A 115343-nucleotide genomic window follows, 5' to 3' on the forward strand; every position below is an offset into this window, starting at 1 on the left:
TGCTTTTAGCTGTTCCATAAGTTGTAGCACTTCACTGAAGCGTAGGAAATATGCTGAAACTCCACATGCGTCAGCGCGAGCTGTAGATCCACTTTCTCTGTGATTGTGTCTACTAGTATCGCTTCAAAGCGGGCCTCCTCGGCACAAGGCAGCAAAGAAGTAATTCTAGTAGTAGCCTAGCTGAAGCCATGCTCCACAGGACGCAGAGCATATTTCCGGAGCTTTGCTAAGCGTATAAATCCTATCAAAATAACCACATTGTCATATAGTTCCACTTTACATAAATCGTATTATAGGTAGCTTCCTAAAGTTAGTTAGAGAAGAGTTCTGGCAAGTTATTCTTTAGTGAATTTGACAATCTTCCCTAATTCGCGCATAGATATATTGCTCTTTTCATAACTAAATATATATCCTTTCAATTCACTGAAAGAAAATAGTATAATGAGACTAAAGAGAGAAAGGGGTAGTCATCGTGATGCGTGCTTTAGTTTTACAATCAGATTTTGGAATAGAGGATGGTGCGGTTAGTGCCATGAAAGGTGTAGCGCATGGTGTAAGTAAGGTGATTCCGATTTATGATAATACACATGATATACCGCCATTCGATATTTGGGCAGCCTCTTATCGCTTGCTGCAGACTGTAGCCTATTGGCCTGTTCATACCGTTTTTGTATCTGTAGTAGACCCTGGAGTTGGATCAGAACGCAAAAGTGTGGTGGTCAAAACGAACAGTGATCAGTTTATCGTAACGCCAGACAATGGCACATTAACACATATTGCAAAAAAGGTGGGGATCCAGGCAATTCGTGAAATCGACGAGAATGTCAATCGATTGCCACAATCTGGGGCCTCTCATACTTTCCACGGTCGCGATATATATGCGTATACCGGAGCAAGGTTAGCAGCAGGTGTCATCGCATTTGATGAAGTAGGGCCTGCATTGCAAGTAGAAGATGTAATTAGCTTACCGCTTTATGAACCACAGTTGAGAGAAGACAGTATTTTAGGAACGATTGATATCTTAGATGTACGTTTTGGCAATCTATGGACTAATATTCCGAGAGAGCTCTTTTTACAATTAGGTGTTGATTATGATGAAGCGGTGGAAATTGAGATTGTTAATAATGTCAGAAGTGTTTATCGTAATAAAATGACATTTGGTCGCTCTTTTGCCGCGATTCAGCTCGGTGAGCCTGTGTTATATGTGAATTCATTAGATAATATGGCAATTGCGATTAATCAGGGCTCATTTGCGAAAGCCTATAATATCGGAACCGGTTCAAATTGGAGAATAAATATTAAGAAAAAGAGTTAAGGGGATCAATCGATGTTCAGCTTGTTAACAGAATTAAAATACTTATTTAAAAGATTTGTCCTCATAGCTAATGTATTACCTGCACTGTTAGGTTTTATAATTGCAGCTAGATATTATGACATTTCATTTATAGATTACTTGCTTCCTTTTGGCTTATTACTTGTCGGAAGCGGGATGCTGGTAGCCGGTGCTTTAACATTAAATAACTGGCTAGAGGCCGATGTGGATAAATTAATGGAACGAACAAAACAACGTCCTACTGTAACGGGCTCTTTATCATTAAAGACAATACTGGGACTTGGGATAGCCCTGAGCGTCATAGGACAAGCTATGTTATTTTTTATTAACTTAGAAGTTGCTATTTACGGCTTTATCGGCTGGTACACATACGTTGTTGTCTATACCGTCTGGACGAAGCGAAGGGTGACGTGGAATACGCATGTTGGCAGCTTATCAGGAGCTGTCACGCCGTTAATGGGATGGGCTGTCGTGGATAGCACGATACATTCAATTCCGCTCAGTCTGTTCGCGGTCATGTTCCTATGGCAAATGCCACATACGTATGCCATCTCCATTCGTAAATATGATGATTATGCGAGAGCAGGACTGAAGATGCTCCCTGTCGTGAGAGGGTACGATGTAACCGTAAGACGGACAAATATTTACCTTGGTTTACTCCTCTTGATTCCATTATTCGTATCAGGATTCAGCCCCATTTTTTATATCCTCGTCACGGTCGTCAATATCAGCTGGCTAGTAATTGGCTTAAGTGGATTTAAAACAGGGTCGATTAAAAAGTGGGCGAATTTATTGTTTGCAAGTTCACTAGCTTATTTATTGACGGTATTTCTTCTGTATGTGATATTTGTATAGCTTTCAGCTCAAGTGGCCATAAAAGTAGCGAAAGTGGCCGTAAAACATTCAAAAGTGGCCATAAAATAAAAAACCGGAGCGTGCGTAGCTCCGGTTTTTCTTAATCATCATCATTTTTACGTGAGATCGAAATCATATCGCCGGTATAAGCGTCAATTTCCAACTCGACTTTTTCATTGTTAGTGGTACGGATTTCAATTTCATAATAGGTTTGACCGTCGTCTTCATCCAATTCAAATTCAATGATGTCACCATCATATTCCTCTAACGCAATCGATCTTGCTTCGTCACTTGATATTAATGCTTGCTTATTGGACTGTGCTGCATCATCAGAAGGTTGGTTGTTCGTGTCGTCCTGAGCAGTACCATCAGCTGAGTCGTCTTGTGATTGATCATCTTTAGCAGCTGTGGACTGGTTGTTTGTCATTTTTTCATCAAGTTCCAGGATCTCCCCAGTTTCGGCATCAATGGTTAAATCGTAGTGACGGTCCGTTCCTTCTATATCAATTTCATATACTTTTCGGTTATTTTCTTCTTCTAATTCGATTTCTTTGATATCACCAGAAAACTGGCTGGTTGCTTTTTGTTTCGCTTCATCCTCTGACAAGTAAGCGCTCGCCTGATTGGATGTGAATTGAAGAATACCAAGAACAGCACCGACTACAACTAACCCTGTAAGAATAATATAAAACGTTTTGTTTTTCATAACTCATCTCTCCTTTTCTTTGTTAGTTATAGTCTATCCAATCACTATGAGTGCATCGTGAGAGGAAAATGAGAATTTGATGAGAAAATAAATAGTGTTTTCTTATTTAGGAATCTCTATCGTAAAGGTAGAACCATTGCCGGGCTGACTGTCCAGCTTGATATCACCACCATGTAATTGTACGATCTGATGACAAATCGCAAGCCCCAATCCTGTACCGCCTGCTTGCCTGCTTCTTGCTTTATCCACACGATAAAATCGTTCAAATATCTGCTTTTGATCCTCTTCTGCTAACCCTTCTCCTTGATCTGTAATCGAAAGGTGTATATGGCTATCAGACTCCTTAATCTGGACTAGAACATCCTCATCACTGTATTTACAAGCATTATCCATTACAATATAGATAGCCTGTTGTATCTTTGACCGATCCGCACTGATCGTAACATCATTAGCGGTATGCTGGGTGAACTTGATTTCACGTTGATATGCTGTTGATAGCGAACGGACAACATCCCGTGTCATTTCACTTATATTGATTGGTGTCATGGATATGCTTTCCTGTCCCTGATTCTTGGCCAAAAGAAGCATTTGCTCAGTTAAGTGATTCATCCGCTCTGCTTCAGATAAAATTGCACCCGTCGCCTCATCAAATATTTCCGGTTTATCTTTTCCGCGTCGGTGTAACAATTCTGTGTAGCTCGTGATTACTGACAGTGGGGTACGTAATTCATGAGAAGCATCGGAAACAAATCGGTCCTGGTTTTCGATATTTTCATTGATTCGTTCAATCATGGCGTTATAAGCTTGCTGCATCTGGCTGATTTCATCATTGTTTTTTTGATGGAGTGATAACTTTTCCCATTTGCCATGGTGCGGATTTCGCTTCATTTCGGTTGTCAATGATTGTACCGGTTTTGTCACCAATTTGGCCAGATAATAGCCCGCAACAAGTGCTGGAATCAGCATTAAACCAGCAGATAAAAAGAGGACAATCCGTAAAATAGACAGGCCATCCTCCATGGCGTACAATGCTTCGCTGACCTGTAACGTCACAATCGATCCATCGGTCCAAATCAGAGGAACAGCAATTTGTGCATAAGGACTACCATCTGCACTAGTCGCCAAACGTTGCTCTTCTGTTTTTGTATAATGAGAAGGCCAGTTAAGAAACGACGGTTCTTTTGCTTTCTCATCTATCATCTCGCCTTGTGGGTCAATGATCCGAATCATACTGTTAGCAGGAAGCAATGCTTGTAGCAGTCGTTCGTTTTCAATATCTGCTGTCTTGTTTTTAGCAATGGCTTCCATAATATTTTCGACATCATTGTGGACGCGATTTAGTTCATTTTCACTGACTCTGTTTTCATAAAGAAGATAAACAGCACTATTTATAATCAAAATGACAAGTATTAAGAAAACGGTCAGAAAGATTTGGATTTTTGTACGTAATTTCATGATTTTGCATCCTTTATTGTATAGCCTACACCACGGATCGTCTGAATGGTGTTTTTTTGAAAAGGTTTGTCGATTTTGTTGCGAAGATAACGGATATACACATCAACAACATTGGTATCCCCAGCATAATCAAAGCCCCATACGTGCTCAAGCAATTGTTCTCTCGTTAATACTTGGTTTTTATGTTGTAATAAAAACACCAATAAATCGTATTCGCGTGGGGTCAGTTCGATTAGCTGTGTACTGCGCGTCACATCTCTTGCCTGTAAGTCGATCGTTAAGTCGTCAAAGCCAAGCAGATGATCTTCGGTCTGAGCTGGTACTTTCTGTCGTAACTGAGCGCGAATTCTTGCTAATAATTCTTCCATTTGAAAAGGCTTGGTTATGTAATCATTTGCGCCCAGGTCCAGACCAGACACCTTATCATGCACTTCACCTCTTGCCGTTAACAACAGAATAGGTGTCATACTGTCGGTTTTTCGGTAGCGTCTTAAAATTTCTAATCCGCTCATTCCTGGAAGCATAATATCTAACAAAAGCAAATCATATGTATGTTGCTGCAACAGTTGAAAAGCAGTCTGCCCGTCATGGGCGGTTGTCGTTTGATAATTCTCATAACCGAGTTCCAACTCCACAACACGTGCCAGCTTTTCTTCATCTTCTACGATAAGAATATGTGTCATCCGTTCATCCTCCTTTGCCACTAAATATAGCATATTTTCTTCTGATTACCTATCGTGGCAAATCTTTTTCATATTTTTTTCGTAAAGCGCTCAGACGTTCCAATCGCTCGATATTTTGTTCTTTTTCTTTCATGCTGAGACCGAGGATCATATTTTCAATCAAAAGTGTTGGTGCGACCATCGAATGGAACTCATTGGTATCGCCTCTGCTTGCAAACAGTGTGATCGTAGCAAGAGAGGTGAAATCGGCAATTAATTGATCCGTGATCATGATCGTCTGATAGTGGATGTCACGTTGATATTCGAGGACAATCTTCTCCTCGGGTAGTAATCTTCCGAAGGCGAATAATACGACGACATCTTGATTGGTCAAGTGGAGTAAGTCCTCTAATATTTCATTACCATGATGTTCAATCAGTTGAATGGTGATACCAAACCGCTTGATACGATAGACGAATAATTCGCCTAAACCTTTCGATGGTCCGGTGGCAAGCACATAAACTTTCTTTGCGCGGAACAGGCAGTCGATGGCTTGCTGAAATTTAGCAGGATGCAAGTTGTCGAAAGTCTCCTGCAAAAGCGAAATGCTCTTCTCCATCGTTAAGTATGTTTTTTGCTGGGCGGGATTGGGCTGAATGCCTCTTATTTTTCGGGCAGGGGATACTTCTAATTCCTTTTTCATCTGCTGCTTAAAGGCTTTTAAATTCTGATAACCGATCACTGGCCAAAAACGGGAAACCGATGCAATGCTGATGCCGATTTCTGAGGCAATCTCCTTCTCCGTTGAAAGTAATACCTGTTGCAGATGCTTGGAAATATAATTAGCAATTTTTATTTGATTCTGCGTTAAATTTGCCTTGTCGACTTGTAGCGGTACCATCAAAGCTCCTCCTTAATCCTCTGTAATAGTGTAAATAATTATCGGTGCTTATTAGCAAATTAGATGAAATCATTGTAGCAAAAATTCAAGTCTATCAGAGCTTAATGATAAAAAAATTACATAATGATAATAAAAGTTAACAAATTTACATTTCTTTAACTTTTTTTGAATAGTAGGTTAATAATACAATTCTACAATGAAAGTAACCAAATAAAGGAGGTAAGATCAATGGCTACAATAAACAAGCGTTACACACTAACACAGTCACAGAAGATGATGGTATTTATTTTGTCGATGTCGTTGTATGGTTTGTCGAACATGATTACAGAATTGGTGCCTAGTGCAAAGCTTGGCCCGATTGAATTTTCCATTGAGTATTTCGCTTTTATCCCATTAACATTATGTATTCTGTTTCATCCGCTCTATGCTGCAATTGGAGCATCACTTGGTGAAATAATTTTCGGTGAATTGATGCTCGGTCAATTCGGTGGTTTTGGTGAATTAGAGAAATTTATCGCTTTTTCTTTAGCGATGTATGTGGCAGGTACATTTGTCCGTGATCCAAAAAACCTTAAGCAGGTTGGAACGGCGGCAATCCTCGGGGTAATCATTCATCAGGCGATCAGCTGTACAGTAGATATTATGAAGGTCTGGGTCGGAGTGGAAGAATTAGAAGCCGTTCCAGGACTTGCGGAAAGTGTTGTCGTCATTGAAGGGATTTCTTTCTTTAATGATGTGTTATTCTCAGGGATTTTGTTCGCCCTATTACCAACTTTATATTTAGTTCGACGTTTATACGGGAAAATCGAACCGTTATTAGGAATGAAACCACGAGATCGTCATGATCGTTACCCATTAAAAGAAGTAATGGGACCACGAATTGTCGCAACTGGAATTATTTTAGCGTGTGCTGCTTTCCTTTTTGAATACTTATCGGAAGTAGGTTTCAATGTCGAATGGGAAGCAGATTTTCTGGAAATATACGGTGATGGCTTCATTTGGGTAAGTCTGGGTGCTGCTCTCCTTGTTGCAGTCATCACGATTAGCGTCATGCTAGCGAAAAAGTCTAAATCAAAAGTATCTGATCAACAGGAGGAAAAGATTCCGTCATGACACATCAAATAAAAATAAAGGATGTTACGTTTCAATATCCGGGTGCAGACGAGCCGGTATTACATAACGTAAATCTGACAATAGAAAAAGGGGATTTTGTTGCGGTTTTAGGTGGCAATGGCAGTGGAAAATCGACCATGTGTAAATTGTTAAATGGTTTGATTCCGCATTATTATGTCGGTGATTTTTCCGGCGAGGTGCTAGTGAAAGGATTAAAAACGACAGATTATAAAGTCGCTGAACTTTCCCATCATGTCGGCTATGTCTATCAGGATTTTGAAAATCAGATTGTCAGTCCACGAGTGTTGGAGGATGCTTGCTTTGCTCCTCTGCACTATGGACTTGCTGATTATCGTGAGCGGGCTTTACATGCTCTCGAGATTGTAGGGTTAGCTGATTTGCAAGATTCATTTATCTGGCAGCTCAGTGGCGGTCAAAAGCACTTGCTCGCCTTAGCTAGTATCTTATCATTAAATCCGGATATCATCATCATCGATGAGCCGGTAGCACAGCTGGATCCCCGTCATGCAAAAGACATTTATGATATTTTGGCAGAACTGAATGAGGTTCATGGCAAGACAATTATCGTGATTGAGCATCATACCGAATTTGTCGCGTCCTATGCAAAAAAAGTAGTGCTTCTAGAGAAAGGGACGGTCCATTTTGACTTACCGGTGGAGGAAGCTCTGAATCAGGTGGATACGTTACTGAAGCATCAAATCTATCCGCCACAAGTAACACAAGCAGCAAGGCAGACAGGCATGAAAGACAACTTACCGGTTACGTTAGAGCAATGTGACAGCTGCTTCACTGGACAAGAACGTGCAATCGAATCGGTACCAGCTGATATACCACGGCAAAAACCGATTGTGACGTATGATCACGTGTCTTTTGCCTATAAGACCATCACACGGGAAAAAAGACAAGTGCTCCACGATATTAATTGTATGATTCATGAAGGTGATTATATCGCATTAGTCGGTAACAATGGTGCAGGGAAATCATCATTAATGCGCTTGATGACCGGTCTTGTCAAGCCAGCTGACGGTCAAGTCATGATTGGTGGTGAAAATACGAGATCATTGCCGCCAGAATTTTTGGCTGAGAAGATCACTTATATTCATCAGAATCCTGAGCAAATGTTTATTGATGATTGTGTCGAAAAAGATGTGGCTTTCTATATGAAATCACGTAAAATCAAAGGCTATCAAGATTACGTGCAAGCACTGCTCGAGCAATTTGAATTGACAGAACTAAGAGAGCGGGACAGTCGTTTGTTAAGCGGTGGACAGCAACGTCGTGCATCACTAGCGATTGGTGTCGGCATGCATCCGGAGATCATGCTGCTGGATGAACCAACTGCTAATCTTGATATCGCTACGAGAAAGCATATTACCAGATTGCTAGATGAATTAAAATCCCAGTTGAAGGCTGTTGTTATCGCAACACACGATATGCAATTAGCTTGTGAGTTTGCTAATCGAATCATTGTCATGCACAACGGCAGGATTATCCATGATGGTGACCGGGCGTCTGTATTTGAAAATTTTCGATTATTAGAAAAAGCAGGTCTTGAAGCACCACAAATTTTTTCGTTATCTCAACAGCTTGGTTGGCAACAGCCAGCCTATACCGTAGAGGAATTTGTCAATCGCTATCAGAGAGAGGAAGTTAGCAATGGAATATACGCGTAAATTTGCTGATAAATTATCGGTTGAACAAATGAAAATAGAATTATTAAACACAGCCTATGGCAATGACCATACCTTCTTGGCAAAATTAGATCCAAGAACATTGTTTATCTGGTATTTGTTCTTTGGTATTGTGCCTTGGTTTCTCCATGATGTAAAAGTTCTGATCGGTATGTGTGCATTTATGATCATTACCACTTATATGGCGAAAATCAGTCCGCTGATCATTTTTATTTTGTGCTTAGGTTTATTGGGCCAGGGTGGTTATCTTTTAATTGTTTCCTTCTTTTTTGGCGGGGATTTATCAACAATCCTGCCATTGTTAGTGCTGACACTAAAGTTATCCACGATTTCTTTAGCAAGCATTACTGTTTTTTGTTCGATGAATCCAGATAAATTAAGTGATGGTTTGTTGAAAATTAAAGTGCCTGGTCAGGTATCATTCAGTATCGCTTACGGATACCGGATGCTGCCTACATTACTTGAGGAATATCACCACGTTTTTCAATCGTTTCGCCTACGTGGGAAAGCTCCGAAAAAACGAGGTTTCTTATATATTAAATCGATCACCTATTTTGTCAAAATCGCGATGTTCTCCTTTTACCCGCTGTTATTATCAACTGCTAAACGGGCAAGAACAACGGTGGAAGCATTAGAAACAAAAGGCAGCATGTATGGCTTTAATCACCCGGAAGTTCGCAAATTGAAGCTAGCTGCACTGAAAATGAAACGAAATGATTATTTCTTTTTAATCGGATCGAGTGTGTATGTTTTCGCATTATTTATTTTACTATAGGAAGGTGTTTACAGATGATTATCGATTTTCATAGTCATGTCAAAATTTCAAAAAAATCAACATTTATGCCAGATTATTTTCGCGAAATGATGGCAGAAGCAAAACAAAACGGCTTAACGGCATTGGCCTTAACGGAACATTTTAACACAAGCCGTTTCATGGATATTTATCACTTTTTGGATGCCAATTACACGTATGTGAATGGTTATTATGAGGTGGATGGTTTAAAACTGTTTCCAGGAGTCGAGGTGGATGTCTGTGAAACAGGGCATATTTTACTGATAGGTTCTCGGGCAAATGTTATAGCGGTTCGTGAGCAATTAACAGGCAATTTGACGAAGGAGCAATTCATCGCTTTTGATCAATTGATGGATCTCGCTGATCAGTATGATTTATTGAAAATCGGCGGACATCCTTATCGTGACAGCACGCCACTTGCCCGTAATGTGTCACGCTCCCAGTTACAACGATTGGATGCGCTCGATCTAAACGGGAAGGATTTGTATGCAAAAGGAGTTGACGCATGCAAAGAGGAATTGCAGCAATTAGCTGATGAAATTTTGCTTCCAATTGTCGGTGGAAGTGATACCCACCAGTTCTTGCAATATGGCAGTATCCTCAATCATTTTTCTGTCGATTGTGAAACGAGCGAACAGCTCAAACATGCGATTCAAAAAGGACAATACCAGGTCCAGATTTCGGAGCAATTGCCTTTGAAAGTGAAATCAGCAACATTAGTAAAAAAATATATGAAGAAATATTTGAAGGAAACGGAAATAGTATCTATGTAACAAAAAGCTGTACCTTAATAGTAACGGGTTCAGTTTCTGGAGAGAAAAATGCTAATAACAATTGAAATGACATAATAATTAGCATAGGTTTTAACTGTGTATATGGCAAACAAAAACGCTCAGATTGTTCTGAGTGTTTTTTATCGTACTATTTTATTTTTATCTTTAACTAAAGCCACCCGTTACTTTAAGTGTAATAGTTCACATAACCTAAATTTTCTTTTGCTACCCTTATGTTATGTTTAATAATGGCTAAAATAAAAATGTCCCCTTTAACAGAGGCTATTTCATCGTTAATAGAAATTTCATCTATGTTTTTAGTATAAACAAACTCAAGTCCACCGACTTCTTGAATCGTTTGAGTTACATCATTTGCTTCTGGTTTTACCCCTATTTCTTCAAGTTTATCCACAGACAGCACAATCCTAATATTGATTCTTGGCATTTCGAATCATATGCTTAATGGTTCCTTCTTGTTCTATTCCTACTTTACGCATAATCTTTCCAGAGGCTATAAATAGTGGAACAAAGGGGATGGAACGGAGGCATTAAGTGCTGTCATTGAATTTGGTTTTAGACATATGAACATTCACAAAATTTCAGCAGCACATAATTTAGACATCCAGCCTCATGAATTTCACTCTTGCTTAAATGATCACTTTAATTAATTAGTGATGACGCTCTAAAAACGCCAATAAAATCTTTGAGCTAACAGAAGAGATTAGAAGTTATTGATTTAAGTCAATGAAGTCCCTTATTTCTTGTATTACAATACAATAAAACCGTAAAGAGGAGTGTTTATATGACAAACCAAAGTAATTCGTTCAATAGTCAACACATTCCCGCCGTTATTGCTGGAATATCTTTAATTATTATGGGCATCGCTGCCGCTTTTTCGTATGGGTATGTCCACAATTCATTAGTTGTAAGCCGAGATTCTGTCACCACCTTACAAAACATCGAAGCATCGTTATCACTATTCCAATGCGGAATCCTTGGATGGGTTGTAATTGTTCTATCGGATATACTTGTTTCATGGGCTTTTTATGTATACTTGAAATCAATTCATCGTGACTTATCGCTTTTGGCTGGATGGCTTCGTCTTGTCTACACCTTCATTCTAGCCATAGCAGTTTCCCATCTAGTGATTGCTAGCAATCTAGTTCGCCAACATACGTCTGGTGAATTCATTGAATTTACTCCCTCGGATTTTATGACATCCATTTTGGCTTTCGAATCTATATGGTCACTAGGATTAATCATATTTGGCGCACATCTAATCTTGGTCGGAAGTATTGCCTTAAAGTCGAAACACATCCCAAAAGTCATCAGTGTCCTGTTAGTTATAGCAGGTGCAAGCTACACGCTGATTCATCTACTACATGGCTTCTTTCCACAATTAGACAAAGTGACTTCCTCCATCGAAATGGTTTTAACCATTCCAATGACAATTGGGGAACTTGCATTTGGGATTTGGCTCTTGTTGAAAGGAAAAAAATAGGACCATAGATAAATTCACAGGTAACCTTATTCAAGGCGCTTTTTAATCCGACTTAATGACTCAGGGGTAATCCCAAGATAGCTTGCTAGTTGGTGCTGTGCCACCCTGTGAACCAGTCCGGGTCTCTTCTTCAATAGTGCCTCGTATCGCTCTTGAGGTGTCGAGACCATAAACGCAGCAAAATCATAGTGCATTTCACTGATATTTTCTACTATGATTTTGCGCGTCATCTTTTCTAGACCTGGATACAATTCGTACATATCCTGTTCGATAGATAAGTCCCCTTCCACCAATACACAGTCTTCAATACAGCAGATTGAGTAATTGGATGCTTTATCATTACTATTCTTGTTAAATATCGTGACACTTTGCTGTTCAGTAAAAAAATTATAGGTGATCTCTTTCCCGTTCTCATCTACTGCGTATTGTCGTACGCACCCTTTTAAGATGAAATAACATTTGTCAGGAACCTCACCTTGATGTAATAAAATTCTTCCCTTTTCAAAGGTGGTTATAGGTAGAGATCCAGCAATTTTTTCAAGTTCAGCATCACTTAGATCTGTAAACTTTTTCATATACTGAATGATGATATCTTTCATCCTATTCACCTCTTAATGATTATTTGTAACCCTTTCTTCAACTAAGTTACCCGTTAATTGAATAAGCTCATTCTCTTTTTCTAGCTATATTTTAACATAAAATCCCACAAAACCTTTTTAAATAACCAGAACAAATCATTTTTGGTATCACATATGATGATTGAAATAACATAGTATTTAACACTTGTTTTAGCACCTGAATTGCAAGCGGTACATAGATCTGTGTACCGTTGTTAAAAAGATTAATGTGAAAAACTCGAAGAAGAACTAAAATAATTCGTTATTGGAATCAAACTCTGCTATCATATGGTTAAAAAAAGGAGCCAAATACAGATGTCTCATTTTCCAAAAGTCGTCGCATATTATTATAAACGCTGGCATGAATTTGAGATGGCTTTGCATCAGCATCAGGCGATGGAAATTATGTATGTGATCGATGGAAAGTGTCAGGTGGAGGTCGATCAGCGAACGGTGCAAATCCGTAAGGGTCAGTATATTTTTATTCAGAGCCAAGTGAATCATCGACTGATCATCGATAAGGCACACCCATGCAGGATGTTAAACTTAGAATTCATTATGGACGACAAAGACGACAGCTATATATCCTTTGATAAAATAGGTGCCCAGCTAAAAGACTTATGGGACTCAAACAGTAGGTATTTACTGTTAAAGGATGAGGAGTCAGTATTTTTCACTTTACGTCAATTAGTTCTTGAACTAGATCATCAATCTTCGGACAATGAACTATTGATCGATAATTTGATGGTTCAGCTGTTAATGTGGATGGCTCGAAATCGACGCGAACTGGAAAGTGATGCGGATAACCAATATATCAAAAAAGCGTTAACGTTTATCCATGAATCGTATGATACCGAAATAACCGTAACAGACATTGCGAACGTTACCCATCTGCATCCTAATTATCTTCATCGGCTTTTTAAGCAATCACTTGGACATACGATTAATCAATATATCACCAAGGTCCGGATGGATAAAGCAAAAATGCTGCTCGTTAATACTGAAATTCCAGTTACAGACATTGCCAACTATGTAGGGATGAATACCAGTCAGTATTTTAGTCGAACGTTTAAACGAAACACAGGTTTATCACCATCGGCATACCGTGAGCATTTTCGGGAGATTTAAAAGTTAGAATTTTATACATATTTATTGTAATACATTTCAAAAGTTAAATCGCTTTCAATTTTTTCGTGCTAAGCTAGCCTTAATGATGAAAAAGGAGGAAGTCGTTATGTCATTTAAAATTGCATTTATAGGAGCAGGGAGTATTGGTTTCACAAGAGGTTTATTGCGAGATGTATTGTCGGTGCCTGAATTTCAAGGAATCGATGTCGCATTTACTGATATTAACGAACAAAATTTGGATATGGTAACGCAGCTGTGCCAACGAGATATAGGTGAAAATGGCTTAGCCATCTCGATTGAGTCGACCACCGATCGAAAAGCAGCACTGCAGGATGCCAAGTATATTTTTAATGTGGTCCGCATTGGTGGTTTAGAGGCTTTTAAGCATGATGTCGAAATTCCGTTGCAGTACGGCATTGATCAATGTGTGGGAGATACATTAAGTGCCGGAGGGATTATGTACGGGCAACGAGGTATTGCTGAAATGTTAGAAATTTGCAAAGATATTCGCGAGGTGGCAGCGGACGATGTATTGCTGTTAAATTATGCGAATCCAATGGCGATGCTGACGTGGGCTTGTAACAAATACGGTGGTGTTCGGACGATTGGTCTTTGTCATGGCGTGCAGAATGGCCATAAACAAATTGCGGAAGCATTAGGCAGGAAAAAAGAAGAAGTAGATATTATTTGCGCGGGTATTAATCATCAAACCTGGTATATCGATGTCAAGACAGATGGTGAGGATCGCACGGGTGAATTATTGGAAGCATTCGAGCGTCATTCAGAATATAAGAATACGGAAAAAGTAAGAATCGATATGCTTAAGAGGTTTGGTTATTTCAGTACAGAATCCAATGGTCACTTGAGCGAATATCTGCCATGGTATCGGAAACGTCCGGAGGAAATCAACGAGTGGATTGATCTGAGCAGTTGGATCAATGGAGAGACTGGTGGCTATCTGCGTGTCTGTACAGAGGGCCGTCATTGGTTTGAAACAGATTTTCCGAACTGGTTACAAGAGCCAGTTTTTGCATACAAAGCCGAAAATCGTGGGGAAGAGCATGGTTCATATATATTAGAAGGATTAGAAACCGGACGTGTCTATCGTGGTCACTTTAATGTGGTGAATAATGGCATCATTTCCAATTTACCAGATGATGCGATCATTGAAGCACCGGGATATGTAGACCGTAACGGGATCAACATGCCGGTAGTAGGTGATTTGCCGCTTGGTCCAGCAGCTGTATGCAATAATAGTATATCGGTACAACGACTGGCTGTGGAAGCAGCAGTTCATGGTGATGATTATTTATTGCGGCAAGCGATGATGTTAGATCCATTAACAGGCGCGGTGTGTAATCCAAAAGAGATTTGGCAGTTAGTTGATGATATGCTAATCGCTGAAAAGCAATGGTTACCGCAATACCAAGCAGCAATTCAAGCAGCAGAACAACGAAAGCAGTCTCAAGAGCGTCTACCAACAAAAGATTATCAAGGAGCGGCACGTCTAAAAGTTAAATCGGTAGAAGAAATGGCCCAAGATCGAGTAGCCGCCAATCAAAATGCAGGAGAAGCGGACAAAGGAAATTTTTGATCAACACTTCAAAAAAAGGTATAGTAAAACCACCAGGAATGCCTGGTGGTTTTTCTTCAAGCTTAAAGCTCCTGTAATACGAATTATGTCAATTAGCCTAGCTGAAGCCGTGCCCAACAGGATTCGGAGCATATTTCCGGAGCTTTGCTACGCATTTAAAACATTTCAAAACGACCACATTGTCATACCGTTCTATTTTACATAATCCGTACTATAGACAGCATTATATATAATTAAGCTAGAGCGAATTTTCTTATTTTTAGATGAAAGGAGAATGAAGATGAATATTATTCCCCTGGGAATTTGGGGCGGTTATCCGAAGGCAAACAGTGCCACTTCGTCGTTCTTAATAGAAGAGGGCGGCTTTCGTTTGTTGTTTGATTGTGGCAGTGGCGTTTTAAGCTCTCTGCAAAATCACATACACATCCAACAGCTCGACGCAGTTATCGTTACCCATTATCACCATGACCACATTGCTGATATCGGAGCCTTGCAATACGCGAAATTAATACAAAATCAATTAGCCGACGAGAAGAAAACATTACCTATTTATGCGCACAATAGGGAGGACTCCTTTCAGACACTAACCTTTAAAGATCATACGAAAGCGGTGGACATTACACAAACCAACCAAATAGGACCTTTTGCCATTCAGACAATCAAAACCAATCATCCCGTGTACTGCCTAGCCGTCAGAATAGAGGCAAATGGAAAAAGCGTCGTATTGACAGCGGATACGGGCTGGGAGCCTGCATTAATTGATTTTTCGGAAAAAGCAGATTTGCTCATTTCAGAAGCGAACCTTTATATGCAGTATGAAGGACAAATACCAGGTCATATGACAGGAAGACAGGCAGGTTTATTAGCGAAGGAAGCAGATGTAGAGCAATTACTGTTAACCCATCTGCCACACTTTGGAGAAGCAGAGGACCTTGTCAAAGAAGCGCAACGGCATTTTAGTAAAAACGTATCTCTGGCACAACCAGGAAAAAGTTATCCATTCGTTTAAAAAAAAGAAGTCATGTATGTAAACCGCATGACTTCTTTTTCGTATCACTATTGCTTTGCTTCATAACCAGCAGCGAAGATAGCAACAATAAATGTAACACTTACACCTATTACTAATGCAAGACCCATGTGTATCCTCCTTTTGTCAGATTATTATGTACGTTTATTCTCCCCTTATTATAGCGAATCCCATTCGGTTTGTGAAGGTTTTTAAATAATGGTTGCCCAATCTGGACATTTTAGATGACAAAGAGCCTCCAATTCATTCTCTCGCATGTGCTGATAAGAGCTGGCAGCTACTAAATCTTGATCGACATATCCAGGGTGAGTCATCACTTCGATAGACGGTGTATGAATTTGACGGATTTTTTCAAAAATGTCAAGATCGACACCATCTCCATAGAAATTAGTATATAGTTGCGCCGTTAACAAAATATCAGATGCTGTATGTAAGGATGGTGTGTATCGCACCGGGACCTGATACATATGTGCTAATTCAAGTATGATCGGTTTTAGCGGTTCCCAGCCATGAATATGGTGGTGACTGTCGATGTGGTGAAGGGGCAGACCAGTTTTTAAAAAAGCTTCGATTTGTGTCTGCCATTCTGCTTTTACAGCGTGGAGATCTGTGATCGTCTCCTTTAGAAAATGCTTGCTATATTTGAACTCACCATTGTGATTGGTCAGCCCCGGCAGATCGTTTCGTAACGGTTTTCCCCATGTCAATACTAAGTGAATACCGACATGAAGCGAAGGGGTTTGTTGTGCCATGGTGACAGCATATTCGGTAGCCTTCGCATTCATCATTAACGTGGTGGAGGAGACGACCCCATTTAAATGAGCTTCGACTATACCGTCTGTTACACTTTTGGTTAAACCGAAATCATCCGCATTAAATAAAATATCCATCTCTACACCTTCTTTAGATTATGATTCTTCTTTGTCAGGATAATACCGTTCAATAACAAAATTGGTCTTATCACCTCTGAAGTACGATTGTGAGTATTCGATTTTTTTACCTTCTTTATCCTCCGCTATCGTTTCAATATAAAAACAAGGTAAACCTGTTTCAGACTCTAAATAATAAGAGGTGCTTTCATCAGAAAGGGTAATTTCAATATGCTCCGTTGTTTTTGCGATGTTTACCTGAAAATCTTTTTTTAACGCATTATATAATGAAGTTTCAGCTTGTTCCTTCGTAATCCCAGGGGCAACACTCCACGGAATATACGATATTTCAAATTGGGTCGGGCTGCTGTTCGCCTTTCTGATCCGTTCGATTTTCTGGATGGGATCATTTAATGGTACGTCCAATGCTTGCTGGATAGTAGCATTAGCGGGAATGACGGATAATTGATGTAAGACGATTTCTGCTGTTTTCCCCTGAATTTCCAATTGATCCACGTACCTTTTGACCGTTTGTGATAATGTCTGGCTAACCTTCTTATCTGCTACAAATGTACCTCTTCCTTGTACTCTTTCCAAGTAACCTTCAATCGTTAACTGGTTTAAAGCTTCTCTGACAGTTGTCCTGCTTACGTCAAAATCGTTACACAGTTCCAATTCAGTCGGGATTTTTTCTCCTTTTTGATATTGTCCACTTTTGATTCGGGTAAGCAGCTCGTTTTTTATATAGGCATGTAATGATTGTTTTTTCTCCATAATGTGCTCCTTCAATAAAATATCCATTCTGTTACAAATAGTGTACTAGAAACAAATTTGTATGACAAGTGATAATAGATCATAACAAATGAATGATTTTTTAAAGTTTTATTTACGATTTGTATTTTGTATGATACATTTGGATTAAAAAGTAGGTATAAATTCCTTGCAGAAAGAAGGGTTTTTGTCATATGACGTTGAAATTAGTAGTAATAGGGGGAGGGTCAAGCTATACTCCCGAAATAATCGAAGGTGTTTTGAAACGTCATCATCAGTTATCATTTACAGAAATTGTATTGGTAGATATTGAAGAAGGCAAAGAAAAAGTAAAAATTATTGCAGATTTAGCAAAGAGAATGATCCAACAAGAAAAAAAGGAGATAAAATTAAGTTGGACGCTAGATCTTGAATATGCTTTACGAGAAGCAGAATTTGTTACTACACAAATACGTGTCGGTGGACTTGATGCAAGAGAACGTGATGAGCGAATCCCGTTAAGCCATGGCTTTATTGGACAGGAGACGAATGGTGCTGGCGGGATATTGAAGGCTTTTCGGACGTTTCCAGTAATGCTGCAAATTGCAGAAGCGGTTCATCGGATTTGTCCTGAGGCCTGGATGATTAATTTTACGAATCCTGCTGGCATTATTACAGAGGCATTGCTAAAGTATTCGACCCATAAGAAAGTAATCGGCGTTTGTAACATTCCGTATCATATGCAGCAATCAGCAGCAGAAATATTAGAGGTGAACGCTGATCAGGTTTTGGTAGAATTTATTGGCCTGAATCATTTTGTATTTGGTCGTCGTGTCGAAGTGAATGGCATAGATTATACAGAGGAGTTAACTGAAAGATTAGATCACAATCATGCCAAATACTCACCGGCTAATATTATTCACTTAGGTTCGTCTAAAGCATTTATGCAGAATATGAAGCTCATTCCGAACCCGTATCATCAGTATTATTATCAAACGAAGGACATGTTGGCAACACAACAGCGTGCTTATAAGAATGGGGAAACAAGAGCGAAAGCGGTGAAACAACTAGAAAAACAGTTATTTGCCATTTATCAGGATTCTGCTTTAACGAAGAAACCAGAGCAATTAGAAGAAAGAGGCGGAGCTTTCTATAGTGAAGTGGCTTGTAGATTGATGGATTCCCTTTATAATAATAGAAAAGACATTCAAACGGTAAATACCTTAAACAATGGCGCGATAAAAGAATTACCAGATGATGCGGTAATTGAAGTGAATTGTTTCATTACCAAGGACGGCCCAGAGCCCATCACGATAGTCTCTTTACCAATGGCTGTAAAAGGGGATATTCTGCAGATGAAGGCGTTTGAGGAGCTGGTGATTGAAGCAGGCATTTCCGGGGATTATCATCAAGCGTATCAGGCATTCCTGGCAAATCCATTAATTAAAGATGAAAAAAGGGCAAAAGCATTGTTAGACGAAATGCTGGCAGCGAATCATAAGGAGTTACCGCAGTTTATGATTGGGGGTTAGTGAGATGAAGCGTACCAAGAAGCAAGCGTTTATAGAGATGGCGGGAAAAATCGGTTCCGAACGACATTTAGTAGCGGTGCGGGATGGATTTGTAGCGGTAATGCCACTTGTTATAATTGGTTCTTTAGCCGTTTTAATTAATAATTTCCCTCCATTCGGAAACTTGTCTCTTACAGATGGTCTCAACATAATATTTGGAGAAGGAAACTGGCAGCAAATTGGAGGAACAATCTGGAATGGAACTTTTGCGATTCTGGGATTATTGGTAACGTGTACAATTGCCTACCATTTAGCGAAAAGTTATAATATAGATAGATTATCGGCATCGCTTATTTCGGTTGCCTGTTACATTATGCTTGTACCGATAACGGATGATTTTGGATTGGATATGAATTGGCTCGGTACGCAAGGATTATTTGTTGGTATTATTGTTTCTTTATCGATAACCGAGTTATTTCGGATACTAATCACGAATTCAAAATTTATCATCCGAATGCCTGAAGGAGTACCGCCTGGTGTAACGAAGTCGTTCCGGGCTTTGATTCCTGCCTTGATTATCTTTACGATTGTCGGATTGCTGCAAACATTGTTAACGATATTGGCGGAAACGACTATTTTTGAAATTATATTTGCCGCCATGCAACAGCCGATTCAAGGGGTGGGTAATTCATTACCTGCTGCTATTTTTATTGCACTGCTCAATCAATTTTTGTGGTTTTTTGGATTGCATGGTACGAATATTAGTGGTGCTATAACAGAACCTGTATACATATCACTTGTAGAAAGGAATATTGCTTTATTCCAGTCAGGTGTCACTGCTTATGATGTGCCGAATATTGTAACGAAGCCTTTTTTGGATTCTTTTATTTATATGGGTGGAATCGGTACAACGTTAGCCTTGCTGATGGCGATTTTTATTGTCGTACGTCATGAAAAAAAACATCCATATCGTGAGATAGCGAAAGTTTCAGCACCAGCCAGTTTTTTTAACATAAATGAACCTGTTATATTCGGTTTACCGGTCGTGTTGAACCCCATTATGTTTATCCCGTTTGTGCTGGCGCCGGTAGTGCTGACTATTATTTCGTACTTTGCGTTGTATACCGGTATGGTGCCAAGGACGGTCGCTATTTTGCCTTGGACGACTCCCCCTATTATTAGTGGTTATTTAGTAACAGGCGGCAGTTTACGCGGGGTTATTTTGCAATTAGTCAATTTAACTGTGGCTGTTTTCATATATATACCTTTTTTAATGGCAGGAGTCAGATCTTATAAACAAAGGATGGAGGGGTGACGTTGTCTGAAGTAGAGGAACAAATGGAAAAAATAGCTTTTACAATCATTCTGCACGCAGGAAATGCTCGTTCGCTAGCGATGGAAGCTATTAAACTAGCCAAAGCTGACCAGATAACAGAAGCAGCGGATAAGATCGCTTTAGCAGAATCAGAATTTACCAAAGCACACCATGAGCAAACAACCCTTTTGCAACGGGAAGCAGAAGCTCGGTATAATCATCTTCCTCTTATCCTGATTCACGCGCAGGATCATTTAATGATGGCAATGACAGTAAAGGACTTAGCGGTAGAGTTCATCGATATGTATCAAAAACTACATCATCTGGAGGGTGAAAAATGAAATTACTCTTAGTATGTTCCGCGGGAATGTCAACTTCCATTTTAGTCAACAAAATGCAACAGGCCGCTGCTGAAAATGATGTGACAGCAGAGATTCATGCGATAGCAGAATCAGATTTACAACAGCATGTGGAAGGTTCTGACGTCGTATTAATTGGCCCACAAATCCGCTATCTGGAGAAGAACATCCGCCAAACCGTTGAACCATTTGGTGTAAAGTGTGACGTAATGGATCAGTCGGCTTTCGGGATGATGAGAGGCGACCAGATCCTCGAACAAGCACGGCAATTGATGAAATAAATAATAGGCACGGCAGAAATATAAGAATGAATCTTACGTCCAAAATGTGTTGAAAGCTGGAAAAAGTGTACGTAAGAACGAGTCTTATAAACAGTTCAAAGTAAAAAGTCAAAAGACGAGATCTCGCGGACACTTTTTTTGAAAAAGGTAGAATACTGTCTATAAGACTTAATCTTATAACCAAAGTTTGATGGAAATTAAAAACGTCAGTAATTAAGACGCTCTTCCAGACGATCCCAAGTTTCTGTAATTCCTTGAAGCATTCCCATATCCATGACTTTTTGAAGTGCTTCAGCAGAAACATATTCTGCATGGTTCACAAGTTTTGTCTGTCCATTCCCTATGTCAATGAATTCCAACGTAATTTCAGAAGAAGGCATGGTTTCGTCAATCGTCCCTTCTGCATCTGAAAAATAATCGGTGTAAATAATCGTTTCCGGTTCGATAATTTTCTTATAGATCACTTTTCCCCAGGATTCCATTCCGTAAAAATCTCCTTGGTTCCGATCAACGCATTTCATACAGTAATGCCAGCTGCCACCATTTCGGAAATCAACGTGACAAACAGGAAGTTCCCAACCTGCTGGTCCCCACCAATGCTTGAGATGATCCGCTTCTTTAAACATTTGGAAAACAAGATCTTGAGGAGCATGAAAAATACGCTCCAATACTAGTACTTTTTCGTTCACTACTCTAGATTTCATTTCAGATGTTGACATTGTCATTCCTCCAATTGTTATCGTTTTCTAAAGGTTACACGGAGCTAACTTAGCGGTTTTTTTCCTTGCATCACATCGAGATAATCGTCCAATCGATCCATTCTTGCTTCCCATATTCGACGATAGGAATCAAGCCATTCATCCAGTTCAACGAAAGGTTCCGGTTTTAGTTTATAAATGCGACGGTTGGCGATTGGATGAACCTCGACAATACCTGCTTCGCTTAATACCCGGAGATGCTTAGATGCTTGGGGCTGGTTTAATTGAAGCTTTTCGGCAATTTCTCCTACAGGAAGTGGCTGGTTAAGAAGTAAATCTACGATTGCTAGTCGGCTTGGTTCTGCGAGTGCACTAAATGTTTGTGTGTTCATGTTGTTCTCTCCTAACATACATATTTTTAAAAATTAGATGCCTATATGTACAACGAGAATCACCTCCATGATTTCAAAGTGTTTCTTGTCATTCTAAGCTGTTGATTTGAATATAACACGAAAGGAATATTCTTTTCAAGGAATATTCAAAATAATTGCTACTCTACTAATAAATGATTAAATGGGGTAACATTGTCAGTGAACAAATTAAATAGAGAGGGTGGTAGAGGTGAATAGGAAAGAGGTCATCTTAAATCAATTTAAAGCTTGTCACAACACGGACACTTGGTTTGTTTCTTTGCAGACTGCCTTAAAAGGACTACCTGCAGAACAAGCCTATAATTATAGTGCGATTTCGGTTCATTCTATTTTTGAAATTGTTAATCATCTTTGTTTTTATAACAATCTGGAATTAAATCGTTTTAAGGGAGTACAAGATAATGTTCAGATCTCTGACAATGAGACGACATTTAAACCTTTGACAGAAAAAAGTTGGGAGCTGCTTGTAGAGGAATTATTTCAAACATTGGAACGTTGGCAATCGGCAATCGAACAATCTGATGAGGAATGTATCGAAAAAAATGCTGAAAGCCTGACGTACATCAATCTGCACAATGCCTATCATATTGGGCAGATAGTATTTATTCGTAAAAGCCTTGGAACATGGAATGATAGCCAGGGCGTTCATTATAACGTTTGATTCCCTGGGTATTGATTATATGATCAATTTGGACAGTAGGCAAACCGGGCAAAAATCCACCAGGTCCGACAAACGTAAGTAGATATACAACTACCTATATTACGGATTATGTAAAGTTGCTGAGTGGTAATTTTGAAATTATTCAAGTGCTGGGATACCGCTCCGGCCAACCACTTCGCGTCCTGCGGGGCACGGCTGAAGCTAACTTTGTGAAGAAGAGCGCTTCACAAAGTGGATCTTCCGCACCTGCATGTCCCGCGGGAGTCTACGTGGTTGGCCTACGCTCATGTTTAGCTCCACAATTCATGCGACAGGTAGGATATGGAGCACTATCTGCTTCATTTGATGATATACAATGTCTAGCACGACTGCTTTTAGCTGTTCCATACGTTGTAGCACTTCACTTAAGCGTAGGAAATATGCGGAGACTCCTCATGCGTCAGCGCTGAGCTGAAGATCCACTTTGTCTCTGCCTGTGTCTGCAAGAATCGCTTCGAAGCAAGCTTACTCGGCACAAGGTAGCAAAAAGGTTATTCAAGTAGTAGCCTAGCTGAAGCCTTGCCCCACAGGAATCGGAGTATATTTCCGGAGCTTGCTACGCGTGGACAAGCTATCAAAATGACTAATTTGTCATACTGTTCCACTTAACATAATCCGTATTATAAGAACCTATCATCTTTTCTAGAGTGATTACTTCTGCAATATCTCCGTAATTATGCTTTACTCATAAAAAAAGCACAGTGCCCCATGCTTTTTTGTCAGTTGTTATTGTTCTGTTGTGCCAATATTTGAATCGCTTGTTTCACATGTCCGCTTGTCTGAATTAAAGTATCTCTCGCCTGTGGTAAGTCACAGCCTGTCTTAGCGATTAATAAGGAAAGCTTAATATCCTGATTAGTTTCCATCATCAGCTGCTGTACTTCGCTCTCAGGCAGCATCGTGAGATCCGTAAGCATGGTTTCGGCTCGTTTCATCAGCTTCTTGTTTACTAATTGCATGTCTACCATTTCGTTCTGATAGACTTTGCCAAGTCGTACCATAACTGCGGTCGATATCATATTGATTACCATTTTTTGCGCTGTTCCTGCTTTTAATCTGGTAGAGCCTCTGATGATTTCAGGGCCAACTACCAATTCGATTGCAACATCACTAATTTCAGATGATATTGTCTCATGGTTACAGCTGATCGAGATGGTGGAAGCTCCTATGTCCCGTGCATAGGTTAAGGCAGATACAGAGTAAGGGGTGAACCCGCTAGCGCTGATACCAATGACCACATCTTTACTGTTAAAGTTGTATTGTTCTAAGCTGTTAATTAAATTTGTTTCACTATCTTCATGCTGTTCAAGTGGTTCCCACATTGCCTGTCTTCCGCCAGCAACGAAAGCAATCCAGCGGTCAGGATCAACGGAAAAAGTTGGACCAAGTTCCACTGCATCCAGTACACCTACTCTCCCGCTAGTACCGGCACCCGCGACAAAAACCCGGCCGCTCTGACGCCACTTTGTAACGATTAGATCAACAGCATCAGCAATCCGTTGTAATGCTTGCTCAATCCCTTTATGAATCCTCTGATCCTCTTGATGCATTAGGTTTACAATATCCAATGCTTCCATTTCGTCAATATTAATGGAATGCTCATTTTTTTGTTCTGTGACTCGTTCAGCCATGGGAAAGCCTCCTTTGTTCTCAACATGAATTGTTTAGATGAAGTCCATTCGCTTTGAAATCTTATTAACGTGTGAGGATGCCCTTTGGCCAACCACTTCGCATCCGGTTAGTGCGAATATTCAACGTTCCAAATCAAGCATGAACTTATAACGATCAGCACGATAAGATGATTTCACTACTTCAAAAGGAGTGCCGTTCTCTAACTGTGTCGTTCTTTTCATGAAAAGAACAGGTGATTGTTCGGTGATTTCTAAGTATTCAACTTCTTCTTCATTTGCAAGCGTTGCTTCGAATAATTGACTGGCCTTGCCGATTTTTAATCCCAATTCATTCTCGATATATTGATAGAGAGAAGATTGCACAATGTGATCCGTTAAACCTTTAATCAGATTCGCTGGTATATATGTTCGTTCCAATGCCATTGGAATACCTTCTGCTAAGCGAATGCGCTTTATTTCATAGACTGGTGCATGTTCAGCGATGTGAAGCTGTTCAGCTAAGCTCAGTTTGGCAGGAATAATTTCAAAGTTAATCAGTTTATTACTAGGTTCCATGCCACGAGCTCTCATATCCTCGGTAAAGCTTGTCAAACCATTGAGGTTTTGTTCCAGCTTTTGTTCGGTAATAAAAGTACCTTTACCTTTGATTCGGTGTAAATAACGCTCATTTACTAAATTTGTGATGGCTTGCCGCACCGTCATTCTGCTGATATTTAATTGTTCTGCATATTCGCGTTCTGATGGAAGTGCGTCTCCTGGTTTATATTCTCCATTTTCAATCTTGGCCTTGATTTGCTCCTCCAGTTGATGATAAATGGGAATAGGGGATTGTTTATCGATCATGTCTCGTATACTCCTTTCCTGTCATAAATCAACGTAACAGACTAATTCAAGCGCCTATCGATAGGCGCTCTTACTTTGCATCATATCTTTTCCTATTATAGCATCTTCATCAGCTATAATGGTAACATTCTTATGACGTTGCAAGATAGAAGCAGGGAATAGTTCATTAACTTCATCGTGAAGCAGTTTCTGCAACGCTTCATGTTTCTCTCTACCTGATACGAGTAAAAGGATTTCTTTACTTTTCATAATCGAACCGATTCCCATTGTGATCGCTTGGGTTGGAACATCCTCAATAGAATCAAAGAATCTCGCATTGGCTTCGACTGTTGAATCGGCTAACGTGACAATATGAGTTTGCTTGTCAAAAGGCGTTCCCGGTTCGTTAAATCCGATATGTCCATTATGACCAAGACCTAATATTTGTAAATCTATGCCGTTGTATTTGGAAATGAGAGCATCATATTCGATGCATTCTCGTTCTAAATCTTCAGCCAATCCATTCGGAATAAAAGTCTGATCAGCCGGAATGTCAATTTCACTAAATAAGTGTTTGTTCATGTAATAATGATAACTGTTAGGATCTTCATTCGATAAACCGATATATTCATCAAGATTAAAAGTTGTAACAAGCTGATAAGATGTCTGGTTTGTCTGATGGTCCTGAATCAGATTCTGATAAGTAGTGACAGGTGTTCCTCCTGTTGCTAAACCTAACTGAAAATCCGGTTTTGATTTTATTTTTTCTAAGATAAATTGAGCAGCTTTTTCACTCATATCCTGATAATTTTTTGTCTGAATTACTTTCATTATTTTCTTACTTCCTTTCGTATGCAATTTCTCCTCGACACAGGGTAAGCAATATGTCATGATTGTCATCTAATAAAACGATATCGGCATCTTTACCTGTTGCAAGTGAACCTTTTCTATCTGTCATACCTAATTCTTTAGCAGCGTTGGTGGAAGACATGGAGACTGCTTCTGGCAAAGAGCATCCGCTGAATTGCATAATATTTTTCACGGCATCATTTAGCTTTAATGTACTGCCTGCAAGTGTCCCATCCTCTAAAGTGGCTTTATTATCTTCTACGAATACTTTCTGTCCACCTAATTCATATTCACCGCCTTGTAAACATTTTGCTCGTATGGCGTCTGTAATCAGCAGTAAATTGTCTTTACCAATTAAATCGTAAGCGGTTTTGACAGCATAAGGAGTAGAATGGACACCATCTGCAATCATTTCTACCATTAGCTGCTTATGTTGCCAGGCAGCGCCTACTACACCAGGTTCACGGTGATGAAAACCACGCATTTGGTTATATAAATGGGTAATATGTGACAAACCTTGGTCCATCGCCAGTTCTATTTCTGCTGCAGTAGCATCTGTATGTCCTGCTGAAGCTACAATACCTTGTTCCGTTAGATATCGGATTAGTAGTTCAGCACCATCTACCTCCGGAGCGAGAGTGACCAGTTTGATATTGTCTGCAGCAAGCTCATTCCATTTTTTAAATAATGCTACATCCGGTTTCAAGATGTGTTCTTCAGGCTGTGCACCTTTTCGTACTTTATTGATAAAAGGACCTTCTAAATGAATACCAATTACTTCTGCATGCTGGTTCGGCTGCCGCTTGATATAAGCCGCTGTATTTTCAAGCGCTTTTTCAATGTTTTCTTCGCTTTGGGTCATCGTAGTAGCGAGAAAAGAAGTAGTGCCTTCCATTGGTAATGCTTGAGCCATAGTCTCTAAAGCTTCTGGTGTCGCGTCCATTACATCGGCCCCATTAGCTCCGTGGATATGGACATCAATTAGTCCTGGTATCGCACATCCCTTTGTATTAGAGAAATCCAGGGTGCGGTATCTCTCGTCATCCTTTAACATGTCTAATTCGTTTATTTCTTCTATTTTCTGGTCATTTATTTTGATATATCCATTATCGATCGATTGGTTTTCTGTATAGATTGTTAGATTTTTTAACAATAATTTTTGTCCACTCATCTTGTTCACACCTATCCATTCAAATGTTTAGTTATAGATTAACAGTTCGTAGTATGGTTGTCTATACCTATATAATAATTTACATAAAATTAACAAAAGTATATACCAGATTCAATACCTGTTGACACGGACTATTCCTTTACGAGTGTGCAGGAAGGTAGAGCGAAAATACAGTAAAATTTCTTATTTTTAATTTTTGTCATTCTTTCACAAGTTATTCTCGACAAATAGATAGGATGTTAAACATTCCTACAAATAAGGGCTTGATCAGCTAGGATAATAACGAGCTAACACAACACATCATAACCTTTAATGATGAAAGTTTGATTTGTAATAACTTATCATAAAATTAGTCCGAACATAATAAACTGTGAAAATAACAATAATGTAAAAAATGACTATCTTTTTAATAAATAAATGGTATAATGATGAAAAAATTATTTTGTTATAACAATAAAAATATTAATTTAACAATTTAGTAAGCGGTTTTAATTATAATTTTGTACAAAGATAATAACAAATGTAACTGTTTTTGTGAAATGTATTGACATTATTTGACCTGCTAGCTATATTAGGTATAGACAACTGTACAAAGTTGTTCGAATATTTTAAAGAAAAGGGGTAGTTGGTTTGAAGAAATTCAAATGGAGTTTGTTGTTAGCATTATTATTCGTAGTCATTGGTTTAGCAGCTTGTGGTGATGACGAAACAGGTTCTAGTACGGATGATACCGAGAATACATCAGACAATGGTGATGATACTTCTGCAGAAGAGACAGAACAAGAAGAAGTCAATCTTAGAGTTGTTACAACAATGGCGGGTACGGATCCAGCCGGTGAAGTGTTTCAGCAGGTATTAGATGATTTCCAGGAAGAAAATCCGAACATCAAAATTGAAAACGATTCACAATCAGCAGATGCAGGAACAATTCGTACGAAAGTTAACACAGATTTTTCTTCAGATAATGAACCGGACCTTATGTTCTACTTTAATACAGTCGATGCAGACGGGTTGATAGAAGAAGGAAAAGTGGTCAATTTAGAAGAGGCTGAGGGTGTTGATTTATCGGGTTATAACTCCATGCTTGAACAACAACGACGTGAGGATGGGAATATTTATGCTGCACCACAATCCGGATTTTATGAAGGGTTATTTATAAATAAAAAACTATTTGAAGAACATGGCGTAGAATTACCAACTACATGGGAGCAATACGAAGCAGCAATTGAAAAATTCGCGGAAACAGATATCGTTCCTATCGCTGCATCAACAGAGGATTCATATTACGTGGTAGAACATTATATTTTGGCGGCAGGCGGAATGGAAAATTATTCGGCAGCTCTTGCTGATAAAAATGAAGCATGGGCAGAAGGATTAAATAATATTAAGAAACATGCTGATATGGGTGCATTTACACCAGATGCAGCGACAATCGATTTAGCATTAGCGCAAGAATTGTTCAAACAGGAGCAGGCAGCAATGATCTTCGAAGGATCCTGGTTCTGGGGTCAACTAGAAGAAGCTGGTATGGGGGAAGATGTCACGGTATTACCAATGCCTGTCTATGCAGAAGGTGGAGAGACAGGTGAACTTGTTGGTGGTGCATCACAAGGCTGGTTTATCAGTACGAAAGCATATGAAGATGAAGCGAAGAAAGATGCTGTTGTCAGTCTATTTAACTACTTAACTTCTGAAGAAACAATTATCAAAATTGCTGAAGCAACTGGTCAACCACCTGCAAAAGGTGAACTAAGTGATCTGGCAGACTACTTGAAAGCAGGACATGATTTAGTGAAGAACGCACCGGCTGTTGCTTTACCAATCAATGACCGTATCTATCCAGAATCATTTACTCATATGCGTACGAGTGTACCTGAGATTGTAAGTGGTGATAAGCAAGGTGAAGAAGTGTTAGAAAAAGCGGTTGAAATGGCGAAATAATAGAATAATAGATGACGAGAGAGGTTGTCCCGCTATGTTGGGTCAGCCTCCTTGCACATCTGGATTGGAGGACACATGAAAGGCGATAAACTATATATTTTCCTCTTTCTTACCCCGGCATTTGCTGTGACAGGAATCTTTTTATATTATCCATTTGTTGAAAATATTTTGCAAAGCTTCTATAAAACAGATGGATTCTTTAATTCTACTTTTGTGGGATTGGAGAATTATGTTCGATTACTAAATGATGAAATAGCCAGAGGTGCCTTGTTTAATTCATTGGAATTAATGCTTTATGTCACGATATTTCAGGTTGGAATCGCTCTTATATTGGCAATCATGGTCAACTCCATTACGAAAGGTGCAGGATTTTTCCGTACAACCTTTTTCTTCCCGATCGTAATCTCGGGTGCTGCAATCGGTTTGTTATTCACCTTGATTTACAACTACCGTAATGGACTGCTTAATGAAATGTTAGTCAATTTAGGTTTCGAAAGAGTGCTTTGGTTAACAGAACAGTCATCCTTATATATGGTGGCAATTCCGACGATCTGGAATTACGTTGGTTTCTACTTCGTTATCCTGTTAACTGCCATTCAAAAAATTCCGAACGATTTTTATGAAGCGGCTCAGCTCGAAGGTATTACCGGTATGCAAAAAATGTTTAAGCTGACTATTCCGCTTATCGTAAGTGATTTGAAAACGTGCATCGTGTTGGCAATCACCGGAACGCTGAAGATTTTTGAGTTAGTTTATATTATTACAAAAGGTGGTCCAGCCAATTCCTCAGAAGTGCTGGGAACGTATATGTACCAGAAAGCATTTCAGGACTCTGCGATGGGATATGGGGCAACGTTAGCGGTACTGATTGTTGTACTAGGGCTAACCTTAGCTTTTGTTACGAATAAATTATTGCAGAGAGATGAAGTTACGTATTAAGGAAAAGAGGTGTTAGATAGATGTATTCACATACAGAGGAACAATTAACCTTTTGGGAGAAATTTCAGGAAAGGTATTTCATGAATTCAAAAGCAGGGAAAATATTTGTCTATGTTGTCCTGACATTATGGTCGATGACAACTATTTTTCCTTTAGCATGGGTGTTGCTTAATTCCTTTAAAGAGTCAAGGCAGATCATTACCGGTACATTTAACATCCCTTCAGATCCAACCATGCAAAACTATATTAATGCATTTGAAACAGTCAATATCGGTAAGAGTTATCTCAACAGCTTTATTATTTCTGGCTCGGTTGTGCTGCTCGTTCTATTTCTGGGAGGATTGGCCGCATTTGCGATGGCAAGGATGCAATTTAAATTAAGAGGTCTGCTGCAAGCTTTATTAGTAGCCAGTTTATTGATTCCGGCTTTTGCCACCATCGTACCCGTGTACCGAATGATGATTGGTATGGATTTGGTTAATACGTATCTTGCATTGATCATCCCGCAAACTGCTGGTAATTTACCTTTTGCAATTCTGGTGATCAGTGGTTATATGGCGACGATTCCGAAAGAGCTGGAGGAAGCAGCCCATATGGATGGCTGTGGCCGGTTTAAGATGTTCACGAAAGTCTTTTTGCCAATTTCTTTACCATCGTTTTCTACCGTAGGGATCTTCGTATTTCTATGGTCATATAATGATTTATTTTCTTCACTCGTGCTTGTATCACATGAAAAAGTGGCACCAATTGTTGTGTTATTATCAAATGTCAGCTCGCAATATGGGACAGATTATGGTTTGATGACGGCAGCTATCGCCATGACGATCATTCCGGTACTTATATTCTATTTGTTTGCTCAGAAGACATTCGAAAAAGGGGCAACTTCAGGTGCGGTTAAAGGATAATAATTCTAACTTTGTGTACAAAGGATGATGCAGAATGGATATTACGTTAAAAGGTGACTATCAGCCCTTTTTGTACGGCTTACAGGAGCTTGCGATAGAAAAAGGGACTACCCTCAGTCAATCGGGGAAATCGTTAATGATTGAAAAAAACGATGAAAAAGAAACGGTTGTATCTTATCAAAATGGTCAGGGCAAGATTTGTTATTATCATGATTATCACGTTTACAGGGCGTTTGGTTTATTTGTCCAGCATGCTGCCCATGGTAAGGATTTTCTCCTTAAGGAGCACTCTCAGTTTAAGACAATTGGACCAATGTTTGATTTATCACGAAATGCTGTTATGAAGGTGTGCCAATTTAAGTCGATGTTGAGAAAGCTCTCTTTAATGGGCTTTAATGCAGCGATGTTATATATGGAAGATACGTATGAGGTAAAAGAATTCCCGTATTTCGGATATATGCGTGGCCGGTACTCGCAGGAGGAATTGAAACAATTAGATGACTATGCCTTTCGGTTAGGTATTGAATTGATCCCTTGTATTCAAACACTTGCACACTTAGAAGAATTTTTGAAATGGGACGCATCGGCACATTTGAAAGACACAAGAGGCGTCCTGTTAGCAGAACAAGAAGCTACTTATCAGTTTGTCGAAAAGATGATCATTGCGGCTACAACGCCATTCCGGAGTAAACGTCTGCATATTGGCATGGACGAAGCAGAGGAATTAGGCAGAGGCATTTACTTAAATAAATACGGCTATAAAGATCGTTTGAAACTAATGACAGAGCATTTGTACAGAGTGACTGAAATCACAGATGACTTGCAGTTAGAAGTCATGATGTGGAGCGATATGTTCATTAAATTAGCTTCTGATTCTGGAGATGATCAGTATGATATGTCGACGGAGATATCAGAGGAAATGCAGCAATTGGTTCCAAGTAATGTCACATTGATGTATTGGGATTATTTCCATACGAAGAAAAAGGAGTATCATACGTTAATTGATAAGCATAAACAATTAGGTCAGACTCCTGCTTTTGCCGGAGGGATATGGGTTTGGAATACGTTTGCGACGAATTACGGGTTATCATTAAAAACAAGTGAAGCAGCCCTGCAGGCGAGTAAAGAAGCGAAGATTCAAGATGTATTTGTCACGCTATGGGGGGACGATGGCTACGAAAATAATTATTACGCGGCGATGCTTGGCTTGCAGCTATATGCAGAGCATCAATATTATCAAACAGTCGATCAAGCAGACTGGTACTCAAGAACAACATTCTGCACAGGGCTGGATCCGCAAGCCTATTTACAATTAAATGAGCTCGATGCAATTCCTGGTGTGGCTGAAGGAAATACGGACCAAACGAATCCGTCCAAATTTTTGTTGTGGCAGGATGTGTTACTGGGTCTTTTTGACAAACATATTGAAGGATTAGCGATAGCCGGACATTATCAACAGTTAGAACAGACCTTTAAACAATTAAGAAATCCTCAGGCTGAACTAGATTTTATTTTTGATGTACCGGAAAAGTTATCTGCTGTATTGGCACGAAAATCAACGATTGGGCTTCAATTAAAAGCTGCCTATGACGCCAAAGATACGGCTGAATTAAAAGCCATTGCAGATGTTGAGCTGCCTGAAATTATCGAACGGGTAAAAAGGTTGCGCGCTGCCCACAAAAAACAATGGTTCCAGATCAATAAGCCATTTGGCTGGGAAGTGATCGATATCCGTTATGGTGGTTTGATAGCAAGATTGGAAACAGCAATCGAGCGAATCTCTCAATATATCAATGAAGAAGTCGACTTTATCGATGAACTCGAACAAGAACGGTTACCATTTAATGCTAATGTTGATCAATCAACGGGATTGGGATGGTCCAGCTATTATTATCGAATCGCATCTCCGAATGTATTTTTTCACGTATTACCGATCTATTAAAAAATGAAGGAGTTTGCTATCCATATGAAAAGTTATAACATCTTTGTCGGCGGCTATGGCAGTAAAGCAGAAGAAGCGATTCACTATGTGAGATTTGATCCCAAGCACCAATCCTTTAAGAAGTTAGGTGCAATAACCGGAATAGACGCTCCTTCATTTCTAGCACTTCACCCTAAACAGAACTATCTTTATGCAATAAGTGAGGTCGAGGAAGGAGAGCTGGTGAGCTATCAAGTGGGGGATCAGCTAAGCGAAACAAGCCGGGAAAAAACGGGCGGTTCCGGACCTTGCTTTCTCCATGTTACTGACGATGGTCTATATAGTATTGTTACCAATTATGGAGATGGTAAAGTGTCGCTTCATCCAATCGAAGACGATGGCAAGGTGTCACAGCATACAGATCTTCACCTACTTAAGGAAACGGATGAAGCTTCCCATGCGCATATGTGCTACCCGCTTGGCTATGATCAATTATATATCGTAACAGATTTAGGTCAGGATACGATATTTCTTTTCCGATTGCAGCCACAACATCAGCAACTGGTACTTCAAAGATCTTTTCCGTTAAAAAAAGGTTTCGGCCCAAGACATATCGAAGTCGATCAAACTAAGAATTACCTTTATATCGCCAATGAATTCAGTTCCATGATTACTGTTTATCATTACAATGAACCGTTCAGTGAATTACAACTTATCCAGGAAATATCGACTATTCCATCAAGTGAACAAAAGGACAACTTCTGTGCGGACATACATTTTTCACCTGATAAAACACGCTTATTTGTCTCGAATCGAGGCAGGGATAGTATTGTAGTCTATCGAGTGCAAGAAGATGGCTGTTTAAGCTTTGTAGATGAAGCCACAACATTGGGAGAATGGCCGCGTCATTTTGCATTGTCCTCAGATGCTGACTATCTGTTTATTGCTAATCAGCACAGCGATCGTCTGTCAGTATTACGTGTGCATTCAGATGGGAAATTACAAGAACTTGCCTGTCATTATGAGCTAGCATCACCTGCATGTGTTGTGATGTTTGATCGAGAATAAGGAGGAACTCTATGTCTGATATGTATGTAAATCTATACCATATACCACAAGCTATTCAACAAGAACAGCAGTGGGTTATTAGAAGAGTATTGCCCATGGAGAAAGATCGAGTTATTAATTGGGTGCAAAAACATTTTCCACAGTGGAAGAATGAATGTGATGTGGCTTGTTCGATTTCACCGGCAAATTGTTTGATAGCTGTTAAAGATAAGGATATACTAGGTTTTGCTTGCTATGAAACAACATTCAAGAACTTTTTCGGTCCCGCAGGTGTGCTCGAGAGTGCCAGAGGAAAAGGAATCGGCTATCAGTTACTTATACATAGTTTGCATGAAATGAGGCATATAGGTTATGCTTATGCTATTATCGGTGATGCAGGCCCAGTTGACTTTTATAAAAAAGCAATTGGGGCAGAAGTCATCGGTCGCCCTTCTGTTTTAGAAGAGTGGAAACCACTGTAGGGAACAGCGAATTTTTGCTCAGAAATATGTATAGACAACTGAACCTCTGTGTGTTATTATTTTTATAAATATAGATTGATTAATTAAATATAGGCTCACATGTTACTAACTAGATTAGGCATGGAGAAATCGAAAGGGTAAGCAAATGAATACCTTCTTATTTCTTCATGTCTTTTTTTCGCGTTAGGAGAGTATTAAGAACACTACAGAGGCTTTCGTCAGTACTTGGCGGGCGATATGCGAAATGGTTGTTTATCTTCTTAGGGAAAGGAAATCACAAATGTTTAAAAAATTATTTAACAAATCAAAAAAGGTCGAATTGTTAGCGCCGTTAACTGGTAAAGTTGTAGCTTTGGGGGATGTACCAGATCCGGTCTTCAGTCAGAAAATGATGGGAGAAGGGATTGCAATTACTCCTGAAACAGGAAAAGTGATAGCGCCGGTCGATGCAACGATTGTACAAATTCCTGAAACAAAACACGCAATCGGCATGAAAACAAATGGTGGAGTAGAAATTCTGATTCATGTTGGTTTAGAAACAGTTGGTTTAAAAGGTGAGGGATTTAACATATTAGTAAAAGAAGGAGAAAAAGTAGCCGCGGGTCAGATGGTGATGGAATTCGACTTGGATTATATCCATGCAAATGCTGAAGATACGGTGACACCAATGGTGATTACGAATAGTAAAGACCTCGATCAGTCCATTCAATTAACAAACGAGAAACAATGCGAAGCAGGGGAAACAAGCCTTTTGACGCTTAGCTAATATAACGGGATTCTGTAAGGGAGATGTATGTAATGCGGTTGAAAAAAATTTTGAATAACAATGCGGTACTTGTCATAGATAATCAAGAAGAAAAAGTAGCAATTGGTACTGGTATAGCATTTGGCAAAAGAAAAAACGATCGTATTAACCCGAACAAAGTAGAGCAATTATTTGAAATGAAAGAAAATGAGAAATTGCAGCAGCTGTTAAGTAGAATTCCTGAAGAGCATTTTATTATTTCAGAAGAAATTATTTCATATGCTGAGGAGTATCTAGGGTCAAAGTTAAGCGAACACATTCATATTGCCCTTACAGATCATGTATCGTTTGCCATTGAAAGAATAGAAGATGGAATTCATCTGCAAAACAAACTATTGAATGAAATTAAAATTCTCTACCGCAATGAGTTTGAAATAGGGCTGTGGGCTGTCCGTCATATACGTAAGAAATTAAATATTGACGTTCCGGTAGATGAGGCAGCTCATATTGCTCTTCATATTCATACGATGAAACTTCAAGGAGGTGATTACCAGCAAACGATTAAGCATACGGCCATTGTAAGGGAAATGATTCAGTTGTTTTTAGAGAAGTTGAACATGAATATTAGTGAAGACGATTTATCTTATCAACGTCTTGTTACACACTTACATTTTGCTTTGTCGAGAGTAAGTCATTATCAATTGCATGAAATGGATGAAGAAATGCTATCCATGATTCAACATAAATTTTCTGATTCATATCAAGTAACGAAAAAGATCACATCATGTATAACCGAGAAGTATGATATTGCTTTTCCGCCGTCAGAACTTGGTTATATTACAATTCATATTCAAAGGCTTAAGAAGGACTAATATCTTATATACGTTAGCGATGAAGAAAATCTATGTAGTGAAAATTTAGTGTGTACGAAGTATAAGAAAAACTGCGGTACTCGCTAAAAGACAAGACGAATGCTGAGTTTTTCTAATGTTATTAATACATTTGAGGAGGAAATAAAATGGTAATGAAATATCTTCAAAATATTGGTAGATCCTTAATGTTACCGGTTGCAGTACTACCTGCAGCAGCAATATTAATGGGTCTGGGCTATTGGCTGGATCCGGAAGGCTGGGGGGAAGCGAATGTTGTTGCAGCCTTCTTAATTAAAGCGGGTGAATCGATTGTATCAGGCCCGAGTATGTCCATTTTGTTCGCAGTTGGTTTAGCCTTCGGGATGTCCAAGGATAAAGATGGTTCCGCTGCACTTAGTGGTTTAGTGTCTTACTTAGTTATTACAACGCTATTATCAACAGGTTCAGTAGCATTATTGCAAAGCGCGGATCCAGGAGATGTCAACGCAGCTTTTGGCAATATAGAAAATCAATTCATTGGTATCATTTCAGGTATCTTAGCATCCGTCATGTACAATCGCTTCAGTCATGTTAAATTACCGGATGCGTTAGCATTTTTTAGTGGTAAACGTTTAGTACCCATTATGACGGCAGTATCCAGTTTAATTGTTGCTGCTATTTTATTCTTTGTATGGCCATTTATTTATTCAGGGTTAGTTTCATTTGGTAAAGCAATTATTGATTTAGATGCTATTGGTGCAGGTTTATACGGCTTCTTTAACCGTTTATTAATTCCGACTGGTTTACACCATGCTTTAAACTCGGTATTCTGGTTTGATGTTGCAGGTATTAATGATATTGCGAATTTCTGGTCTGGTGAAGGGGAAAAAGGTGTCACGGGGATGTATCAGGCAGGTTTCTTCCCGGTTATGATGTTTGGTCTTCCAGCGGCAGCATTAGCGATGTACCATACCGCAAAAACGAAGAAAAAGAAAACAGCGGCGTCTCTTTTAATGGCAGCAGCATTTGCTTCCTTCTTTACTGGTGTTACAGAACCGCTTGAATTTTCTTTCATGTTCTTAGCACCAGCATTGTATGTCGTACATGCTGCATTGACTGGTTTATCATTAGGGATTGCGGCAGCGTTTGACTGGACAGCAGGATTTGGATTTAGTGCTGGTTTAGTTGACTTTATCTTAAGCTCACGTCTTCCGTTGGCAAATCAGCCATATATGTTGATTGTACAAGGGCTTATATTTGCGGTGATTTATTATGTGCTCTTCCGTTTCTTAATTACGAAGTTTAACTTGAAAACACCTGGTCGTGAAGATGATACAGAAGAACAAGTAGTAGCAACTGAAGAGGCTTCAGACGCCGGTGAGCAAGATGACATTTCTGTAATGGCAAAAGAAATTTATGCTGGATTAGGCGGAGATGACAATGTATTAACATTAGATAATTGTGTAACAAGATTGCGCTTGGAAGTTAAAGACTTATCAGCAGTTGACAAACAACGCATTAGGAATACAGGTGTTCCTGGTATCAAAGAAGTAGGGGAAAATGGTATTCAAGTCATTGTTGGCACACAGGTACAATTTGTGGCAGACGAAATGAAAAAACTGAGAAAGTAGAAAAAATAGCATGGCTGAGCAAACAGCCATGCTATTTTGCTGTCTAGAGAAACATTTTGATCTCTACACTATTTAGAGGAAGTTGTATATACTTACGTTTGTTAAAACCGGGCTGGTGTATGCCCGGTTTCCTAAGTTTGTTATCTTTTTCTATTAGCTGACAACAACCCATACATCACTGGAACCTGGTGTGTCGCCTCTTGTCCACCATTTGGCTTCGTATTGGGTGCCGTTGTAGAGGACTTGATCGCCGCCACTGTACGCTTTATTTGCATCCCATTCGAGCACATCTGTATTTCCAGAATCAGTCCCATCACCATCTACTAATTCCCATGCATCTGATGAGCCTGGTGTATCACCTTGTGTCCACCATTTCGCCTGATAAGTAGCACCGTTATAAGTAACTTGGTCACCAGCTAAATATACGCTATCAGCATTCCATTCAGGTGTATCTACTGGTTCTTCAGGATCTTCAGGATCTCCTGGATCACCAGGTTCAACAAATTCACCGTCAAAGTTTGCATCAATCACTTGATAGAATGCGTTAGCCGTGTCAGCTACTTCCCAGTAAGCAAGGATGACATGATAGCCTTCGCGTTGTGGGATTTCACAGTCGTGTGTTGTAGTGAAGTCAGGTCGTTGACCATTATCGTTGTAGGTACAGAATAATTCAAAGTCAGATCGTTCTAAAGGAGAATTAGGATCCCAACCCTCTTTTGTAATGTAGTAATCCCAACTTGTCGTAGAATGTGCTGCAGTTAATGACCATTCAAATGTAAAAGCACCACTTGACATCGGAACTTGTGCCCAACGCGTTTCCGACTGTTCATCTAATTTTGGAAAAACACCGCCAGCACTTGCTATTTGTCCATCTGCTACACCAGCTTCAGGGAAATTGCCAGGTCCTTCTAAGCTTTGCGGTTCATACACGACAGCTCCACAATCCGTATTTACACCTTCTGAGCAAAGTAACGAACGGCTTTCCGGATTACTGACATATCCGTGTGCGGATACCATTGAAGCAAATGCCAATGACATAACGAATAAAACACCAAGCATAAAGACTGTTTTCATCATTTCTCTACCAGAAAATTTAACTGACATGTTCTTCCTCCTTTGCAATCTAGAGGTCTATACCTATGATACTAAAAAATAATATAAGAGTTTAATAGAGTAGTAAACCTCCTCCCTGAAACATTTAACTCTTATACGTTTTATTCTATGGAAAGTGCTTACTTAATTCAATATCTTTTTCTATTATTTTGAATATTTAGTATTAATTAACTATAAAATATGTTAAATTATGGATTATTTAATAGTGGTATCATCCAAAAGCGTTATCGAATAATATCTGTTGCAGTTTTGCGCATTGCCTGTAGAATCTCTTCTTCTGTCGCTAGTGGGGTGTCACCTGTTATGGTATGTGCCAGCTTACATGATGCAGTAGCAAATTGAATGACGTGGTCAGGGTTATGATTGCATAGTTGACCGTGAATAATACCAGATGTGAAGGCATCACCTGCCCCGATTCGGTCAAGCACCATGAAGTGTGGGTGAGTGTCGTAATAGAATGTCTTATTTTGATATAAATAGCCTTTTATTGAATGAGTCCGGTATTGGTGAACAGTGCGCAGTGTTCCCGCAATTTGCGGTATAGAAAAGTGATGAGCTACTTTAGGGATCAGATCTTCGAGTTGTTCTTCTCGAGTCTGATACGGAGACGAATAACCCAAGGTGCTCTTCGCATCCTGCTCATTCATGATGACAATATCTGCCAGAGGCAAAAGTTGTTCATAATAGATTCGGGCTTTTTGCGGTTCATTATTTTTCCAGAGAGCTGGCCGGTAATTACAGTCAAATACGACCATTCCACCATGATGTTTAACAAGCTGGGCAAACTCTATCATCTGGTGTCTGATCGTATCGTTCATAGCAAGGGCAATACCGCACAAATGCAGGACATCTATTTGCATGGAGAGACGAATGAAGTCATATTGATCTATTTTTGTTGTATTAAAACTGCTCACCAGTCGATTGGAATATGTTACACGACTAGGGCGATCACCAAATCCATTTTCGAGAAAGTAAAAACCAATGTCATTTCCGGTTCGGACAATTTCATCGGTAGAAATGCCTAATTTATGCAAATGGGCAACAGCAGCATCACCGATTGGAGTCTGTGGCAATGCAGAAATAACAGTGGTTTGGTGACCTAGCTTTGTTAAACTGCCAGTAACATTCACACCTGTTCCGCTAAAACTGTAGTGTAAGGTGGAGGCTTGAGATACTAAATCGTGACCTGGTACGGTCATACGCATCATCACTTCGCCAAATGCTGCGATCGCTTTACTCATAGTTGTCCACCAGCCTTTTCATTTCATTTATTAAAAAATCGATATCATCGAGACTCGTATTACCAGTGTCTGGATCAATAATCGATGAATACACGTGTGGAATTACCTGGGGGACATTGGCAGCTAATGCGATTTCCACTATCTCTGTAAAGTTTTCTTTATCAATTCCGCCTGTCGGTTCCAAGCCGAATTGTTCGTCGCCACAGGCTGTCGCAACTGCTTGATATTCTGCCTTGCTGGAAAGTCCATTCATGGGAAAATACTTTAATGCATTGCCTCCCATATCTCTAACTAGTGCTATTGCTGTTTTTACCGGTATCACCGCTTTTTCACCTTTTTCACTGAATGGGCCGGTAGCTATATTTACATACCCTTTAAGTCCAGTTGGTGTGACGAGTGCATTTATCCAGCTGTTCTGCTTTCCTAGATTTGCCCTTGTTTGTCCTACCAATGGGAAAACTTGATTAATGTGCTTTCCAGCATAAGTCTTCGTGATTTCCGCAACCATCTTTCCTTGTTTACTATCACCTGAGCCAAGTCCAATCGACACTGCATCATCCAGGGCACGGCCATGTTCTATCATTGCATCTGCAGCATGTTGAACAGTAGGGTATTTTTTCGACAATACACCGATTAACACTTTCTTTTCTGCGACTCGGTATACGTCACGTGCATTGTCTATTCCTTTTGCCAACACGTTTAATGCCACTCGATTTTTGTAAAAGTGATCAAAAATAGCTGTCATGAATGATTTCCTCCTAAAATGTCACAAAATCTATCGTAAATAATGTCCAAATCATCTTTTTGTAACGGTCGAGGGTCAATGTCGAGGAACCCTTGACTTGCACCGTAATCTCTCGTATAAATGGCTATCTCACCTGATTTTAATTGATGGACGATTTCTTCTGCAGTCTGTCCGGTTGCGGAGGAATCGATCGTAATTCGAGCACGATAAATATTTCGTCCTGCTTCGTCTTGGATAATCTGAACGTTAACCCCATCAATGTTCACTAACCTCTGTAACACGGTTAAGCTTTCTCGTTCGGTATGGCTGGTATCTTTTTTATCAAAAAAAATATCCAGCGCCTGCAAAAGACCAAAGCTTGCCTCTTTGCCAACCTTCATGCTTCTGCCAATTCCGGATAACTGCACTTTCGCCCAGTCGACATATTCTTTTTTTCCGGCAATGATGCCCGATGTCGGTCCTTCGATCGCCTTGGAACCGCTGTAAATTACCAGATCAGAAATAGCTGGGTATTTTGTTAAATCTCCTTCCGCAGCAGCATCGATGACAAAAGGTATGTGGTGCTTTTCTGCAATGGTATAAGCTTCTTCAACTGAAATGATGTTCTTCTGCACAGCATGGTGAGATTGCACATAGATAATGGCTGCTGTATTCGGATTGATTGCTTCTTTGATGTGTTCCTGCTTGCCCTCATTTGCGTATCCGACCTCGATTACTTTTCCACTACCTAAGTGAATCATTGTTTCGATCGGAGCCCCGTACTGAACATTATGGCCCTTGAAAAGAATGACCTCGTTTTTTTCGATAGGCAATTGATGAAGTTTCATACTTGTGCGTGTATTTCCTTTGGTTACCAGCCCTGCAATTGCGATGGCTATCCCGCTTGATGCAGAATTAACGATTACTGCGTCTTCACTTCCTAACTTACTTGCTATATAACTGCCTGCTTTATTTACTAAGTCCGCCATTTCGACATAGCTTTGTGCACCGGTTTTCATTGCTTCCATTACAGAATCTTCCGGGGCTGATACGCCCAAAATACTCATTCTGCCACTTGCATTAATAACACGTTTCAATCCATATTTAGCATGTAATGAGCTCGCCATCTTTTACCACTCCTTTTGGTTCAATGATTTCGTTGGTTGTTCGCTGTTCACCGTTGGCGTCGGTCAACACGGTCTTTTGTTTCTTCAGTGAGAATATGGTGAGATTTGCTGGTTCACCAATCGTAATTGTTGCTAAATGAGGTTTCCTAATCGCTCTGGCGGGTTGCACGGTAATAGCATCGATTACATCTGCTAAGGTATAGCCAAGGTAAAGAAATTTACTGGCAACATGAGCAAGACTGTATACAGGTCCATTTCTGCGATTGTCACGATAAATATCTGTGCTGATAGAAAATGGATAGATTTTTGCTTTTTTTACTACTTCCGTTGTTCGAAAAGAAAAGCTGGCACTGCCATGGCCGACATCTAATAAGACGCCTTTTTCGATGGCTTGCTGCAGTTCTGGAAGTGGTTGATTGTGCTGATCTAAGAGGTTGTTTTGTTTTCCGTGGAGAAAATGGGTGATAATATCTCCGCTTTCGAGTACATGCAGTATTTCTTCAATCGCCGGTGGAGCTGATCCTATATGTACCATTAATGGTCTGGAAGTAACAGAAGAGAATTGTCTTGCAAGTTGTAATGGCTTTAGACCATTATCCTTGACGACACTTTTACTCATTCTCACTTTTAACCCTACAATTCCTTCTGAATGGCTGTTGCACGCGTGCACTAATGCTTTTTGATCAAGCCAATTTAAATTAGATAATTCATCGATCCTGGTTAACCCGATTTTCGATACATTTAAAAAGGCATAAAGTGTCGTTTTGGCTTTTGTTTTTTCCAGGAAGAGATCGCTTATATGATCGGCGCCACAGCTGCCTGCATCGACAATCGTGGTAACCCCTTGCTGGATACCGATTGCGTCAATCTCATCACCGTAAGGATGCATGACGTTATGTGCGTGAACATGCAAGTCAATCCAGCCGCTGGATACGAAACATCCGGAATAGTCGTATTTGTGTCTCGCTATCCCTTTACCAGCTGTGGTAATCTCAGAAATCTGCCTATTATTAATGACAATGTCGACATGCTGGCCATCCGTAAGCTGCAGATTTTGTAAAACATAAGAAGTATTCATTCCACTTTCCTCCTTATCACTATAAGAATAGCAACTTTAAGTATAGATGTCTATACATAAATGCATTTTTGATATGATAGAAAATGAATGGATAGTCGATCAAAAACGTTGAAAATTGTCGAAATAAAAGAAGCGGTAGAGTGAAATAAATATAATATTCGATATTGACACTTTTCTATTATTTGGATAATCTTGTATAGAGGTATAGTCATCTTATCTAAACTAGATTGCGTTTACATCGGTTAGGATTCTATTAAACTAGTTGAAGGAGTGGAAAAAACATTGTCAGTAAGAAAGAATCTTCCGAAAGGTGTAAAATGTTGGGTATTTGGAGCAATTGGTCTTTTATTTTTCTCGATAGGCTTATCGTTAGTAACGACAGTACAGACGAGCGCAGCAGAGCAGGATGACGAATATAGAGTGGTCGGATATTATACGCAATGGTCGACGTATGGAAGAGATTATCAAGCGGTAGATATTGATGCAAGTAACCTTACGCATATTGTCTATGCATTTGCGGATTATTGCTGGGAAGGTGCGGGGAATGCGGCCAATACACAGTGTGAAGGTATTGAGAATGGTACAGTTGTTTCGGCCGATCCTTGGGCAGATTATCAAAATAAGAATGTGTTAGGGTTAGAAGAAGGAGAGGAATGGAATAGAGATTTTCACGGTAATTTAGGCGGTCTAGCCAAACTGAAAGATGAAAATCCAGGGTTAAAAACATTACTTTCGGTAGGTGGATGGACTTTTTCCAAGAACTTTTCTAATGTTGCTGCTTCTGAGGAAACACGGCAGAGATTCGCTGCATCGGCGGTAGAGTTTATGAGAACGTATGAAATGGATGGGGTTGATATTGATTGGGAATATCCGGTTGAGGGTGGATTGGAAGGGAATGTCCATCGACCGGAGGATAAAGAAAATCATACATTATTATTACAAGCAATCCGTGATGAGTTAGATAAAGCGGAGCAAGAAGACGGCAAGCAATATGAGTTAGCCATTGCATCCAGTGCCAATCCTTCCTATTTGGAGCACAACGAATTAGACAAAATAGCAGAAATCGTCGACTTTATTGATATTATGACGTATGATTTTAACGGAAGCTGGCAGAAGACAAGTGCACACAATGCCCCTTTGTTTGCGGATCCTCAAGCTAAAGAAGCAGAGGTGCCAAGTACAGAGGTATTTAATGTCGCCACCGCCATCCAAGGGCATTTAGATGCAGGTGTTCCATCTGATAAGTTAGTGATGGGCATGCCATTTTACGGTCGATCATGGGGTGGTTGTGATGCAGATAGAGATACCCATAATGGTGGCTATTATCAGAATTGTGAAGGCGCAGGGAATGGTACATGGGAAGCCGGCGTCTATGATTATGATGATATTATCAAACATAAATTAACGGATAATCAATACACGGCCCATTGGAATGACGCTGCCAAAGTTCCGTACTTATATAATGAACAAACTGGAGAATTTATCAGCTACGATGACAAGCGTTCGATCGCAGCAAAAGTTGCCTATGTTGAAAACCTTGAGCTAGGCGGTGCCATGATATGGGAATTAAGTGCAGATCGCGAAAGCCAGTTATTAGGCTTGATCAAGAATGAGTTTTCTAATGGGACAGTGCCACCTGCACCAACCCCGCCAGACGATGGTACGATTAATAGTATGGATGATTTAGAGATTAATGGTGAGGAATATAAATATACCAATCTGGAAGATAAAGAGAGTGTAGAATTTCAAGCATCACTTATAGAGGAAATGCCTGCTAATGCCAAATTGACGATAATGTATAAAGATCTTGTCATGTCTGTACCGGTCTCTGTATTAAAAACAGGTCAAAACATTACCATTCAATTTGGTCCAGTAGAAGGTAAGATAAAAGACAAACAGGATCATTTAATCAGCAGTCTTTACGATTTGCAGCTTTTATCAGGAGAAGACAGCATAACTGACTTTGGGGAGAATTCCGTCACTTTAACCTTTGAAGTGGATGCAGAACAAGTAGACAATTGGGACGAGCTCGCTCTTTATTTGTTAGATGAAACAGGAAAGAAAACGAAAGAAAACCCTGTCAAGTATGATAAGGAAAATGCGACGGTGTCTTCAGAAGTTGCCCATTTTAGTATATATGGTGTTTTTCAAAATATAACAGAAGAGGATACAACGGACGGGAACGAGAATGAATCGGGTTCTGATAATGACAATGATGAGAGGGATTCACCAGAAGAGAATACGGATACGGAAGAAGAACCGACAGAAGCGCCTGACGAAAATGCTAACTCTGCTGATAAGGTAAAGGAAGAGAAATCTGAACAAGGAAATCAAGAGAGTCCCAAGCAGCCTGACACTAATTTGGAAAACGAAGAGGAGGGTCAGTATTTACCGAATACTGCCACCAATCAGTACAAGTTCCTGCTTGCGGGGCTGTTACTAGTGATTGCAGGGGGATCAGTCCAGTTTATTTCACCCTTACGAAAAAGATAACGAGGAGCAGAGTAGCTATGAATTCACATAGCTGCTCTTTTTAATATTCATTTTTTACGATGGGTGTACATACATTTAGAAATAACAACATTTGAATCTACGATCTTGTTTGTCTTTCGGGGCAACAGAAGATTTACTTAACTGGGAGGTCATGGAATGGATATTTTACGGAAGGTGCAAGAATATAGAACAACCCAGCATGCACTAAAATGGGAAGGTACTTTTTCACAGTATTTGGAGTTGTTGAAAGAAAAGCCTTATCTTGCTCAGTCAGCACACTCTCGAATTTATCAAATGATAAAAGATCAAGGTGTGAAAGATGACAATGGAGTGAGGGAATATGCCTTTTTTAGTGATCAATTATTCGGATTAGAAGAAGCACTAGAGAAATTAGTAGAAGAATACTTTCATCCAGCTGCGAAACGATTAGATGTTAAAAAAAGAATCTTGCTGTTAATGGGACCTGTCAGTGGTGGTAAATCCACATTAGTAACGTTGCTTAAAAGGGGATTAGAGGAGTACTCCTTGACTGACCGAGGAGCAGTTTATGCCATAAAGGGCTGTCCGATGCATGAAAATCCTTTGCATCTTATTCCGCAGCATTTAAGAAAAGATTTTGAAGAAGAGTATGGAATTCGCATCGAAGGTAACCTGTCACCTCTTAACCGATTACGATTAGAAGAAGAATATGGCGGCAGAATAGAAGATGTGATGGTGGAACGTATCTTTTTCTCAGAAGATAATCGAGTTGGCATTGGTACATTCAGTCCATCTGATCCAAAATCACAGGACATTGCTGATTTAACAGGATCGATTGATTTCTCTACGATCGCTACGTACGGATCAGAATCAGATCCACGTGCTTATCGTTTTGATGGGGAATTGAATAAGGCGAATCGCGGGCTAATGGAATTCCAGGAGATGTTGAAGTGCGATGAGAAATTCCTCTGGCACTTACTGTCTCTTACGCAGGAAGGTAATTTTAAAGCTGGTCGTTTTGCCTTGATATCAGCGGATGAAATGATCGTAGCACATACAAATGAATCGGAGTACAGATCGTTCATTTCTAATAAAAAGAATGAAGCATTACATTCCCGGATGATTGTCATGCCAATTCCGTATAATCTGAAATTAGATCAGGAAGAACGTATTTACGAAAAAATGATTAACGAAAGTGATATTAAAGAGGTTCATATTGCTCCACACACGCTCAAAATAGCAGCTATGTTCACGATTCTGACTCGCTTAAAAGAATCGAAGCAAAGTAATATCAGCTTGCTGAAGAAATTGTATTTATATAATGATCAGGATGTGGAAGGTTTTAGTGATCAGGATGTCAGTGCTTTGAAGAAAGAATATTCCGATGAAGGGATGACCGGTATTGACCCACGTTATGTCATTAATAGAATTTCTTCGACGATCATTCGTAAAGAAATGGAAGCCATTAATGCCCTGGATGTACTCCGTTCCTTGAAAGACGGCTTAGATGATCACCCGTCCATTACGAATGAGCAGAAGGAAGACTATCTTGATTTTATCTCGGTAGCGCGTAAAGAATATGATGAGCTCGCGAAAAAAGAAGTACAGAAAGCATTTGTATATTCTTACGAGGAATCTGCCAAAACGTTAATGAACAATTATCTTGATAATGTGGAGGCGTTCTGTAATAAAACGAAGATCGAGGATCCATTAACAGGTGAAGAAATGCATCCGGACGAAAAGTTAATGCGTTCGATCGAAGAACAAATCGGTATTTCTGAAAACGCGAAAAAAGCTTTCCGCGAAGAAATCTTAATTCGTATTTCTGCCTATGCAAGAAAAGGTAAAAAATTCGATTACCAATCCCATGAACGTTTACGCGAAGCGATTCAGAAGAAACTATTTGCAGATCTTAAAGACGTCGTGAAAATTACTACTTCCACGAAGACACCAGATGAGCAGCAATTGAAGAAAATGAACGAAGTAGTGGCAACCCTCGTCGAAGAATATGGCTATACATCCCAATCTGCCAATGATTTATTGCGCTATGTTGGAAGCTTGTTAAATCGCTAAACTAAAAAAACATCCCACAGTCCTGTGCAGGCTGAGGGGTGTTTTTAGTTTTGTCGTATGTTCTGATAATATGGATTATGTAAACTAGCGTAGAGGTCATTTTGAAATGTTGTTAGTGGTATGATACCGCTCCGGCCAACCACTTCTCGTCCTGCGGGGCACGGCTGAAGCTAACTTTGTGAAGAAAGGCACTTCACAAAGTGGGTCTTCAGCACCTGCACAATCCCGCGGGAGTCTACGTGGTTGGCCTACGCTAGGATAAGAACTCTACAACTTTTGCAGGAGCTAGCATATTGAGCGCATCCTTAATTCTCCATAAATAATTGCGTTCATTAATGCCTAGAAACACTGCTTTTAGCGGTTACGTACGTTGTAGAACCTCATTAGAGCGCAGGAAAGCGGTTTTTGCTTTCTGAGGAATTTGAGGCCGCCCCCACAGGACGCGGAGCATATTTCCGGAGCTTTGCTAAGCATATACTATATTTCAAAATTACCACATTGTCATACCGTTCTATTTTACATAATCCATAATATAGGTATCCGTTACATCTAAACCGACTAACTTATGTGAGTGAATCGGAGACTGTTTGTTTATCCTTCACACTATAGGTTGCTAATACGTAAGCAATCAATGATAACACGATCGATGAAACAACGGAATGCATTCCGAATGGCTGTGGGTAAAACGCCTGGAATGCGATATAGGAAATCATACCGGTTATAATCGCAGCGATTGCACCATACTTATTACCTTTTTTCCAATAAATTCCCATTACTACCGGCCAAATAAATGCTGCCTCTAACCCGCCAATGGTATACAGGTTTAACCAGATAATTAAATCAGGCGGGTGGATTGCTATCAGGTATACAATTAAACCTAATACTGCTGTCACTGTCATACTGATTTTTCGGATCCTTTTTACTGGCGCTTTTGGCTGGATATAATTGCTGTAAATATCTTTAACAATCGTCGAGCTTACCAGTAAAAGTAAAGAATCGACGGTGGACATAATCGCTGCTAACGGAGCGGCTAACACTATCCCAGCCAGCCAGCCAGGTAATACTTCGAGTGCAACTAACGGAATGACCGTATCGGCCACTTCAATATCCGGCAAGATCGGACGGGCAAATACACCGATTAAGTGCATGTTTAGCATGATAACACCAACAACGATCGTTCCAATGATAAGTGCACGATGAAAAGCACTCGTATTTTGATAGGACATCGCGCGCACTACTATTTGAGGTAACGCGACAACCCCTACACCAACTAAAATCCAAAAAGACGATACATACATTGGGGATAAGGTACCGTCTGCACCATAAGGAGTGATCAGGTTGGGGTTTTCTGCCTGTAAATCGTTCATGATAGCTGATATGCCACCACCTGAAATAATAATGGCAATTAACAAAATAATGGTTCCAACGACCATAATGCTTCCTTGGATAGAATCCGTTAAGGTAACAGCACGAAATCCACCGACCGTAACATAGATTAGTACAGTCACTACAAAAATAAGTAAAGCGGAATGATAAGATAATCCTGTAATCGATTCAATTAACCGTCCGGCACCAATCCACTGTGCCGCCATGGTGGAAAATAAAAAAATAACAATACTGAATGAGGACAATAGGACGACCCATTTTGATTGATAACGATGTTTCAAAAAATCTACCATTGTAATTGCCTTATATTTTTTGGCGGTAATTGCAAACCTTTTACCTAATATCATTAACGTAAAATACCCGGTAGCTACTTGAATTACAGAAAGCAGTACCCAGCCTAATCCTTCATTATAGGCAACACCGGGACCGCCGATAAAGCTGCTTGCACTTCCATATGTAGCAGACATCGTCATCGCAAGCACAAATCCGCCTAAACGACGTCCCCCCAGATAATAATCCTCCATAAATGAAGTGTTGCTTTGATTTCTTCTGCTCACCAATAAACCCGCCAGGAATATCAAGGCAAGCGCTCCGAATAATGTAATAGTTGCTGCAAGATTCATAACTGATCATACTCCTTATCATCTAGCGAAAAATCCTTAAAGAAAAATCTAACCACGATACTTACCAGTACTATCATTAGGATCACCCCAACAATACAACTGTAAAAAAACCAGGCTGGAAAACCTAAAATAAATGTATATTGATCGGGTTCTTTGCTACCCAGACCATAAGCAAAAGTAAACCACCAGATAAAATTAAACAGTACTAAACATATCCCAATGATGGCCTCCCGATTTGCCATTTTAAATCGTTTATCCAAGTGATGTTTCATCATAATAACCTCCCTAAAAACAATACCTATCCTAAAAAGTAAACCATAATCGACTTTATGTGACAAGACAACCGCAGGAAATCACCTTTGATAATACTAGCAGATTACCCTGTTACGTGGTAGCCTATTTATAAAACCTATTTTAGTAGTGTACAAAGGAGTAAGTGGCGTGCTAAAGAAATTTTTGCAGCAATCTTCAACAAAATACATAGCAATGAAACAAATATATTATTTTCTGCATCAGAATGGATCGACCACGAAAGCAAATCTGGTGGAACAGCTAAAGATGAAACAGACAACCGTTAACCGACATTTGGAACAATTGCTTAAAGATCAGATTATTCAAATTGGCCAGTACGAAGCATCATCTGGTGGCAGACCACCCTCTTTATTTGAGGTTAACCCAGAAGCAGGATTCATAATCGGAATTGATTTGTCGCGTACAAAAACTACATTAACTCTGGTCAATAGCAAGTTTGACGATGTTGATCACTATTCATTCATGATGACGGAACAACATACCCCTGCACATACGATCTCCATCTTGGCAAAGCAAATAAAGCATCTGCTGGACAAACACCAAATATCCAGCGATATGGTACTTGGGATCGGAATCGGTACAGTAGGGCCGATCGATAGAATAGAAGGAATGATCTTAGAACCGGATGCTTTCATAGCAGAGGGCTGGCATCATATACCTTTAGTAAAGGAACTAAAGGAAAAAGTAAATATTGATACAATTCGCATCGAAAATGGTGCGAACCTTGCTGCGTTAATGAGTGGACATAACTGTCGTGATACCATTTTGTATTGCATTAGTGGTCGTGGTTTGCGTTGTGGTGTGGTATCTAACGGCTCGATGATCCACAACAAAACTGGTGATGCAAGCTCTTTTGGCGAGATGATATTAGATCTGCATTATGGAACTTCTCTTGCATCATTAATTTCTTATGACTATTTGCTAAAAGATGTCAATCGCCGCTATCAGGAACAGCATTCCCGAAAATTTCTTGATTTTGAAAATAAAAAAGATGCTATGGATCAATTATTAACTGCGTTGCAGCAAGGAGATGCTATTGTTCAAGAGGCAGTTTCTGACTCTGCATTTATGTATGGAATAGGAATCGCGAACATGGTCAATGTTTTACATCCAGATAAAGTGGTATTGAATAGTGAACTCACCATACACTATCAACCGTATTATCAAAAAATAGTGGAGACGGCGAAGCAGCATATTAAAAGGATTGAACGGGAACCTGTCTCGTTTACGATGGAGCAGCAGCGTGATCAGATCATTTCCTTAGGTGCCTGTGCCCTTGTTTTTCAAGGCTATTTTTCCTAGGTCTCTTGTTATAGTAATTACATTCTTTTAAACGACCAGTTTGTATCATTTAACGCAAAAGGATGCTTATTTAACAATGTTTTTAGACAATGATAAACTTTTCTAAAAAGAATTGAAATTATCCGGACTTATATGTTGTTTCCCTACCTAAAATAGGTTATATTTATTGGTGTAATGATTTAATCATTACAAGATTTGGATGGGAGTTAAGTTAAGTAGGAGAAAGTGACTTCTAATGGGGGTATAAGACGTGACACAGCAGGAATCCAGTGAGAGATTCTGGAAAAAGTTTTACGGCCCAAATATGGGTTACGTACAAGAACAGTATGAGCTTTATTTGGAAAACAAAGACTCAGTAGATCCATCCCTGAAAGAAATGTTCGATCAATACGGCGCACCAACGGAAATTACAGAAGGTCAACAAGCAGAGGTAGCAAGTGGAAAGAGCTTATCGTCTGACATAAGTGCCAAACATTTAACCTCAGCAATCAAACTTGTTGAGGCCATTCGTCGTTACGGACATTTGAAAGCAGAAATCTATCCCGTAGGCTCTGGTATTCATACCGATAGTTCACTAGTCGATCCGAAACATTACAATCTCAGTAAAGAGGTTTTGGAAGCGATTCCGGCAGAATGGGTGTGGGATCAGACTATTCAAGGAATTACGACAGCTCAAGATGTAGTTGAGCATTTAACGGATCAATACGCTGGAACGATTTCGTTTGAATATGATCATGTGAACAATGATCTGGAACGTTTATGGTTTCAAGAGAATATCGAGTCAGGTAAATATCGTTTTCCGTTCTCAGATGAAGAAAAGAAACAATTATTAGGAAAAATTGTGGATGTCGAGGGCTTCGAGAATTTCTTAGCCAAGACATTTGTTGCACAGAAACGTTTTTCAATTGAAGGTTTGGAAATGATGGTGCCCATATTAGACCGCATCGTACAGAATTCCTTTTATGATGAAACGGAAGAGATTTTAATGGGTATGGCCCACAGAGGTAGATTAAGCGTATTAACGCATATCCTAGGTAAGCCTTATGACAAATTATTCTCAGAGTTTCATCCTTCAGCAGATAAGGAATTAGTACCATCTTCACCCGGCTCCAGAGCCATTACATATGGCTGGACTGGTGATGTGAAATATCATTTTGGTGCAAAACGCGATGTTGGTGAAGAGAAGCCATCTCCAACTAAAATTACATTAGCACATAACCCTTCCCATTTGGAGTTTGTTAACCCGGTTGTGGAAGGTTTTACAAGAGCAGCACAAGATTTTCGTTTCGAAAAAGGTAAACCTGAACAGAACGTTGATAAAGCATTTAGTATTTTAATACACGGAGACGCTGCATTTATAGGAGAAGGTGTTGTCGCTGAAACCTTTAACCTCAGTTCGTTAGAAGGATACAGTACTGGAGGTACGCTTCATATTATCGCGAATAACCTTGTAGGGTTTACGACAGGTCAACGTCAAGGTCGTTCTACCAGATATGCCAGTGATTTAGCGAAAGGCTTTGAAGTGCCAATTATTCACGTAAATGCAGATGACCCGGAAGCGTGTATTTCTGCAGCTATGTTAGCGTATGACTATCGCAAAAAATTCAGAAAGGATGTATTAATTGATTTAGTTGGTTATCGTCGATACGGCCATAATGAAATGGATGAACCGCGTGCGACTCAGCCGAAACTGTACAAGTCAATTGATGAGCATCCTACTTGTGCATCTGTTTATGCGAAACGATTACAAGAACAAAATATCGTCACTGAACAGGCTTTTGAAGAAATGAATGAAGCTGTCTTCAATAAACTGCAGGGTATTTATGATGATATGACAGAAAGTGTCAATGAGAATCCAGAGGCAATGCCGGTACCGCAAGCATTGCGTCAAGGTCTGAGTGACATTGAAACAGCAGTCCCGAAGGATTTATTAATGTCATTAAATAAAGATCTTTTGCAAAGGCCAGACGGTTTTCAATCCTTTAAGAAGCTCGAAAAAATCTTATCAAAGCGTCACAATACATTTGAAAAAGAAGCCAAAGCTGATTGGGCTGTAGGGGAAGCTTTAGCTTATGCATCGATTTTACAGGATGGTATACCGATCCGTATGACCGGACAGGATTCAGAGCGTGGTACATTTGCTCACCGTCATCTCATGCTGCATGACGTAGACAGCAGTGATACGTATTGTCCAATGCATGGGCTGGATGAAGCAAAGGCAACGTTCGATATTCATAACAGTCCCTTATCAGAGGCAGCTGTACTCGGCTTTGAATATGGATATAGTGTGAAAGCACCGAAGACGCTTGTTATTTGGGAAGCACAATTTGGTGATTTTGCTAATGCAGGACAGGTAATTTTTGATCAATTTATTTCAGCAGGACGTGCGAAATGGGATGAACGTTCGAACATGGTGATGTTATTGCCGCACGGTTACGAAGGGCAAGGACCGGAGCATTCCAGTGCAAGAGCGGAGCGGTTCTTAACAATGGCAGCAGAAAATAACTGGATTGTTGCTAATGTCACAACAAGTGCTCAGTTCTTCCATTTGTTAAGACGTCAGGCAGCATTGGTGGATAGTGAAGCTGCCAGACCGTTAGTAGTCTTAACGCCGAAAAGTTTACTGCGTAGTCCGCGTGTTGTTTCGAAGATCGAAGAATTTACAAACGGAAAATTCGAACCAATGATTCCACAGCCTGGTTTAGAGTTAACATCGAAGAAAGCAAAACGACTGTTAATTGGTACAGGTAAAGTGATGGTTGATATTGAAGAGAAAATGAGTTCAAACCAAGACCAATATCAGGATATTCACGTCATTCGTCTCGAACAAATCTATCCATTCCCTGAAAAGAAAATTCAGGAAGTTATCGATGGTTGTCCGAACCTGCAAGAAATTGTTTGGGTACAGGAAGAACCAAGAAACATGGGTGCATTTAATTTCGTCAAAGAGCTACTCTTCCGAATGGTGGAAGATACAGAGCTTGCATTGCATTATGTTGGACGTTGTGAGCGTTCTTCGCCATCAGTTGGTGATCCACATATTCATAAAGCAGAACAAAGACGCATCATTAAAAGAGCATTAGAGCTATCTGAAGGAGGAGAAACCAATGAAAGAAGTTAAGGTCCCAGAATTAGCAGAATCCATTACAGAAGGTACGATAGCAGAATGGCTTGTCAGTGAAGGTGATTCCGTTGAAAAAGGCGACCCGATCTGTGAGTTGGAAACAGATAAAGTAAATGTGGAAGTGAATGCAGATTTTTCAGGAGTCATTGCTGAATTCGTAAGAGAAGAGGGCGACGACGTTGAAGTAGGAGAAATCATTGCCAAAATTGATGAAAGCGGAGATGCATCTGGTAAATCTGAGGACGCTCCGAAAGAAGAGCAGCCTGCGAAGGAAGAACCGAAGCAGGAAGAAAAGCAAGAAAAGAAACAAGCCTCTTCTTCTGACTCAGGGAAAGAAAGCAAAAAAGATGAGGTTGTAGCCTCTCCTGCGGCTAGAAAACGTGCCAGAGAATTAGGGATCGATCTTCAGGAAATCAGTGCAGCTGATCCACTTGGCCGTATTCGTCCTGAAGATGTTGAAAAAGCAGCAAAAGCAAAAGATAATAAGAACAGCAAGGATAAAAAGCCGGCAGCATCCAGTTCCAATGAAAAACAAGCGTTTGATAAGCCGGTAGAAAGAGAAAAAATGACCCGCCGCCGTCAAACGATTGCTAATCATCTAGTAGATGCGCAGCACAATGCGGCAATGCTTACAACGTTTAATGAAGTGGACATGACAGCTGTGATGAAGCTTCGCGGCAAACGTAAGACGAAGTTTCAGGAAAAACACGGCATTAAATTAGGTTTCATGTCTTTCTTCACAAAAGCTGTTGTTAGTGCATTAAGAGAATTTCCATACTTAAATGCTGAAATTCAAGAAAACGAAATCGTGAAGAAAAAATTCTATGACATCGGTATTGCCGTATCTACTGATGATGGACTTGTCGTGCCGGTTGTCAGAGATGCTGATCGTTTAGACTTCGCTGGTATCGAATCACAAATTGCTGATCTTGGTACAAAAGCGAAAAACAAAGAATTACAGATCAGTGATTTACAAGGCGGTTCCTTTACGATTACCAATGGTGGTATTTTCGGATCGTTATTATCGACTCCGATACTAAATGCACCACAGGTTGGTATCCTTGGAATGCACAGCATCCAAAAACGTCCAATGGTAATGCCTGACGATTCAATCGAAGTTCGCCCAATGATGTACATTGCGCTTTCTTACGATCACAGAATCGTAGACGGTAAAGAAGCCGTACAATTCCTTGTACGTGTAAAACAATTACTCGAAGATCCATATGATTTATTACTAGAAGGTTAATGAAAAGCACTTACCTGTTTGACAGGTAAGTGCTTTTCTATTAGGTAAGAAGGTATATAAGTACAGACATAGAAGTAATCAAGTTAAACATGAAAATGAATTCTTATAATAAGAATTATATAAAGTAGCAGCTCTAAGCTATGTGGTAAATTTGAAATAATGAAACTGCTAGTATATCGCTCCACAATTAATGAGACAGGTAGGATAGGGAGCGCTATTTGCAAAATTCACACCTTAATTTGATGATATACAATGCCTAACACAACTGCTTTTAGCTGTTCCATACGTTGTATCTATCACATCGAGATTTGTATCGTTTAGAAGGAAAGGAGACAAAAGTGGGAGGCATCGATCGAGATTTGTAGCGTTTAAAAAGAAAGAAGACTAATGTATGGTTTTGTTGTCCGGAGCGGAACCCCAGCACATGAATCATTTCAAAATGACCACTCTGCTAGTTGGAGCATAATCCGTATTATAAGACCCCATACTTCTTATTGAAAATGATTCTGCAATAGTATAGTGCCTATTATCTAACAAAATATTCTCACATTACAGTTTATAGAGAATACCTCTCTATGCCGTACCCCAAGCTTAATTATACCAATACTTATGTAAATATTATTAAAAATTTCTGACAAAAATACTTAATCATTCTCCTACTGCTTGCATACAATAAAATAATACAAGCGAGGAGGGGATTAAATGGCTGATGTTAATTTTGTGATTGCTGAGGAAGATTGGTCCCTCCATCGAAAAGGGTTTGATGACCAGAAACGACATCAAGACAAAATAAAAGAAGTTATCAAAAAGAAGCTGCCAGATATTGTGAGTGAAGAAAACATCATCATGTCTCGAGGAAAAGAAATTATCAGAATCCCGATTCGATCCCTTGACGAATATAAAATTCGTTATAGTCAGTCCAAAAATAAACATGTCGGGCAAGGAGACGGAGAAAGCGAAGTAGGCGATGTCGTTGCACAAGACCCACAACAACAGCAAAAGGGACAAAAAGGTGAGAAAGCAGGAAACCAACCTGGAACTGACTATTATGAAGCAGAAGTAGACTTTGAGACAGTAGAAGAGACATTTTTTTCACAATTGGCATTACCCAATTTGATGGAGAAAGAACAGGATAATATTACAATTACAGATGTAGAATTTCGTGATATTCGTAAAAAAGGTCTCATTGGAAACATTGATAAGAAAAGAACCATGCTTGCTTCTTACAGAAGAAACGCGTTAGAGGGGAAACCTTCATTTAACCCAATTTATCCAGATGATTTACGTTTCAAAACATGGGATAACATTGAAAAACCTGAATCGAAAGCAGTTGTGTTAGCGATGATGGATACGAGTGGTTCCATGGGTCAGTTTGAGAAGTATGTGGCACGCAGCTTTTATTTCTGGATGGTCCGGTTTTTACGACAAAAATATGAAACGGTAGATGTGGAGTTTATTGCTCACCATACCGAGGCGAAAGTTGTCGATGAAGAATCGTTTTTTACAAAAGGGGAAAGTGGCGGGACTATATGTTCATCTGCTTATCGTAAAGCATTGGATTTAATAGAAAAAAAATATCCTGCTAGTCGATATAATATTTATCCATTTCACTTTTCAGATGGTGATAATCTAACTTCTGATAACAGAAGATCGATAGAGGCTGTGCAAGCATTATTAGAAGATTCGAGTATGTTTTGCTATGGGGAAGTCAATCAATACAACCGTTATTCAACACTGATGCAAGCATTTAAAGATGTCGATCACCCACGGTTCAAACAATATGTTCTGCGTAGCAAAGAAGATGTATTCTACGCAATGAAACATTTCTTCCATAAAGAAAACGTCGATGCTAAATAGCATCGGCGTTTTTTTGTGATACGTAATGAAATTACATAATAACTGTCCTGGTGGCAAATTGAAATAATAGCAGTATGTGCTCTTATATGGATTATGCCATCAACTAGCTTGGCTTTTGATATGTTCTTGAGTGCAGAAGCATTATCTTAGCACAGGAATCATTTCAAAATTACGACTAAGCTAGCATTACATAATCCGAATTAAATCAAATGTCATAAGACACATTAATAAGAACATGCCAAAAAAATTAGGTGATTTAAGGATGTAAGCCCAACTGATCAGAAATTGATGTTATAATCAAAGCGGAAAGAACACACATTATGTAAAAAGAAGGAAATGACTGAAACTTTTTGTCGAGCTATATCGTCTAATATATAACAAGAAACTAATTTTGGAGGAAGACAAGTATGAAATATTGGCTATACACAATGACAGCAATGATGACATTTTTTCTGCTAATCGGGTGTAATGCACAATCAGCGGTACCTGAAGGATACTATGCGTACGAGAAAGACAAGGTGGAACAAGCCGTTCAATCCCTAAATTTCAATCCCGAATTACCGTCATTTGTACCGATTGTAGCCGATATACTTGTTACCGATAGTTTCTATTTAAAAGAGCTGGATAACCAAGCTTTTGATATTACGATTTTTACGAATGCTAATGACATTTTCACCATACAACTGATAAATGGAGAATTAGAAGAAGCAGAGGATGAGTTTGAATCTGTTGCACTGGATGACTCATTAGAAGGATATTATCAGGATCATTCTTATTCCAAAACATTAAAATGGGAAAAGGATGATATCACATACCAAATTATTTACCGGCCAAGTGAATCTGACATTTCCAAGGAGCAATTAGTCAAAGTAGCTCAATCTTTTGATGCATTATGATTTCTAAAAATAGTTGCAACGATAGTATGATTTATAGTACTATCGCTGTTGGGTCAACTTTTCTTTACCAAAAGGAAATATTAGATTAATATTTCCTCCTTTCGGGTAATGTAAACATAATAAGACAAACAATCTATAAAAGGAGGAAATGGTGTGGGGATTGTACTTGGATTAATTGCTATCGCTGTTGTACTAGCTATTGCCTATGCGATGTCGAATAATCGTAAAGAAATTAACTATAAAGGGATCGGCATCATGTTATTGGCACAGTTGATTACAACATGGTTTATGTTTAAAACACCAATCGGTGAAGCAATTATTAACTTTATTTCTGACGTGTTTAATAAACTGATTGAGTTTGGTACAGAGGGTGTTAACTTTGTAGTGGGTGGCATTTCAATTGAAGAAAATTCTACCGTATTTTTCTTTAATGTATTGCTTATCATTATATTCTTTGCAACCCTTTTATCCGTGCTTACGTACTTAAAGATACTGCCGCTTATCATTAAATACTTCGGTTGGGCTTTATCTAAAATTACCGGCCTGCCGAAAGTAGAATCATTTAATGCAGTAAACAGTATGTTTTTTGGGCAATCAGAAGCATTGCTAGCGATTAAATCACAATTTCATCATCTGAACAACAATCGCTTATATATTGTAAGTGCTTCGGCGATGGGATCAGTATCTGCTTCTATTATTGGGGCTTATTTACAGATGCTACCTGCGCAATATGTATTAGTGGCTGTACCTTTAAATATGTTCAGTACTTTAATTATTGCTTCCATGATTGCTCCGGTTAAAATTGACAAAAAAGACGATAATGTGGATATTCAAGACGTTTCGGAAGCAAAAAGTCTGTTTGAAGCGATGGGGAATGGTGCATTGGATGGTGGACGTATTGCCTTAATCGTAGCAGCAATGCTTATCGCTTTTATTGCAGCACTGGAATTAGTGAACTGGGTATTCGCTGCTGTGTTTGCAGGTATTACCTTGCAAGAAGTATTAGGTTATGTGCTGTACCCATTAGGATTTCTGATGGGAATTGCACCAGGTGAGTTATTAGAAGCAGGAAGTATTATGGGTACGAAAATTATTACCAATGAATTTGTGGCAATGCTTGAATTGCAACCCCTTGTCGGAGAGCTTTCTGAGAAAACAGTTGGTATTGTTACTGTATTTTTAACAAGCTTTGCTAACTTCAGTTCTATTGGGATTATTGCCGGTACCGTGCAGGGAATTGACAGTGGAAAAGGAGCCGTCGTATCTAAATTTGGTATGAAGCTGTTAATAGGTGCCACACTAGGTTCCGCCCTTTCTGCTACTATGGCTGGGCTATTCTTATAATGTAGTAAAAAATCAGGTGTTCACTTGAGCATCTGATTTTTATAATATGCTAGAAAAAATATGGGTTCTTATAATACAGATTATGTAAAGTTCAACTGTATGACAATATGTTAATTTTGAAATGTTGTATATGCGTAGCAAAGCTCTCGAAATATGCTCTGCGTCCTGTGGGCACGGTGTGGTTGGGGGGGAACACATAAAACATTTCATAATGACCATATCGATAAAATTTCTAGTATTTCTTGACATAATCTGTATTAAACGTTACTGCTGGATGATTTGAATAAGGTTGCCACATGTATCGTCAAATACTGCTAATGTAATATCCCCCATATCTGTCGGTTTCATTGTAAACGTCACACCATTTTGCATTAATCGTTCATACTCTTCATGAATATTTTCAACGCCAAACATCGTTACAGGAATGCCATCCGCGAAAAGCTTCTCTTGATATTCTTTTGCAGCGGGATGCCCATTCGGTTCGAGCAATAGCTCTGGACCATCTTGTTCATTTGGAGAAACGACTGTTATCCATCTCGCTTCTCCAGCAGGAACGTCATGTTTTTTTACAAAGCCAAGGGCTTCAGTGTAAAACTTCAGTGCCTTGTCTTGATCTTCTACGAATATACTGGTAACTATGATATCCATATATTATTTGCCTCCTTTGGTAGTGGTGCTTCATCCATTTATAAGCAAAACATTTATGCGTAACTTCCTACCGATTTTAAAGGAATTTATTCTATCCACCTTTTTAGTAAATTCTTTAGTGGTTCATTGTTGAAAATAATTACTCGATATTTTCCCTTTCGTCTTGATATGACGAGTTCGGCATCTTCCAATACAGACAGATGTTTAGCTATTGCTTGTCTTGAAATGGATAGATCGTGTTTCATAATAAGACGTGCCGTAAGTTCGTACAATGTCAACTCGTTACGTTCGGATAGTTCGTCTAATATAAGTCTTCTTGTTGAGTCACCCAGTGCTTTAAATATAGCGTCTTTGTTCTCATCCATATCTTCATTATAAGCAACTATTTGGTTGCTTGTCAATATAAGTAACCAAATAGTTGTATGTAATCACTTCCTTTATTAAAAATTTTTAATGCGTACTTGTTTATTAATTCAAAAAAACTTAGTTCAGTGGTTATACTTTGTGGTGATTTCGTGATATACTGTAATCAGAATTAATAAAACGCTTTCAAAGGTGGGTGGAATGTTCATGAAAATACAAAATCCAATTTTAACCGGTTTTAATCCAGATCCAAGTATTTGCCGCGTTGAGGATGATTATTATATTGCGGTGTCAACGTTTGAATGGTTCCCTGGTGTAGGTATTTATCATTCTAAAGATTTAAAGAACTGGAGACTAATTGCACGACCATTAAATAGAGTCAGACAATTAGATATGAAAGGCAATCCGGATTCAGGGGGAGTCTGGGCTCCACAATTATCGCATCATAATGGTCAATTTTACTTGATTTATTCTGATCTGAAAGTTGTGAGCGGCGCCTGGAAGGATGGCCATAATTACTTGGTTACGGCGTCAGCAATCGATGGGGAATGGTCAGATCCGATTTACTTAAATAGCTCTGGCTTTGATCCATCCCTTTTTCATGATGATGATGGGAAGAAATACCTTGTCAACATGAAGTGGGATCATCGTGATGGTAATCATAGCTTTAACGGAATTGTGTTACAGGAATATAATCATGAAGAAAAACGGTTAACAGGTAAGCCGCAAATCATTTTTAAAGGGACGAATAGAAGATTAACTGAGGCGCCGCATTTGTATAAATGGGATGGTTATTATTATTTATTAACAGCAGAAGGTGGTACCAGATTTGAGCATTGCGCAACCATAGCACGTGCTGCCGAACTGACAGGGCCATATGAAGTACATCCTGATAATCCGTTAATCACATCATGGCCGTATCCGGAAAATGATTTACAGAAAGCAGGTCACGCTTCGATTGTCCATACCCAGACAGATGAGTGGTTTCTCGTCCATTTAACCGGAAGAGTATTGCCGAAAGATGATCAGCCTTTACTCGATCCGAGGGGGTTCTGTCCTTTAGGGAGAGAAACAGCGATCCAAAGACTGGAGTGGCAGGATAATTGGCCGTATGTTGTGGGAGGAAATCAGCCTTCTGTGGAAATTGATGGTCCCCGGCTGGAGGAAGTAATATGGGAAGGCGATGTTCCAGTGCAAGATGATTTTGATGAAACACAACTGAATCTACATTTTCAAAGTTTGCGAATTCCATTGGAAGGAACGATTGCCAACTTGACAGAAAGACCTGGACATTTGCGGCTGTATGGCAGGGAATCGTTAACGTCATGTTTTACCCAGTCTTTCATAGCAAGAAGGTGGCAGCATTTTACATTTCAAGCGGAAACGAAGCTGTCATTCCAACCAGAGGATTTTCAGCATTCAGCGGGTCTGGCTAACTATTACAATACTGGCCATTGGACAACTTGCCAGTTAACCTGGCATGAAGAAAAAGGGCGAATTCTTGAGCTGATGACATGTGATCAAGGAAATATGACCCAACCGCTAAAAGGGAATGAAATTCTTGTTCCAGACGAAGTAGAATACGTATACCTGCAAGTGAATGTCAATGTTCATACGTATCGGTATGCGTATTCGTTTAATGGTGAAACATGGAACGATATTCCTGTGGATTTGTATGCCTATAAAATTTCTGATGATTATATAGAGGGTGGAGGTTTCTTTACGGGAGCTTTTGTCGGAATGCATTGTCAGGATTTAACGGGACAGAATAAATATGCGGATTTCGACTATTTTATCTATCAATCATAAGGATAAGAAGCGAAGCACTCTATTAATGAAAATGAAGAATGATGAAAAGGTGTAGCTATTTATTATATAGCTACACCTTTCTCAATTTGTTCTTTCTAATTTTTGCTGTAAATAATACATCCGTCCAAATAGAGTGATAGCTCCTGCTGATAATCCAACTATTAATCCTACCCAGTATCCAAATGCATCGAGTCCGGTATAGTTGGCAAAGAGCCAACCGCTCGGCAACCCGATTAACCAGTAAGACACAAGTGACATCCAGAAGGTAATGTTGACGTCTTTATATCCACGTAAAATTCCTTGAACAGGAGCTCCGACCGCATCCGCGAATTGAAAGAAGATCGCATAGTAAAGAAACTGTTTCGTTAATGAGATCACTTCTTTTTGATCACTGTAGAGACTCGCCACTTGATTATCCAGTAGATAAATAATTCCTCCTGCAAGAAAAGCAATAACGATCCCGGACAGAATGCCCATATAGGAGTAGGTACGTGCATCACGGAAGCGTTTGGCACCTACTTCAAAGCCAACTGCTATTGTCAAAGACATTGCAATACTTAGTGGAATCATATATAGAAATGAAGCAAAATTAATGGCCGCCTGGTGCGCGGCAATTGTGTTAGTACTATATGCACTAAGCATAAATGTTACCGCTGAAAAAATACTGACTTCGAAAAAGATCGAAAATCCGATCGGAATGCCTATCCGTAATTGCGAGATCCACTCTGTTACAGATGGTTGTACAAGCTTGTGAAAGATTCGGTGATCACGAAACGGACGGACATAATGGACAATCCATATCGATAAAAGAAGATTGACCAGAAAAGTTAAAGCAGATGCAATACCCGCTCCAATGCCACCAAACTCGGGAACACCAAATTTACCAAAGATAAAAATATAGTTCAGTAAAATATTGACAGGTAAAGAAATTAGTACAATCGCCATCGAAATTCTTGTATGACCTAATCCGTCGATGTATGATCGAATAAGGTTATAGACGAATAAAGGAATCATACCCGTACCTATGGAAAGAATATAGTATTTAGCAACATGCTGAACGCGTGATTCTAAATCCATTAACGATAAAATAGGATCAATTAGAAACAATCCGGCAACAGTGACAATGATGCCAAGACCGATAGCAAGATATATACCTTGTTGCACTGTAAAAGGTATTTTTGCTTCTTCCTTAGCACCAGTCAGCTGTGCCACGATCGGGGACATAGCCATCAAAATACCAACAATCGCCATTTGCACCGGTACCCACAGGCTTGAACCGATCGCTACTCCCGCAAGATCACTGGCGCCAGCTTGACCAGACATAATCGTGTCAAAAAAATTCATCGCATACATACTTACTTGCGTGATTAGAATTGGAATCAGTATAATCATAAAGAGTCTTATTTTTTCTTTGAAAGTAGTCGTTTGATGCATAATTTTATTCTTCCTTTGTTTTAAGCAATACGAGGATTATAACATATAATGTGAAGAGAGAGGTCGGTTTATTTATGACAACGAAACAAATTATTTTTACAGGTGGTGGAACAGCGGGGCACGTGATGGTGAATCTTGCTATTATTCCAGCGTTTATCAAGGAAGGGTGGACGATTGATTACATAGGATCGAAAAATGGTATCGAAAAAGAATTAATCGAGCCGCTCGAAGGTGTGACCTATCATGCTATTTCTACGGGGAAATTACGACGCTATTTCTCCAAAGAGAATTTTAAGGATCCTTTTAAAGTCTTAAAAGGAACATGGCAGGCACATCGGATTATTGGCAAGAAGAAACCAGCGGTCATTTTTTCGAAAGGTGGTTTTGTCTCTGTACCTGTATTGGTAGCGGCACGGATGCGCGGGGTGCCGGCAGTTATCCATGAATCGGACTTTACACCAGGATTGGCGAATAAATTGGCGATCCCGTTTGCCAAAAAAGTATTAGCAACATTTCCAGAAACGGTGGATTATTTACCGAAAGAAAAAGCAGAATGGATCGGTGCAGTTGTTCGTGAAGAATTATTTACTGGAAGCCGTGAAAAAGGGTTAACATTCACCGGATTTACGAACAACAAAACAGTTCTGTTAATAATGGGAGGGAGTGCAGGATCCCAGAAAATAAACAAAGCAGTACGTGAAGCTTTGGATACGTTGTTACCAGATTTCAATATCATTCACATTTGTGGGAAAGACAATATAGATGAGGATATCGACAGAGAAGGTTATGTTCAATTTGAATATGTGCAGGATGAATTGCGAGATTTGCTGGCACTTACCGATATAGTGTGTTCACGTGCAGGGGCAAACGCCATTTTTGAATTTTTGGCACTCAATAAACCAATGTTGTTGATTCCTTTGTCGAGACAGGCAAGCAGAGGGGATCAAATTGTCAATGCTCATTCATTCGAAAAACAGGGATATGCTCACGTTCTAGAAGAAGAACAACTGACAACAGAATCATTAATTACAGAAATTGAACAGCTTAAGAAAGAAAAAGTCACGATTAAGGATAAAATGACCAAATACCGTTCCAGTGAAGCGAAAGAAAAAGTGATCGAAATAATCAAAGAACAAGCACAATAAGCAGTTTGCTTTTGCTTGCCTTATCTTTTCATTAGAATAGAAGTAGATCGAATAAATGAAGGAGGCGTTGGAATATGAGCTTACGTACAACCAGGAAATTGAATAACGGAACAGAGATTCCTGCGATCGGTTTAGGTGTATATAAAGCCGAAGCTGGAGAAGAAGTCTATCAAGCTGTCAAATCTGCCTTGGAATTAGGATACCGTCATATCGATACCGCTTCTTTATATGGCAATGAAGAAGGCGTCGGGCAGGCGATTAAAGACAGTGACGTACCACGTGAAGAAATTTTTGTCACGACTAAGGTGTGGAATGATGAGCAAGGCTACGAGGAAACAAAAGCAGCATTCACCCGCAGTTTAGAACGTCTGCAAATGGATTATGTCGATCTTTATTTAGTCCACTGGCCCGTACCAGGTAAATTTAAAGAGACATATAAAGCATTAGAGGATATTTATCGTGACGGCAAGGCGAAAGCAATTGGTGTCAGTAATTTCGAACCACACCATTTAGAAGAACTGCTGGAAACCGCAGAGATAACGCCGGTCGTTAACCAGGTAGAACTGCATCCACAGCTGCAGCAACAGGCTGTACGGGATTTTTGTGATAAGCACAATATTCTGGTAGAAGCGTGGGCGCCTTTAGGTAAAGCACGTTACTTCGATCATGCTGTGTTACAGAAACTAGCTAATAAATACAATAAACAGCCCTCTCAAATCATTGTTCGCTGGCAATATCAAAGTGGTATTATTACAATACCGAAGTCCGTGCATAAAGAACGCCAGCGTGAGAATATAGATATCTTTGATTTTGAATTAACAGATGAAGATATGAACAAAATGAAAACCATCGATGCTAACAACCGTCTTGGCGCACACCCAGACGAATTTGATTACGGCGTATAAATAAAAAAGCCCGGTTCCTCTTCACGAGAAATCGGGCTTTCTTCATTATTTTTTAGTAGCCTTTTTTGACAAGGTCCAGTTTTCCTGTTGCTGGGTCGATAACAAGACCATGGACAGGTACATCTTCTGGTAATAGTGGGTGATTTTCAATAATGCGGACTGATTGTTCTACATTCGCAGTCACATCATTAAAGCCGGTTAACCAATCTTCTGGTGCTTTCTCTAAACTGTCGATCGCTTTTTGGTCAATTCCTTTTTCCTTCATTACATCAACAAATTGATTGGTATCAAATCCATTCATACCACAGCCATGATGAGCGATAACAAACACTTCATCTGCTTGCAATGCATGAATAGCTACTAAGATACTTTTCATCGTACTGTCATACGAATCATTTAAAATCGCACCAGCATTCTTAACCATTTTGACATCGCCATTTTTTAGGTTTAGTGCATTGGGCAAGAGTTCTACAAGTCGAGTGTCCATGCAAGTAAAAATGACTGCACGCTTATTTGGAAATTTATCGGTTTCAAAACGTTCAAAACCTTTTTCATCTACAAACTTTTCATTATAGTCTAGTATTTCGTCTAATAACATCATGCCACTCCCTTTTTTTCTACTAGTATCTAATATAAAACAATATGGTGAATCCTTCAAACAAAATGTTATAATAACACTATCAAACACGTGCGATAATGAGGTGTGACATGAAGCGTTCAGACCGAGAAGATTGGGATATCATAGACGAAGACTTATATGAAGATATAGAGCCTGAAGAAATGTATGAGCTGGTGCAGGAAGAGCGTCAAAAATTAAAAGAAAAAGAACGTCTAGCTTCAGAAGAAAAAAAGAAATCGATTTTTCCGAAATGGGCGTTTTGGCTGATTGCCGCAGCGATGTTTATTCAAGTTATCGCGATTATACCGCAGACCTTCTCGATACCGGCAATTGATTTCATTCAAACATCTGCCAAGTTAATGCAGGATGAACAGGTACAACAATATCGTGAAGCTGTCGTGGTGATTGAGGGTGCGGACAATAAAGGAACAGGGTTTGCCATTTCAGAAGATGGGTATATTGTGACGAATTATCATGTGATTGAGGACCAGCGAACGATTACTGTAGCGTTTGAAGAACAAGGTCTCTTCGATGGCGAAGTAGTGGAGACTTATCCAGAAATCGACTTAGCTCTAATTGATGTAGAAGCGGATAACTTGCCTCATTTTGAAATAGCGAGCGGACAACAGCCAGACAAGGTCGAAAATGTATTGTTCATTGGTAATCCCCTTCGCTTCAACGGCATTGCCAATCAGGGAGATATTATCGGTCAGACAATATTATCTTCCTGGGATCAATCCGTTTATATGCTGGATGCTCCAGTCTATCGCGGGAATAGTGGTAGCCCGGTAATCAATGAGGCAGGAAAAGTCATTGCGGTTGTTTTTGCTACTCAAAAGAATGCTAAGCATGGCAGAGTAGGTTTAGCGGTTCCGATATCTTATCTCGAATCTGAAAATCTCCGGTAATAGCTGGAGATTTTTTAGTGCGTAGTGTTTTCATATTTAGAGACAGTATGTAATCGTCGAAACATAGTGACGTTGAAAATGGATAAAGAAATACGTTTAAACTTTTTCAAAGAGGGTAAATAGAATTCTTTAAGAAATTTGAAGAAAAATAGCCTAATGACCTACTTAGGTTTATGGATTATCTGTGCAATTTGTATCAGTATAAGCAAATAGAACTATTAATTGAAAATAAATTTTAATGAAATGTAATTGAAATATGGTAGATAGAAATATTTTTTTCTTATACTCTATAGAAAGTGACAAAATTAAACTGGTGAATTGTGAATAATTTTTGATAATACAGACAAAAAAGCTTTCATATAAAACGAAAATTGTAAAGGACTGGTGGTGCTGAATATGTTAGAAAGCCAGTTAATCGATAGAGAATATAGATTAGAAGACGATATTGAACGTATACAGCGGGGTGATGAACGCTTACGAAACGGAATAATTAAAGCATACCAACCGTTTATCGCAAAGTGTGTATCAGAGGTTTGCAAAAGGTATATTAAACGACAAAACGATGAGTTCAGTGTAGGGATGATCGCGTTTAATGATGCAATTGGAATGTATTCACGGGAGAAGGGGGCTTCGTTTTTAGCATTTGCACAAGTCATTATCAAACGAAAAGTAATCGACTACATAAGAAAAGAGCAAAGACAATATATGTATCCGTCTTTGGATGCAAATGATGACGAAGAACTTGAAGAAACGCCGATTCAAATCTCCGAGGCGAAGAAAATATTTCAATTGGAACAGGAATCGTGGTATCGCAAACAAGAAATCATGGAATTGTCGAAGCAATTGCGAGATTACAAAATATCATTTGGAGAATTGACGGTCATTTCTCCAAAACACCGTGATGCACGAGAGTCGGCAGTAAGTGCAGCAAAAGTGTTAGTAGATGATGATTCGTTAAAAGAGTATGTATTACGTAAGAAAAGAGTGCCAATTAAAAAATTGTTAAAAGTAGTACCTGTAAGTAAAAAGACGTTAGAACGTAATCGAAAGTATATTTTAACCGTTTTTATCATTCTTACGGGTGATTATGTCTATTTAAGAGAATACCTTGAGGGGGTAGATCTGTGAAAAAAGGAATTGTTGTGGAACATCGGTCACGATATACGATCGTAATGGACAAACATGGGGTGTTCCACAAAGCAGTACCAATTAAGCAAATAGAAATTGGTATGGAGACCTTTTTCCATGAAAAAAAGTCTTTTTGGCATCAATTTTGTATGTTTTTTAAAGGATCCAATTGGAAAATAGTACCGATGGCATTAATCTGTTTGTTGCTATTAAGTCCTTTATACATATTGGTTACAGAAGATCAGGCCTATGCCGTAGTAAGTATTGATATTAATCCAAGTTTAAATGTAACAATCGACGAAAATTATCGGATTATTGATGTTGATCCGATTAATGATGATGCCAAACAACTAATGAAAAGTTTAGAAATGGAAAACCATACCATTACATCCCTAACAGATGAAATATTTGAAACGATCAAGCAAAACGGTGGAGAATTTGAGACGGGACACCCGATGCTGATGGCTGTCAGTTTTTATAATGGAGAAGCTGATGAACAATTTGAAGCTCAGTTAAATAATCATTTTCAATCACTTGGTTATCAGGTTGCCATCTATGAAGTGCCAGAAGCGTTTCGAACAGAGGCAGAATCTGAGCATGTCTCGATGAATGAATTAGCAGCAAAAACCATTACTGCTGGAAGCGATTCTGATGAGAACGCAGACAAAGTTGGATCGGAAGGTGACATTTCTACATCCTCTATCGATGCAGATGAAAAACAAATCATTGAGAATTATTATAATGATAATAAAGCGGATACGTCTGAACCAGTTAACAAAGACGAATCGAATGGGAATCAGGAGAAGAAATCAGAAGTCGAAGATATGGATACAACAGCTAATCAGGAAGAAATAGTGGTAAGCGTACCTATAAGTAAGAGTGATGAAGAAGAGCAGGAGCATAAGAAACAGGAAGAAAAAAACGAAGAAGAACAAAAAACGCAAAAAGAACTTGAAAAAGCCAAAGAAAAGGCACAAAAGCAGCAAGAAAAAGCAGAGAAGAAAAGGCAACAATCGATTAAAAAGCAGTCAAGAAAAGAAGAGAAATTTTCTGAAAGAGGGAAGTATTTCAATAATAATAAATCCGATCAATGGAAAAATAGAAATGATTGGAAAGGAAAAGAAGACGATAATAAGGAAGACTGGCAAAGTTGTTCAGAAAATAAAAAAGAAAAAGACCAAAGAGAAAAACGCAATCATTTTAATTATAAGGAACATCATAAATAAAAAGATAAACCGACAACTGTCACCTCGTTTTAATTTGCAGGTGACAGTTTTTATTGTGTTTGAGCACACTATCAAAAGGTATGGAGACAAGCGTGAGGAAAGAGAATTCTTCTAAACTAAGTTATAATTTACCTAACAGCGACAAGAAAGGGTGGCACATACATGTCGAAAATTGATTTATCCAATTTTGAAAAAAAGATAGTTGTACGAAACCTGACACACGATGATTTTGATCAAATTTTTGAGTTACAAAAGAGATGCTTCCCAAAAATGGATCCGTGGAAAAGAGAACATTTGGAAAGTCATCTCAGTATTTTTCCAGAAGGTCAATTTTGTGTAGAATATGATGGACAGATTATTGGCAGCTGCTCCAGCCTTATTATTAATTTTGATGAATATGATGATCAACATACATGGGATGATATTACGGACCAGGGATATATAACAAACCATAATCCAGAGGGCTATAACTTATACGGTATTGAAGTAATGGTGGATCCCTCATTTCAAGGGATGAAGATAGGCAAAAGATTGTATGAAGCACGAAAGGATCTGGCCCACCGTATGAACTTAAAAAGTATTATTATCGGAGGCAGAATTCCGAATTATCACCAATATCAAGACAAATTGACGCCAAGAGAATATGTTGAGGAAGTAACGTACAAAAATATATATGATCCAGTGTTAACCTTCCAAATTATGAACGGTTTTTCTGTCATGCGGATTAATCCGAAATACTTACCGGATGATAAAGCTTCTGCACAGTATGCAACATTGATGGAATGGAACAATATTGAGTACCATCCGAAAACAAAACGCCACTTTAAAACCGCTTTTCCAGTAAGGATAACAGTTATTCAATATATGATGAAACGGATTGAATCATTTGAAGAGTTTGCGAAGCAAGTGGAATATTATGTGGATGTTGCTTATGATTTCGGTTCTGATTTTGCTGTATTTCCGGAGATTTTCACTGCACAGTTAATGTCTTTTATCGATGAGAAAGTACCGTCACAGGCGATTCGAAAACTGTCTGAGTTTACCGAGGACTATATTGAATTATTTACTGATTTAGCGGTGAAGTATAATGTCAATATTGTCGGTGGATCTCATTTCGTTGAAGAAAATGATCATATTTATAATATTGCGTATTTATTTCGCAGGGACGGAACGATTGAAAAACAATACAAAATTCATGTCACACCAAACGAAAAGAAATGGTGGGGAATCCAGCCTGGTGACCAGGTAGGTATTTTTGATACCGATTGTGGTAAGATTGCTATTCAAATATGCTATGATATTCAATTCCCAGAGTTAACCAGATATGCCGTAGATCAAGGTGCAAATATTATTTTTGTTCCATTCTGTACAGATGACAGACAAGGATATTTACGAGTAAGATATTGTGCGCAGGCACGTGCTGTCGAAAATCAGGTGTATACAGTTATAGCTGGTACTGTTGGTAATTTAACGCAAGTGGAAAATATGGATATCCAATACGCGCAGTCTGGCATATTCACGCCATCAGACTTCGAGTTTGCACGGGATGGAATTGTAGGCGAATGTAATCCTAACATCGAGACGGTCGTCGTTGGAGATGTTGATTTAGAAATTTTAAGAAGACAACGTAAATCAGGTACAGTAAGGCAATTGCGTGATAGACGTCATGACTTATTTGAAATCAATTACCGGGGAAATAATTAAAATGATCAGCAACTGGAATGCTCCCCAGTTGCTGTGATCTGATTTATTTAGTTTGTTCTAATAGCATTTGACTGACTAATGCATGGTCAATATAATGCATTAATTCTTCATGTGTATTCATTAAATAATCTCGCGATCGGGGATAATGGTAGGCATGTAAAAACTGCTCAATTTTCTTTGACAGTAAATCATCATTGGTTCGAACCATTAACACTAATAAATCGTCCCATTGTCCCCACAACATATAGTACAAGGCTTTATCATAATCGATACTTGTCAAAATTCTGATCCCCCTTTTTTCAAATTAGAGATAGGAAACACAAAAACGAGTTGGGGAATTACAATTATTATTTGCTCAAGTAATTCAAATACTCGGATGAACTGTTGGTGTTACTGGCAAATATTAAGAAGAATAACATAAGCTTTTTCCTCCAAAACTATGGTTGATCCTATAATAAAAGGAGGGAAAAGCATGAAGCTGTCAAAACCGGCTATGGCATTAACATTTGCAGCTACTGTATCACTTGTTGCTTGTGGCGCTGACGAATATGGTCAGGAAAACGGTGAATATAATGGTAACACGGGTAGTCCAATAGGCTATAACCAAACGTCTAACCAACCATCAACAGATCGTGATAATAATAATGAGCACACAAGACAAATTAATAATAATGATGAATATATGTTCGATGACCGTACCAATCGTGGCGATGGAAAGAACGCAGATGTGAAGAATAATTATGAGGTTGCAGATAAAGCAGCGGATCAGATAGCGAGCAAGATTGAAGGGATCGATCGTGCTTATGTCATTACAACCGATAATAATGCATATGTTGCAGCAACTTGGGATAAAGAAAACAATGGTGAACTAACCGACAAAGTAAAAGATAAAATTGCAAAAACTGTTAAGTCTGTAAACAAAGATATCGACAACGTGTATGTATCCACCAACCCTGACTTCTTTGAGTTAGCAGGTCAATATTCGAATGATATTGAAAGTGGACAGCCTGTAGAAGGATTCTTTAATCAAATGGGCAACATGATTGAAAGAATTTTCCCTGCAAACGAAGAATACACCGATAAGAATAGCTAATACAGTATATGCCGCATGCAATCGAGTTGACAATCGATCGCATGCGGTTTTTCTTATCTGCAGAGAAATGTCATTAAGGCAAATTGCATTAGATTAAAAAAAGTAAGGTTCTGATAATACGGATTATGTAAAGTAAGTTTTTGCAAAAAGGCCATTTTGACATATGGTAGGTGCATAGCAAAGCTCCGGAAATATACTCCGCGTCCTGTTGCGTCGGCCTCAACTTCCTCGTGATGAGCAAAGATCGCTTTCCTGCGTGATTTTCGGACACGACTGAGTCTCCGCATATTTCCTACGCTTAAGGAAGTGCTACAACGTTTGTACCAGTTAAAAGCAATGGTGCTAATCATTATGCTGATCAAAATCAAATATACCATTGATGGGTAGCGCTCAAAACTAATTATTACATCAGTTGTAGAATTCATACCTTAGCGTAGGCCAACCACGTAGACTCCCGCGGGACGTGCAGGTGCTGCAGAACCACAAAGTCTGCACCGGTGTCTACTAGTATCGCTTCGAAGTAAGCTTCCTCGGTGCAGGGCAGCAAAGAAGTAATTCGTGTAGTAGCCTAGCTTCAGCCGTGCCCCGCAGGACGCGAAGTGGTTGGCCGGAGCATCCCAGCACTTGAGTCATTTCAAAATTACTACTTAGCTAGTTGACATAATCCGTATTATGGGAAAGGATCTATATAATATAAATAGCACTGAAAGATTTGCTTGGTTCTGATAATTTTACCTGAATTTGGAGTCGGAAATGGCAGTTCATTTTTTTGAAAGAATGCGGTTTTTATGCTATATTAGTGTCAATTTCCGATAAAACAGATTAAAATAGTATGAATTAACATATATGGAGGAATGAGTGTATGGGGAGAGAATTTCTGGACGTGTTTGAAGAATGGGCTTCGTCCTACGATGAAGCCGTTACTGGGCACGATCCTCAATATAGAGATGTGTTCGAACGATATGATACAATATTAGGTGAGGTAGCCCAGTTGGCAGAAGGGTCAGTGTTGGAATTTGGTGTCGGTACAGGGAATTTAACAGAAAAGATTATCGAAAAAGGTCAGCACGTGATCGGAATAGAACCATCCGAACCAATGCGCAAGCTGGCAAAGGAAAAATTACCAGACCTGCCCTTGCAGGAAGGAGATTTTCTATCCTTCCCAACTGTAGACGAACCAATTCATTCCATCGTTAGTACGTATGCCTTTCATCATTTAACAAAAGAGGAGAAGCAGGAAGCAATAGCTAATTTCTTTTCGTTGTTAGAGGAAGGTGGTAAGGTAGTTTTTGCTGATACGGTTTATGAGAGTGAACCAGCAGAACAACAGATCAAACAGGAAGCAGAGGAAAAAGGCTACCATGACTTGCTGGAAGATTTAAATCGAGAATATTATCCACATCTGGAAGAATTACGACAGTTATTCACGGAAAGTGGTTTTCATTTTGAAGCAATGCAGCGAAATAAATTCGTTTGGATTTTCGTAGCAGAAAAACAATAAGAGGAGTGGTTCTCATGACTAAAAAAATGAATGTAGAAAGCTTTAACTTAGATCATACAAAGGTAAAAGCACCTTATGTCCGCTTAGTAGGTGTAACAACAGGGCAAAATGGTGACAAAGTGTACAAATATGATATCCGCTTCTGTCAGCCGAATAAAGATCATATGGACATGGCTGGATTACACTCTATTGAACATCTAATGGCAGAAAACATCCGTAATCACCTGGACTATGTTTTAGATATCGGACCAATGGGATGCCAGACTGGCTTTTATTTAGCGGTTATCAACAATGACAGCTTTGACGATATAACAGAAGCATTAGAAAAGACTTTGGAAGATGTAACAAACGCAACAGAAGTTCCCGCATGTAATGAAGTGCAATGTGGTTGGGCGGCTAACCACAGCTTAGAAGGTGCGAAAGACATCGCAAGAAATATGTTAGCAGGTAAAGACGAATGGCATATCGTTTTTGCTGAATAAGAAGAGGGAGATACCATTGGCACTTTATAAAAATGTACAAGAGCTAGTTGGTGGTACACCGTTGATGGAATTGAGTCATTTCTCGCTCCCGGACGGTGTACGACTTTTTGCGAAATTAGAATATTTCAATCCGGGTGGCAGTATTAAAGATCGCCTCGGAATCAATTTAATTCAAACTGCGATTGCTTCAGGTGAATTAAAACCAGGTGGTACTATTATTGAACCAACGGCAGGTAATACTGGGATTGGCATTGCGATTGCAGCTGTAAATCAAGGATTTCGTGTCATTTTTGTTGTGCCGGAGCACTTCAGTCATGAGAAACTATTACTAATGCGTGCGTTAGGAGCGGAAATCGTTCATACTCCGAAATCTGCTGGGATGCGTGGTGCAATAGAGCGGACGAAAGAACTGCTGGCAGAGATTCCAGGCAGCTATGCAGCACAACAATTTGAAAATCAGGCGAATCCGGATACGTATTATAAAACAATTGCTCCGGAGATTGAAAAAGATTTAGATGGTAACATGTCTGTGTTTGTCGCTGGTGCTGGAACTGGTGGTACCTTTATGGGTGCTGCTCGTTATTTCAAAGATCAGAATCCAGATACGAAAACGGTCATCGTGGAACCAGAAGGCTCTGTCATTGCTGGTGGTCAGGCAGGCTCACATCGTACAGAAGGTATAGGTATGGAGTTCTTGCCGGATTATATGGATCGGCAATTATTTGACGAAATCTATACAGTCAAGGATGATGCTGTATTTGATATGGTGAAGCAACTAGCAAGGAAAGAAGGGCTACTTGTTGGCAGTTCTTCAGGTGCCGCAATGGTGGCTGCATTAAAAGAAGCAGAAAAGGCAAAGCCGGGCAGTAATATCGTGACAATTTTTCCGGACAGCAGTGAACGCTATTTAAGTAAAGATATTTATACGTTTGATGATTAGGGAGGTAACCAGATGAAACGCAAAACAAAAATGGTACATGGCGGTATCACCGGTGATGAGAAAACTGGAGCAGTTTCAGTACCGATTTATCAAGTTAGTACGTACCGTCAGCCAGAAGCAGGTAAACATACAGGATATGAATATTCCAGAACAGGCAATCCAACTCGCCATGCATTGGAAACAGTGATTGCTGAATTGGAGAATGGGAAGACAGGATTTGCATTCGCCTCTGGAATGGCTGCCATTACTTCCGTGATGATGCTGTTAAAATCAGGTGACCATGTTATCTTAACGGATGATGTATACGGTGGTACCTATCGTTTAACAACTAAAGTATTAGATCGAATCGAATTAGGTCATACATTCGTTGATACGAGTGATGCAGATGCTGTAGAAGCAGCTATTCAGCCAAATACAAAAATATTATATATCGAAACACCGACAAATCCATTGCTAAAAGTTACCGACCTAAAGAAAATGAGGGAAATAGCGGATAAGCATAATTTATTGTTAGTCGTTGATAATACGTTCGCAACACCATATCTCCAGACACCACTTGATGCTGGAGCAGACATCGTCTTGCACAGTGCAACCAAATATATTGGTGGTCATAGTGATGTTGTGTCTGGTCTTGTCGTAGTAAATGACGAATCGTTAGCAGAAGAGATTCATTTCATTCAAAATTCTGTTGGCGCTGTATTAGGACCACAGGATAGCTGGTTATTAATGCGCGGAATTAAGACGTTAGGCCTGCGAATGGAAGCCATTGAAAAAAATGCGAATAAGATTGCAGCGTATTTAGATGCACATCCAAACGTGACGAAAGTTTATTACCCAGGCTTACTGAAGCATCCTGGTCATGAAACGACGCAGAAGCAGGCAGAAGGATTTGGCGGTATGATCGCTTTTGACGCAGGTAGTGGAGAAAAAGCAGATCAAGTCTTAAGCAAAGTCGAATATTTCACATTAGCAGAAAGCTTAGGAGCTGTAGAAAGTCTCATTTCTATCCCAGCCCGCATGACACACGCATCGATTCCGAAAGAACGCCGAGAAGAACTAGGTATCACAGATGGACTTATCCGTATCTCAGTTGGAATTGAAGATGTAGATGATCTAATCGAAGACTTAGCAAAAGGCTTAGACTAAACGCAAAGAGGCTGGGACAAAAAGTACTAGCTTATGAAAAAACGAACGAGAAATCCGATGTATTTACATAACATCATCTCCGTTCGTTTTTTTATTTACTATATTTCAATATGGCAAGGCTTTGATACGAACACCTTTCGCTACAAAAAAGGTTTTGATCATGGCAGATTGGCAAGTCCTTTTGTTTCTGTTTCATAAAAGCTTTTGGACGACGAACGATTCAATCAGACAATTCACCCTTAATTCAAGCGCATATTGGTTGAAAGAGTGGTTCAATCGGACAAATCGGCATCATTTCGAGCACATATTGTCCGAAAGAGTAATCCCCCTGGAACAATCCACCCTCTATTTGCCCTGGCCAACATCAGAATTCCATGAAGTCTCAGTGAATTGTGAGCACTTCGCGGCATGTTAAAAAATATATTAAATCTTAATATTGCTCGGTATTACAAGCTAATTTATCTTTATGTCCCATTCTGTTTTTGTATGATAGGAACATATAAAATTTTATCACAGCAGTAATTCGACGTGCTGATAAGCCAAGTTTGCTTTATGAAAAAGAAAAAATATAGAAGTTAACGAAAAGATGTTTAGTGCATCCCTCTATCTTTAATCAGAACACTTTCAATAGCTGAAGCCGTGCCCACGGAAAGCGCAGTATCTTGCCGTAGCGAGTCAACAAACAGCAGGATGGGAGGAAGCCTCGCTTGGAAGGTTTCATCAACTTTGAATAGTTTGGTTATGGGTTATAAAGAGTTAAAACTAATTTGTTTTTTTATTTAGCTTACAAGCTTTAGTTATGTTCCACCTTCATCTATGATAAAAACTTTTATAATGAATGAATTACACTTTTTATGTTAAACTATCAATGGGAAACCATGGAAAGGAATGGGATGATATGAAAGAAGTATTAGCATATTTGGAAAAACATAAAGAAACACATCTAGAAGAATTGAAGAAATTTTTACATATTCCTAGTGTTAGCACAGATTCCTCACATAAAAACGATGTAAAAAATGCGGCAGAATTTGTCGCAGATTATATGAAAGAAGCAGGCTTTGATAAAGTAGAAGTGCAGCAAACTGAAGGACATCCACTTGTTTATGCAGAGTGGATGGAGGCGGGGCCAGATGCACCGACAGTTCTCTTCTACGGACATTACGATGTACAACCACCGGACCCACTGGATCTGTGGGAAAGTGATCCCTTCCAGGCAGAGATAAGGAACGGACGTATGTATGCAAGAGGAGCAAGCGATGACAAGGGGCAAGTGTTTATGCATCTTGTCGTATTAAAAGCATTCATGAAAACAAACGGCTCCTTGCCGCTCAACGTTAAAGTTTGTATTGAAGGGGAAGAAGAAATCGGCAGTGCCAATCTGTACGAAATCCTTCACCAGCAAAAAGAAAAATTTGCAGCAGATTTTGCTGTGATCTCTGACTCTGGGATGGTAGCAAACGATCAGCCTACCATCTTGTACGGATTAAAAGGATTTACTGGATTAGAATTCACCTTAAAAGGACCAGATAATGATTTACATTCAGGCCTCTATGGTGGGGCAGTGAAAAACCCGGCAATGGCAATGGCTCAGTTGTTGGCAACGATGAAAGATGAGCAAGAAGTTGTGCAAGTGGCTCATTTTTATGATAAAGTAGAACCGTTATCAGAGGAAGAGCGTACGTTAATTAAGGATGCGCCAGGTGAAGATTATCCTGCTTCAACCGGAATTACACAAACTGTATCAGAAGCAGGCTACACGGCAAAAGAACATACGATGGCAAGACCAACATTAGAAATCAATGGATTGTATAGTGGATATCAGGGGGAAGGGACGAAAACGATTATCCCATCTACTTCTACCGCTAAATTGACATGTCGTTTAGTGCCAGGTCAGGATCCGACGGAAATTCAAGATTTATTGGTGAAACATCTCGAGGAGCATGTCCCGGAAGGTGTGACACTATCGATTAAACGGGAACCATTATCTGCCAAGGCATATAAAGTTGATCCGGATCATGTATTAATTGAAAAGGCCGCAGAAAGCTTTGCTGAAACATTTGATAAAGAAGCGGTGTATGTCAGAATGGGTGGTTCGATTCCAGTTGTAGAATGGATTGATGCTATCTACCAAATACCAGTTGTCTTGCTCGGTTTTGGAACACCTGACGATCGGCTGCATTCACCAAATGAAAGCTTTCCGGTTGCCCATTTTGAAAAAGGAATGAACACCTTAGTTCATTATTGGCAAAAAGTAAAAGATTATCAACAATAATGATGATTTAAAAAGTTGACATTATACCGGTTCGGGTATAAGTTGTTGTTAATAGGCGTTTATAGAAGCAACATAAGACAGATGTCAATTCTGAGCTTCATCATGGAAAATGGAGGATGCTATAACATGTCGATCTTTTGGATGGCACTCATCACAGCTATGCTAATGATTGCACGAATGATTTATACACGATACGTCCCGATTTCAGGAGTGCCGTGTGTGGAACCGAAAAAGCAGCAAAACGATCAAACCATCACCATAGATATCAGAGACTATCAGGAAGCAGATAATGATAAGTTTGCTGATGCGCTTGTTATTCCCATCGCTTATTTAAAGAGGTATTATCACGAAATTCCATCACGATCTATTTACATCGTGGCATCCAGCCATTTAGAAAAAAATTTAGCTATTCGCTTTCTTAAAAATAAAGGATTCCATATTGTCGGATATACGCTTACCACCTGCAAGTGTAAAGATAAGGTAACAGGTTTGGTATAAATATCCAAATAACCTATACAAAAGTACTGACTTTTGTGTAGGTTATTTTATTTATGCTAAAAGTACTATAAAATGTAATAAAATAGCAATAAAAGGAGTACTTTATCATGGCGATTTTATTTAAGAGGCGAGAAAAGGTTTCAACACATTCTGCATTAGATCAATCCAATGTTCTATTCAATATAGAGGCTGGAACTGAAATGGATAAACAAATGCAAATCATAGGTTTACATGAATTTGATTTAGCAGTATTACAGCTTATGAAACCATGGATAGATGATCATATAGAAGAGATTGTCCATGAATTTTATCATAATTTATTCTGCGAAGACTCTTTGATAGATATTATTGAAACAAACAGTTCTGTGAAAAAGTTGCAACAATCCTTAAAACCGCATATTATGGAAATGTTTAATGGAAGAATCGATTCGTCTTTTTGTGAGAAACGTGTACGTATCGCTGAAGTGCATTATCATATTGGTTTAGAGCCGAAATGGTATTTGGCCTCATTTCAAGGATTACAGAACAAGATTTTAGAGATTTTACAAGGAAAGATCACCGAAAAGACATTATTCTATCAGGCAGTATTAGCAACAGGAAAAATAATCAGCTTAGAGCAGCAATTGGTATTGCACGCTTATCAAGCTAAAATACAAAGTGTACGTGATCAGCAGGAATTAGAAAAACAACGTATCCGTGATAAGATTAATGAGACATCCGAGCGCATTGCTGCAATTTTTCAATCCTCCAAATCATCTGCGGCATCCTTGTCACAGCAAGTGGAGATGATTTTGAAATACGCACAGGAAGGGACTATTACATCAGAACATGTCGAGCGTTCATCGATTGACCGACGTAATGACCTGCAATCTCAAGAGGGGCAAATCGGTCGAATTGAAGAGAAAATGCAAGGAATTAAAAACGAAAGTACAAGTCTATCTGATATCTCTAATCAAATTGAAACCATTGTAAACATGGTGACAGATATTGCGGAACAGACTAATCTCCTTGCACTGAATGCAGCAATAGAGGCAGCTCGGGCAGGAGAGGAAGGGAAAGGATTTGCAGTTGTTGCTGATGAAGTCCGGAAACTTGCGGAGCAGACGAAACAATCTGTCAGTAATGTGACAGGACTAATTGAGAAAACCAATACTCAGGTTGCCAAAGTAACTAATTATGTAGATGAGGTGCAATTGTCAGTAACTAATAGTAGTCATAACATGAAACAAATCTCAAGTTTTTTTGAAGAATTAATGGAAAATATGCACGAGGCAAAAGGGCATAACAATACAATCGAAACGGAAATTGAGCAGTTCGCAGAGCAATTGGACAGCGTCAATCAAAGCTTTGACCAGATATCTGTGACTATTGAGGAACTGATGGAAATGACAACAGAAAAGTAAAAGAGAGGACATCCAATTTCGTAATGGGTGTCCTATTTTTATTTGCAAACTCATATAGTGTAGTGGAGGTGTTTCGTTTGAAAGTAGATGAAAGAAAAAAACTAGAAAAAGCAATTCAGGAAATTACCGAAATTGCCGAAGGATTTGGCCTCGACTTTTATCCAATGCGCTATGAAATATGTCCACCTGAAATTTTATATACATTTGGCGCTTATGGGATGCCGACCAGGTTTTCGCATTGGAGCTTCGGTAAGCAATTTCATCGAATGAAACTGCAATATGATCTTGGCTTAAGCAAAATTTATGAATTGGTTATTAACTCGAATCCATGCTATGCGTTTTTGCTACACTCCAATAGTCTGGTTCAAAATAAATTGATTGTCGCGCATGTGTTAGCGCATTGTGATTTTTTTAAGAATAATGTACGTTTCCAGAATACGAAGCGAGATATGGTAGAAAGTATGGCCGCAACTGCTGATCGTGTCGCAATATATGAGAAACAATATGGTATTAAAGAAGTAGAAAAGTTTCTGGATGCAGTATTAGCGATACAGGAACATATTGATCCTACACTATTAAAGGCTCGCCTGGATTGGCAGAAAGATGATGATGATGAAACACCTAAACAGGCAAGGCGATCCGAATTTGATGACTTGTGGGAATTAGATGGGCCTATATCAAAATCAGATCATTCGGTGAGAAAGAAAAAACCTTTTCCACCGAAACCGGAAAAAGATATCCTTCTTTTCATCGAACAACACAGTCGTGAGCTGGATGATTGGCAACGAGATATTTTAACGATGATGCGAGAAGAAATGCTTTACTTCTGGCCGCAACTAGAAACAAAGATTATGAATGAAGGATGGGCGACATTCTGGCATCAGCGAATTATGCGGGAGTTAGATTTGTCGAGTGACGAAACGGTTGAATTCGCCTCATTAAATGCTAGTGTTGTGCAGCCATCCACCACACAAATAAACCCATATTATCTAGGGGTGAAGATGTTTGAGGACATCGAAGAGCGTTATGATCATCCCACTGAAGAAATGAAACGCTTTGGTGTAGAAGCAGGCACAGGCCGTGAAAAAATCTTTGAAGTAAGAGAAATAGAGTCAGATATTTCATTTATGCGAAATTATTTAACGAAAGACTTAGTGGAACGCGAGGATATGTATCTTTTTCAAAAGCAGGGTCATCAATACAAAATCGTTGATAAACAGTGGGAAGATGTCAGAGATCAACTAATTTCAAGCAGATTGAATGGCGGTTTTCCATATTTGACAGTAGTTAATGGTGATTACTTACGAAATGGTGAGCTATATATCCGCCATCATTTTGAAGGAGTGGAACTGGACGTTCGTTATTTGGAAAAAACACTTCCGTATATTTATCAATTGTGGGGAAGGGATGTTCATATAGAAACGATAATGGAAGAGAAGGAATGCTTATTTTCTTGTAATGGTGTGAAGGTATTAAAAAAATATTTATCGTAAAAGGAATGAAACCAGGCAGTGATGATATTGCCTGGTTTTTATAATATAGACAAGTGCCCAATTTAACATGGACAAATTACCCAATTCCACCTTTTGTACATATAGTGTAGTGACAGGAGGTTATCTTTGTGGAACAATATTATCCGAATAATTATGATTACATGTATGATCAATATGGCAATATGTATCCTCAGGACCGGCAAGTATTTTTCTTCCCGTTCTTTCCAGGATCAGGTTCAGGCGGAGGACAATGGAATCCATGGGGGCCAGGTCCAGGTGGTCCTGGCGGTCCCGGTGGCGGTCCTGGAGGTCCACCACCATTCGGACCACCAGGATCAGGGGGCGGAGCTGGAATGCCACCAGGTCCACCACCACAACAAGTACCAGCTCCACCTAATCAATTAGGTGATGGGCCGCAACTTTATGCGGTTGACCCTGGTTCGATTCGCGGCTGTCTATATCGTTATACGTATATTTGGTTGAATCGCTTTAACTCCTTCTGGTTCTATCCAACCTATATTGGGAGACAGTCTGTATCAGGTTATCGCTGGACTGGATTTAATTGGGTCTATTTTGGTATTGATTTAGACAGAATTAACTCGTTCACCTGTGTATAAGGAATCTGCAGAACGCCAAACGTAGAAAAAAAACGAAGCCATGCATCGAGTAGGCTTCGTTTTTTTTATGAATGAAGAGGGAGTATATAAGTACAGTCATAGAAGTAATCATGCCAAATATAAGTTGGCTTCTTATAATATGGATTATGTCAAGTGAAACTGTCTGACGGAGTGGTAATTTTGATAGATTTCATCTACTTAGCAAAGCTCCGGAAATATGCTCCGCGTCCTGTGGGTCACGGCTTCAGCTAGGCTACTACTTGCACTGCTTCTTTGCTGCCTTGTGCCGAGGAAGCCCGCTTCGAAGCAATACTTGTAGACACAGGCACAGACTAAGTGGATCTTCAGCTCGCGCTGACGCATGAGGAGTCTCCGCATATTTCCTACACTTAAGTGAAGTGCTACAACGTATGGAACAGCTAAAAGCAGTCGTGCTAGGTATTGTATATCATCAAATGAAGCAGACAGTGCTCCAAATTCTACCTGTCACATTAATTGTGGAGATATACATAAGCGTAGGCCAACCACGTAGACTCCCGCGGGACGTGCAGGTGCTGAAGATCCACTTTGTAAAGCGGTCTTCTTTACAAAGTTAGCTTCAGCCGTGCCCCGCAGGACGCGAAGTGGTTGGCCGGAGCGGTATGCCAGCACATTAAACATTTCAAAATGAATTCAACGCTAGTTGACATAATCCATATTATAGGTTCTGCGTCAAATGTTGGGGTAGGAATCTTTGCTCCTATCCCTTAACCAACTTGAAAATCTAGGTTTTTAAATTGATGATGCAGTAATACACGTAACCTTAATCGATCGTATCGTTTAAAGCCAAATGCATTACGTTTAATAACCTTTGTTTGGTTATTTAGGCCCTCCACAAATCCAGTGTTGTAGTCAAAGGCAAAACTATTTAAAACTTCTGCTTGCCAGTTCTTGAGTGTACCAGCGGCTTTGATGAACTCATCTAGTCCTGCTTTTTCTACCTGTTTGTAATAGTTATACAGTCCTTGTTTTACTTCACCTAATTCTTTTGTTCCAACCTTTTTCGCTCCTTCAAACCAGGAGCGGAATGCTTCCTTTAAACCATAGGCCTGTCGTAAATCCTCCGACAAGCCTAAATATCTGTCTAAATACCAGTGTTGCTTACTACTCAGTTCTTCATATCGTTTATAAAAAATGTGTTTCATACGCTTGCACTTTTTGCGGTCGTAATCATGGAATTCTTTTTGAACACGTCTTCTCACTCGTTCTTTTGAACTGCTGACTTAAAGCTATAGCTCATATCCATGACAACCATCTTTACTTGAGATCCTTTTTTGGCTAAGTACTTTTTAATCGTACGTACAGAGCGATTCGGTAATATATCAAGCGGGACACCTGTTTCTCCATTTGCGATGATTACTTGGTATTTACCTTCTGTTGTATCCCCTTTATATTCATCGATAGCTATTACTGGTGGTAACGTGTCCACTTCTTTTAAACTAGTAGCTGCTAGTTGATCAAATCGACGAATAGCTGTTGTTTGAGAAGTTCTGAACTGACCAGCAGTATCTTTAAAGTTTTTCCCCTGGATAACACGAAGCCCTAGGGCTTGATTCCATTCCTTTGAATGTCTTTGATATCGCCCTACAACTTGGTTTTTCTCAGGAAACCTCTTTCCACAAGTACAAACGTATCTTCGCTTCCTATAAAACAGATAAGATGTTCGTTCAAAGAGCTTTAAGTGTTGTACCTTTTGTATTCTATAGTCATGGACGTGGCTTGTTCTTTCCCCACAAGCAGGACAACGGTGTTTCTTAACAGGCAACTTTATATGTAAGTAAAAGTCCCCCTCCAACTCCTCCATCTTAGTAACAATAACACTTTCTAATCCTGGTAAATTCATGTTAAACTGCATGTACACGCATCTCCTATCCCTTTGGTTTGTTTCTAGTCCATTCAAGTGTAAAGGATATAGGAGCTTGCGTGTTTTATTATGCTTAATTTTTTCAAACCCCAACATATATAATAGAGCCATATTATAAGAACCCACTTTCCAATTTAGCATGATTACTTCTACGACTGTAATTATATACTTTCTTGACTAAAAAAAGGATTGCTTCGCTAGTGGAAGCAATCCTTTTGATTAATTAATGCATATGAGATGCGTGACCTGAAGTTAGTACCCAAATCGATCCAAACACAATAATTAAAGCTAAAATAATACTGTTGATAATGTTGAAAACGTTAATCGGACCTTCTTTTCCTTCTGTGATGTGCATAAACATAAACAATTGGACTATCATTTGGAAAAGCGCCATAATGGCAATCGACCAAAGTTTAACGCCGTTTGAGAAATCGGTGTATAAGCTAAAAAACACAGCAGCTAGCGTTAATGCGATCGAAAGGATAAAGCCGATTAAGTGATTCCAAGGAAAACGACTAGAATGTGCGCTCATTTTACATCATTCCTTTCAAATAGACGAATGTAAAGATAAAGATCCAAACGACATCTAAAAAGTGCCAGTATAAACTGGAAATAAAGAATTTACTAGCTGTTTTTTCAGTAATCCCACGTCGAACAATTTGAACTAACAATAAACTGATCCACACAATACCAAATGTAACGTGGGCACCGTGCGTACCAAGTAACGTAAAGAAGGCTGCTGTGAACCCGCTTGTTTGAATACTTGCTCCTTCATGTACATAATGGATAAATTCGTTAATCTCCATATATAAAAAGCCTGCACCTAGTAATAGGGTCACAATCGTCCAAATTATCAGGTTTCGCTTTTGCATATTTCTCATCGAGTGAATAGCAAGACCAGCAGTGAAACTACTTGTCAATAATAAGAAGGTTTCAATCAAGACATCTTTTAAGATAAAGATGTCTTGACCTGATGGACCTCCAGCTGTATTGTGTTCTAACACAAAGTAAGAAGCAAACAATGTGGAGAATAGCACAATTTCAGCACCTAAAAATACCCAGAATCCGAAAATATTCATTTGATGTTGCTGTGAGCGATATTCTAATGGCGTATTTGCTTGTGTCATTCTAACTCACCTCTCCACTCTCGTTCTTCTTCTTCTACTTCTTCTGCAGGTATATGATATCCGTCATCATAATCAAACGTGTTCGCAATTAAACCAATGATGATTAAGACGGATGAAATAATCGCTAGTGTAAACCATTCAAATACGAGGAAGAATCCTACAATTCCGAATGCCACACTGATGAAAATCGGCGTCCAGCTATTGCTCGGCATATGAATCGGTTTAATATCTGATTTTTTCAAGCCAAGTTTTCCAGCTTTTTTCTTATACCAGAAATCATCTAAACTATCTACTTCTGGTACTTTCGCAAAGTTATAGTGTTGTACAGGCGAAGCTGTTGCCCACTCTAACGTACGTGCGTTCCAAGGGTCACTTCCTACGTTACGATCTGCGTAACGGAAGCTCCAGTATATGTTGTAACAAAATGCTGCAAAACCTGCTGCCATTACGAGTGAACCTAGTGCAGAAAAACCTAGCCATGCACCCCATCCTGTACTTTCAGAATACGTGTACATACGGCGAGACATTCCATCTAACCCTACAAAGAACATCGGCATAAATGTGAAATTAAATCCGATCACGAATAACCAGAAATGCCATTTACCGATTTTTTCATTCAATTTGAAACCAAACATTTTTGGCCACCAGTAGTATACTGCAGCGAATACCGCAAATACAACACCTGGAATTAATACATAGTGGAAGTGTGCCACAAGGAACATCGTATTATGGTACTGGTAGTCGGCTGCTGCCATTGCAAGCATAACCCCTGTTACCCCACCAATTGTAAAACACGGAATAAACGCTAAGGCCCATAACATCGATGTAGAAAACTCGATTCGACCTTTTCGTAACGTAAACAGCCAGTTAAATATTTTCACCCCGGTCGGAATGGCGATCATCATCGTTGTTAACGAGAAGATCGAGTTAACGGCTGCACTGTTCCCCATCGTATAGAAGTGGTGTACCCATACAAGCATACTTAAGAAGGCAATACCAACAACGGCGAATACCATGGATTTATAACCAAACAGATTTTTTCGTGCAAACGTCGCAATAACTTCAGAGAACATACCGAACGCTGGCAGGACAACAATATAAACTTCAGGGTGTCCCCATAACCAGAATAAGTTCAGCCATAACATCGGATCCCCGCCAGCAGCAACGGTAAAGAAGTGGGTACCGAATAGACGATCCAATGACATATATGCTAATGCAACTGTTAAAATTGGAAATGCTGCCACAATGATAATAGAAGTGATGAATGTCGTCCATGTAAAGATCGGCAACCTCATCCATTTCAATCCTGGCGCACGCATTTTAGTAATGGTTACTACAAAGTTAATCCCTGTAGCTAACGTACCTATACCTGCAATCTGCAAGGCAATCGCATAATAGTTGTTCCCGACACCTGGAGTGAACTCTTTACCCGCTAACGGGAAGTAAGAAGTCCAACCTGCATCTGGTGAGCCACCAACAACGAAAGATAAGTTAAATAACATTGCACCTGCAAAGAATAACCAGAAACTTAATGCATTTAACTTCGGAAATGCTACGTCACGTGCCCCGATTTGTAACGGCACGACAACGTTCATAATCCCGATAAGCATAGGCATGGCCATAAATAGAATCATGATGACACCGTGTGTTGTAAAGATTTCATCGTAATGCTGTGCATCCAAAAATTCCATATCAGGTCTAGATGTTTGAGCTTTCATAAGGAGACCATCAACGCCACCTCTAAAGAACATCAAGACACCTGAGATAATATACATAATCCCTATTTTTTTATGATCAACAGTAGTGAACCATTCGTTCCATAACCATTTCCATCTCTTTAAGTACGTAATTAACGCAACAAGACCTACCATTGTCAAACCAATGGCGATTTGAGAGAACAGGATCAGTGGATCACCTGTTACCAAAAGTTTATCTAAAGACATGCTTTTCACCGCCTTATAATTTAATGATGTGAATGACCCTCGTGTGTGGAAGAATCAGTGGATTGTTCTGACTCTTGCTCTGCATTATCATTCGTTTCTTGTTCTGCATCTTCTGCTTCTTCCTCTTCACTGGAGCTGCCTTCTTCTCCGTGATGGATCTCATACAAGTCAGAATCGATGTATTGCTCTGAACCGCCGTGCGCATGGTCGATCCATTCCAAGTGTGTACCGTTATATGTTTTACGTCCAATGACAGTAGGCTTTAATAATTCACTATATTCGTCTTCTGTTAAATCATTGGCTGTATTCTTCACATCCTGCACCCATTCATTGAAGTCATCATTAGACATTGCTTGGACTTCAAAGTCCATGTGTGCATAACCTCTACCATTAAAACTAGTGTTTCTACCGTAGAATGACCCTTCCTGATCTGCTACAAGGAACAGATTTGTCTGCATGTTTGCCATCGTATACTTCTGGCCACCTAATTCTGGGACCCAGAACGACTGCATCGTACCTGCAGAAGTCATTTTAAATTGTACCGGGTGATTAGCTGGAATATTGAGATAGTTTACTGTTTCAATTCCTTGCTCCGGATAACTGAAAATCCACTTCCAGTCAGCAGATGTGACATGGATCACGAGTGGCTCCTCTTCCTCATAACCTTGCGGGATATCTTCTACTTCATAAATTGTCTTGGCTGTAGGAATCATCAAGGCAATTACGATGGCAATAGGAATTAGAAACCAGATAACTTCCAGTACATGATTTCCTTCCTCTTCTTCCGGTTCAAAATCACCGTCATCTTTTCTTGCTCTGTATTTCCAGATAATAAATCCGAATAACACAAAAACAATTAATACAATAATGACCATGAATATGATCGAGTACACGATCAAATCAGATAAATTACGCGCTACAGGCCCTTTCGGATCAAAGACAATAAGCTTTGAATCACAACCTGCCAGTAATACAGGAATTAACAATAAAGTAAAGATATACGCGAGCTTCTTCATTGCCTTCATGGTGTTTCTCCTCTCTCAAATGTTACTATTGTTTCTATTAGTTCTATCCCCTTTTGTCTGAAGTTCAGACCACAACTATATACTAGTTTGACAGCTAAATATGATGAAATTATGATGATATTGATTTTGTCATAAATTGTTCAAAATAACACAATCTATTTTACTAATGTTGTTTTTTTCTATACTATTTTAGATAAGGAATATAACATGTTTGAGAGGGATAAGTATGAAGAAAATTTTAATTGTTGATGACGAACAACAAATGAGAATGATGTTGACACTCTATTTGCGGAATGATTTCGAGCTTTTCGAAGCGATTGACGGTGAAGAAGCGTTACATATTTTTAAGGAAAACGAAATCGATCTTGTCTTATTAGATGTCATGATGCCGAAGCTAGACGGAATCGAAGCATGTAAACAAATGAAGAACATCAAGCCAGATGTGCCGATCATTATGCTTACTGCTCTAAACGAAACCTCTCAAAAAGTAGAAGGGCTGATGATTGGGGCTGATGATTATATGGTCAAGCCATTTGAGCCAGAAGAATTATTGGCGCGTATTCATGTGCAATTTCGTCATTTTGAAAAAAACCAATCATCCAGCAATAGATTGGTTTATGCGGAACTGACTATTGATCTATCTTCACACGAAGTGACAGTGAATGGCAAAGAGATCAAGTACAGCCCGAAGGAATTTGATTTACTCTATTTATTAGCGGCTCATCCGAACCGCGTTTACACGAGAGAGCAGTTATTAGATATTATTTGGGGATTAGACGAAGTAGTAGACATTCGTACAGTGGATTCCCATGTTCGTTATGTGAGAGACAAATTAAAAAAGGCCGGCATAACGAAGCAACCTGTTGAAACTGTATGGGGAGTTGGCTACAAATTTGACTGGGAGGATAAACATGAAGCTGAATAGTGTGGTTTTTAAGCTTGGGGCAACGATTTTATTTCTGCAGCTTATTATTCTGATTCCATTAGGATACATTATTTTACAACTGATTCTGAACTATTCAATCAACCAGACCGAAACACAACTTGTTCAACTTTCAGAGAAATATGCCGAGCAGGTAAATAGTGTGGAAGACCCGGACAATGTCCAATTATTAGAGCATTTAACTGAAATGACGGATACAAGTGCCGTCATTCTAGATGAAAATGGTGAAATTCTTTTAAAAACCAATTGGGAAGAAGCTATCTCTGATAATGTACTGGAAAATCCCGAACTTAAACAACTGGAGGAAGGCGAATCGATCGTCAAGGAATATACCTTCGAAGGTAATACCTTTCTCAAGGTTGCACAGCCCATTATTAGTGAGGCTGAAGCCATAGGCAGTGTTGTCTTATTTTCTTCTTTCGGACTCATTAGCAATTCCATTCATAATATTATTGTGTTAGTTATTCTTGCAAGCCTTGGAGCTGTTGGGTTAGCGATCGGCTTTACTTTTTTCATTTCAAAAAAAATAGGCGGTCCTCTCATCGCGATGGAGAAGGTCGCAAAACAAATTGCCGAGAAGAAAAACTTTTCGTTACGTGTTGACTATAAAGCAAATGATGAGATTGGTTCGCTGGCGGGTGCGATCAATCATTTATCAGAAACACTGGAACGTTATCAAACAAATCGTAATGAGTTTTTCTCAAATATTACACATGAACTAAAAACACCGCTCACTTATGTAAAGGGTTATGCCAATGCTGTCCGACATGAAATGTATCAAAGTAAAGAAGAACGCGACGAGTTTCTTGAAATTATCGAAAACGAAACAGATCATATCAGCAATCTGATGGATGATTTAACAGACCTCTCTAAAATCGAAGAAGGAAAAATTGATTTGAATAAAGAAGAAATCAATGTTACCCGGATGGCAGAAGAAATGATAAAACGGTCTCAATTCAGAGCGGCAGAAAAAGGTTTGAACATGAAGCTTGATGCTCCAAAACATATCGTGTATCTGTTTGGTGATAAGAGCAGACTTGATCAAGTGCTGACCAATTTAGTCGAAAATGCGGTTCGTTATACGGAAAAAGGGGAAATACATTTACAGCTGAAAGAGGAACCTAATCAAGTCATGATTCGTGTGAAAGACACCGGTATCGGTATTAAAAAGGAAGATATCCCCTATTTATTTGAACGTTTTTATCGCGTAGATAAATCGCGGTCTCGTGCAAATGGCGGTACAGGTTTAGGCTTAGCCATTGTCAAGAACCTAGTTGAAATGCATGATGGTGAGATTCATGTTGACAGTGAAGTAAATGAAGGAACCACTGTTACCTTACAGTTTCCAAAAGGAGCAAAGACCCATGCGTTATCAAAATAAAGTAGTGCTTGTTACCGGCGGAGCAAATGGTATTGGCGCTGCGATTGTACAAGCATATCTTGCAGAAGGGGCTAGTGTGATCGTAGCAGATATTCAAGCTCCTTCAGCTGAACAGGCAGCATTTATTCAAACAGACGTTAGTAAAATGGATGAAATCAGTCAATTATTTGAGCATATCAGACAACATTATCATCGCCTCGACATCTTGATCAATAATGCTGGAATATCGGCATTTGCGGACTTTTTTGCAGTCGATATGGAAGATTGGGAGAACGTCATTAACACAAATTTGCGTGGAACTTTTTTCTGTGCCCAACAGGCAGCACAAATTATGAAAGAACAATCAATCGCTGGCAGTCTGATTCAAATCGCTTTCACTCGAGCATTCATGTCTGAAGCTAATACGGAGTGTTATTCTGTCAGTAAAGGCGGGCTATTTTCTCTGACACATGCACTTGCGATGACGTTACAGGACTACCACATTACCAGTAATGCCATTAGTCCTGGCTGGATTCAGACGGATTATCATGCGTTACGGGATATTGATCATCAGTAACATCCTTCCAAACGAGTAGGAAAACCAGAAGATATTGCAAGAGCATGTTTATTTTTGACGGATCCGTCTAATACTTTCATTAATGGAGAAAATCTGATCATTGATGGTGGCATGACCAGAAAAATGATTTACGAACATTAATGAAAGGACGAACAACATGGAATTGCAGCTGATAGAAGTATATATTCCCAACAATCGGTTCGATCAATTTTTAATCGAAATACAAGATTTTGATTTTATTGAGAAGTGGCATACACCTGTATCGGAGACACAACAGCTCGTTAAAATCTTAATTGAAAAGAAAAACACGGAGAAAATTCTTGATTTCCTCGAGATGAATGATCGGGGAGAGCAAGAAATCCGCGCGTTACTTTATAATATTTCAACATATATTCCTCGAATGGAGCAGGACGAAGAAGAGGAAAAAGATCAAGACCCGGAAGAGAAGGAAAATGAAATCACCAGGGCAAGCAGGCATGAATTATATAATGTCGTGCAATCCTCTAGTAAAGCCAGTGTCAATTTTATTTGGATGCTTCTCTTATCAGCTGTCGTGGCTACTGCAGGTATTGTGAAGGACAGCGCAGCTATCGTTATCGGAGCTATGGTAATTGCCCCATTAATCGGTCCTTTTACCGCACTTTCCTTTGCTGCTATTCTAGGTGATTATCACTTAATGAAGCGCTCTGCTCTCACTTCACTGTTCGGTCTTGCTATTCCTATTACCATTGCCATCATATTTGGCTTTCTCTTTCCGCTACCGTTACATAGTGATGAATTTCTTGCTCGGACAAATATCGAATTCATGGACATTGTTGTGGCACTCGCCGCAGGTACTGCTGGGGCTTTGTCCTTTGCGAAACGTGTATCCGAGGCATTGGTTGGGGTGATGGTATCCGTTGCTTTACTTCCACCTGCAGTCGTGCTAGGCATGATGATCGGTGACTTCTCCTGGGAAGCAGCCCTTACCCCGTTTCTTTTACTAATGGTCAATATTAGTGCCATTCTTTTTTCTGCAATTGTGGTCTTTTGGACAATAGGAATCGAACCAAACAAATGGCAAAAAATCCAAGTCGCCAACACATCCAAAACATATGCACTTATCGCCGTCAGTTTGGTCATTATTATTTTAGCCGTGATGATATATGTCATTAAGTTTTAGAATGAATGGAGTATAGACCGAATGATGATTTTGGGATTTATTAAATACAAATATCAAAGCGGTCTGTGGAGGCGTATAAGAGACGAATTACATCCATTCGTTCACTTCGGTCTTCTAGGAAGCGTGTTATGATCGAATAAAGACTCCTTTCGATCATTATGGCCTTTATAGAAAAGCATTATGATCGAATAGAGTCCCTATTCAAGACAACCATAAATAGTGTTCCGAGCGATAAAGAATTGCGGTCTGTCGTGAACAAGAGATCAGCTTCATTCACATTTCCAAAGCTAATGCTCCGTGATTATGATGATCACGCAGCAATAAAATCGAATGAAATCGAATCTTAAATAAAAATTCTTTTTTTCGCATGTTATAAAGAGACTCGAAGTATAAAAGGGCATCACGTGCTTTTTCTTCCCAACCCTCACTAATAAAAAACAGTAAATTTCTAATAATATTTGCACAAATCCTGCATACATTTTATAATATGAATATGTGTTCATATATAACTTTTAAGGAGGTAGCTTATGGCACATGATCATGACCATGGACACAGCCATGGCCACGGACATCATCATCACCATACCAATAACAAAAAGGCACTATTCATCAGCTTTATACTTATTACTGCTTTTATGATTCTGGAAGTAGTCGGTGGACTCTTGACGAACAGTTTAGCGCTTTTATCTGATGCTGGTCACATGCTTAGCGATGCATTTGCAATGGGATTAAGCTTATTCGCGTTTAAATTGAGTGAAAAAGCAGCTAATAATCAGAAAACATTTGGTTACAAACGATTCGAGATTTTAGCTGCATTTATTAATGGGGTTACACTGCTGGTTATATCGATTTATATTTTTTATGAGGCCTATCATCGTTTTCTAGAGCCACCGAATGTAAGTCCGATGATGCTCTGGATTGCTGTTACCGGGCTTGTTGTAAATATAATTGTTGCTTTTATTTTAATGTATAGTGGTGATACCGAGGGGAACTTGAATATGCGCAGTGCATTCCTGCATGTGTTAGGCGATCTATTAGGTTCTGTCGGTGCGATTGTAGCAGGGATCTTAATCATGTTCTTTGATTGGAATCTGGCGGACCCGATTGCAAGTATTGTTGTTGCCTTGTTAATTTTAGTGAGTGGCTATCGTGTTACACGTGATTCATTTCATATTTTAATGGAAGGAACGCCTGATAACTTGTCCTATCAGGAGATCGAAAACGAACTCGTCCAACTGAACGGAGTCATTAATATTCATGATTTACACGTCTGGACGATCACATCTGATTTCCCATCGTTAACCTGCCATATTGTAGTAGAAGAGGATACAGACCGGGATTTGTTATTGAAAAAGGCATCCACCGTGTTACATGATCAATTTGGCATACATCATACGACGATTCAGGTCGAAGGTGCCGGTTCAGAATTAGAAAAAGAGGAAGATTGCTGTAATTAGTCTGGAGGGGAAAAACATGACGGATGAAACATATCAGTCATTAGATGAAGAAACGCTCTTTTTAGTGTCACAAACTTTTAAAGCATTAGCTGACCCAACAAGAATCAAAATTCTTCACTTACTATTTGAAGGCGAATTATCGGTTTCCAATATTGCAGAGAAACTCGATTTAAACCAGTCCAATGTGTCACATCAATTACGGTTCCTAAAAAACTTACGACTCGTAAAATACCGAAGAGACGGGAAGACGATTTATTATTCACAAGATGATGAACACGTCATGCGGATTCTGCAACAATCAATCGATCACGCGACACATCATTAATAAGAACAACCGCCAACTATCTTAATGCAGGAAATTTAGAATAGCGCAAGCGCCCGTTTAGAAACGTAGCGACTGGACTGCATCAACTGGGATAAAGGAATCACGGTGAGCTTGCGAACCGATGATGACTTATCGTAGAGCGATGCAGGAAGTCGCCTAGTTTCTGGGTGCTTGCGCTGGACATGGCTGTTCATGTTAGAAAGCGGTACGAAACCTTAAAATTTTATACTTTCTTACCTGCTGAAGAAAAACCGGGAAAGTCCACCCGGTCCTAACTAACATAAATAGTATACAACTACCTATAATATGGATTATGTTAACTAGCATTGCGATCATTTTGATATAATATATGTGCTGGGATATCGCTTCGGCCAACCACTTCGCGTCCTGCGGGGCACGGCTGAAGCTAACTTTGTGAAGAAAAATCGTTTCACAAAGTGGATCTTCAGCGCCTGCCTGTCCCGCGGGAGTCTACGTGGTTGGCCTACGCTGATGTATAGCTCCACAATTCATGCAACAGCTAGGATATGGAGCGCTATCTGCGAGATTTACATCTTAGTTTGATGAAATACAATGCCTAGCACGACTGCTTTTAGCTGTTACATACGTTGTAGCACTTTCCTCAAGCGTAGGAAATAGGCGGAGACTCCCGTGGGATCAGCGCGAGCTGAAGATCCAATTAGGAAAGAAAAGAATTTTCTTTCCTAATTTAGCTGAAGCCGTGCCCACAGGACGCGGAGCCTATTTCCGGAGCTTTGCTGAGCAGATAAATTATATCAAAATGACCATTCTGCAATACAGCCTTTGTTTACATAATCCATAATATGGGAAGTTGTTTATTAATTAAGTCAATTAGGGCCATGCGGGTTATGCTTGATATTTCTTATTTCTAAAGAAATCTAAAATGTTAGCAGAAACAGTGAGACTTGAGCACATGGATAGTTGACAAATCGCAGTATAGGTAGTTTACCTATCCGTATCTGCTCTTATTGATACGTATGTAAAAAATCAGTCACTTGGTTGATCCAGTGTTGATCTGGTTTAGCGTGTATGGTGTGCCAGCCTATTGCTTTTGCTGGCTCAAGATTTTCTTGCTTGTTATCAACAAATAATACGGTCTTATCTGAAGGTAACTGAGCCATACAATGATGATAGATTGTTTTATCGGGTTTTGCTGCTCCGACCAATGATGAAATGGTAATAGTATGTAAGATTGGTCTGATAGGATCTAATAAAGATAGAAGCCATTCGGAACGATGGTTGCTTAATATATGAAGATCAGCTAGCCTGCTCCATTCATTAAGGTGATTCATACCTTCTAAAGTATATAAACTATTAGCTAATGCTTCCTTTAAAGAATCGACCTCAATCGTTGGAAACGTTTTATAGAGCCAGTTCCAAAATTCATGCTCTTCGATATGTCCCTGCCAAAGCTTTTCTCTAATGTCTTGACGATATTTTTGTCTTACTGCTTCATAAGGTACTTGTGCCTGTTTTACTAATTCCGACCAGAAATGATCCAAATCAGTTGCGAGTACCCCACCGACATCTAATACAAGTTGTATATTTTTCATGATAGCTTGTCTCCTTCATTTAGCGAATATGTTCTATCATAGCATGGATACAATCGTAATTTAAAAATGGTGTCCGTGTAAAGAAACAGCAGTTAAGAAGTGCCTTAAACTTTACACGGAATAGCAAGTTCTATTAAGGCAGTCTTTCCGTTTGTTGCATGCTAAGATAACTGCGATTATAAGAACAAACATAATTGACTGGGAGGTGCTAGATAAACTTTCGGATCATCTTCTATTACGTAATTAGTTTTCAATGCTGTGATAATTTCTTTCAAGTGAGTTCTTGTATGCTTATGACAAAAAGAGATGTGCTCTAATTTTTTATCGATTTTTTTAATCCATTCTTTAATATGACAGATGGCATATTTTTGTATTAATTGTGGATCATTTTGTTTTTTATTTAATAATTTACAATAAATATTCATTCGATAGTTATAGGAGAGATCAACGTTATAGCATTGTTTCATTAATAATAATATATTTTCTTCCATATTCTCTTTTTTTCGGACTGCTAAATCATACGTTATCAGTGTGTCGTGAAAAAATTGCAGAAAGGAATATAAGAACTCAGAGTGATTTTTATTTATATCGTCTATGAGTTTTTCGATGTCCTGGTAATTATCATTCAATTTATTCATTCCTTTCCTTTACATTATATATACGAGCAGGCACGTGTGGCGATAAAAAACGATGAGTAGATCAGTTATTAAAAGAAAATCATTCTATATTAATAATCATCGCATGGATCATTATCTCTGCAATCATCACAACCACATTGGTGAACCTCTTTACAGTCATGTTTCTTGTGGTGGTCATCACAACAGTCGTCACATTTACAATGACTTGACTCATTGAGTATGAGTACGTCGTCTAATTTCATTTCTAATAATATTTGGGACCGAGTAATGGATTTCATGGTTTGATGGATGCTTTTATTAATTTGTAAATATTCATGCATGTGACAAGGTTTGGTCTTTAAGAAAAATTGAAGTTTTTCACCCTCTGCATTCAAAATATGTGATAATGACATTTCCTCCATTGCGATAGAAGCTAAAATTAAATCGATCGCTTCGCATCTGTCAAAGGTTACGTCAGGAGTGATATTGGGGATGTTCGGCATTGACATTTGTATTTGTCCTCCTTCTGTTTTTGCATTTTCCAAAAATATTACTTTCAATATGCAATATATGCACCCAGATATAATGGGTGTCAAAACGCCCAATAACAATTAATAAATGAACAGTTAAGAGTAAAAATGAATATCAGATTTGTCCCATTAATACAATGATATAGTTAGTCGTTAACATCGAATAAAGCTTAAAAGGTGTTAGTCATTAAATGTTTCACAGGAGGAGCGAAACGAAATGCCTACAAGTTTTTATCAGGCGATTCCGGAAATTATGGATCATATAATCATTGACGCACCTAAGTCTATACTTGATATTGGTGTTGGCTTTGGTAAGTATGGTGTTTTGCTAAGGGAGCAATTAGATATTCCGAAGCATCGTTACAGTAAAGAGAGTTGGAAACTAAAGCTAGAAGGAATAGAAGGCTATAAAGAATACCGTAATCCAATTCATGATTATGTATACGATAAAGTACATTACGGCGAAATCAGTGAAGTGATAGATACTTTAGAAAGTTATGACACCGTTATATTAATAGATGTGTTGGAACATTTCGAAAAAAAAGAAGGATTAAAGATTATTCAGCAAATACTGGAGCATACCAATAAATCACTCATCATTTCTACTCCTCTGTATCCAGAACCTCAAGGCAGTTACCTTAACAATTCTCTTGAGACACACAAAAGTAAATGGAATTTGATCGATTTAACAGCTTTTGATTTTAATCATAAGCTAGTGAAAATAGGTGAAAATGGTGCGCAAATTTTTAAGATATATCCAACCCCTTCAAAGGAGCAAGCAATCAGTCTGCCCAAAGAAACAAATTCATCAAAACAACTGATGAAAATCGGGTTTATTTTGCCCCATTTTAAATTAACAGGTGGGGTAAAGTCGTTATTGCAGCAAATGGAACAACTGAAGAAAAAGGGCCATCAAGTTTATCTTTTCTACAAAGGCGAAGCAGGAGATGGTTTAACGCCTGACTGGTACGACATCGAAGTAGATGGCAAGGTTTATATCCCTCCTGATAAATTAATTTCAGATCACTTGGATATCTGTGACATTGTGGTACTGGGATGGATATCTCAGGTTCCTGAATTATTGGATTATGAAGGGAATCTGTTGTACTTGGAGCAAGGTCACGAATGGTTGTTTGGTGATATACCGAGTTTGTTCCAGGCGTTTTATATTAGACTAAAGATGAAAAGCATCTATACATCAGGTATACCAATTATTAGTATATCGAAATTTATTGCGTCGGTACTGGAGGTTAAATTTCAAATCAAAAGCGATGTCATACCAATCGGCGTTGATACCAAATTTTATTATCCAACCAGAGATAAAAACAATGCATCACCTGTTATATTGCTGGTTGGAAATCCGGAACTGCCATTTAAAGGCTTTGATACAGCGATTAGAACATTGAACGAAATATATCGACAAGGTTATTCTTTTCACGTGAAATGGGTATGTCAATCAGAGCCAAATATCGATAAAGTGAATTTTCCTTTAGAGACGATTGTATTACCTGATCAGAAAAGCCTAAGTGATTATTATCGCCAATCCGATTTGTTTTTATTTACTTCATTATACGAAGGGTTTGGCCTGCCACCATTAGAAGCAATGGCTTCAGGTATACCTGTTGTGATGACGAAATGTGGCGGTGTAGAAGAGTATGCGACCGAAGATAACTGTATCCAAGTAGAAGTAGGGGATATTGATGGAATGGTGGATGCAGTAGCATTATTGCTTGATGATCCATCCAGAAGAGACCAACTAGGGAAACGGGCAAGAGAAACGGCTTTGAAAATGGACTATCAACATACCATTCAGCTATTGGAATCTTACATGCGCAAAATGGTCAATCAAAAGTGAAAAGCGTAAGTGAGACAGAAAGGAGCTTGGTTTGATGAAGGAAAAACGAACGTTGTCTCTTTGCATGATTGTGAAGGACGAAGAGGTCCATTTAGGAAGATGTTTGGATAGTGTAAAGAAACATGTAGATGAAATGATTATCGTTGATACTGGATCAAATGACAATACTATGGAGATTGCTAAGTCTTATGGAGCGAAAGTATATCGCCATCAATGGACAGATGACTTTAGCGAAGCTCGAAATTATGGAATAGAAAAAGCGACAGGAGATTGGATTCTCTGGATGGATGCTGATGAGGTGGTGGATGAAGAAGAAGGACATCAATTGAGGGAAGTACTCTCATTGGATCAAGAGCAGCTTGCAAGCATTACATTAATTAATTATATTGGTGAAGAACCTCCAAGTGAACAAAGAGCTTATATACTGCAGCAGCACCGTTTGTTTCGTACGGATATTGGCTTGCGTTTTGTCGGAAGTATCCATGAGCAACTAAATGTGAAAGATGTACTGAGTGACAGCATTGAATTAAAACAGTTGCCTGTCACGATCTATCATTATGGTTATCTTGACAGCTATACTTCAGAGAAAAATAAAAATGAACGTAATCTTAACATGTTGGAAAAAGAAAAAGAAAAATCGGAATACAGCCCATGGATAGACTACCATATTGCGAGTGAATATTATCGCATGGGAGAATACGAAGAAGCATTTGATGCTGTAAATGAGTCGTTATATCAGTTTATAGAGGCCGGTCAACTTCCACCATCTCTGTTGTATAAATTAAAGTATGAAACAATGCTGATGACCGGAAGTTATGATGGTGCTTATCCTTCAATTGATAAAGCCATCATGCTGTACGAAGATTATGTTGATCTTCATTTTTATAAAGGGGTTATTCTTTTCCAAATGGATATGTTCAATGAAGCATTAACAACATTTAAGCATTGCCTGGAATTAGGTGAAGAGAATACTCATCATTTAATTTTAAAAGGTGTGGGAAGTTTCCACGCTTGGTACTGGATTGGTCAATGCTATGAAAATCTGGATATGCCATTTGATGCAGCTTCTAGCTATCAACAATGTCTTAGTCAAGACCCTGAACATAAAGAAGCAACAGAAGCACTTCAATTACTCGAACAACAACAACCAGAGTTAACCGCCAGTCGGTCAAATGGCGATATTACGATAAGTTTATGTATGATTGTAAAAGACGAAGAAGAAAGTATTGAACGAGTCTTACAATCTGTTCATGATATTGTGGATGAGATAAATATCGTGGATACAGGCTCTGCAGATAACACCAAACGAATCGTCAAAAAATTCAATGCTAATATATATGACTACGAATGGCATGATCATTTTGCAGATGCTCGTAATTTTGCTTTTAGTAAAGCAACGAAAGAATACATTTTATGGCTTGATGCAGATGATGTTCTGTTAGAAAAAGACCGCGGACTCTTTAAACAATTAAAAAAAACACTGCCACGAGATATTGATACCGTGACAATGCCATATCACCTAGCTTTTGACGATGCAGGTAATGTAACTTCTTCTTTGCGAAGGAACAGGCTGGTTAAAAGTTCTCGTCAGTTTCAATGGATGGGGGCAGTGCATGAATACTTGGCGGTAAGTGGTAAGAGTTACCATAGTGATGTAGCGATTACACATCGGAAAAATAAAGCCTATACAGATAGAAATTTAAAGATTTACCGTAAAATGCAAGAAAATGGGGAGGAGTTTTCTCCTCGAGAACGTTACTATTTTGCTAATGAACTCCGAGACCATGGGTTGAATGAGGAAGCAATTGAAAATTATAAGGAATTTTTAGAAGGAAAAAAAGGCTGGATTGAGGATAATATTCAGGCATGCTTAAAATTAGCGGACTGTTATGGGAAATTAGAGATAAATGATGAACAATATCTTTCCTTGTTCAAAACCTTTCAATTTGACCAACCTAGAGCGGATATATGTTGTGAAATCGGCCGACTTAAAATCAATGAAAAGTTATATCACCAAGCTATCTATTGGTTTAAACAGGCACTCGCTTTACCGGATCCACCGAACAGGATGTCGATGAGTAATCCGGCCAATTGGACGTGGGTACCTCATCTTCAGTTGTGTGTTTGTTATGATCATATCGGAATGCCGGAAAAGGCTTACGAGCATAACGAATTGGCTAAATCGTATAATCCTACTCATTCCAGTATATTATTTAATGAGAAATATTTTAATAATGCATATGCAGACTGGTTTAAGCCAAAAGAATAATAATCCTCTAAGCTTTCATCCATATATGTGATGGAGGCTTTTTATTTTTGGAATTTATTGGGTATACATAGAATTAAACGATTTCATTAGTTTAGACGATGTTTTTATAAATCCGCATATGAACAAGCAACAATTGATAACATGCATAAAGTATTATGTATTCTAATATAGAAAGGGGTTTATAAATGTCTCAATCTAATATTCCAAATATTACACCAGAAATAACACTGACGCGAGATGATGCGATTAATTTATTACTTTCTTCTATCGCTTTTGAAGAACTAGGTTTAAGTCATATTATTAATGCTGAAGGAGAAAAGTTGCAATATGCACTTGGAACTTTACCAGGTGTTACTTCAACAGCAACCATTAGCGATTTGCTAGCAATGAATGAGAGTGTTCGTGATACTCTTGGTGCCATAACGAAGAAAGAATTCTTATTAGATAGTAAATTAGACAATATTCTATCAACGCCTATTTCGGTTGGTCCAACCGGTCCAACTGGCCCAACCGGACCAGCAGGAGGACCGACTGGCCCAACCGGCCCAACCGGTCCAGCGGGTCCAGCAGGTCCAGCAGGCCCAACCGGTCCAGCAGGCCCAACCGGTCCAGCAGGTCCAGCAGGTCCAGCAGGCCCAACCGGTCCAGCGGGTCCAACCGGTCCAGCAGGGGCAACAGGTCCAACAGGTCCAGCAGGAGCGACCGGCCCGACTGGCCCAACCGGTCCAACAGGAGAAATTGTTACGGACCAAGGATTCTCTGCATTTGCTAGTCCTTTATCCGTTGCAGCATCAACCCAAATTGATGATTGGACAGTGACTTCACCTTATTATACAGATCCGAACTTTGATCCTGTTACAGGTATTTACACGGTTCCGGCAACTGGTAGATACTCACTTTCTGCTACAATTAATTATGAAACTGCTGCAGCACTATCTGTAAGCCTTGGTGCAGGTGTAGATCCATCATTCAGCATTCAACGAATCAATACGGCAACAGATTTAATTACCGGATTGTTCCCAGTTTTAAATGTTAACGTAGCGTTAGTCTTAACATTAAGGGCAATTTTAGGTAATGGTACTGTTACTTTAACGGGAGACGTTGAACTAAACGCAGGCGATACGCTTGGATTGTTCTATAACGCAGACGGATTAACTGTGTCATTAGATTTAGGTGGCACAGGTGAAGGAATTGTCTGGTCAGTTCATCGATTAGCTTAATATTTCTAAAGCCGGCTATACAGAGTAGTCGGCTCTATTATTATAAAACTGGTATAATTGAATAAATAAAAAGCTTCCCACCCTAGGATAAGATAGGAAGCTTTTTAGACGATCAAATATAATGTTTCTAGTTTTTTTTACAATATATTTGATGATTAGTAAATAGAGAACAAGTTAATCGTTTTCTGAATCTAATAAATCTAGTATATTCTCTAATTTATTCTCTAGAATCCATTCTTTTTTGGTTAATGTCTTAATAGTATCATTAACGCTATTGTTCATATTAAGCACATCACTTATTGTTGCTAATGGTGGGGTTACACCAGGTAATGTTCCAAGTACATATTGGAGTTTTTCGCCTTCCGCATTAAGAATATGAGCAAGACCTAATTCTTCTAAAGCAATCGAAGCTAGTAATAGATTAATGACATCTGCACGATCAATCGTAATATCTGGAGTAATATTTGGTATGTTGGATTGTGACATATACCATCTTCCTTTCTGTTCAGTATTTTCAACACAATTTATAGTATGAATTTATTTAGAATTTGACTTTGAATTTTATAAAGAAAAAAATTTTGATGAAGTAACCCAAACTAGAACAAAATGATTTGTAATGGATTGGACTTTTTTAATCAGCTTAAGCATTGTGTTTCTGGAAAGGAATAGAGCGAATTGGTATTTAAAAACAGACTAGAAAATATGTTGTCGAAAACATTTTACTTCCTTCTGTAATTCCGTTAAAATGAGCACTATAGACGAAAGAGGCACTTGTTGCTAGAAATGGGGCGTTACACGTGAAGAAGATTGCTTGGATTACAGACAGCTCATGTGGACTATCAAAGGAATTCGCGGAAAAGAATCACATATATATTGTTCCTTTGAATGTAATTATTGATGGAAAAACATACAAAGAAGATGTCGATATAACGAAAGATGAATTTTATGCGTTAATGAAACAACATGGCGACAATGCAAAAACAAGTCAGCCGGCATATGGTGATTTTGTTACATTGTATGAAAAATTAAAAACAGAATATGATTTTGGAATTGCACTTCATGCATCGAGTCAGTTGACAGGTACGTATCAAAGTTCCGCATCAGCTTCAGAAATGGTTGGGTTTCCAGTTGAAGTTATTGACTCCAAGATCGGCGATTATGCATTAGGAAGAATGATTGAACGCGGCCTTCAAATGGTGCAAGATGGAATGGGAATAAATGAAGTGATAAAGCAGCTTCGTACTTTTCCTGAACGTGCCCAAATGTATCTCATGCCGCAAAACTTTGAACAATTACGCAGAAGCGGCAGGGTAAGTAGAGCACAATCGCTTTTTGCTTCATTGTTAAATATTCACGTCATCCTAGGATTTGACGACGGAAAAGTGGTCGTGAAAGACAAAGTAAGAATCAAAAAGCGTGCTAAACAAAAAATGTTTCATTTCCTGGATGAGGCAATGGATAAATATCAGCTGAAAGAACTGTGTATCCAGCATGCAGGTGTTTTAGATACTGCTTTGGAGTGGAAAGAAGAAATTCAAAAGAAACATCAGGCGGTCAAGGTAAAGATTCAAACACTTGTACCAGTAGCTGGTGTACACTCGGGACACGGTACGTTATGTTTCTCTTATCTTAGAGACTAATCCGAAGTCAGAAAATTGTTCTTAGGCAATTTTCTGACTTTTTTCTTTAAAATGATGATGCCTTACGTTAAAGTATATATAGATAGACAGAAAGGAAGAGAAGATTAGAATGGGACATCAATTTAATACAAAATCTGTACACGTAACAATGAAGCGGGATGGAGGAATACCAGCAAAGGTCACTCCAATTCATCAAACATCCGCTTTTACATTTGAAAATTTAGCAGATATTGAACATTTTTTTGAAGGGGAACGTAATTATTTATATACACGAGTTGGTAACCCGAACACCAATGAGTTAGGACAGGCTGTGGCTGACTTAGAAGAAGCACCGAGCGGATTAGCAACATCATCAGGACTCTCCGCAATTATGGTAGGTGTGCTGGCAGCAGTAAAACCAGGAGAGCATGTGGTGGCTTCCAATGATTTATATGGCGGCACATATGAATTATTGGCAAATGAGCTAACATCCTTTGGAATCGAAGTAAGTTTTGTTTCTTTTGAAGAAGACATTGAGCCGTTTATTCAAGATAATACGGTTTTATTATATACAGAGTCGTTAACGAATCCGTTATTACGGGTAGAGGATTTAAATAAAGTTGTTGACATCGCAAAGAAACATAACCTGAAAACGATGGTAGACAATACCTTCGCTACTCCGTACATTGTTCGTCCTTATACGGAAGGTGTAAATCTTGTGGTACACAGTGCAACCAAGTATATTGGCGGACATAGCGATATTACGGCAGGTGTACTCGTTGGTGATACGGATTTAATTGCAGCAGCCAATACTAAGTGTGTCAATCTTGGCAGTAATTTAAGTCCTTTTGAAGCATGGCTAACTGTAAGAGGACTAAAGACACTGGCAGTCCGTATGGAGCGCCACGTACATAATGCGAAACTGGTTGCGGAAGCATTGACTGATCATCCAGCTGTAGATAAAGTGTATTATCCTGAATTCATCTCTGAAAAAGGAAACGGTGCAATTGTATCGATCGATATCACCGAAAGCGCCAATGTAGAGCAATTTCTCGAATCATTGGGCTGGATCAAAATTGTGGCAACACTAGCAGGTGTGGAAACGTCTGTATCTTATCCATTAGCTACGTCACATAGAAGTTTACCACCTGAATCACAAAAAGAATTGGGAATAACGAAAGGTTTAATTCGAATTTCTGTGGGAATTGAAGAAGCAGAGGATATTATCCAAGCATTGAAACAAGCTTTAGATATTGCAAGAAAATGAGGTGAGTATACGATGAAATATGCCGTTATAACAGGAACATCGAAAGGTTTAGGTGCATCGGTTGCGAAACAATTAATGGAAGCAACTTATCATGTGATCGGACTGGCACGACATGAAAATCAAGAACTGGCAACAGCAGAGCTTCCAGGCAGTTATACACATTATCAAGTGAATCTGGCTGATTTGCCTGCAACAGAATCAACGTTTCAAAACATTATTGCTTTTTTAAAACAAAAACAGCTAGATGAATTACTGCTAGTCCAAAATGCGGCGCTCGTTCAGCCTATTGAACAAGCGGGAAAACAGGAAATGCAACATTTAGCCGATCATGTTCATGTAAATTTACTAGCGCCTATGATTATAACTAATCTCTGGCTCGATGCTTGGCGTGAATCTGGCATATCTCTGGTTATGGCAAACGTGACATCAGGTGCAGCACAGCGCTCCGTATATGGATGGAATGCATACTGCAGTACGAAGGCAGGGCTGGATCGATTTACTGAAACAGTAGCGCTTGAGCAAGCGGAATTAGGAACAGACCATAAAGTCTTCTTGTTTGATCCAAGCATCATGGATACGGATATGCAAGGTGAAATTCGCAGCTCAGATCGAACACAGTTTAAGGATGTTGAACAATTTAAAGATTACAAAAAAAATCATAATTTACGAGATACAGATACAGTGGCAAGTGTATTAGTTGAAAAATTAGTAGCGCCAGAGCGTATTAAGAATGGCGAGTACTATAGTGTGAAAGATATTTTTCGTTAGGTTAACACCCAATTTTGATAAATGATTGACCAAATGCCCTCCTCTTACATACGTTATAAGTGTAAGAATTAAGGGAGGGATAAAGATGGGTGCACAACAATGTGGAGGTTACGGTTCAGGTTTTGCGCTAATCGTCGTACTGTTTATTTTATTGATCATCATCGGTGCTTCATGGGGATACGGCGGTTACGGTTACTAAATCAAACTTAAAAAACTGACAAAGGATACGTCCTTTGTCAGTTTTTCGTTTTTATGGGTACAGAAAGTAAAAAATTTTAAGGTATCGCCCACTTTCTGACAGGAACAACCAAGTCCACGCTGGCGCCCATAAACCAGGCGACTTCCTGCATCGCCCTGCGTTAAAGAAGATGAAGTTGAGTTCCTATAATATGGATTATGTAAACAAAGGCTGTATTACAGAATGATCATTTTGATAGATTTTCTCTGCTTAGCAAAGCTCCGGAAATATGCTCCGCGTCCTGTGGGCACGGCTTCAGCTAACTTAGTAAAAAAATTCTTTTCTTTACCAAGTGGATCTTCAGCTCGCGCTGATTCCACGGGAGTCTCCGCATATTTCCTACGCTTAAGGGAAGTGCTACAACGCATGGAACAGCAAAAAGTAGTGGTTCTAAGCATTATGTTATTCAAAAACTGATATTTATGGTGCACTCAATATGCTAGCAATTCCCAAAGTTGTAGAGCCCTCTCCTTAGCGTAGGCCAACCACGTAGACTCCCGCGGGACAGGCAGGTGCTGAAGATCCACTTTGTAAAGCGGTCTTCTTTACAAAGTTAGCTTCAGCCGTGCCCCGCAGGACGCGAAGTGATTGGCCGGAGCGGTATCCCAGCACATGAATATTTTCAAAATAAACACTACGCAGCTAGTTGACATAATCCATATTATAGGTAGTTGTTTATTACTTATCCTAGTTAGAACCGTGATTTTCCCCGATGCAAGATTAGAGCTTTTCGTTACATATTAGCCTTGATTATTTAAACCTTTATATCAGTTAATTGTTGCACATCTTTTTTGTAAAATATGATAAACTTTAAAGTGAAGAAATTTTGTAATTGGTTTGAGAAAGGAAGTTTTACATGATTACACGAAAAAGCAAACGCGAAATAGAAATGATGCACGAAGCAGGTAAGTTACTTGCTCGTTGCCATAAGGAGATTGCCAAACGAATTGTTCCAGGTTTGACAACGAAAGAGATTGATGCATTTGTCGAGAACTATTTGGCAGAGAACGGTGCAACACCAGAACAAAAAGGATATAATGGTTATCAATTTGCAACATGCGCTTCAGTTAATGATGAAATCTGTCACGGTTTTCCACGAGATGAAAAACTGGTAAAAGGTGACCTGGTTACGATTGATATGGTCGTTAATTTAAATGGTGGACTGGCAGACAGTGCCTGGACATATGTAGTAGGAGAGCCAGACGAAAAGACTGCAAAATTATTAGAAGTTACTAAAACTTCATTATATAAAGGGATTGAACAAGCGATGCCCGGAAATCGTATCGGTGATATTGGCCACGCCATTCAGCAATATGCAGAAGCGGAAGGTTTTTCGGTTGTACGAGAATTTACAGGGCATGGAATTGGACCAACCATTCATGAGGATCCACAAATTCCCCATTTCGGGTTAGCTGGTAAAGGCCCTCGCTTGAAAGAGGGCATGGTGATTACGATAGAACCGATGATCAATGAAGGTGCCTGGCAAAGTAAAATGGATGATAACAATTGGACGGCTCGGACGATTGATGGGGGACGTTCTGCCCAATTTGAACATACGTTAGTGATTTCCCAAGAAGGTCCGATTATCTTAACAGATCAGGATCATTTGGAAGACTAACAAATTGGTTACAAACAGATGCAGTTTAGAAAAGAAAAATCAGATTACCATGCAAATTCGAGATGGCTTGATTGCTGGTTTCCCAATTGTGATAGGCTATCTGCCAATTGCGATTGCGTTTGGGGTTTTAGCAAGGCAAGCAGGGATTTCGCTAGTAGAATTAACGGGCATGAGCCTTCTCGTATTTGCTGGAGCTGCTCAATTTATGGCAGCTGGTATGATTGGGATAGGAGTTAGTGCGGCAGAGATTATAATTGCTACCTTTGTCCTGAACTTGCGTCATTTTGTCATGGCGCTATCGTTTGTCCACCAGCTGCAACATATTCCTTTAAAGTGGAAAGGGGCACTGTCAATAGGGTTGACAGACGAAACATTCTCCGTCTCCTCTATTTATAAACATAAAGCAGAGCAATCCTATTGTCATCTATTTTACGGTACGATTATAATTACTTCTTATGGATCATGGGTGTTTGGTTCTTTTTTAGGTGGTGTTTTGGGAGATGTTGTTCCAGAACAGTTAACACAAAGTATGGGTATAGCACTTTACGCTATGTTTATTGGCCTATTGGTACCATCTGTGCGAAAATATAAACGGATTGCCATCATTTGTATAACGGCAATGTTGGTCAATTACCTGCTTAATCCGTTGATCGGACAAGGATGGGGAATTGTGGCAGGTACGATATTGGGTGCTTTTGTTGGCATCTTCGTACTGGAGGAAGAGGAAATATGATTTGGTTCATTATTATTGGAATGGCTGTCGTTACCGTTTTACCAAGGGTTATTCCAGTGTATATTGTTGATTTCATCCAGTTTCCTTTATGGATGAATAAATGGCTGAAAGCGATACCATATGCTGCGTTAGGGGCCTTGATTTTTCCTGGTATTATGACAGTTATTCCAGAGAGGCCGTATGTAGGCGTCATTGCCGGAGTTGTTGCAATGATATTAGCCTGGTTCCGAATTCATGTGATCGGAGTAGTAGCCATTGCGATTATTACTGTATATCTTTTTACCATATAATAAATGTTAGGGTGTTGTCCATGTATCAGATTAGAAAAGCACGACCAGAAGATGCGAAAGCAATAGCAGAAGTTCATGTACAAAGTTGGAAGGCTACCTATCACGAATTATTAGATGAACAGGATATATCCAATACAACGATAGAGCATCGTCAAATCTTATGGGAGACGGTGTTAAAATTACCTCGAAAACAGCAACCAGTTACGGTGATAGAAGAAAATGGATCCATCGTCGGATTTATATCAGGTGGTAAGGAACGAACAGATCGATTTGGTTATGATGGTGAAATCTATGCGATATATTTATTACCAACACACCAAAGAAAAGGACTGGGAAAACAATTATTGACAGCGTTTACAGAGGAAATGAAGGAATTAGGTTATCGTTCTTTATTAGTTTGGGTGCTAACGAAAAATCCAACCCACCAATTTTATCTGCAGCTTGGCGCACAACGGATTGAACAAGAACAAACAACTATCGGACAAGGGACGTACCAAGAAACCGCCTATGGTTTTAACAGTCTGGACAGCTTAATAGCTGCATTAATGATGAAACAAAGACAGTAGTGAACTCACTACTGTCTTTTGTCTTCAGGCTTTATGTTCCGTTTTTCTTATCATCGTTTTCATATGGTTCAATATGAATGTGTGCATGAGGCACGTCGTGTTTTTCTTTTAATTCTTCTTCGATATGGTCGGTTATTTCATGACTTTGCTCCACGGTCATCGTTGGATCAACGTAAATAGTTGCTTCGATCAATGCCTGATTTCCGTGCAGACGACCTTTTACATCTTTAATATCCATCACGTCTGGATGGGTATCGATGCTTTCTTTAATTTCGTGTAATTCATTTGGATGGAATCCGTCTGTTAAGGTGTGTGTTGCTTCTCTAAAAATATCCCAAGCGGTTTTACAAATAATTAATCCTACAATGGCACCGGCTAGGGGATCGAGCCAATAGAGATGGAACTGTGCACCGATGATACCGACAAAGGCACCGATACTGACAAGTGCATCCGATTTATTATCTTGGGCTGCGGCTTGTAAGGCGGAACTGTTAATTTTTTTCCCTAATCGTAAATTATATCGATAAACGAACAGCATCACGATGGCGGCACCTAGTGCTGTCCAGGCCGTTAACATATCTGGTTGTGAAAAATCTTGTGCAATAATACTTCGTACAGTATCGATTAATACTTGCAAGCCGATGGTAATCATGATAAAAGAAGCGATTAGCGATGCGATCATCTCCGCTCGGAAATGCCCGTAATGGTGATCATCATCAGGTGGCTTTCGAGAAATTTTTAATCCGACCAGAACAGCAACAGATGCGATAACATCCGTTGCATTATTTAAACCGTCAGCTCGTAATGCGGAAGAATCACCAATGGAAGCAACCACTAATTTACTGATTGCGAGAAGGAAATAGGTAATGATGCTAAGCCATGCCCCTTTTTCTCCTTCTTTATATTTTAAATATGGGTCCATAATTTTCCTCCGTTGCTACTGCTTGTATGAATACTTTATCAAATGGAAGTGGATATCGTCTACCTATAAGTGTCCCCCTAAATGAAAAAAAGTTACTTAAAATGAGAATGGACAGGTTTATTTTACCCATTTATAGGGAAAATGTTAAATAACCTATTAACATTCTTAACATTTCATCATAAAATGTTATTTAAATAGAGTATAGAAAGGGAGGCGTGCTCCATGAAGAAACATAAGGTAAGTTATCAATTGAAAGTGTTTAGCATGAATCAGAAACAGGTACTTAAAGCAAAGCGAGAAATACCTTTCGAAATTCAGTTGGCATCTCAGTTAGTATTAGACGATCTTTGTTTTAGTTGGAATAAGGCACGCTTAGAAGAAAAGATAAATCAATCCATTGACGATCACAATAAAGAAGCTTTTGAAGAATTGAGTAAGACTTACAGCAGCTATATATGGGAATCTTAGTGATAAGTCCCCGTTGTTTATGCGACGGGGAGTTTTAATGTCAAAGTTCTCTGTATCTATATAGAAATAAAATGAAGATATGTTATAGTAGAGTAAGTGTTTTTTAAACAGAAAGGGTAATTATGAATGAGAAAATACATTATTTTACTATTGCTGATTACGCTTGTCACAGTTGTCAGTGGATGCCAGCAAAAGCAGTACTCAGCAGAGAATACGGACAAGTCGAATATTAACACAGAGCACAAAAGTGAACCTGTCTCATTAATGGGGGAAGAGGAAGAACCTGATCAAGAAAATGAAACCTCTTCAGAAGAAGACACTGAAGCAGATAAGAAAGAAGCATTAGAAGTGGTCGAAAATCCGGCAAGTGTTTCCATCGTAGTTAATAAACAACGGAAATTACCGGATGGGTATGAACCTCCAGATTTAGTGGAGGCAGATGTGTCGTATTATGCACCAGAAGGAGATCCGAAGCGCTTAATACGTCAGGAAGCTGCCGGTGCATTAGAATCATTATTCGCAGCTGCCAAACAGGAAGGACTGGAATTGGTCGCAGTTTCAGGCTATCGTTCTTACCAGCGTCAAAAAGTAATTTACGAAAATAATGTTGCAGCCAATGGCCAGGAACATGCCGATAAATTTTCTGCAAAACCAGGTACAAGTGAGCATCAAACAGGCTTAGCTATGGATGTTGCCTCAGCAGCATTAGTATCCGTTTTAGAACAAAGCTTTATCGAGACAGATGAGGGACAATGGCTGGAGGATCATGCACATGAACACGGCTTTATCATCCGTTATCCAGAAGGTAAAGAAGACATAACAGGCTACAGTTATGAACCGTGGCATTTGCGTTATGTGGGAAAAGACATAGCTTCAGAAATTTACGAGGCCCAATCCACACTAGAAGAATATTTCGGCTTACTACCTTAACCAAGAAGTTAACGCTTCTTGGTTTTTTATATTTGGTAAATGATAGTGCACATCATAGTCATTATGCAGGAAGCTACTTTGTCAATCACCAAAACGGCTGTTGTCACATAGCCTATTAGTAGTAATGGCTAAATGGGGTGATTTGGTGAAACTGATGACAGGAATGCTTGTAACTAGATATTCTCATGATCACGATATTGTATTTCGAATTAAAAATATAAATGGCGAAAAAGTTTTATTACATGGTGAGGATTTACGGCTGGAAGCGGACGCGCCGGTTGACGATGTCCGTGTATTACCCGAAGAAGATATTCGAAAAAGACAGGAAGAGATTAAAGAACAGGAAGAATATTCCTATCGCCTTTTTCGTCAAGACTATCAACTGATGAAGGAAAAAAAAGACGTAGAACATAAGAAAGAAGAGCCGCGCAATGTTCAACGGTTTCAATTGCCTGTTAAAGTGTTGCATATAGACGGGGACCGATTATATTTAAAGAAGTGTATTGAATTGTACCAGAGACTTGGATTACAGGTTCATGGCATGTATATTCCCGAAAATGAACTGCCAATTGAAATGGAAAAATTAATTAAGAAAGTCCAGCCCGAAATTCTTGTCATCACTGGTCATGATGCCTATTCAGAATCAAAAGGCAGCAAGAAAGATATCGGTGCTTACCGTAATACGCGTTATTTTGTGGAAGCAGTACGCCAGGCGAGAGCATGGGCACCGAACTTAGATCAACTGATTATCTTTGCCGGTGCCTGCCAATCACATTTTGAATCATTAATACGCGCGGGTGCCAACTTTGCAAGTTCGCCTGATCGTGTCAACATACATGCATTAGATCCAGTATATATTGTGGCGAAGGTAGCGTATACCCCTTTTATGGAGAAAGTGAATGTTTATGAAGTGCTCAAAAATACATTTACTGGTGAAAAAGGATTGGGCGGAATGGAAACAAAAGGTTTGTATCGAACCGGCTTGCCTTATGTAGAGACAAATTAAAATTTTGTCTCTATTTTTTATGGCGAAATCGATGGTTATCGATGCGAATCAGTCACGTTTTTTGATACAATAGAAAGGAATTACCAATCAATTTGACATAATGGAACTTAAGGGGGAATAAGAATGGATTTCCGTATTGAACGAGATACAATCGGAGAAATAAAAGTAGCAAGTGATAAATATTGGGGGGCACAGACGCAACGAAGCAAAGAAAATTTTCCAATCGGTAATGAGACAATGCCGAAAGAAATTATTGAAGGCTTTGCTATTTTAAAGAGAAGTGCTGCCATCGTTAACAGTGAGCTGGGATTAATGGAAAAAGTGAAAGCGGATGCGATTAAGCACGCTGCTGATCGTATTTTAGCTGGTGAGTTATATGATCATTTTCCATTAGTTGTATGGCAAACCGGAAGTGGTACACAATCTAACATGAACGTTAATGAAGTGATCGCTTTTGTTGGAAATGAATGGTTGGAAGCACAGAATAGTGATGTTACTCTTCACCCGAATGATGATGTCAATAAATCACAAAGCTCGAATGACACATATCCAACCGCTTTACATATTGCAGCTGTCAGAAAAGTCGAAGAAGTCGTATTACCATCTTTAGCGACACTTAAAGAAACATTAAAAGAGAAGATGGAAGCGTTTGACGATATCGTAAAGATCGGCCGTACACACTTGCAAGATGCGACACCATTAACACTAGGTCAAGAAATTAGTGGATGGCACCGTATGTTAGAAAAAACAGAAGCCATGCTAAAGGATAGTATTCCTTATGTGAAAGAATTAGCTATTGGTGGAACCGCAGTTGGAACAGGACTTAATGCACATCCGGAATTTTCTGAGCGTGTAACGGTTCAAATCAGTGAATATACTGGTAAATCATTTGTATCAGCACCGAATAAATTTCATGCACTGACAAGCCATGATGAATTGGTTTATGCACATGGTGCGTTAAAAGGACTTGCAGCTGATTTAATGAAAATTGCTAATGATGTTCGTTGGTTAGCTAGTGGTCCACGTTGTGGTATTGGTGAAATTAATATCCCTGCTAATGAGCCAGGAAGCTCGATTATGCCAGGAAAGGTGAATCCAACGCAGAGTGAAGCAATTACGATGGTAGCAACACAGGTGATGGGAAATGACGCAGCGATAGGTTTTGCTGCTAGTCAAGGTAACTTTGAATTAAATGTTTTTAAACCTGTGATCGCCTATAATTTCTTGCAATCTGCCCAACTTTTAGCGGATAGTATGCTATCTTTTAATGATCGTTGTGTCATAGGATTAGAGCCAAACCATGAACAAATTGAAAAGAATTTAAATGATTCCTTAATGTTAGTAACAGCCCTAAATCCACATATCGGATATGAAAATGCTGCGAAAATTGCGAAGAAAGCTTTTGCTGATAATACGACGTTAAAAGAAGCAGCAGTAGAATTAGAGCTGTTAACAGAGCAGCAATTTGATGAATGGATTAATCCAGAAGAAATGACTTATCCGAAGTAAGCAGCCATTGGATTGATTACTAAAAATTACTAAGAAATTATAAGCATATAGATCACTTTTTTGTCCACAATATTGTGTACAGGAGGTGATCAACGATGGCAACTAACCAATCAAATCAACTAGTTGTTCCTGGCGTAGAGCAAGCACTAGACCAAATGAAATATGAGATTGCTCAAGAATTTGGCGTAAGTTTAGGTGCAGATACAACTGCTCGTGCTAACGGTTCTGTTGGTGGTGAAATCACTAAACGT

Annotated in this window: 106 protein-coding genes and 2 pseudogenes (1 of these 108 cut by a window edge); 72 read left to right on the forward strand and 36 right to left on the reverse strand. The window is 39.2% G+C overall.

Annotated elements, in window-relative coordinates; genetic code table 11:
• Positions 1-469: 469 nt before the first annotated feature.
• Positions 470-1315 (forward strand): SAM hydrolase/SAM-dependent halogenase family protein, encoded by an 846-nt coding sequence (locus tag MUN88_RS11285; RefSeq protein WP_244724472.1) that lies wholly within the window; start codon positions 470-472, stop codon positions 1313-1315.
• A 12-nt stretch (positions 1316-1327) separates the two neighbouring features.
• A complete protein-coding gene (cyoE, locus tag MUN88_RS11290) occupies positions 1328-2188 on the forward strand; it encodes a heme o synthase (protein WP_244715057.1) in 861 nt (286 codons plus the stop codon).
• A 100-nt stretch (positions 2189-2288) separates the two neighbouring features.
• On the opposite strand, the gene MUN88_RS11295 is transcribed toward cyoE, so the two are convergent.
• The 4 genes from MUN88_RS11295 to MUN88_RS11310 form a co-directional block, all read right to left on the reverse strand.
• Positions 2289-2894 carry a PepSY domain-containing protein gene (locus tag MUN88_RS11295; RefSeq protein WP_244715059.1) on the reverse strand — a complete coding sequence of 202 codons (606 nt, stop codon included), beginning with the start codon at positions 2892-2894 and terminating at the stop codon, positions 2289-2291.
• A 102-nt stretch (positions 2895-2996) separates the two neighbouring features.
• Positions 2997-4349, reverse strand: a complete 1353-nt coding sequence (locus tag MUN88_RS11300; RefSeq protein WP_244715061.1) for a sensor histidine kinase — start codon at positions 4347-4349, stop codon at positions 2997-2999.
• The gene (locus MUN88_RS11305; protein ID WP_244715063.1) at positions 4346-5032 is read right to left on the reverse strand and encodes a response regulator transcription factor; all 687 of its coding nucleotides are present in this window, start codon (positions 5030-5032) and stop codon (positions 4346-4348) included. Before MUN88_RS11305 ends, MUN88_RS11300 begins: the two co-directional genes overlap by 4 nt.
• A gap of 49 nt (positions 5033-5081) precedes the next feature.
• Positions 5082-5912, reverse strand: coding sequence for a MurR/RpiR family transcriptional regulator (locus tag MUN88_RS11310; RefSeq protein WP_244715065.1), 831 nt, complete (start codon positions 5910-5912; stop codon positions 5082-5084).
• 228 nt (positions 5913-6140) lie between these two features.
• On the opposite strand from MUN88_RS11310, the gene MUN88_RS11315 reads away from it, so the two are divergent.
• Genes MUN88_RS11315 through MUN88_RS11330 form a run of 4 tightly spaced genes read left to right on the forward strand, consistent with a single transcriptional unit; the run spans position 6141 to position 10303 of the window.
• Complete coding sequence (locus MUN88_RS11315) at positions 6141-7025, forward strand: DUF8171 family membrane protein (RefSeq protein WP_244715067.1); 885 nt, start codon at positions 6141-6143, stop codon at positions 7023-7025.
• Positions 7022-8719 carry an ABC transporter ATP-binding protein gene (locus MUN88_RS11320; RefSeq protein ID WP_244715069.1) on the forward strand — a complete coding sequence of 566 codons (1698 nt, stop codon included), beginning with the start codon at positions 7022-7024 and terminating at the stop codon, positions 8717-8719. The genes MUN88_RS11315 and MUN88_RS11320 overlap by 4 nt, the downstream gene beginning before the upstream one ends.
• Entirely contained in the window at positions 8703-9512 is an 810-nt protein-coding gene (locus tag MUN88_RS11325) for an energy-coupling factor transporter transmembrane component T family protein (protein WP_244715071.1), read from the forward strand. The genes MUN88_RS11320 and MUN88_RS11325 overlap by 17 nt, the downstream gene beginning before the upstream one ends.
• A 14-nt stretch (positions 9513-9526) precedes the next feature.
• Positions 9527-10303 carry a PHP domain-containing protein gene (locus MUN88_RS11330; protein WP_244715073.1) on the forward strand — a complete coding sequence of 259 codons (777 nt, stop codon included), beginning with the start codon at positions 9527-9529 and terminating at the stop codon, positions 10301-10303.
• A 187-nt stretch (positions 10304-10490) separates the two neighbouring features.
• On the opposite strand, the gene MUN88_RS11335 is transcribed toward MUN88_RS11330, so the two are convergent.
• Complete coding sequence (locus MUN88_RS11335) at positions 10491-10715, reverse strand: hypothetical protein (RefSeq protein WP_244715075.1); 225 nt, start codon at positions 10713-10715, stop codon at positions 10491-10493.
• Between the two features lie 390 nt (positions 10716-11105).
• Here MUN88_RS11335 and MUN88_RS11340 point away from each other — a divergent pair, with 390 nt between their 5' ends.
• Positions 11106-11804 (forward strand): DUF4386 domain-containing protein, encoded by a 699-nt coding sequence (locus tag MUN88_RS11340; protein WP_244715077.1) that lies wholly within the window; start codon positions 11106-11108, stop codon positions 11802-11804.
• 26 nt (positions 11805-11830) lie between these two features.
• Here the strand turns inward: MUN88_RS11340 and MUN88_RS11345 are convergent, their stop codons facing one another.
• A complete protein-coding gene (locus MUN88_RS11345; RefSeq protein ID WP_244715079.1) occupies positions 11831-12403 on the reverse strand; it encodes a Crp/Fnr family transcriptional regulator in 573 nt (190 codons plus the stop codon).
• 333 nt (positions 12404-12736) lie between these two features.
• Here MUN88_RS11345 and MUN88_RS11350 point away from each other — a divergent pair, with 333 nt between their 5' ends.
• The 3 genes from MUN88_RS11350 (at position 12737) to MUN88_RS11360 (ending at position 16152) form a co-directional block, all read left to right on the forward strand.
• Positions 12737-13549 carry a helix-turn-helix transcriptional regulator gene (locus MUN88_RS11350; RefSeq protein ID WP_244715081.1) on the forward strand — a complete coding sequence of 271 codons (813 nt, stop codon included), beginning with the start codon at positions 12737-12739 and terminating at the stop codon, positions 13547-13549.
• A 106-nt stretch (positions 13550-13655) separates the two neighbouring features.
• Positions 13656-15143, forward strand: coding sequence for an alpha-glucosidase/alpha-galactosidase (locus MUN88_RS11355; protein ID WP_244715083.1), 1488 nt, complete (start codon positions 13656-13658; stop codon positions 15141-15143).
• A 280-nt stretch (positions 15144-15423) separates the two neighbouring features.
• Positions 15424-16152, forward strand: coding sequence for an MBL fold metallo-hydrolase (locus tag MUN88_RS11360; RefSeq protein WP_244715086.1), 729 nt, complete (start codon positions 15424-15426; stop codon positions 16150-16152).
• Positions 16153-16361: 209 nt separating this feature from the next.
• Here the strand turns inward: MUN88_RS11360 and chbG are convergent, their stop codons facing one another.
• A complete protein-coding gene (chbG, locus tag MUN88_RS11365; RefSeq protein ID WP_244715088.1) occupies positions 16362-17060 on the reverse strand; it encodes a chitin disaccharide deacetylase in 699 nt (232 codons plus the stop codon).
• A gap of 18 nt (positions 17061-17078) precedes the next feature.
• Positions 17079-17813 (reverse strand): GntR family transcriptional regulator, encoded by a 735-nt coding sequence (locus tag MUN88_RS11370; protein ID WP_244715090.1) that lies wholly within the window; start codon positions 17811-17813, stop codon positions 17079-17081.
• Positions 17814-18004: 191 nt separating this feature from the next.
• Here MUN88_RS11370 and MUN88_RS11375 point away from each other — a divergent pair, with 191 nt between their 5' ends.
• From MUN88_RS11375 to MUN88_RS11390, 4 genes are read left to right on the forward strand one after another with little or no spacing between them, the layout of a single operon-like run.
• On the forward strand, positions 18005-19321 hold the full coding sequence (locus MUN88_RS11375) for a 6-phospho-beta-glucosidase (protein ID WP_244715092.1): 1317 nt from the start codon (positions 18005-18007) through the stop codon (positions 19319-19321).
• Positions 19322-19325: 4 nt separating this feature from the next.
• Positions 19326-20615 carry a PTS sugar transporter subunit IIC gene (locus MUN88_RS11380; protein WP_244715094.1) on the forward strand — a complete coding sequence of 430 codons (1290 nt, stop codon included), beginning with the start codon at positions 19326-19328 and terminating at the stop codon, positions 20613-20615.
• A 23-nt stretch (positions 20616-20638) separates the two neighbouring features.
• The gene (locus MUN88_RS11385) at positions 20639-20956 is read left to right on the forward strand and encodes a PTS lactose/cellobiose transporter subunit IIA (RefSeq protein ID WP_244724475.1); all 318 of its coding nucleotides are present in this window, start codon (positions 20639-20641) and stop codon (positions 20954-20956) included.
• Positions 20953-21255, forward strand: a complete 303-nt coding sequence (locus MUN88_RS11390; RefSeq protein WP_244715096.1) for a PTS sugar transporter subunit IIB — start codon at positions 20953-20955, stop codon at positions 21253-21255. Before MUN88_RS11385 ends, MUN88_RS11390 begins: the two co-directional genes overlap by 4 nt.
• A gap of 206 nt (positions 21256-21461) precedes the next feature.
• Here MUN88_RS11390 and MUN88_RS11395 read toward each other — a convergent pair whose 3' ends face one another.
• Positions 21462-21974: an SRPBCC domain-containing protein gene (locus MUN88_RS11395; protein WP_244715098.1), complete on the reverse strand. Its 513-nt coding sequence runs from the start codon at positions 21972-21974 to the stop codon at positions 21462-21464.
• A gap of 44 nt (positions 21975-22018) precedes the next feature.
• Positions 22019-22345, reverse strand: a complete 327-nt coding sequence (locus tag MUN88_RS11400; protein ID WP_244715100.1) for an ArsR/SmtB family transcription factor — start codon at positions 22343-22345, stop codon at positions 22019-22021.
• Positions 22346-22574: 229 nt separating this feature from the next.
• On the opposite strand from MUN88_RS11400, the gene MUN88_RS11405 reads away from it, so the two are divergent.
• Positions 22575-23045 carry a DinB family protein gene (locus MUN88_RS11405; RefSeq protein ID WP_244715102.1) on the forward strand — a complete coding sequence of 157 codons (471 nt, stop codon included), beginning with the start codon at positions 22575-22577 and terminating at the stop codon, positions 23043-23045.
• A gap of 758 nt (positions 23046-23803) precedes the next feature.
• On the opposite strand, the gene murQ is transcribed toward MUN88_RS11405, so the two are convergent.
• The 4 genes from murQ to nagA all read right to left on the reverse strand — a co-directional run bounded on the left by murQ (position 23804) and on the right by nagA (position 27557).
• A complete protein-coding gene (murQ, locus tag MUN88_RS11410; protein ID WP_244715104.1) occupies positions 23804-24715 on the reverse strand; it encodes an N-acetylmuramic acid 6-phosphate etherase in 912 nt (303 codons plus the stop codon).
• Positions 24716-24835: 120 nt separating this feature from the next.
• Positions 24836-25558, reverse strand: coding sequence for a GntR family transcriptional regulator (locus MUN88_RS11415; RefSeq protein ID WP_244715106.1), 723 nt, complete (start codon positions 25556-25558; stop codon positions 24836-24838).
• 54 nt (positions 25559-25612) lie between these two features.
• On the reverse strand, positions 25613-26368 hold the full coding sequence (gene nagB / locus MUN88_RS11420; protein ID WP_244715108.1) for a glucosamine-6-phosphate deaminase: 756 nt from the start codon (positions 26366-26368) through the stop codon (positions 25613-25615).
• 7 nt (positions 26369-26375) lie between these two features.
• Positions 26376-27557 (reverse strand): N-acetylglucosamine-6-phosphate deacetylase, encoded by a 1182-nt coding sequence (gene nagA, locus MUN88_RS11425; RefSeq protein WP_244715110.1) that lies wholly within the window; start codon positions 27555-27557, stop codon positions 26376-26378.
• Between the two features lie 630 nt (positions 27558-28187).
• On the opposite strand from nagA, the gene MUN88_RS11430 reads away from it, so the two are divergent.
• From MUN88_RS11430 to nagE, 9 genes are all read left to right on the forward strand, one after another.
• Positions 28188-29498 carry an ABC transporter substrate-binding protein gene (locus MUN88_RS11430; protein WP_244715113.1) on the forward strand — a complete coding sequence of 437 codons (1311 nt, stop codon included), beginning with the start codon at positions 28188-28190 and terminating at the stop codon, positions 29496-29498.
• Positions 29499-29573: 75 nt separating this feature from the next.
• On the forward strand, positions 29574-30437 hold the full coding sequence (locus MUN88_RS11435; protein WP_244715115.1) for a carbohydrate ABC transporter permease: 864 nt from the start codon (positions 29574-29576) through the stop codon (positions 30435-30437).
• 20 nt (positions 30438-30457) lie between these two features.
• Entirely contained in the window at positions 30458-31342 is an 885-nt protein-coding gene (locus tag MUN88_RS11440; protein WP_244715117.1) for a carbohydrate ABC transporter permease, read from the forward strand.
• Between the two features lie 34 nt (positions 31343-31376).
• The gene (locus MUN88_RS11445) at positions 31377-33284 is read left to right on the forward strand and encodes a beta-N-acetylhexosaminidase (RefSeq protein ID WP_244715119.1); all 1908 of its coding nucleotides are present in this window, start codon (positions 31377-31379) and stop codon (positions 33282-33284) included.
• 24 nt (positions 33285-33308) lie between these two features.
• Positions 33309-34331, forward strand: a complete 1023-nt coding sequence (locus MUN88_RS11450) for a lactonase family protein (protein ID WP_244715121.1) — start codon at positions 33309-33311, stop codon at positions 34329-34331.
• 11 nt (positions 34332-34342) lie between these two features.
• On the forward strand, positions 34343-34792 hold the full coding sequence (locus MUN88_RS11455) for a GNAT family N-acetyltransferase (protein WP_244715123.1): 450 nt from the start codon (positions 34343-34345) through the stop codon (positions 34790-34792).
• A 280-nt stretch (positions 34793-35072) separates the two neighbouring features.
• Entirely contained in the window at positions 35073-35558 is a 486-nt protein-coding gene (locus tag MUN88_RS11460; RefSeq protein ID WP_244715125.1) for a PTS sugar transporter subunit IIA, read from the forward strand.
• Positions 35559-35590: 32 nt separating this feature from the next.
• The gene (locus MUN88_RS11465) at positions 35591-36409 is read left to right on the forward strand and encodes a PRD domain-containing protein (protein WP_244715127.1); all 819 of its coding nucleotides are present in this window, start codon (positions 35591-35593) and stop codon (positions 36407-36409) included.
• 146 nt (positions 36410-36555) lie between these two features.
• Entirely contained in the window at positions 36556-38019 is a 1464-nt protein-coding gene (nagE, locus tag MUN88_RS11470) for an N-acetylglucosamine-specific PTS transporter subunit IIBC (protein WP_244715129.1), read from the forward strand.
• A gap of 153 nt (positions 38020-38172) precedes the next feature.
• Here the strand turns inward: nagE and MUN88_RS11475 are convergent, their stop codons facing one another.
• The 5 genes from MUN88_RS11475 to MUN88_RS11495 all read right to left on the reverse strand — a co-directional run bounded on the left by MUN88_RS11475 (position 38173) and on the right by MUN88_RS11495 (position 43302).
• The gene (locus tag MUN88_RS11475) at positions 38173-39123 is read right to left on the reverse strand and encodes a lytic polysaccharide monooxygenase (RefSeq protein WP_305852463.1); all 951 of its coding nucleotides are present in this window, start codon (positions 39121-39123) and stop codon (positions 38173-38175) included.
• Positions 39124-39356: 233 nt separating this feature from the next.
• A complete protein-coding gene (locus MUN88_RS11480) occupies positions 39357-40373 on the reverse strand; it encodes a sugar kinase (RefSeq protein ID WP_244715131.1) in 1017 nt (338 codons plus the stop codon).
• Complete coding sequence (dagF, locus tag MUN88_RS11485; RefSeq protein WP_244715133.1) at positions 40366-41118, reverse strand: 2-dehydro-3-deoxy-phosphogluconate aldolase; 753 nt, start codon at positions 41116-41118, stop codon at positions 40366-40368. The genes MUN88_RS11480 and dagF overlap by 8 nt, the downstream gene beginning before the upstream one ends.
• Positions 41115-42224 carry a DgaE family pyridoxal phosphate-dependent ammonia lyase gene (locus MUN88_RS11490; protein WP_244715135.1) on the reverse strand — a complete coding sequence of 370 codons (1110 nt, stop codon included), beginning with the start codon at positions 42222-42224 and terminating at the stop codon, positions 41115-41117. Before MUN88_RS11490 ends, dagF begins: the two co-directional genes overlap by 4 nt.
• Positions 42202-43302 carry an amidohydrolase/deacetylase family metallohydrolase gene (locus tag MUN88_RS11495; protein ID WP_244715137.1) on the reverse strand — a complete coding sequence of 367 codons (1101 nt, stop codon included), beginning with the start codon at positions 43300-43302 and terminating at the stop codon, positions 42202-42204. Before MUN88_RS11495 ends, MUN88_RS11490 begins: the two co-directional genes overlap by 23 nt.
• Positions 43303-43584: 282 nt before the next feature.
• Between MUN88_RS11495 and MUN88_RS11500 the strand changes: the two genes are divergently transcribed.
• Together MUN88_RS11500 and MUN88_RS11505 are read left to right on the forward strand one after the other, a co-directional pair.
• The gene (locus MUN88_RS11500) at positions 43585-45795 is read left to right on the forward strand and encodes a glycoside hydrolase family 18 protein (protein ID WP_244715139.1); all 2211 of its coding nucleotides are present in this window, start codon (positions 43585-43587) and stop codon (positions 45793-45795) included.
• Positions 45796-45951: 156 nt separating this feature from the next.
• Positions 45952-47847, forward strand: coding sequence for a PrkA family serine protein kinase (locus tag MUN88_RS11505; protein ID WP_244715141.1), 1896 nt, complete (start codon positions 45952-45954; stop codon positions 47845-47847).
• Positions 47848-48410: 563 nt separating this feature from the next.
• On the opposite strand, the gene panF is transcribed toward MUN88_RS11505, so the two are convergent.
• Both panF and MUN88_RS11515 read right to left on the reverse strand, forming a co-directional pair.
• On the reverse strand, positions 48411-49856 hold the full coding sequence (gene panF / locus MUN88_RS11510; RefSeq protein ID WP_244715143.1) for a sodium/pantothenate symporter: 1446 nt from the start codon (positions 49854-49856) through the stop codon (positions 48411-48413).
• Positions 49853-50131 (reverse strand): YhdT family protein, encoded by a 279-nt coding sequence (locus tag MUN88_RS11515; RefSeq protein ID WP_244715145.1) that lies wholly within the window; start codon positions 50129-50131, stop codon positions 49853-49855. Before MUN88_RS11515 ends, panF begins: the two co-directional genes overlap by 4 nt.
• A 166-nt stretch (positions 50132-50297) precedes the next feature.
• Between MUN88_RS11515 and MUN88_RS11520 the strand changes: the two genes are divergently transcribed.
• The 6 genes from MUN88_RS11520 (at position 50298) to MUN88_RS11545 (ending at position 59937) form a co-directional block, all read left to right on the forward strand.
• A complete protein-coding gene (locus MUN88_RS11520) occupies positions 50298-51470 on the forward strand; it encodes an ROK family transcriptional regulator (RefSeq protein ID WP_244715147.1) in 1173 nt (390 codons plus the stop codon).
• A gap of 304 nt (positions 51471-51774) precedes the next feature.
• Positions 51775-54591, forward strand: a complete 2817-nt coding sequence (locus tag MUN88_RS11525) for a 2-oxoglutarate dehydrogenase E1 component (protein ID WP_244724481.1) — start codon at positions 51775-51777, stop codon at positions 54589-54591.
• Complete coding sequence (gene odhB, locus MUN88_RS11530) at positions 54578-55840, forward strand: 2-oxoglutarate dehydrogenase complex dihydrolipoyllysine-residue succinyltransferase (protein WP_244715150.1); 1263 nt, start codon at positions 54578-54580, stop codon at positions 55838-55840. The genes MUN88_RS11525 and odhB overlap by 14 nt, the downstream gene beginning before the upstream one ends.
• Before the next feature lie 702 nt (positions 55841-56542).
• Entirely contained in the window at positions 56543-57697 is a 1155-nt protein-coding gene (gene yhbH / locus MUN88_RS11535; RefSeq protein WP_244715152.1) for a sporulation protein YhbH, read from the forward strand.
• Positions 57698-58104: 407 nt separating this feature from the next.
• On the forward strand, positions 58105-58593 hold the full coding sequence (locus MUN88_RS11540; protein ID WP_244715154.1) for a DUF4367 domain-containing protein: 489 nt from the start codon (positions 58105-58107) through the stop codon (positions 58591-58593).
• 153 nt (positions 58594-58746) lie between these two features.
• Entirely contained in the window at positions 58747-59937 is a 1191-nt protein-coding gene (locus tag MUN88_RS11545) for a NupC/NupG family nucleoside CNT transporter (protein ID WP_244715156.1), read from the forward strand.
• Between the two features lie 264 nt (positions 59938-60201).
• Here MUN88_RS11545 and MUN88_RS11550 read toward each other — a convergent pair whose 3' ends face one another.
• Positions 60202-60585, reverse strand: a complete 384-nt coding sequence (locus MUN88_RS11550) for a VOC family protein (protein WP_244715158.1) — start codon at positions 60583-60585, stop codon at positions 60202-60204.
• An 86-nt stretch (positions 60586-60671) separates the two neighbouring features.
• Positions 60672-60950, reverse strand: a complete 279-nt coding sequence (locus MUN88_RS11555; RefSeq protein WP_244724483.1) for an ArsR/SmtB family transcription factor — start codon at positions 60948-60950, stop codon at positions 60672-60674.
• A 205-nt stretch (positions 60951-61155) separates the two neighbouring features.
• Between MUN88_RS11555 and MUN88_RS11560 the strand changes: the two genes are divergently transcribed.
• On the forward strand, positions 61156-62757 hold the full coding sequence (locus tag MUN88_RS11560) for a glycoside hydrolase family 43 protein (RefSeq protein WP_244715160.1): 1602 nt from the start codon (positions 61156-61158) through the stop codon (positions 62755-62757).
• Positions 62758-62838: 81 nt separating this feature from the next.
• Here MUN88_RS11560 and MUN88_RS11565 read toward each other — a convergent pair whose 3' ends face one another.
• A complete protein-coding gene (locus tag MUN88_RS11565) occupies positions 62839-64191 on the reverse strand; it encodes an MATE family efflux transporter (protein WP_244715162.1) in 1353 nt (450 codons plus the stop codon).
• Positions 64192-64265: 74 nt separating this feature from the next.
• Here MUN88_RS11565 and murG point away from each other — a divergent pair, with 74 nt between their 5' ends.
• Together murG and MUN88_RS11575 are read left to right on the forward strand one after the other, a co-directional pair.
• The gene (murG, locus tag MUN88_RS11570; RefSeq protein WP_244715164.1) at positions 64266-65336 is read left to right on the forward strand and encodes an undecaprenyldiphospho-muramoylpentapeptide beta-N-acetylglucosaminyltransferase; all 1071 of its coding nucleotides are present in this window, start codon (positions 64266-64268) and stop codon (positions 65334-65336) included.
• Positions 65337-65410: 74 nt separating this feature from the next.
• Entirely contained in the window at positions 65411-66241 is an 831-nt protein-coding gene (locus MUN88_RS11575; RefSeq protein ID WP_244715166.1) for an aldo/keto reductase, read from the forward strand.
• Between the two features lie 52 nt (positions 66242-66293).
• Here the strand turns inward: MUN88_RS11575 and MUN88_RS11580 are convergent, their stop codons facing one another.
• Positions 66294-66842, reverse strand: coding sequence for a beta-class carbonic anhydrase (locus MUN88_RS11580; RefSeq protein WP_244715168.1), 549 nt, complete (start codon positions 66840-66842; stop codon positions 66294-66296).
• 107 nt (positions 66843-66949) lie between these two features.
• Here MUN88_RS11580 and MUN88_RS11585 point away from each other — a divergent pair, with 107 nt between their 5' ends.
• The 4 genes from MUN88_RS11585 to MUN88_RS11600 all read left to right on the forward strand — a co-directional run bounded on the left by MUN88_RS11585 (position 66950) and on the right by MUN88_RS11600 (position 71826).
• Complete coding sequence (locus MUN88_RS11585; protein ID WP_244715170.1) at positions 66950-67768, forward strand: trypsin-like peptidase domain-containing protein; 819 nt, start codon at positions 66950-66952, stop codon at positions 67766-67768.
• Positions 67769-68164: 396 nt separating this feature from the next.
• Positions 68165-68896 carry an RNA polymerase sigma-I factor gene (gene sigI, locus MUN88_RS11590; protein WP_244715172.1) on the forward strand — a complete coding sequence of 244 codons (732 nt, stop codon included), beginning with the start codon at positions 68165-68167 and terminating at the stop codon, positions 68894-68896.
• Positions 68893-70122 carry an anti-sigma-I factor RsgI family protein gene (locus MUN88_RS11595; RefSeq protein ID WP_244715175.1) on the forward strand — a complete coding sequence of 410 codons (1230 nt, stop codon included), beginning with the start codon at positions 68893-68895 and terminating at the stop codon, positions 70120-70122. Before sigI ends, MUN88_RS11595 begins: the two co-directional genes overlap by 4 nt.
• Positions 70123-70284: 162 nt before the next feature.
• Entirely contained in the window at positions 70285-71826 is a 1542-nt protein-coding gene (locus tag MUN88_RS11600; RefSeq protein WP_244715177.1) for a bifunctional GNAT family N-acetyltransferase/carbon-nitrogen hydrolase family protein, read from the forward strand.
• 43 nt (positions 71827-71869) lie between these two features.
• Here the strand turns inward: MUN88_RS11600 and MUN88_RS11605 are convergent, their stop codons facing one another.
• A complete protein-coding gene (locus tag MUN88_RS11605; RefSeq protein ID WP_244715179.1) occupies positions 71870-72106 on the reverse strand; it encodes a YhdB family protein in 237 nt (78 codons plus the stop codon).
• 192 nt (positions 72107-72298) lie between these two features.
• On the opposite strand from MUN88_RS11605, the gene MUN88_RS11610 reads away from it, so the two are divergent.
• The 11 genes from MUN88_RS11610 to MUN88_RS11665 all read left to right on the forward strand — a co-directional run bounded on the left by MUN88_RS11610 (position 72299) and on the right by MUN88_RS11665 (position 83271).
• Entirely contained in the window at positions 72299-72919 is a 621-nt protein-coding gene (locus tag MUN88_RS11610) for a YhcN/YlaJ family sporulation lipoprotein (RefSeq protein ID WP_244715181.1), read from the forward strand.
• Positions 72920-73781: 862 nt separating this feature from the next.
• Positions 73782-74420 carry a class I SAM-dependent DNA methyltransferase gene (locus MUN88_RS11615; protein WP_244715183.1) on the forward strand — a complete coding sequence of 213 codons (639 nt, stop codon included), beginning with the start codon at positions 73782-73784 and terminating at the stop codon, positions 74418-74420.
• Positions 74421-74434: 14 nt separating this feature from the next.
• Positions 74435-74902, forward strand: a complete 468-nt coding sequence (locus MUN88_RS11620) for an S-ribosylhomocysteine lyase (protein ID WP_244715185.1) — start codon at positions 74435-74437, stop codon at positions 74900-74902.
• Between the two features lie 16 nt (positions 74903-74918).
• Positions 74919-75842 carry a PLP-dependent cysteine synthase family protein gene (locus MUN88_RS11625; protein ID WP_244715187.1) on the forward strand — a complete coding sequence of 308 codons (924 nt, stop codon included), beginning with the start codon at positions 74919-74921 and terminating at the stop codon, positions 75840-75842.
• Positions 75843-75854: 12 nt separating this feature from the next.
• On the forward strand, positions 75855-76988 hold the full coding sequence (locus MUN88_RS11630) for a bifunctional cystathionine gamma-lyase/homocysteine desulfhydrase (protein WP_244715189.1): 1134 nt from the start codon (positions 75855-75857) through the stop codon (positions 76986-76988).
• Positions 76989-77021: 33 nt separating this feature from the next.
• Entirely contained in the window at positions 77022-77186 is a 165-nt protein-coding gene (locus MUN88_RS11635) for a hypothetical protein (RefSeq protein ID WP_244715191.1), read from the forward strand.
• Between the two features lie 700 nt (positions 77187-77886).
• Entirely contained in the window at positions 77887-79260 is a 1374-nt protein-coding gene (locus tag MUN88_RS11640) for a dipeptidase (RefSeq protein ID WP_244715193.1), read from the forward strand.
• A gap of 126 nt (positions 79261-79386) precedes the next feature.
• Positions 79387-79758: a rhodanese-like domain-containing protein gene (locus MUN88_RS11645; RefSeq protein WP_244715195.1), complete on the forward strand. Its 372-nt coding sequence runs from the start codon at positions 79387-79389 to the stop codon at positions 79756-79758.
• 107 nt (positions 79759-79865) lie between these two features.
• Positions 79866-81161: a globin-coupled sensor protein gene (locus MUN88_RS21725; protein ID WP_305852464.1), complete on the forward strand. Its 1296-nt coding sequence runs from the start codon at positions 79866-79868 to the stop codon at positions 81159-81161.
• A gap of 77 nt (positions 81162-81238) precedes the next feature.
• Positions 81239-82654 carry a SpoVR family protein gene (locus MUN88_RS11660; RefSeq protein ID WP_244715197.1) on the forward strand — a complete coding sequence of 472 codons (1416 nt, stop codon included), beginning with the start codon at positions 81239-81241 and terminating at the stop codon, positions 82652-82654.
• Positions 82655-82836: 182 nt separating this feature from the next.
• Entirely contained in the window at positions 82837-83271 is a 435-nt protein-coding gene (locus MUN88_RS11665) for a hypothetical protein (protein ID WP_440136859.1), read from the forward strand.
• Between the two features lie 746 nt (positions 83272-84017).
• On the opposite strand, the pseudogene MUN88_RS11670 reads toward MUN88_RS11665, so the two are convergent.
• The 5 genes and pseudogenes from MUN88_RS11670 to qoxA form a co-directional block, all read right to left on the reverse strand.
• A pseudogene (locus MUN88_RS11670) lies at positions 84018-85171 on the reverse strand (transposase).
• Between the two features lie 226 nt (positions 85172-85397).
• Entirely contained in the window at positions 85398-85706 is a 309-nt protein-coding gene (gene qoxD, locus MUN88_RS11675) for a cytochrome aa3 quinol oxidase subunit IV (RefSeq protein ID WP_244715201.1), read from the reverse strand.
• Position 85707: 1 nt separating this feature from the next.
• Positions 85708-86301 (reverse strand): cytochrome aa3 quinol oxidase subunit III, encoded by a 594-nt coding sequence (gene qoxC, locus MUN88_RS11680; RefSeq protein WP_244715203.1) that lies wholly within the window; start codon positions 86299-86301, stop codon positions 85708-85710.
• A complete protein-coding gene (gene qoxB / locus MUN88_RS11685) occupies positions 86298-88244 on the reverse strand; it encodes a cytochrome aa3 quinol oxidase subunit I (RefSeq protein ID WP_244715204.1) in 1947 nt (648 codons plus the stop codon). Before qoxB ends, qoxC begins: the two co-directional genes overlap by 4 nt.
• A 20-nt stretch (positions 88245-88264) precedes the next feature.
• Positions 88265-89269: a cytochrome aa3 quinol oxidase subunit II gene (qoxA, locus tag MUN88_RS11690; protein ID WP_244715206.1), complete on the reverse strand. Its 1005-nt coding sequence runs from the start codon at positions 89267-89269 to the stop codon at positions 88265-88267.
• A 226-nt stretch (positions 89270-89495) separates the two neighbouring features.
• Here qoxA and MUN88_RS11695 point away from each other — a divergent pair, with 226 nt between their 5' ends.
• The 6 genes and pseudogenes from MUN88_RS11695 to MUN88_RS11720 all read left to right on the forward strand — a co-directional run bounded on the left by MUN88_RS11695 (position 89496) and on the right by MUN88_RS11720 (position 95093).
• The gene (locus tag MUN88_RS11695; protein ID WP_244715208.1) at positions 89496-90194 is read left to right on the forward strand and encodes a response regulator transcription factor; all 699 of its coding nucleotides are present in this window, start codon (positions 89496-89498) and stop codon (positions 90192-90194) included.
• Entirely contained in the window at positions 90181-91593 is a 1413-nt protein-coding gene (locus tag MUN88_RS11700; RefSeq protein ID WP_244715210.1) for an ATP-binding protein, read from the forward strand. The genes MUN88_RS11695 and MUN88_RS11700 overlap by 14 nt, the downstream gene beginning before the upstream one ends.
• Positions 91577-92290: pseudogene (locus MUN88_RS11705) on the forward strand (SDR family NAD(P)-dependent oxidoreductase). Before MUN88_RS11700 ends, MUN88_RS11705 begins: the two are co-directional and overlap by 17 nt.
• Before the next feature lie 16 nt (positions 92291-92306).
• Positions 92307-93311, forward strand: coding sequence for a TIGR00341 family protein (locus MUN88_RS11710; RefSeq protein ID WP_244715212.1), 1005 nt, complete (start codon positions 92307-92309; stop codon positions 93309-93311).
• 527 nt (positions 93312-93838) lie between these two features.
• Positions 93839-94768, forward strand: a complete 930-nt coding sequence (locus MUN88_RS11715; RefSeq protein WP_244715214.1) for a cation diffusion facilitator family transporter — start codon at positions 93839-93841, stop codon at positions 94766-94768.
• Positions 94769-94784: 16 nt separating this feature from the next.
• On the forward strand, positions 94785-95093 hold the full coding sequence (locus tag MUN88_RS11720) for an ArsR/SmtB family transcription factor (protein WP_244715216.1): 309 nt from the start codon (positions 94785-94787) through the stop codon (positions 95091-95093).
• Between the two features lie 986 nt (positions 95094-96079).
• Here the strand turns inward: MUN88_RS11720 and MUN88_RS11725 are convergent.
• From MUN88_RS11725 to MUN88_RS11735, 3 genes are all read right to left on the reverse strand, one after another.
• Entirely contained in the window at positions 96080-96667 is a 588-nt protein-coding gene (locus MUN88_RS11725; protein WP_244715218.1) for an HAD family hydrolase, read from the reverse strand.
• Between the two features lie 176 nt (positions 96668-96843).
• Positions 96844-97305, reverse strand: a complete 462-nt coding sequence (locus tag MUN88_RS11730; protein ID WP_244715220.1) for a hypothetical protein — start codon at positions 97303-97305, stop codon at positions 96844-96846.
• An 89-nt stretch (positions 97306-97394) separates the two neighbouring features.
• The gene (locus MUN88_RS11735) at positions 97395-97793 is read right to left on the reverse strand and encodes an alpha-helical endospore appendage domain-containing protein (protein ID WP_244715222.1); all 399 of its coding nucleotides are present in this window, start codon (positions 97791-97793) and stop codon (positions 97395-97397) included.
• 238 nt (positions 97794-98031) lie between these two features.
• On the opposite strand from MUN88_RS11735, the gene MUN88_RS11740 reads away from it, so the two are divergent.
• The 3 genes from MUN88_RS11740 to MUN88_RS11750 all read left to right on the forward strand — a co-directional run bounded on the left by MUN88_RS11740 (position 98032) and on the right by MUN88_RS11750 (position 103158).
• Positions 98032-99669, forward strand: coding sequence for a glycosyltransferase (locus MUN88_RS11740; protein ID WP_244715224.1), 1638 nt, complete (start codon positions 98032-98034; stop codon positions 99667-99669).
• Between the two features lie 34 nt (positions 99670-99703).
• On the forward strand, positions 99704-101938 hold the full coding sequence (locus tag MUN88_RS11745; protein ID WP_244715226.1) for a glycosyltransferase: 2235 nt from the start codon (positions 99704-99706) through the stop codon (positions 101936-101938).
• A 185-nt stretch (positions 101939-102123) separates the two neighbouring features.
• A complete protein-coding gene (locus MUN88_RS11750; protein WP_244715228.1) occupies positions 102124-103158 on the forward strand; it encodes an alpha-helical endospore appendage domain-containing protein in 1035 nt (344 codons plus the stop codon).
• Between the two features lie 174 nt (positions 103159-103332).
• Here MUN88_RS11750 and MUN88_RS11755 read toward each other — a convergent pair whose 3' ends face one another.
• Positions 103333-103644 carry an alpha-helical endospore appendage domain-containing protein gene (locus tag MUN88_RS11755; protein WP_244715230.1) on the reverse strand — a complete coding sequence of 104 codons (312 nt, stop codon included), beginning with the start codon at positions 103642-103644 and terminating at the stop codon, positions 103333-103335.
• A 311-nt stretch (positions 103645-103955) separates the two neighbouring features.
• Between MUN88_RS11755 and MUN88_RS11760 the strand changes: the two genes are divergently transcribed.
• The 8 genes from MUN88_RS11760 to MUN88_RS11795 all read left to right on the forward strand — a co-directional run bounded on the left by MUN88_RS11760 (position 103956) and on the right by MUN88_RS11795 (position 110257).
• Complete coding sequence (locus tag MUN88_RS11760; RefSeq protein WP_244715232.1) at positions 103956-104798, forward strand: DegV family protein; 843 nt, start codon at positions 103956-103958, stop codon at positions 104796-104798.
• A gap of 109 nt (positions 104799-104907) precedes the next feature.
• Positions 104908-106044, forward strand: coding sequence for a trans-sulfuration enzyme family protein (locus MUN88_RS11765; protein ID WP_244715234.1), 1137 nt, complete (start codon positions 104908-104910; stop codon positions 106042-106044).
• 12 nt (positions 106045-106056) lie between these two features.
• Positions 106057-106812 carry an SDR family NAD(P)-dependent oxidoreductase gene (locus MUN88_RS11770; RefSeq protein WP_244715236.1) on the forward strand — a complete coding sequence of 252 codons (756 nt, stop codon included), beginning with the start codon at positions 106057-106059 and terminating at the stop codon, positions 106810-106812.
• A gap of 85 nt (positions 106813-106897) precedes the next feature.
• Positions 106898-107011 (forward strand): YjcZ family sporulation protein, encoded by a 114-nt coding sequence (locus MUN88_RS11775; protein ID WP_244715238.1) that lies wholly within the window; start codon positions 106898-106900, stop codon positions 107009-107011.
• 895 nt (positions 107012-107906) lie between these two features.
• Positions 107907-108668: a type I methionyl aminopeptidase gene (gene map / locus MUN88_RS11780; protein ID WP_244715240.1), complete on the forward strand. Its 762-nt coding sequence runs from the start codon at positions 107907-107909 to the stop codon at positions 108666-108668.
• A gap of 49 nt (positions 108669-108717) precedes the next feature.
• Positions 108718-109401 carry an AzlC family ABC transporter permease gene (locus MUN88_RS11785; RefSeq protein ID WP_244724485.1) on the forward strand — a complete coding sequence of 228 codons (684 nt, stop codon included), beginning with the start codon at positions 108718-108720 and terminating at the stop codon, positions 109399-109401.
• Entirely contained in the window at positions 109398-109691 is a 294-nt protein-coding gene (locus MUN88_RS11790; protein ID WP_244715242.1) for an AzlD domain-containing protein, read from the forward strand. The genes MUN88_RS11785 and MUN88_RS11790 overlap by 4 nt, the downstream gene beginning before the upstream one ends.
• Before the next feature lie 20 nt (positions 109692-109711).
• A complete protein-coding gene (locus tag MUN88_RS11795) occupies positions 109712-110257 on the forward strand; it encodes a GNAT family N-acetyltransferase (protein WP_244715244.1) in 546 nt (181 codons plus the stop codon).
• Positions 110258-110288: 31 nt separating this feature from the next.
• Here MUN88_RS11795 and MUN88_RS11800 read toward each other — a convergent pair whose 3' ends face one another.
• Positions 110289-111179, reverse strand: a complete 891-nt coding sequence (locus tag MUN88_RS11800) for a cation diffusion facilitator family transporter (protein WP_244715246.1) — start codon at positions 111177-111179, stop codon at positions 110289-110291.
• 222 nt (positions 111180-111401) lie between these two features.
• Between MUN88_RS11800 and MUN88_RS11805 the strand changes: the two genes are divergently transcribed.
• The 5 genes from MUN88_RS11805 to MUN88_RS11825 form a co-directional block, all read left to right on the forward strand.
• The gene (locus tag MUN88_RS11805) at positions 111402-111647 is read left to right on the forward strand and encodes an IDEAL domain-containing protein (RefSeq protein ID WP_244715248.1); all 246 of its coding nucleotides are present in this window, start codon (positions 111402-111404) and stop codon (positions 111645-111647) included.
• A gap of 126 nt (positions 111648-111773) precedes the next feature.
• Positions 111774-112577 carry a M15 family metallopeptidase gene (locus MUN88_RS11810; protein ID WP_244715250.1) on the forward strand — a complete coding sequence of 268 codons (804 nt, stop codon included), beginning with the start codon at positions 111774-111776 and terminating at the stop codon, positions 112575-112577.
• A 145-nt stretch (positions 112578-112722) separates the two neighbouring features.
• The gene (yabG, locus tag MUN88_RS11815; protein ID WP_244715252.1) at positions 112723-113583 is read left to right on the forward strand and encodes a sporulation peptidase YabG; all 861 of its coding nucleotides are present in this window, start codon (positions 112723-112725) and stop codon (positions 113581-113583) included.
• 123 nt (positions 113584-113706) lie between these two features.
• Entirely contained in the window at positions 113707-115092 is a 1386-nt protein-coding gene (fumC, locus tag MUN88_RS11820) for a class II fumarate hydratase (protein WP_244715254.1), read from the forward strand.
• A 95-nt stretch (positions 115093-115187) separates the two neighbouring features.
• Positions 115188-115343 carry the 5' portion of an alpha/beta-type small acid-soluble spore protein gene (locus MUN88_RS11825; RefSeq protein WP_244715256.1) on the forward strand. Its footprint extends 45 nt past the window's final position, so only the first 156 of its 201 coding nucleotides appear in the window; it begins with the start codon at positions 115188-115190; its stop codon lies off the right edge, out of view.

The sequence above is a fragment of the Gracilibacillus caseinilyticus genome, from assembly GCF_022919115.1.
Classification (GTDB): Bacteria; Bacillota; Bacilli; order Bacillales; family Amphibacillaceae; genus Gracilibacillus; species Gracilibacillus caseinilyticus.

Bases quoted from the DNA above. Each gene is read 5' to 3' on its own strand.
- cyoE (WP_244715057.1), top strand. From the start codon at position 1,328: ATGTTCAGCTTGTTAACAGAATTAAAATACTTATTTAAAAGATTTGTC.
- MUN88_RS11295 (WP_244715059.1), bottom strand. From the start codon at position 2,894: ATGAAAAACAAAACGTTTTATATTATTCTTACAGGGTTAGTTGTAGTC.
- MUN88_RS11300 (WP_244715061.1), bottom strand. From the start codon at position 4,349: ATGAAATTACGTACAAAAATCCAAATCTTTCTGACCGTTTTCTTAATA.
- MUN88_RS11305 (WP_244715063.1), bottom strand. From the start codon at position 5,032: ATGACACATATTCTTATCGTAGAAGATGAAGAAAAGCTGGCACGTGTT.
- MUN88_RS11310 (WP_244715065.1), bottom strand. From the start codon at position 5,912: ATGGTACCGCTACAAGTCGACAAGGCAAATTTAACGCAGAATCAAATA.
- MUN88_RS11315 (WP_244715067.1), top strand. From the start codon at position 6,141: ATGGCTACAATAAACAAGCGTTACACACTAACACAGTCACAGAAGATG.
- MUN88_RS11320 (WP_244715069.1), top strand. From the start codon at position 7,022: ATGACACATCAAATAAAAATAAAGGATGTTACGTTTCAATATCCGGGT.
- MUN88_RS11325 (WP_244715071.1), top strand. From the start codon at position 8,703: ATGGAATATACGCGTAAATTTGCTGATAAATTATCGGTTGAACAAATG.
- MUN88_RS11330 (WP_244715073.1), top strand. From the start codon at position 9,527: ATGATTATCGATTTTCATAGTCATGTCAAAATTTCAAAAAAATCAACA.
- MUN88_RS11340 (WP_244715077.1), top strand. From the start codon at position 11,106: ATGACAAACCAAAGTAATTCGTTCAATAGTCAACACATTCCCGCCGTT.
- MUN88_RS11345 (WP_244715079.1), bottom strand. From the start codon at position 12,403: ATGAAAGATATCATCATTCAGTATATGAAAAAGTTTACAGATCTAAGT.
- MUN88_RS11350 (WP_244715081.1), top strand. From the start codon at position 12,737: ATGTCTCATTTTCCAAAAGTCGTCGCATATTATTATAAACGCTGGCAT.
- MUN88_RS11355 (WP_244715083.1), top strand. From the start codon at position 13,656: ATGTCATTTAAAATTGCATTTATAGGAGCAGGGAGTATTGGTTTCACA.
- MUN88_RS11360 (WP_244715086.1), top strand. From the start codon at position 15,424: ATGAATATTATTCCCCTGGGAATTTGGGGCGGTTATCCGAAGGCAAAC.
- chbG (WP_244715088.1), bottom strand. From the start codon at position 17,060: ATGGATATTTTATTTAATGCGGATGATTTCGGTTTAACCAAAAGTGTA.
- MUN88_RS11370 (WP_244715090.1), bottom strand. From the start codon at position 17,813: ATGGAGAAAAAACAATCATTACATGCCTATATAAAAAACGAGCTGCTT.
- MUN88_RS11375 (WP_244715092.1), top strand. From the start codon at position 18,005: ATGACGTTGAAATTAGTAGTAATAGGGGGAGGGTCAAGCTATACTCCC.
- MUN88_RS11380 (WP_244715094.1), top strand. From the start codon at position 19,326: ATGAAGCGTACCAAGAAGCAAGCGTTTATAGAGATGGCGGGAAAAATC.
- MUN88_RS11385 (WP_244724475.1), top strand. From the start codon at position 20,639: ATGGAAAAAATAGCTTTTACAATCATTCTGCACGCAGGAAATGCTCGT.
- MUN88_RS11390 (WP_244715096.1), top strand. From the start codon at position 20,953: ATGAAATTACTCTTAGTATGTTCCGCGGGAATGTCAACTTCCATTTTA.
- MUN88_RS11395 (WP_244715098.1), bottom strand. From the start codon at position 21,974: ATGTCAACATCTGAAATGAAATCTAGAGTAGTGAACGAAAAAGTACTA.
- MUN88_RS11400 (WP_244715100.1), bottom strand. From the start codon at position 22,345: ATGAACACACAAACATTTAGTGCACTCGCAGAACCAAGCCGACTAGCA.
- murQ (WP_244715104.1), bottom strand. From the start codon at position 24,715: ATGGCTGAACGAGTCACAGAACAAAAAAATGAGCATTCCATTAATATT.
- MUN88_RS11415 (WP_244715106.1), bottom strand. From the start codon at position 25,558: ATGATCGATAAACAATCCCCTATTCCCATTTATCATCAACTGGAGGAG.
- nagB (WP_244715108.1), bottom strand. From the start codon at position 26,368: ATGAAAGTAATTCAGACAAAAAATTATCAGGATATGAGTGAAAAAGCT.
- nagA (WP_244715110.1), bottom strand. From the start codon at position 27,557: ATGAGTGGACAAAAATTATTGTTAAAAAATCTAACAATCTATACAGAA.
- MUN88_RS11435 (WP_244715115.1), top strand. From the start codon at position 29,574: ATGAAAGGCGATAAACTATATATTTTCCTCTTTCTTACCCCGGCATTT.
- MUN88_RS11440 (WP_244715117.1), top strand. From the start codon at position 30,458: ATGTATTCACATACAGAGGAACAATTAACCTTTTGGGAGAAATTTCAG.
- MUN88_RS11445 (WP_244715119.1), top strand. From the start codon at position 31,377: ATGGATATTACGTTAAAAGGTGACTATCAGCCCTTTTTGTACGGCTTA.
- MUN88_RS11450 (WP_244715121.1), top strand. From the start codon at position 33,309: ATGAAAAGTTATAACATCTTTGTCGGCGGCTATGGCAGTAAAGCAGAA.
- MUN88_RS11455 (WP_244715123.1), top strand. From the start codon at position 34,343: ATGTCTGATATGTATGTAAATCTATACCATATACCACAAGCTATTCAA.
- MUN88_RS11460 (WP_244715125.1), top strand. From the start codon at position 35,073: ATGTTTAAAAAATTATTTAACAAATCAAAAAAGGTCGAATTGTTAGCG.
- MUN88_RS11465 (WP_244715127.1), top strand. From the start codon at position 35,591: ATGCGGTTGAAAAAAATTTTGAATAACAATGCGGTACTTGTCATAGAT.
- nagE (WP_244715129.1), top strand. From the start codon at position 36,556: ATGGTAATGAAATATCTTCAAAATATTGGTAGATCCTTAATGTTACCG.
- MUN88_RS11475 (WP_305852463.1), bottom strand. From the start codon at position 39,123: ATGTCAGTTAAATTTTCTGGTAGAGAAATGATGAAAACAGTCTTTATG.
- MUN88_RS11480 (WP_244715131.1), bottom strand. From the start codon at position 40,373: ATGAGTAAAGCGATCGCAGCATTTGGCGAAGTGATGATGCGTATGACC.
- dagF (WP_244715133.1), bottom strand. From the start codon at position 41,118: ATGACAGCTATTTTTGATCACTTTTACAAAAATCGAGTGGCATTAAAC.
- MUN88_RS11490 (WP_244715135.1), bottom strand. From the start codon at position 42,224: ATGGCGAGCTCATTACATGCTAAATATGGATTGAAACGTGTTATTAAT.
- MUN88_RS11495 (WP_244715137.1), bottom strand. From the start codon at position 43,302: ATGAATACTTCTTATGTTTTACAAAATCTGCAGCTTACGGATGGCCAG.
- MUN88_RS11505 (WP_244715141.1), top strand. From the start codon at position 45,952: ATGGATATTTTACGGAAGGTGCAAGAATATAGAACAACCCAGCATGCA.
- panF (WP_244715143.1), bottom strand. From the start codon at position 49,856: ATGAATCTTGCAGCAACTATTACATTATTCGGAGCGCTTGCCTTGATA.
- MUN88_RS11515 (WP_244715145.1), bottom strand. From the start codon at position 50,131: ATGATGAAACATCACTTGGATAAACGATTTAAAATGGCAAATCGGGAG.
- MUN88_RS11525 (WP_244724481.1), top strand. From the start codon at position 51,775: ATGGGTTACGTACAAGAACAGTATGAGCTTTATTTGGAAAACAAAGAC.
- odhB (WP_244715150.1), top strand. From the start codon at position 54,578: ATGAAAGAAGTTAAGGTCCCAGAATTAGCAGAATCCATTACAGAAGGT.
- yhbH (WP_244715152.1), top strand. From the start codon at position 56,543: ATGGCTGATGTTAATTTTGTGATTGCTGAGGAAGATTGGTCCCTCCAT.
- MUN88_RS11540 (WP_244715154.1), top strand. From the start codon at position 58,105: ATGAAATATTGGCTATACACAATGACAGCAATGATGACATTTTTTCTG.
- MUN88_RS11550 (WP_244715158.1), bottom strand. From the start codon at position 60,585: ATGGATATCATAGTTACCAGTATATTCGTAGAAGATCAAGACAAGGCA.
- MUN88_RS11555 (WP_244724483.1), bottom strand. From the start codon at position 60,950: ATGGATGAGAACAAAGACGCTATATTTAAAGCACTGGGTGACTCAACA.
- MUN88_RS11560 (WP_244715160.1), top strand. From the start codon at position 61,156: ATGAAAATACAAAATCCAATTTTAACCGGTTTTAATCCAGATCCAAGT.
- MUN88_RS11565 (WP_244715162.1), bottom strand. From the start codon at position 64,191: ATGCATCAAACGACTACTTTCAAAGAAAAAATAAGACTCTTTATGATT.
- murG (WP_244715164.1), top strand. From the start codon at position 64,266: ATGACAACGAAACAAATTATTTTTACAGGTGGTGGAACAGCGGGGCAC.
- MUN88_RS11575 (WP_244715166.1), top strand. From the start codon at position 65,411: ATGAGCTTACGTACAACCAGGAAATTGAATAACGGAACAGAGATTCCT.
- MUN88_RS11580 (WP_244715168.1), bottom strand. From the start codon at position 66,842: ATGATGTTATTAGACGAAATACTAGACTATAATGAAAAGTTTGTAGAT.
- MUN88_RS11585 (WP_244715170.1), top strand. From the start codon at position 66,950: ATGAAGCGTTCAGACCGAGAAGATTGGGATATCATAGACGAAGACTTA.
- sigI (WP_244715172.1), top strand. From the start codon at position 68,165: ATGTTAGAAAGCCAGTTAATCGATAGAGAATATAGATTAGAAGACGAT.
- MUN88_RS11600 (WP_244715177.1), top strand. From the start codon at position 70,285: ATGTCGAAAATTGATTTATCCAATTTTGAAAAAAAGATAGTTGTACGA.
- MUN88_RS11610 (WP_244715181.1), top strand. From the start codon at position 72,299: ATGAAGCTGTCAAAACCGGCTATGGCATTAACATTTGCAGCTACTGTA.
- MUN88_RS11615 (WP_244715183.1), top strand. From the start codon at position 73,782: ATGGGGAGAGAATTTCTGGACGTGTTTGAAGAATGGGCTTCGTCCTAC.
- MUN88_RS11620 (WP_244715185.1), top strand. From the start codon at position 74,435: ATGACTAAAAAAATGAATGTAGAAAGCTTTAACTTAGATCATACAAAG.
- MUN88_RS11630 (WP_244715189.1), top strand. From the start codon at position 75,855: ATGAAACGCAAAACAAAAATGGTACATGGCGGTATCACCGGTGATGAG.
- MUN88_RS11635 (WP_244715191.1), top strand. From the start codon at position 77,022: ATGAAAAAACGAACGAGAAATCCGATGTATTTACATAACATCATCTCC.
- MUN88_RS11640 (WP_244715193.1), top strand. From the start codon at position 77,887: ATGAAAGAAGTATTAGCATATTTGGAAAAACATAAAGAAACACATCTA.
- MUN88_RS11645 (WP_244715195.1), top strand. From the start codon at position 79,387: ATGTCGATCTTTTGGATGGCACTCATCACAGCTATGCTAATGATTGCA.
- MUN88_RS21725 (WP_305852464.1), top strand. From the start codon at position 79,866: ATGGCGATTTTATTTAAGAGGCGAGAAAAGGTTTCAACACATTCTGCA.
- MUN88_RS11665 (WP_440136859.1), top strand. From the start codon at position 82,837: ATGTATCCTCAGGACCGGCAAGTATTTTTCTTCCCGTTCTTTCCAGGA.
- qoxD (WP_244715201.1), bottom strand. From the start codon at position 85,706: ATGAGCGCACATTCTAGTCGTTTTCCTTGGAATCACTTAATCGGCTTT.
- qoxC (WP_244715203.1), bottom strand. From the start codon at position 86,301: ATGACACAAGCAAATACGCCATTAGAATATCGCTCACAGCAACATCAA.
- qoxB (WP_244715204.1), bottom strand. From the start codon at position 88,244: ATGTCTTTAGATAAACTTTTGGTAACAGGTGATCCACTGATCCTGTTC.
- qoxA (WP_244715206.1), bottom strand. From the start codon at position 89,269: ATGAAGGCAATGAAGAAGCTCGCGTATATCTTTACTTTATTGTTAATT.
- MUN88_RS11695 (WP_244715208.1), top strand. From the start codon at position 89,496: ATGAAGAAAATTTTAATTGTTGATGACGAACAACAAATGAGAATGATG.
- MUN88_RS11700 (WP_244715210.1), top strand. From the start codon at position 90,181: ATGAAGCTGAATAGTGTGGTTTTTAAGCTTGGGGCAACGATTTTATTT.
- MUN88_RS11710 (WP_244715212.1), top strand. From the start codon at position 92,307: ATGGAATTGCAGCTGATAGAAGTATATATTCCCAACAATCGGTTCGAT.
- MUN88_RS11715 (WP_244715214.1), top strand. From the start codon at position 93,839: ATGGCACATGATCATGACCATGGACACAGCCATGGCCACGGACATCAT.
- MUN88_RS11720 (WP_244715216.1), top strand. From the start codon at position 94,785: ATGACGGATGAAACATATCAGTCATTAGATGAAGAAACGCTCTTTTTA.
- MUN88_RS11725 (WP_244715218.1), bottom strand. From the start codon at position 96,667: ATGAAAAATATACAACTTGTATTAGATGTCGGTGGGGTACTCGCAACT.
- MUN88_RS11730 (WP_244715220.1), bottom strand. From the start codon at position 97,305: ATGAATAAATTGAATGATAATTACCAGGACATCGAAAAACTCATAGAC.
- MUN88_RS11735 (WP_244715222.1), bottom strand. From the start codon at position 97,793: ATGTCAATGCCGAACATCCCCAATATCACTCCTGACGTAACCTTTGAC.
- MUN88_RS11740 (WP_244715224.1), top strand. From the start codon at position 98,032: ATGCCTACAAGTTTTTATCAGGCGATTCCGGAAATTATGGATCATATA.
- MUN88_RS11745 (WP_244715226.1), top strand. From the start codon at position 99,704: ATGAAGGAAAAACGAACGTTGTCTCTTTGCATGATTGTGAAGGACGAA.
- MUN88_RS11750 (WP_244715228.1), top strand. From the start codon at position 102,124: ATGTCTCAATCTAATATTCCAAATATTACACCAGAAATAACACTGACG.
- MUN88_RS11755 (WP_244715230.1), bottom strand. From the start codon at position 103,644: ATGTCACAATCCAACATACCAAATATTACTCCAGATATTACGATTGAT.
- MUN88_RS11765 (WP_244715234.1), top strand. From the start codon at position 104,908: ATGGGACATCAATTTAATACAAAATCTGTACACGTAACAATGAAGCGG.
- MUN88_RS11770 (WP_244715236.1), top strand. From the start codon at position 106,057: ATGAAATATGCCGTTATAACAGGAACATCGAAAGGTTTAGGTGCATCG.
- MUN88_RS11775 (WP_244715238.1), top strand. From the start codon at position 106,898: ATGGGTGCACAACAATGTGGAGGTTACGGTTCAGGTTTTGCGCTAATC.
- map (WP_244715240.1), top strand. From the start codon at position 107,907: ATGATTACACGAAAAAGCAAACGCGAAATAGAAATGATGCACGAAGCA.
- MUN88_RS11785 (WP_244724485.1), top strand. From the start codon at position 108,718: ATGCAAATTCGAGATGGCTTGATTGCTGGTTTCCCAATTGTGATAGGC.
- MUN88_RS11790 (WP_244715242.1), top strand. From the start codon at position 109,398: ATGATTTGGTTCATTATTATTGGAATGGCTGTCGTTACCGTTTTACCA.
- MUN88_RS11795 (WP_244715244.1), top strand. From the start codon at position 109,712: ATGTATCAGATTAGAAAAGCACGACCAGAAGATGCGAAAGCAATAGCA.
- MUN88_RS11800 (WP_244715246.1), bottom strand. From the start codon at position 111,179: ATGGACCCATATTTAAAATATAAAGAAGGAGAAAAAGGGGCATGGCTT.
- MUN88_RS11805 (WP_244715248.1), top strand. From the start codon at position 111,402: ATGAAGAAACATAAGGTAAGTTATCAATTGAAAGTGTTTAGCATGAAT.
- MUN88_RS11810 (WP_244715250.1), top strand. From the start codon at position 111,774: ATGAGAAAATACATTATTTTACTATTGCTGATTACGCTTGTCACAGTT.
- fumC (WP_244715254.1), top strand. From the start codon at position 113,707: ATGGATTTCCGTATTGAACGAGATACAATCGGAGAAATAAAAGTAGCA.